Genomic DNA, 115,343 nt, shown 5'->3' with positions numbered 1-115,343 from the left:
ATTTCTTCGTCTAGCTCTAACTTACTCATATTTAGTATATCTAATGATTGCTTTAACTGAGTCGTCATTACTAGGCTTTGAGATTGAGTTAGTTCCAGTCCTTGGTTAAAGTTCATTACCTATTTCACCCCATTGTTATATGTAATTTTTTATAATAAAAATTCGCTTTGCTTAAGCCATGTATGGGCGAACTATTTCATATTGCCAACGACTTCGTCCGCTGCTCAAAAATTCTTTTTTACTTTTTTCAAATATATTAATATAACTTTAATTTATAGACTATCCACGATTTCCAAGGCGATAAATTCCCTTAGTAAGTAAAAAAGCTCTTTTGCATAAGTATATTTTACCATTTAATAAGGTACTTAGCAAAAGAGCTTATTTTTTAGTTTTCTAAGCTATTTAATAGTTCTATTAATTCTTCTTCATTAAAATTATATTTTGAGTTACAGAATTGACATCCTATTTCAGCTTTTTTATCTTCTTCTATTATTTCTTGAAGTTGTCTCTTTCCTATAGAAACTAGCGCTTCTCCAACTTTTTCTTTTGAACATTCACATTCAAATCCAACTTCTATTTTATCTAATATTCTTGGGTTTAGTCCTTCTAATACTATACTTAATATATCTTCTGGAGTTTTTCCTTCTAACATCATATTTGTTATTGAGTCTAACTTAGATATATTTTGCTCTAGTTGAGATATTGTCTCTTCTGTTGCATCTGGCATAAGCTGAACAACAAATCCTCCTGCATGTTCTACTTCATACTCTGTTGTAAGAACACCTAATGATACTACAGATGGTGTTTGCTCTGATAATGCAAAATAATGTGTGAAGTCTTCTGCTATTTCACCGCTTACAAGTGGGTATGCTCCATTGTAAGGCTCCCTAAGACCTAAGTCCTTTATAACCTTAACTACTCCATCAGTTCCTACTGCTGCAGCCACGTTAAGCTTTCCATTTTCATAATCTGGTACTTCTACTTGTGGATTTTGAACATATCCTTTTACCATTCCTGTAGAATCAGATGTTGTAAGTATAGTTCCTATTGGACCTCCACCTTTTATTATAACAGTAACCTTGTCACCTTTATTTTTCATCATTAACCCCATTATTGATGTTGCTGTTAATGTTCTCCCTAAAGCCGCTGTTGCAACCTTTGTTGTACCATGTACTTCTCTTGCTTTTTCTACAAGGTTAGTAGTAGTTGCTACGAAAGCTCTAACTTGACCTTCTCCTGCAGTTGCTCTTATTACATAATCCTTCATAACAATTCCTCCATATATTCCTTTATTTTTTACCTACAAAGAATATTCTTTCACTATCTTCTTTTGGTGCTTCAAATGTAAAATCTGAATATACTTTTATATCTTTAAATCCTACTGATTGTAACATGTCTAATATCTCTTCTTCTGTGTATGCTCTTTGTTGATGAACTTCTTCAAATCTTTCAAATCTACCATCTTCATCTTTTACAAAGAAGGCTAATTCCATTTCTACTAGATTTTCCTCATCATCAAAGTAGTTTTGCCACATATAAGCTACGTCTTCCCTATTTTCTCCATACATGTTGTTTCCAAGTACAGATGACAGCTTATAGAATGAACTTATATCAAATATAAATAATCCATTTTCCTTTAGAAGTTCATATGTCTTTTTAAATACATTTTCTAAATCTTCATCATATGTTATATAATTAAATCCATCACAAGCACATAATACGCAGTCTAAGTTTGTTATATCAAAATCTAGTTCAGCTATATCTTGTTGTAGTAATACTAACTCTACACCTTCTTTTTCTGCCTTCTCTCTAGCTACTCCAAGCATTTCTTCTGATATATCTATTCCTGCGATATCGTAGTTTTTCTTAGTTAATGGTATAGTTAAATTACCTGTACCACAAGCTAATTCTAATATATTTTGTACTTTAGTACCTTCTTTTTCTATTATTTTTTCTATATACTCAACCCATCCATTATAATCAACTTCATTCATAAGCTCATCATAGATGAATGCGAAATCTTTATACTGATCCATCCTCTTTATTTGACTCCTCCATCTTTTTCTTTTGTTTTTTCCTAGATGTGAGTATTCCACCAATTCTTCCAGCTTCTTTAGCTGTAAGACCTGCCCAGCCTAATTCATTTACCTTGTCTATTAGACCTAGTTCTGATGCTATCTCATATTTCATTATATCATTGTCTGTCAATATTTTTTTCTTTTTAGATTTACTTGTACTTTTTTTGCCTGGTTTATTTAAATCCATAAAAAACACCCCTTTACATATTTGTATTCTTGTCATTTAGACGAAATTTATACAAACATTTATAGGGGTATCCTTTAATTATAAAAACTCTTTTCTTTAACTATATTAAATACTACTTATTCTATACTCATAGTATAAATTTTTAAATGTATTTTAACATATTGATCTCTTATGTTTTAACAATTTAATAAATATTTCTAGACCATTTCTTAAAACTTCTTCATCAAAATCAAAATTAATGTTATGAAGTCCATTAATAAACCCTTTTTCTATATTTCTTGCTCCTAGCATGAAAAACAGTCCTGGTATTTCTTTTTGATAATATGAAAAGTCCTCTGATATCATAAGTGGATCAAGTTGTATTAGCCTATCTTTATCTACTATCTGTATAAATTCTTCATATAACTTTTTATCATTGTTAACGGCTGGATAATCATCTCTTATTTTTAAATCTACTTTGCAATTATATAAAACTTCCATTCCTTTACACACTTCTAGTATTCTTTTTTTAATCTTACTATATACTTCTGGCTTAAATGTTCTTATTGTGCCTTGTAAATTAACATTTTCAGCTATAATATTTCTTCTTGTGCCTCCATTTATAATTCCTATGCTAAGTACAGCTGTATCAATAGGGCTTACATTTCTGGATATTATAGTTTGAAGATTAGTGACTAAATTCGAGGCAACTACAACTCCATCTATTCCATTTTGAGGCATTGCTCCATGCCCACTTTTAGCATATATATTTATATCTATATCTCCTGCCTGTGCCATAAAATATCCACTTCTTACTCCTATATATCCTGTTTCTATATCTGGATATATATGAAGACCATAAATTTCATCTATATTATATTCTTGTATTATTCCTGCTTCAATCAACTCATTAGCTCCACCTGGACCTTCTTCTGCTTGTTGAAATATAAATACTATATCATCCTTTAATTTTTCTTTATTCATACTGATAAATTCTATAAGACCTAGTAATATACTCATATGTCCATCATGTCCACATAAGTGTTTCGGACCTTCATCTGTTAACAATCCATCCATATCTGCTCTAAATGCTATAGTTTTATCACCATTATTTCCTTTTATAATTCCTACGATAGATGTATCTAGATATTCTTTATATGATATATTAATTCCATCTAAATAATCCTTTATGTATTGTGACGTCTTAAACTCTTTTCTTCCTAGCTCTGCAATGGAATTTAATATCTTTCTATGTTTGTTAATCTTATTCTCTAAAGGTATATTTTTTATCATATACTTCCCCCCTTAATATATCGTTTTGTTAACTTATTTATATTTGAATCTCGACCCCGATAGCTTTTATAATGGTTTCACTATAAATAATATATTCTCCAATTCCGTACAGACTTTACATTTTCCTTCATATTTTATATACAAAAATAAAATTCAATGAATCTGACTATACTTGTACTCTATTTTTAAAGATATAAAAAATTCGCTGCGCTTGAGCGACGTGTCGGCAAAACACTTCATGTCGCCAACGACTTCGTCCGTTGCTCAAAATGTCTTTTTTACGCTCATAAAACTAATTGGTATTGCTTAATTTCAATAATTATCTACAGTTTATGAAGTATCATAATTTCCTTAAGCGTAAAAAAAGACCCTCGTAAGGATCTTTAAAAACAATATATATTATTAAAAATAAGGATAGTTTTATATTTAATACAAAAGCTTTATATCCTACATAAGAGTTAATCACTTGACTATTTTATTCTTTACTATGCATATTATAAGTAATCTTTGCACTTTTTGGATCATTTCTATCCCATCTTTCTTCAAATGTACGCTTATATCCAATTGTCTTTATCTTCCATTCTCCATTAACTTTTTCATAGCTTTCACGATAAAATGCTCCACCTCTAATTCCCATATTTCTATCTAATAATATTAGGTTATCTCCTAAATACCAATATGCAAAAGCTACAGTATCACTTTCAAACTCGATTTCAGGAGTATGACATTGATGCATAGTTATATGTTCTGGTGGCATACAAGTTCTAAAGAAATTTACAACTTCTTCTTTACCTGTAAAAGAAAGTTTTCCATCTGAGTAACTTGTCGTTACATCCTCACAAAAACATTCTCCTATTGTATCCCATAGCTTAGAGTCTAAGCAACGTAGATATTTTCCCTTCAAACTTTTTATAGATTCTATATCTTTAAGTCTTGTAATTTCCTTTTCCATTTGTATTAATCTTTGTTCTAACTTTTCAATAGTACTCATACCGGATCCCCCTCTTTAATTTTTAATTTGCAATCGCTTTTTCGCTATCTAAATTTTCTACATCTCCTATTTTTCTTGCAAGTATTGCTCCTGCTTCAATAGCATGATGGACTTGTCCTGGCTTGTTGGCATCTCCTATAATGTGTACTTCAATATCTTTTAGTTCCTCTGCTAAATTATTTACCGGTTTTGCACCACAACAGAAAATTATTTTACTAAATCCACTTAGCACTTCTTCTTTTCCATCTTTTTCAACTATAACTCCTGTACCATCTTCTGTAATTTCTAAAAGTTTTGTATTAGTGCTCATTACAACGCCTTTTTCATTAAGCATTTTCATAAGAGGTACTTTATTATTTGGGCATAGATTTGGTGCAATTTCACCTAACATTTCAATCATATGAATTTGTACAGGTCCTACTGCATTGTGCAATATGGTTTCAGTAACTTCACATCCTACAAGACTACCTCCAACTACAAGAACCTTTCCATGTATTGCATCTTTAACCTTTGCAGATAGCACATCACTACCTGTTATAACATCAATATTTTCTATGCCTTTTACTTTTGGTATAAACGGAGTTGAACCAGTTGAGATAATACATACATCTGCATTTAATTCTTTTATATACTCAGCTGTTGCTTCTGTATTTAATTTTATATCTACATTAGATTTTTCAACTTGAACTTTTAAATATTTAACCCATCTTGTTAAATCTTGTTTGTGAGGAGGAATAGCTGCAAGATTTATTTGACCTCCAAGTCTATCTGACTTTTCAATTAAAGTAACTTTATGACCTCTTTTAGCTGCAACTCTTGCAGTTTCTAAACCAGCTGGTCCACCACCTACTATTACTACATTTTTCTTTATTTTTGCTTCTGTAATAGCCATTTCTTTTTCACGCCCAAGTTCAGGGTTTATTGCACATTTTGCAACTGGGTTAGATCTTTCTCTTGTTATACAAGGTCCACCGCAACTTGCACATGGTCTTATATCTTCATATCTTCCTTCAAACCCTTTATTTACAAGTTCAGGATCAGCAAGTAAAGGTCTACCAAATACTACTCCATCTACAACGTCTCTTTCAACTAAACTTTCGCCAAGTTTTATATCATTAATCTTACCAACTACAAATACAGGTACTTTAGAAACTTTTTTAATAGCTTCAGCTTCTTTTATATTTACTCCTGGTGACTCATAATGGCAAGGGATTATTTTCCAACATAATTCATATTGAGTACCACCAGAAATTTCAAAAGCATCTACCCCAGCTTCTACAAATTTAGGTACTAAATACAACATATCATTTAATGTATTTCCGCCTAATACTCTTTCATCGCCTGAAATTCTCATAAGTATAGGGAAATCATCTCCAGCTTTTTTCTTTATATTTTTAATTACATCAAAAGCAAATTTAGCTCTACCGTCTAAATTACCTCCATAGCAATCTGTTCTTTTATTTCTAAGTGGAGATAAGAAAGAACCTGCTAACATATATGCATGGGCACAGTGAAACTCTACCCCGTCGCAACCTGCTTCTTTAGCTCTTCTTGCAGCATCACCATATTGCTCAACTATAGCTTCAATTTCTTCTACTTCAAGTTCTCTAACTGATTTTCCTAAACTATTTATATAGTTTGAAGAAGCTACTGGTGTTTTACCAAACATCCATGAAATAGATTCAGGTCCTGGATGTGTAATTTGAGGAAATAATTTTGAACCATTTGCATGAATTTCATCTACAAACGATTTGAATTTAGGGATAAATTTATCTTCTCCTAAACTAATTGTAAATCCTAAATATGGAACTGAGCTATCCACTGTAACTGCGTCTACAACAATAAGACCTACTCCACCCTTGGCTCTTTCAATCCAGAAGTCTTGAAGTCTTGAACTTACATTTCCATCTTTTTCTTCATAGCCAAGGCTCATAGGCGCCATTAAAACTCTATTTTTTATTTCAACATTGCCTATGTTAATTGGTGTATATAGTTTAAAATTATCCATAATTACTTCTCCCTTAAATAAATTTTAATAGTTGTTTTGAATTTTATTAGGTGTAATTATTTGGAATTTAATTGTTTTAAATTCTATTATTTTGAATTAATTAAGTTTAATCTGAATATTTGAATAGTATAAAATGTAACTGTTTTGAATTTTATTGAAAATAATATGTTTTTAAGTATTAAAAGTATATTTCAATTTCATTGTAGCAACCCTTTTCATATACCGCAACACTATTTTAAAGTTATTTTATTAAAAATAAACTATAAACGTACTATAAGTTCGATATTTACATACATTTCAACTTATTTTTTATAATTTTTTTATATTATCTCCATATGAATGTCGCACTATATGGAACAATTATTTTTTATTTTTTTATTTAAATTATGCTATACTATAAGAAAAAAATTATATATTTCGAAAGGGGTTTATATAAGTTTGTCTTCTTTACAAAGTTTAGATAGGGCTTTAGATATATTAAGTCTTATTCATTCAAATGGTGGTAAAATGTCCGTTTCTTCTATTGCTGAAGTTATGAACTTACACAGAAGTACTGTTCATAGAACTTTAACCACAATGTATCAAAAAGATTTTCTATCAAAAGATCCTAAAACAGGTCTGTATACAATAGGTAGTAAAGCGCTCATTCTTGGATTTTCAGCTGCTAATAATTTACCAATAGCTACTACTGCAAGACCATATATGGCATTTTTAGCAGAAAAATATAGCAACTCAGTTTCTCTATCCGTAATTGAAGGTTCAAATGTTTTTGTGATAGGAAACTACTCTGGTTACTACACTACAACTTTTTATTCACTACATGAGAATCCTCTAAATTGTGAGGCTTATCGTCCTGCCGTAGCTCATTGTATGTTAGCTTATAACTGCCAGTTGGAATCTTCTAATGAAGCAATACAAATTTACCTTTCAAAAGTATCTAATAGCAGATTTAAAGGTAACTTCTTCACAAGCATTGATGATTTAGTTGCTTACTTAAAAAAGGTAAAAAATGATGGCTATGCTTATGAATCTGGTGAGTATCACTTTGATGAACTTTGCTACTGTGTACCTATTTTAAATAATAAGAAAGCTATAGCAACACTTAGTATATACGGTCACAAATCTTACTTAAATAAGTTTCATAAACAAGATATTATTAAAGATTTATTAGATATTTCAAAAACAATATCTGATTTACTTTCTAATAGTTAAAAAAGTTGTAAATATTAAATTTTGCAGCTTTTTTATTTTTTATAAAACTTTACAATTTCAAATTTAAAATTTTATTGACAAATTAAATTTTGTGTCCTACGATTATCTCAATAGTTGTTTTGGAAAATTTAATCATTTCTAATAATGTAATTATTTCGAATACTCAATTCTATTAATTGAATAAAAATTTATTTATCACATTAAATTAAATTTTTTAGTTTTGTTTTATCTTATCTAATTTATAACTCCATTGTAATTGTTTTGTAATTAACATATAAACTAACTTTGAAAGGAATTAATTTTATGAAACTAAAAAATAAAGTTGCAATCGTTACTGGCGGATCACGTGGTATTGGTTTTGCTATAGTTGATAGATATGTCAAAGAAGGTGCTAAAGTTGCAATATGTGGAAGTAGAGCTGAAACTGCAAATAACGCACTAAATCTTATCCAAAAAAAATATCCTAATGCTGATGTTATAGCAGTTCACGCAAACATGTCAAGTACTGATGAAATCAATGAAATGTTTAAACAAGTAGTTGATAAATGGGGCTATGTTGACATATTAGTTAATAATGCTGGTATTACAGCTACAAAAGATATCGATTTAATGACAGATGAAGAATTTGAAGAAGTTATGGACGTAAATGTTACAGGAATGTTCCGTTGCACAAGAGCTGCGGTTAAAATTATGAAAGCCCGCGGTGGTAATATAATTAACACAAGCTCTTTAGTAAGTGTAAATGGTGCTGGCAGACAATGTGCTTATACTGCTTCTAAGTTTGCTGTAAATGGCCTTACAAGATCATTTGCTAGAGAACTTGGTAAATACAATATAAGAGTTAATGCTGTTGCTCCTGGTTCTGTGGCTACTGAAATGGTAAAAAAGTTTGTTACAGATCAAATGGTTGAACATATGAGACAAGTAACTCCACTTGGAAAAATGGCTGAGCCTTATGAAATGGCTGGTGCTTTTGTATACCTTGCTTCAGAGGATTCTTCATATACAACTGGTGCAATATTAAATATTGATGGTGGAATTGTAATGTAATTTTATAAATATAACGTATAGCTAAATAATAAATTTTAATAGTGAAAGGTGATATGATTATGAACTATAATTCTTTGTTTTCTCCATTTAAAATAAAAGATTTAGAAATAAAAAACCGTGTAATACTTCCAGCAATGATGACAAAAATGGCTTCTCCTACTGGACTTGTTACACAAAATTTAATTGATTATCATGTAGCAATTGCAAAAGGCGGCTGTGGACTTAATTTTACTGAGGTTTGTGCTATACACCCAAGTACTCATGGTAATGGTTATGTAGCCCTTTATAAAGATGAACATTTTGAAGGTATGAAAAAACTTATAGATAGCGTACATAGCGTTGGTGGTAAAATAGGTGTTCAAATTTGGCATGGTGGTCAAGTTGCAATAGCTCTACTTCCAAAAGATAGAACTCCTATGGTTACAGAAGGCATGACTCATGAAAATATAAAAGAAATTGTTGATTGTTATGGAAAATCCACTAAAATGGCAGTAAAAGCTGGCTGTGATGCTATAGAATTCCATGCTGCTCATACTTATCTTCCTCATACATTCTTAAGTGCTGCTTTTAATAAACGTGATGATGAATATAATGGTTCTTTAGAAAATAGAGCAAGATTTTCACTTGAAGTTATTCGTACTATGCGTGCTAATATGCCAGAAACTATGCCTTTATTTATGCGTGTAGATGCATTAGATGATTATGTTCAAAATGGACTTACTATAGAAGATGTAATTGAGTTTTTAAAGATGGCTAAAGCTGAAGGTGTTGATATAATTGATATTTCAAGAGGTAATAATAAGTCTGCAGCTCTAAAATATGAAGTTCCTTCAATTGATACTCCTCGCGGATATAACATTGAAAATGTAAAAAAGATACGTGATGCTATTGAAATGCCTGTGGTTGGCGTTGGTAGAATCAATCATCCAGAAATTGCAAATAAATTTATAGAAGAAGAAAAATGTGATTTGGTTGCTATAGGTCGTGGTCAAATTACAGATCATGAATTCTGTAATAAAGCAAAAGGTGGTAAAACTGATAGTATACGTTTATGTGTTGGTTGCTTGAAGGGTTGCTTTGACTCTATAATGAATCCAAGCATTCCTACAATTACTTGTATGAGAAATCCTATGGTTGGTAAAGAAGGTCAATCTATTACTAAAACATCTAACCCTAAAACAGTCTTAATAGCTGGTGGTGGTATGGGTGGTATGATGACTGCTAACATGTTAAAAGTTAGAGGTCATAACCCAATTTTATGTGAAGCTAGCGATAAATTAGGTGGGCAATTTAACTTAGCTGGCGCTGCTCCATATAAAGGTGAGATGCTTGATGCTATTGACTGGGAAGCTAAAGAAGCTACTCGTTTATGTGTTGATGTTAGATTAAATACAGTTGTAACTCCTGAGTTGGTATCTCAGATTAATCCTGATGAAGTAATAATTGCAACTGGTGCTGTTGCTTCAAAACCTGAAATAAAAGGTATAGAAAGTAAAAATGTATTTACTTATGAAGAAGTTTTATCTGGTAATATAGAACTTTCTGGTAATGTGGTTATACTTGGCGGAAAAATGGTAGGTTTAGAAACTGCTCAATACTTAACTGACAAAGGTATAAAATGTACAGTTATTGATGAATCTGAAAGATTCGGTGGAGACTTAGGCTGGATTAGAAGTATGAATATGCTTGAAAATATGTATGTAATAGGTGTTAATCAAATTCCTGGTGCCAAGGTTGTGGAAATAAAAGAAAATGAAGTTGTATATGTTAAAGATGAAACTGAAACAAGTATTAATTGTGATGCTGTAGTCGTTGCTCTTGGTGCAACTTCAGTAGCTTTAGAAGATGTTCAATTAAAATGTAGAGATTTAGAAATTCCTTTCCATGTGATTGGTGATGCAAAAAGTCCACGTGTAGCTTTAAATTCTACTCTTGAAGGTATTGAAGTTGCACTTAATATAGATAGTGAAAATGCACTTAATGTGTAAGTAATTTGATCCTCTTTTTAATAAGGGATGTAGATAAATTTATAATATGATTTGAGTCTTAAAATATAACTGTGTATTCTTAAGATTGAGTTAGATAATATAAATTAAAGTTTACTTAGGACTATGACTATTTAGTTATAGTCCTTTTTTATTATTTTTCTATTCTCTGAAAAGCTTAACAAAAAAGCTATATTTTCTACCTCTTTTATAAAAAATATTTTTAAAGGGATTTATTATCAACAAATAGAATATATTTTAATCTCCTTGAATAATTTTATATAGATACTTAATCAATTTATTTGGGGTGATTTTATGAAAAAAGTTAATGTAGCTATTGTTGGTGCTACTGGTATGGTTGGAAGAACTTTCTTAAAAGTTTTAGAAGAAAGAAAGTTCCCTATAAATAAACTATATTTATTCTCTTCTGCTAAGTCTGCTGGGTCTACTGTAGTATTTAATGGAAAAGAATATGTAGTTGAAGAATTAAATAAAGATGTTTTTGATAGAGATATACAAATAGCCTTATTCTCTGCTGGTGGTGAAATAAGTTCTATATATGCTCCTATAGCAGCTTCAAAGGGTATTGTGGTTATTGATAATTCTAGTTATTGGAGAATGGATGAAAATGTACCTTTAGTAGTTCCTGAGGTTAATCCACAAGATATAAAAAAACATAAAGGAATAATTGCTAACCCAAATTGCTCTACTATACAAGCTGTAGTTCCTCTTAAGGCACTTCATGAAAAATATAAAATAAAAAGAATAGTTTATTCTACTTATCAAGCTGTATCTGGTTCAGGTGTAAGAGGTATTAAAGATTTAGAAGATGGTGTTGATGGAAAACCTAATAGTTTCTATCCTCATCCAATAGCTTACAACTGTCTTCCTCATATAGATGTTTTTGAAGACAATGGTTATACAAAAGAAGAATTAAAAATGATAAATGAAACAAAAAAAATATTTAATGATTTCGATATGAAGGTTACAGCTACTACAGTTAGAGTTCCTGTAAAAAATAGCCATAGTGAATCTATAAATATTGAATTTGAAAACCCATTTGAGCTTTCTGATTTAGTTAATACTTTAGAAAACATGAATGGTGTAATTGTCATGGATAATCCTAAAGAAAATAAATATCCTACTACAGTAGATTCTACTGGTCGTGATGAAGTTTTCGTTGGAAGAATAAGAAGAGATTTTAGTGTAGATAATGGAGTAAATATATGGGTAGTTGCCGATAATATCAGAAAAGGTGCTGCTACTAATACTGTTCAAATAGCAGAATTATTAGTTGCTTGTGATTTAGTTTAATACTTTAATACCTAATTAGGTAAATTCTTATATAAAGGGGTTTTGTATATGTTATTTAAAGGTTCTGCAGTTGCTTTAGTTACACCTTTTGATGAAAATGGTGTAGATTTTGAGACTCTTGGAAAATTAATTGAATATCACATAGAGAATAATACTGATGCAATACTTGTTTGTGGAACTACAGGGGAATCCACTACTATGAGCGATGAAGAACAGCTTGCTGTTATAAAATATACTGTTGATAAAGTTAATAAAAGAATACCTGTTATAGCTGGAACTGGCTCAAATAACACTGCACATTCTATTTATTTAAGTCAAGAAGCTGAAAGACTTGGAGCTGATGGATTATTAGTTATAACACCTTACTACAATAAAGCTAACCAAAATGGTCTTAAGCTTCATTTTGAAACTATAGCTAAAAGCGTAAATCTTCCTATAATTATGTACAATGTTCCGGGAAGAACATCTATGAATATGAAACCTAGCTTAGTAGCAGAACTTGCTAAAATAGATAATATAGTTGCTATAAAAGAAGCTAGTGGAGATTTATCTCAAGTTGGAGAAATAGCTAGATTAGTTCCAGATGACTTTGCTATTTATTCAGGAAATGATGATAGTATAATTCAATTATTATCAGTTGGAGGTCATGGAGTAATATCTGTTCTTGCTAATGTTTGTCCTAAAGAAACTCATGATTTAGTTTATAAATTCTTAGAAGGAGATATAAAAGGATCTAGAGAATTACAACTTAAATTAAAGCCTTTAATAGATGCTTTATTTATAGAAGTTAATCCTATACCTGTTAAAACTGCTATGAATTTACTTGGATTTAATGTTGGAAATTTAAGACTACCTCTAGCTGAAATGGAAGATAAAAACTTAGAAGTTTTAAAACAAGAATTAAAAAATCAAGGATTATCATTAGGAGAAAAATCATGCTAAAAGTTATAGTTAATGGATGCTTTGGAAAAATGGGTAGAGTTTTAACTAAATGTATAGAACAAGATCCTGATTTAGAATTAGTTTGTGGAGTATCTCCTAGCCAAAAAGAAAAAACATCTTTTAACGTTTTCTCTACTATGTCTGATATTTCTAAAAAAGGTGATGTAATAATAGATTTTTCTCATCACTTAGCTTTAGATAATGTTTTATCTTATGCTTTAAATACTAAAACCCCTTTGGTTATTGCTACTACTGGATATAATGAAGAAGAGTTAAATAAAATAAAAGATGCCTCTAATATAATTCCTATTTTCCACTCTTCTAATATGTCCTTAGGAGTTAATGTTTTATTAAAATTAGTAAGAGAAGCTACTAAAGTGTTAAATGGTTTTGATATTGAAGTAATAGAAAAACATCATAATAAAAAAGTTGATGCACCAAGTGGTACTGCTATTATGATTGCTAATGCAATAAAAGATGTACTACCTAGTATTGAATATAATTATGGAAGATATGGCCGCGAGGCGAAAAGAAGTGAAAATGAAATAGGAATACACGCTATTAGAGGTGGGACTATTGTTGGTGAGCATAATGTCATATATGCAGGTCATGATGAAGTTGTAGAGTTAAAACATATAGCTCAATCTAAGGATATCTTTGCTAAAGGCTCTATAACTGCTGCTAAATTTTTAGTTAACCAAAGTCCTGGGTATTATAATATGGATAATTTACTAAGTTAATCTATGGAGGTAACTAATGATAAATTTAAACGATGCTTATGAAATAGCCAAATATATAAAAGAATCAAAAAAAATAACACCTGTTAAGGTTTATATAAATACTAATCTTATCAGCTTCAAAGAAGCTAAGGAATTTAAGGTATTTGGTTCTAATGGTTCTTATATACTTATTGGTGACTATGATACAATAAATGATTTTCTAAAAAGTAAGGAAAATCTTATAAACGATATATATATTGAGTATGATAGAAGGAACTCTGCTATACCTATATACAACTACCTTCATGAACATGCTCGTATAGAGCCTGGAGCTATAATAAGAGATATGGCTACTATAGGAAAAAATGCGGTTATCATGATGGGAGCTGTTATAAATATTGGAGCTGTTATTGGTGATAATGCCATGATTGACATGAACGCAGTTATAGGAGCAAGAGGTATAATCGGAAAAAATGTTCATGTAGGTGCCGGAGCGGTTATTGCTGGCGTTTTAGAGCCACCTTCTGCTTCTCCTGTTATAATTGAGGATGATGTTTTAATAGGAGCAAATGCTGTGATACTTGAAGGTGTAACAGTAAAAAAGGGCGCTATTGTGGCAGCAGGTTCAGTTGTTACCCATGACGTGTTAGAAGGAGAGGTAGTTGCTGGCTCTCCTGCAAAAGTCATAAAAATAAAAGACGAAAAAACAGCTGATAAAACTAAGTTAATGGACGGTCTTAGAGATTTGGATTAAATATAAAAGGCTCAAATTAATAAATATTAATTTGAGCCTTTTAATTTACTAATTTGGCATGAATTACAGTTCTCGCATTTTCAAATTCATAGCTACAAGTAGATAAAGTTAGTATTTTATCATTTTCACTTACTTCTACATTAGTGTTATATAAAGACTTGTTTTTTATTTTATTAAGAAATTGTTTATAATCACTTTTAGAATTAAAAGAAGTCTGTATGTAATTATAATTTGCATCAGTTGTATAAACTGAGAAAATTTTATATTCTAATTTTTGTCCATCTGGCGTTTCTATGTATATTTTATTATTTTTATCAAAGAATTTTTTATCTTTAAATTTCTTCAACTCACCAAACATTGTATTATTTCTCATATAGTGACCATAAATAACTGTATTACTATCCTCAAATCTGTTATTTCTATAGTCTAAAAATATAGAACCTGATGGTAAATAATTTTTATTTATATCCTTTTTAAGATAATAGCTATTATCTTTAGCTTGAAGAACTGGGTAATCTATATTAGTTCCATCAATGTCTATCCAGCCTCTATAATCTTTATTTATATCAGATAAATCTAAAGTAGTCTTATTATAAGGACTATTTTGTTTAACCTCTTTATTATCATCTACCTCACTATTGCCTACTTTATAATTATTATTACTTTGTACTTTTGATACAAGTTGTTTTTCTCTTGTTTCTTTTATTTTCTTTATATCATCATATACTTTATCTGCCTTTTTATAGTCTAAAACCTTGCTTATAACCTTATAACTTCCAAATAATAATGCTATTATTAAGACTATATTTATTAAAATCCTTGCTTTCTTCATAGTATTTATACTCCTAATTAAACTAATTATATTATATACCACATAAATATAACTTTGAACATAAAAAATTCGCTTCGCTTAAGCCACTACGTGGGCGCTACACTTCATCCGTTGCTTGAGCGACGTATCGCGAAGCGCTTCAAATTGTCTTTTTTGCGCTTACTAAACTAATTGGTATTGCTTAGCTACAATAGTTATCTATAGTTTTTGAAGTATGATAATTTCCTTAAGCGTAAAAAAGTATAGATAAATTTATCTATACTTTTAATAATAACAAATTTTTATAGTTTATATCTATCACTGTAAGAAAGTTGCTCCATCTAATGTCTGAATCATATCTATATTAGGCGATATCCCAATAACATAAAATGTATATATTCTATTTGGATTTATATTTACTAAGTTGCTTAAAACTGTTTTTTTATTTTCCGTCAATTCTATATCCATCTTATACTCTCCTATTGGCACATTTTCATACTCTGTATAATCTGTATAACCTACATTATTAAATATTTCTTCTCCACCCATTAGTATATTAACATTTGGTGCTTCTGGAACTAAGTGTACAAACTTAATCTTCGATGTATTATCTTCTGGAACTCCCATTTTCTCTGGTATAGGAAGTATATCTACTTTATCATTTTTTTCTATAATAGCTGCTGTTATAAGCTCATCATTTTTTACATCGATACTAACCTCACTCAAAGGACTATCCCTTTCATCTTTTAAATAAACGCTAAATATATGCTCTCCTTCTGGTACATATATATATGGTGTAAATTGAGCAAATCTTACATCCATATAAAAAGGAAATCCATCTATATATACATCTAATTCTTCTCCGCTTACCAAAGCATGTAATACTCTAACCAATGAATATTTCTCATTGAAATTTCTCAAAAAAATCCCCCCATTAATTATAATACTTTCATACTAATATCATATTAATAGAAGGGTGTTTTTGATACTAAGCTATATCAGTATCTCTAATTTCTATTTCTGTTCCTTCTGGTGCTTTTATTTTAAATAAACTTTCACCTTCTACTTTATATACAATTTCTCCATTTTTAACTTTAAAATTAGTATATCCTAGCGATTTTATCCTTTTATACTCTTCTTCCACATTATCCACAATAAATCCCATATGCACTGGGCCTTCATTTAAAGATGTCCACTTTTTAAACTTATCCCCAGCTTTAGGCGTCTGAAGTTCTATCATAAAGGTACCTTGTTTTATCCACGTATTATATTCTCTGTTGTGGAAATTTTTACTCTCTTGAACTACTTCAAATCCCAGTATTCTTGTGTAAAAATCTAATGATTCCTTATATTTTTCTGTTTGAATGCATATATGATGTATCATTTTTATCCCCATACTTAATCCTCCTGCAACCATTTTCATTTTGAAGTTATCCACTTTTCAACCATTTTTACAGTTGATATGTGTATAAATATATATTAGCTTAGTTTACTTATATAGTTTATATAAATTACAAAATCTTTGTAAATAAAAAGTTGCTCCTAAGAGCAACTTTTTATTTATCTATCTTCATTTGTAACATTGAATACGTATGGTACGTTTCTGTAATAATCACCATAGTTTAATCCATATCCAACAACAAACTTGTCTTCTATTTCAAATCCACAGTAATCTGGAACTAATTCAACTTTTCTTCTACTTGGCTTATCAAGTAATACACAGCATTTTACGCTTGCTGGATTTTTAGTTTTTAAATGATTCATAACATGATGCATAGTTAATGCTGTATCTGTTATATCATCTACTATTAATACATCATATCCTTCTAAACTAGAATTTACATCTGATACAACCTTTACGTTCCCACTACTTTGTTCTCCGTGACCATAGCTTGAAGTTGTCATAAACTCTATTTTAACTGGAACAGTTATGTTTCTTACTAAGTCAGCACAGAAGATAAAGCTTCCTTTTAATAAAGATACTACTAAAAGATTCTTTCCTTCATACTCTTTAGATATTTGTGCACCTAATTCCTTAAGTCTAGTAGCAATTTGTTCTTCAGAACATAAAACTTCCCACTTTTTAGTTTCGATATTCATAATAAATCCTCCATTATGTATAAATGATACTTTCAATTTTATAGGAGATTAGATGTTTTTGCAAGGAGAATTACTTAACCTTGTTCATATCATCCATTACATTTATTATAACCTCATCTGTAACAGACATACCTTTATCACTTACTCTTCCTAGGTTTTGTATACTTTGTTCTACTTTAGCTCCAACTATACCATTCATTGGTGGTACGAAACATTGTTGTTTAGCTATTATAGCACTTTGTACTGCTGCTGATGCTGCTGATGCTAATTTTAATGCACAACCTGCTTTTGCACCATCACATATCATACCACTTAAGTTAGCTACCATATTTTCTATAGCACCTTCTATTTGTCTTTCATCTCCGCTCATTAACCAAGATAAACCTGCTGTAGCTCCTGTTGATGCAGCAACTCCACATCCACATACTGCTGATAATCTTCCTGTGTAATTTTTAATATATGCTGTAACTAAGTGAGATATAGCTAAAGCTTTTGCTAATCTTTCATCTGATTGAGGGAATTTCTTGTTGTATGCTACTATTGGAAGTATAGCAGTTAAACCGTGATTTCCACTACCATTTGAACTCATAACTGGCATTTTAACTCCTGCCATTCTAGCATCTGATGCAGCTGCTGTTATCATCATAGCTTGGTTCATTAAGTCGTCTCCAAGTAATCCATCTTCCATAGATTTCTTTATTCCGTATCCAACACCTATACCTACTTTTTGATTTAATCCATAGTTAGCTATTTCTTCATTCATAGCTATTCCTTCTAATAAGAATTCTATGTCTTTAAGATCTAATGCTTCTACATTTTTAACTAATTCTTCTATAGTTATAGTGTCCATTATGTTTTCTTCTTTTTCTGTTGTAACTGCTATTTCTTCTAACCCTTCTTCATTTAATAAAATATTTCCATTTTCTTCTAAGTAAACAAAGTTATCATGCTTAGTTCTTATAATAACCCTTGAAGTTCTAGTTTTTCCTTCTAAGTTTACTTCTATATATACCTTTTCCTTTGTATCCGCTGGTGATATTGATATTGGATGAGTATCCATATACTCTTCTGCCTTTTTAACTTCTTCCTCAGTTAAAGTTTCTAATACTCTTAATCCATTTTCAGAGTGTCCACCTATAAATCCTAAAGCTACTGATATTTTTAATCCTAATCTTTCTGTTCCTGGTATTCCTACACACATTCCGTTCTTATATACGTTTGGGCTAACTAATACGTTATGCTTAACTATTTCTTCCCCTAATAATTCTTTTGCTTTAGCACAAGCTAATGCAACTGCAACTGGCTCTGTACATCCTAGAGCTGGCTTTACTTCTGCCTTTAATATATTAACTATTTGATTTCTTACATCCTTCATAACATTTCCTCCCACATAAATTAAGTTTATACTTTTATATATAGCAATATATGTGCCAACTTTTTAAATTAATTATTATTTTTCTATTATTTAATTTATCTAGTTAAAACGTTTCCGTAAAATGCTTATATGTACGCATTTGTCATCATTTTTCTACATTATAATTAAGATTATTATTTTTTTAGTTTTTTTCTAAATCTGCATTTAAATATTAATTTTGTGTATAAATTTATATTTTTATCTCAATTTGAGTAAAAAAAAATCTCAAAATGAGATTTTTTCTCATTTTGAGATAATTTTATATTTCTCTAGTTTTCTATATAGAGTAGCTCTAGATATACCTAATGCTTTTGCTACTAGCTCTTTGTCTTTTTTATAATCTTTATATTTATGTAATGCTTTAATGATTTCTGCTTTTTCTAATTCTTCTAAAGTTCTTATCTTATCATTTTGAACTAATACTTCTTCTAACTCTACATTTTTTAATTTATTAGGTATTACATCTAATGTTATAATTTCTCCTATAGACATATTCACGCCATACTCTATTATATTTTGAAGCTCTCTTATATTTCCTGGCCATTTATATTCTAACATTACATCTAGCACATTTTTGTCAATACCAGTTACATGCTTTTCTAACTTTCTAGAATATTCTTTTATCATAAAATCTATTAAATCTGGTATATCATCTTTTCTTTGTCTTAAATTTGGAAGTGATATAGGTATTACATTAAGCCTATAATATAAATCTTCTCTAAAAGTTCCCTTTAATACCATTTTTTCTAAATCTTTATTGGTAGCTGCTATTATCCTTACATCTATAAATTTATTTGATTTTGCTCCAATTTTATTTAGCTCTTTTTCTTGTAATACCCTAAGTAATTTTGCTTGTAGATGCAAGCTCATATCTCCTATTTCATCTAGGAATATAGTACCCTTATTAGCTATTTCAAACTTACCTAATTTACCACCCTTTTTTGCTCCTGTAAAAGCTCCTTCTTCATAACCAAATAATTCACTTTCTAGTAAATTATCTGGTATGGCTGCACAATTTACAGCTACAAATGGATTTTCACATCTATTACTATGGTTATGTATAGCTCTTGCAAATAACTCTTTACCAGTACCACTTTCTCCTGTAATTAGTACTGTAGAAGTGGACTTAGAAGCTATTAGCGCTTCCTTTTTAACACTATTTATAATGCTACTATTTCCTATTATATTTTCTAATGTTATACTATAATCTTTATTTATTTTATTATAGTTTTTAATAGCATCTTTGTTATCTATAAAGTCTATAACATATCCTTTTAATTCTTTCTTTAAAATAATTTCATTTATATTGTATATTCCTTTTAATTCATATCTATCTAATTTATAGTTAAAACTATGTGATTTTTCTTTTTTAAAATTATCTCTTGATGGTTTTTTTATGAACTCTAAAAGCTTAAATATATTTTTACCATTTATATTATTTTCTAAATTGAATACTTTCTTAAATTTTAAATTATATTTATCTATATTTCCATCTACATCAATAGATACTATAGCCTTATCTATACCATTTACTAAAGTCTCTAGCTTTTTCTTTTCTAATTCTAACTCATAAGCTTTTACTTGAGCTTTAATTTTATTAGATATTAAATCAGCCATTTTACCTAAAAAATTCATTAATACATTGTTATTGTTTTTTATAACTTTAGCTTGTTCCTCTGTAAAAGCTATAAGGCCTATAACTCCATAGGTTACTCCTTCGCTTATTATAGGGCAACAAACCTCTGCAAACTCTTTACAAGCTCCACTATTGGAGCATTCATTACATATATCATTACAACTTGGATCATCTATTATTATTTCTATCTGTTCTATTAGACATTTATTAAAAGCAGAGTATCCACTTATTTTTTCTCCTATTTTTTCTAAATATATACCTGTACCTGCAACTCTAGTTAAGTCATCATCTACTATGGTTACATCTATACCTAAAACAGCTACTATTGCTTCTGCTATATTTTGAATATCTTCTCTTATGTATTTTAAGTTTGCCATATTAATCCTTTCTTAATCTTTTTAAATTAAGTATTTCTTTTATATCCTTTAATACTAAATATATTTTATTTAGCGTAAATTGTATAGATATTAATATAACAAACATCATTACTACTATTATTAATTGATAATTTATACTCATAACTATATGGCTCCTATTTTTAGTTTAATATATAAAAGACCAGGCTAACCTAGTCTTTATATATATTAGTAAAATCTCTATTTTCTTTTTCCTATATAAATGTATCTTTCATTTTCTACTTCTTTAACATTACCTTCAAAATCTAAAGTTGAAAATAACTTTGCAACATCATTTGGATAATGGTACTTGATATTTTCTCCGCACAGTTTATGCTTTAGATTTTTTAACTTAACTTTAATATTTTTTAAATTTAAATCTTCTAATATTAACTCACCATTGATCTTTAGTACTCTGTTAATTTCTTTAGATGCTTGCTCGAAATTTCCAGTGTTATTAAAGTGATCTAATATTATAACTTTGTCAAAATGTCTATCTTCAAAAGGCAATAGTTCAAGTGTTCCTTTTATAACATTACAGTTTCCGTTGTGTATTAAGGAATAACATACGTCTTCATAAGGGCTATTCTCAAGTATTGTTACATATACTCCTAGCCTTCTTAATCTTTTCCCTAGGTCACCTATTTTTCCTACAAGTAGTATATGATTGCCTACATTATACTTTATCGTATCTAAAAAACAAGTTATATCATCAGAGTTATCTGTCAAACTAATACTAGGGTCGTAATCATGATATAATACGCTTTTCACAGTGCTCCCCCTCTTTACTTTCTGCATTTATAACTAACATCATAGAATAAATTATAATAAATAAGGAGCAACTATTCAACTAGTAAATTTTTAGTTTTTTTATGAAACCCTATTCATTATTATTTTCACTCATTTTTTTTATTTTCGATATAGAAACTTCATAAGCAACTTTCTTTATACTATTTCCATCTTCACCTTTTTTTTCATACTCTCTACTTTGAACTCTTCCCCACATTTGTATTCTATCTCCAACCTTTAACCCTTTAGCAAATTTTGCATTTCTTCCCCAAACTATTGATGGTATATAGTCTGATTTATTGTATGGTCTATTTATTGCTACTAATAAATCTGTTATCTCTCTCCCTAATGGAGTCTTTCTATAAACGGGCTCTTTACATATGTAACCATCTAAAAATATACTGTTTGGATCTTTATTTTCCTCTTCTATCGTCTTTATTTCTCTAACAAAAACAGTTAAAACTAGTCTATTTCTATTATCAATATTTTTATTATAAGACCTTAACTGCCCCAATATACTACATAAATTCCCTTCCTCTATTTTTATATCTTCTAAAAGTCTTTCTGAAACTGTAATAGGAAGTATATCATAAGAATCACTAAGTCTATTTATTTTAATAGTAGTGTTATAAAACTTCTCTCCAAATATTTCATGACTGAATTCTAAGTTTTCACTCAGTTCCCCTCTTAAATTCACTACATTCGTTTCTTCTTTAACTGTTACCATCTTTATCCCCCCACAATTTGTTAATTGTATATTTTATCTTTTATATAATAAATATATTTATAAATTCTTACTTTTATTACTACTTATTCTGTAGCTTTTGAACTCCATTACTATCCACTTTGAAATTTTCTTTGTATGTTATTTCTGATACAGGAACTATTTTATATCCATCTTTCTTTAAATTAAGTATTATAGTGTCTATGTAATTTTCCACATTACTTACATTTGAATGAAATAATACTATAGATCCTGGTTCAGAATTTTTCATTACTCTATCAATAACATGATTTGCACCAAATCCCTTCCAATCCATAGAATCTAGGCTCCATTTAATGGTTTGATGATCTAATGAATTGCTCACCTCTAAAGTTTCTTTATCTGTATCACCAAATGGAGGTCTAAATAAACTTGTTTTTTCTCCTGTTATATCATATATTTTTTCTGATACTAACTTAATTTCTTGAACTTTTGATTCTTTTGATAAATTTTTAAAACTTGCATGTGTATTAGAATGATTTCCTATTTCATGACCTGCATTATGTATTTTTTCAACTAATTCCTTATTATCTTCTATCCAACTGCCCAGCAAAAAAAACGTAGATTTTACATTATGTTTTTCTAAAACTTGTAAAATTTCATCTATATTATTTTTTCCCCATGCTACATCAAAGGTTAAAGCTATTTCTTTATCATTTGTATCAACACTATGTATTGGCATACTAGCTACTTCTTTTTCATAACATACATATCTAATTCCACCTATTAAAGCTATTATAAAAACTATTGTTACTCCTAAAAAGAAAGTACTAGATCTAAAATATTTTATTTTTTTAGACTTATACTTCATATTTACACCTCCTTTTTGTTGTCCTATATTTAAAACTTATTTTTATTTTTTTCAAAAAATTACTATTAAACTAAATTTATTATTTGGGCAAATTAAAGTTAATACTAATATAAGGTGGTGCTATTATGTCAATTATAAAAAGTTCTTTTGGTAATATTAAAGGTCATCAAGTTGAAACAGCTAGAAAGACATTTAAACTTGAAGGTAGACACTATCTAAGAGAAGCACATGGAATTGAAGAAGGTGTACGTAAAGATAAAAAAATAAAAATTGATACAAAGTTCAAACAATAAAAATTGATACAAAGCACAAATAATTTTTAAAAAAACGTATATAAAATTTGATTCCAGGGTAAATTAGTATCAACAATACAATATGTATTGTACACAACATCTAAGGAGGAAATTTACTATGGCAAACAACAACAGAAAAGCTGTTCCAGAAGCTAAGGCTGCATTAAATCAAATGAAGTTAGAGATAGCTAATGAAATAGGATTAGCTAACTATGACACAATAGACAAAGGTAACTTAACAGCTAGACAAAACGGTTATGTTGGTGGCTATATGACTAAAAAATTAGTTGAAATGGCTGAAAACCAAATGGCTGGTAAATAGTATAGTAAATTCTGACATCTAAGTGATAAGAGGCTACCTAAATGGTAGTCTCTTATATTTTTACGAATAAAAAAAGATATTTTATTTATTGAATATATTCAAATTCTACTTTTATTTTTGTATATTTTGGTTTAATATATTATATAGAAATAGTTTACGGAGGATGGTACAATGTTTGAAAACTCATCTGAAGAATTAGCTTCTCACAAGCTTTTAATTTTATATATTTTAAATAAAATTAATATGGATTTAACTAATTCTCAAATTACTCAAGTTATCTTAGAAACTGAGACTATGAATTATTTTTCTCTTCAACAGTTTTTAAGTCAACTTATGGAATCTAAATTTTTAGTTACTTATGAGGATTCTGGTAAAGAATATTACTCTCTTACTCAAAAAGGGTTAGAAATATTAGAGTACTTCTTATCTAGAATACCTGAAGATACAGCTAAAAAAATAGACGAGTATATAATAAATAATAAAGAGAATCTGTTATCTGATACACAAGTAAAATCAAGCTTTGTAAAACAAAGTGATCATGAATTTATTGTTAACTTGAGAGTTATTGAAAATCAATCTAACTTAATAGATTTAAACTTAAATGTTTCATCAGAGAAACAGGCCAAGCTTATTTGTAACAATTGGAAGAAAAATGCATCATATATGTATGCAGAAGTTATAGATTTACTTATACGTGATAACCACTAAGCCTATAAACATATTATTGTTGTAGGCTCTTTTCCTGTTTTAATTTCATTTATAAACATGTGATTTATTGCATTATATACTTTTATAGAGTTATTTTGAGTATCAGATACAAATAATAATTCTTCATTTCTAGAAATAGCTAAACCTTGTGGATTCCCATTTATCTTAATTTCACCTTTAATTTCTAAGTTATTATAATCTAATATTACTACTTTTTTATGTCCTAAATCAGCTATATATACCTCACTTTTGCTATAGTTAAAGCATATTTCTACTGGTATCAAAAACTGATTTATTATATGCTTTATCTTCATATTAAATCCATCTAGTACTATTACACTTCCATCTAATGTAGATACATATACTTCATTTTTTTTAGTATCTACCTTTATATGCCATGCTTTGAAGTCTATCTTAATCTCCCTATCTATACATTTGCTTAAGGTATCTATACAGTATATAGAATTTTTACAAGGTACATATAATTTATTTTCTTTTTCATTAAAATCAAATCCATGCGGTGTTTCTCCTACACTAATTATACCTACTGGCTCTAGCGTATGTTCATTTATTATGTAAATACTATTAGAATCTTCATTAGATATATAAAGCTCTCCTTTAGATATACCTATCTGACTTAAGTTACCACCTATAGACATACTATCTATTATTTTCTTTAGTTCCAGGTCTAGTATATACATTATTCCATTACTTGAACTGGGTAAATACATTAATTTCTGCTTTTTATTTATGCAAAAATGATGCGGATAAGTCCCATCATCTAATAGTATTTCTTCAGTTTTAAAATCTTTATAATCTAATATACTTATGCTATTCGATAGATAATTTGAAATATATAGCTTCAAACTTTAGCCCCCTTTATTATTCATACATATACTATAATCGTATATTCTTTTGTATCTATATATTATTACTATCTTTTAGTATTGCAATATTGAATATATATTTGATATGATAGGATTGAAAATAATATATTAAGTTAGGGGTTTTATTATGAAAATAACATTTAAGCCAAGTGGCGTTTGTTGTAGAGAAATGAATTTTGAAGTAGATGATAACAATGTTATAACTAACGTTGAGTTTATAGGTGGATGTCCAGGTAATTTAATAGGACTTAAGCAATTAGTAATTGGTCAAAATGCATTTGAAGTAGCTGATAAGTTAGCTAATATACCTTGTGGCGGAAAAACTACTTCTTGCCCAGACCAATTATCTAAAGCTATACGCCAATCTCTATAATGTTTATTTATGAGTATCTTTAGGTATTTTACCTTATTTGATACTCTTTTTTATTTGTATAAAATATATTCTATAAATTTTTAGTTCATTTAAATAATATATTTATAAACTATTTTTTAATCGTTTTTAAAGTTGAAAAGTGCCTTAAAATAGCTATTATTACTATTTTAAGGCACTTTGTTTTATACTACTATGCTAACTCTAATGTATTATTTACTATTGTTCTAACTGCTCCTATCATATATAAAGATCCTGCACTTATTATTATATCTTCTTTTTTAGAGTTTCTTAGTGTATAATTGACAGCTTCTTCTATGTTTTCTATTGAAATTACATCGTCCACATATTTAGATATTTTTTCTTTTAAAGCTTCACAGCTTATAGCTCTTGGATTATCTGGAGTTGTTGTTATTACCTTATCAAAATAAGGCATAATTATTTTTAACACACTATCTATATCTTTATCCTCTAACATTCCTATTAAAAGAGTTCCTTTTTTGTCTCCAAAATTTTCACTTATAGATTTAGCCAAAGAACTTGCTCCATCTTCATTGTGTGCTCCATCAATTATAAATATAGGATCTTCCATTAACTTTTCTATTCTACCTGGCCACTTTGTATTTAATAGACCTATTCTAATATCTTCTTCATTTATATCTAAATTTTTAGCTTCTTTTAAGTACTCTACCACACTTAAAGCTAACATGGAATTATTAACTTGATGTTCTCCTATTAACTTTATTTCTAAGTCTTCATATGTTTTATTCATAACCTTACAGCTATATACTTGAGAATTTATATCTGATTTTTTAATTTTCATACTATCAAATGTAACTTCTATATATTTAGCATTTTTCTCTTTACATATATTTTTTATAACATCTTTTGCTTCATCACTTTGATCGTATACTATAGCTACTCCATTTTCTTTTATTATTCCACCTTTTTCATAGGCTATTTTAGCAACTGTATCTCCTAATATACCTACATGATCTAAGCTTATAGATGTTATTACACTTACTTCTGATTTGCTTATAACATTAGTAGCATCATATCTTCCACCCAATCCAACTTCTAGCGCTACAAAATCTACATTTTGTTCACAATAATAATAAAATGCCATGGCAGTTACTATTTCAAATTCTGTAGGATATGAATATCCATTTGCCACCATATATTCTATTTTTTCTTTTATTAAGGTAACTATTCTAGCTACATCATCTTCTGGTATATTTTCTCCATTTACTCTTATTCTCTCTGTGAAAGTCTCTAAAAATGGTGATGTATATAATCCAACTTTGTATCCAGCTTCCTTTAATATACTTGTTATAAAAGAACAAGTTGAACCCTTTCCATTAGTTCCTGCCACATGTATTATATTTATCTTATCTTGTGGATTTCCTAATAGTTCTAATAGTTTAGATATATTATCTAGTCCTAACCTTACACCAAACTTGTGAGTTTCTTCTATGTAATGTAATGATTCTTGGTAGTTCATTTATTATCCCCCTTAGTCATTTCTCTTTTGTTATTATTTATCTACTTTTTATTATAGTATATTTTTTACTAATTTAGTTTATAATATGATATTTAATTACATCATAATAATAAATTATTTTTCTACTAACATAGTCCATATTCCAATCTCTTTAAATCCTATCCTACGATATACTCTTCCCGCTTTTGGATTATCATAAAATAGACATAATGTCTTATTGCGTTTAAGTAAATCACTACATAGTTTAGATAAACATTTACCCATATATCCTTGTTCTCTATATTCTTTTTTAGTTGCTACCCCTACAACCATAGCAGATTTACTATTCTCTGCCGTTATTTGTGATATAGTTATTATTTCTTTGTTGTCATTTTCTATATAATAAGATACTGTGCTATTATCTTTTATTCTACTTCTTATTGTATCAACACTATATTCTACAGAAAATTCCTCTATTGTACTTAATAAATCATATATCCTTTGTGCATCCTCTTCGATGCCTAGTTTTATAGTATCATCCCATTTTAAAAGTTTTTTATCATCTTTTAATTCACAAAAATATGTAATTTTTTCTTCGTAATCTTCCAATACATCTTTAAATTTTTCTATTATAGTATCTTTTCCTGATATTATTTTTTTGCCTTTATATTTTCTTATAATATCCTTAAATTCATATACATCTTCATCTAGTTTTTCAATATATGGTATAAAATTATTTGTGTATCTTAATAAAATACCTCTTAAATTGTTATCTTCATCAAACTTTCCCCATACTTCTTGGAAATCTTTATTAAACCCATGCTGTTCAATATCTCCTATTATAAATAAATTTTTACTAGGCTCCTTTACTACATAATCTAAGACTATATTTCTATGTTTATCTTCTAGTTTCAATATCATAGCATTCTCTCCAATCTTAAATATATAGATTATATATATTCCTTTTTTCGGAAATAATATCCTTTAAAATATTTTACATTGTACTTTATCTAATAAATATAAAAGCATAGGTAGTATACCTATGCTCTATAAATCATCAATAACTTTTATAAAATTCTATGAGTTATTAGTTATTTATATATTTTTCAAATACTTCTCCAAAATCTTTATTGTTATATGTATTTCTTAAGTTTTCCATCCAGTTGAAGTTAAACTTAGCTAAGTCTTCTACTATATTTACCGGATTTCCTTCTAGATGATTTCTTGATATTGCATCATTAGCCATCTTAAGTCCATTTATACCATCTTCTACAGATGTATAATTTCTGCCTTGTATCATACTTATTTCAACTAGAGCTTTATATAAATCTTTTAACTGTTCTAGTTGTTTTTTATCTACATCTATGCTAAACCTTTCATTACCGAAATTAAACTTTATTTCTATATCTAAATCTACTGTACCTGCAGTTTCTAATGTAACTTCATCTACTCTTTCATAGTAAAATTCATGTCTTTTTACAACCCTTTTCCTACTAACTGCATTTGCTCCATCTACATGTAAAAGGCCTCTATTAGTAAATACGTATTCATCTGATTTTGACTTTATAACAAAGTATATTTTTTCTCCATCTTCATGCATTATGTAGTCGTCTCCATCAACTTTATCAAAATCTTGAGGAGATATAATCTTTCCTATATCTGATAGTCCTAATGTATCGGCTGCCATTCTTCCTAATATATTTTTTGCCATTTTTCTACCTCCTAATATAAATAAGTATTTCAATTCTCTTACTTATATTATAAACTATAATTATCCACTTATCTCAAAGATTTTTCATAACATAATAAAAGAGCTATCTCTATTTAGAGGTAGCTCTTTTTATATAAACTATTTTATTTTAGCTTCTATATTTTCTATTCTTTCAAGAACTGATTTCATCATTTCTTCGAATTTTTCTTTTTTAGCCTTTTCTTCATTAACTAAGCTTTCTGGAGCTTTAGCTAAGAATCCTTGGTTAGAAAGCTTTCCGTTAACTCTCTTTATTTCGCCTTCTAATTTAGCTTTTTCTTTATTTAATCTATCTAATTCTTTAGTGAAGTCTACTAATTCATCAAGTGGTATAAATATTTTAACTCCATCTATAACAACACTTACTGCATCTTCTGGTATACCAGCTTCATTGTCTACTATTTCAACAACTGATGCAGATGCTAATGTTACAAAGTAATCTCTACCAGCTTCCATAGCTTCTTTCTTTTCAGCTGTTGGAACTATTATAACTTTAGCTTTCTTTGATGGTGGAACATTCATTTCAGCTCTTACATTTCTTATGTTTCTTATTCCATCCATTGTTAAGTTCATCATTTCTTCTTCTTTAGCCATGTTGTCTTCTTCAGTGTAATGAGGCCACTGAGCCACTACTATACTTCCTTCTACTGTTGGAAGATGAGTGTATATTTCTTCTGTTATAAATGGCATATATGGATGAAGAAGTTTTAATATCTTCTCTAATACATATGTTAATGTATATAATGCTGTTTGTTTAGCAGCTTTATCGTCAGAGTATAATCTTGGCTTAACTATTTCTATATACCAGTCACAGTACTCAGACCAAGCAAAGTCGTAAATTTTTTGAGCAGCTATACCAAGGTCAAACTTGTCCATGTTGTCGTTAACTTCTTTAACCACATTGTTAGCTCTTGATATTATCCACTTATCAGCTAAAGTCATAGAGCTTTCAACTGATTCTCTAGTTACACCATTCATTATCTCTTCATCTATGTTCATGAATACAAATCTTGATGCATTCCATAATTTATTTGCGAAGTTTCTAGATGCTTCTACTCTTTCCATATAGAATCTCATATCATTTCCTGGAGAGTTTCCAGTAGCTAACATGAATCTTAAAGCATCAGCTCCGTATTGGTCTATTACTTCTAATGGGTCTATTCCGTTTCCTAAAGACTTACTCATCTTTCTACCTTCAGAGTCTCTAACAAGTCCGTGGATTAATACATGTTCAAATGGAGTTTCTCCCATACAGAACATTCCTGCAAATGCCATTCTTACAACCCAGAAGAATATTATATCGTATCCAGTTACAAGTACGCTTGTTGGATAGTAGTAGTTTAATTCTTCTGTATTGTGTGGCCAACCTAATGTTGAGAAAGGCCATAATGCTGAAGAGAACCATGTATCTAATACATCTTCATCTTGCTTAAATTCATGATGTCCACACTTAGGACAAGTAGTAGGCATTTCTTTAGCAACAACTACTTCTCCACACTCTTGACAGTAGTAAGCTGGTATTTGGTGACCCCACCATAATTGTCTTGATATACACCAATCTCTTATGTTTTCTAACCATTGTAAGTAAGTTTTATCAAACTTATCTGGTACAAACTTTAATTCTTGTTTCTTTAATATATCTATAGCAGGTTTTGCTAATTCATCCATCTTAACAAACCATTGATCTGATAATCTTGGTTCAACTACTGTATGACATCTATAGCAAGAACCTACATTATGATTATGATCTTTTATAGCTATTAAGTATCCAGCTTCATCTAAGTCAGCTATAAGTTGCTTTCTGCACTCATATCTGTCCATACCTTCATACTTACCAGCTAATTTGTTCATTGTTCCATCTTCGTTCATTACGTTTATCTTTTCAAGGTTGTGTCTTTGACCAACTTCAAAATCATTAGGGTCATGAGCTGGAGTCATTTTAACTGCACCAGTACCGAACTCTAAATCAACATAATCATCAGCAACTATTATTATTTCTCTGTTTACTAATGGAAGTATTGCTTTCTTTCCAACTAAGTGAGTGTATCTCTCATCTTCTGGATTTACAGCTATACCACTATCTCCAAGCATTGTTTCTGGTCTAGTAGTAGCTATTTCTAAGAATTCGTCACTACCAACTATTGGGTATTTTATATGATAGAACTTTCCATCATGTTCTTCATGTTCAACTTCTGCATCTGATAAAGTTGTTTTACAATCTGGGCACCAGTTTATTATTCTGTTTCCTCTGTATATTTGACCTTTTTCATATAACTTAATGAAGAATTCAATAACAGCTTCGTTACATCCTTCATCCATTGTGAATCTTTCTCTATCCCAGTCACAAGAGTCTCCTAATTGTTTCATTTGGTCCACTATTTTTCTACCAAATTCATTTCTCCAATCCATAGCTCTCTTTAAGAATTCTTCTCTTCCTAAATCGTACTTAGACTTTCCTTCTTGCTCTTTTATTCTTTCAACAACTTTAACTTCAGTTGCTATAGAAGCATGGTCAGTTCCTGGTTGCCATAAAGCTTCATATCCGTCCATCCTCTTCCATCTTATAAGTATATCTTGTAAAGTATGGTCAAGAGCATGCCCCATGTGTAATTGTCCTGTTATATTTGGTGGTGGAAGCATTATAGTGAAAGGCTTCTTGTTTGGATTTGGTTTAGATTTAAATAATCCATCTTCAATCCACTTTGAATATAATCTTGATTCAAAATCTTTTGGATTATACGTTTTTGGTAAATTAGTGTTTTCCAATTTCATTTCCTCCTCATTTTATTTAAAATTTTATTTTTATTAAAAATTTGTCTTACTCAAATTATTAATAATACAAGTAACTTAAAAATTTCACTTCGACTAAAAGTCTTAAACTTATATATTTTATAGTATAAATAAAAAAAGAGCCATTCATCCTTATAAGGACGAAAAGCTCGCGTTACCACCTTAATTCCCAAATTGAATTCATTCATCCTTTAAGAGTTATATTCCGTATTTACTTAGCTACATCTCTTAATCATAACTTCACTAATCTATAATACAGATACTTAATAATTTGGGCTCTTTATGGATTTTAACGATTCCCACCGTCTAAACCTACTGCTAGTTCAGCTTAGAAACTCCAAAGCTACCTTCTGCAAACCTATACTAAGAAGACCTTTCAGCCTATGAGTCTTCATCTCTTTTAGTAGTATTTACATACTCCTCTTTATCATAGTTTTTATCTTATTATTTATTCTTTAATTATATCCAATTAATATTATTATTGTCAATTATTTATAATAATATATGTACTACTTTGATTTTTTTAATTAGCTTTGAACATTTCCTTTCCAATAGTTTCGCTCTTGTGTATCTTCACTTATTGGTTCTATCTTATAACCTCTTTCTTTTAATACTCTTATAATGTTATCTAAAGCTTCTACAGTTTGTTCTTTTTCATGCATTAATACTATTAAATTAGATTTATTCCTACCATAATATAATAAACTACTTAAAATATTGTCTGTTGTAGATTTCCAGTCTAGTGTGTCTAGATTCCAATCCCATATTTTATAATTATTTTCTACTAACATATCATAAGATTCTTTAGGCATATAAGGCTTGCTTCCATAAGGCAGCCTTATTAATTTTGATACATCTCCTGTTATATTATAAAGAGTTGCTTGGCAGGTTTTAAATTCATTTAATGTTGCTTGTGGTGTTTTATAGAGCTTATGTATATCATGAGTTACACTATGAAATCCCATGCCATGGCCCTCTTTTTGCATTCTATTTAATTCATCTGGGTGTTTCTTCATATTATCATTTATCATAAAAAAAGTTGCTTTAACTTGATTTTTTTCTAATATGTCTAATATCAAGTTAGTGTATTTAGATGGACCATCATCTATAGTTATATATGCTATCTTCTGTGGTAATAAAACAGGACCTTTTTCTTTTTGTGTTGTAGCTTCGTTTATAGTTTGAGTTAAAGTACTCGTTACTATATAATTTTCTAATAAAGTATATTTTCTATCCTCATCTTCCTTTGGTATATTAAAAATAACTATGTTTAATACAATAAATCCTACTAAAATTATAGCTAAAATTTTGTAATTTTTTTTTATATTCATCCCCCTAATCCCCTTTGTTTATTACTTTATAATCTTATATCTCTGTTAAATAATCCTAACAATTTCTCCCTGTCTTCACTTCTTAGTGTTTCGATTTTTTTCATATCCATTTTTGCTAAAAATTGAATTACATTTATATTTTCAAATGGAGTTTTTATATTTGTTTCTTTAGAATATTCTTGTACAAATGATTTACCTTTCTCTGTGTCTAAAATACGTTTTGGCCCTCCTACACATCCACCTATACATCCCATACCTTCAACAAAAGTTACATCGATGTCTTTATTTATAACTTTTTCAAGCCCTGCTTTGCAGTCTTTAGCTCCCTGAAAAGTAATAGCTTTAAAATTAGCTTTCGGATTTATTTTTTTTACACACTCTTCAATAGATTTACTTACCCCTCCTGCATGAGCATATATTCTTCCAAGAGCTGATGATTCTATTCTATTTTCTTCTACTTCTTTATCCGCTTCTATATCCAAAGCCTTAAATATCTCCTCTAATTCTTTAAATGTTAATACAAAATCTACTGCTCCTTTTATATCTTCTGCTATAGCTTCTTTCTTTTTGGCTACGCAAGGTCCAATAAAAACTACTTTAGCATCTTCGTTTAAAACCTTTATAATCCTTGCACAGGCAATCATAGGAGATACTGACTTAGATATGTTGTCTACAATTTCAGGGTAACTTGACTTTATTAAACTAATCCAAATCGGGCAACAGCAACTAGTTATAAAACATTCTTCTTTATTTTCTTTAATATGATTACAATAATCATAACTTTCTTTGACAGTAAGTATATCTGCTGCTAAAGCTACTTCTATCATGTCTTTGAAACCTACTTTTTTAAGAGCACTTCTTAGCTTACCAGGAGTTACATCATTTCCAAGTTGTCCTACAAATGATGGAGCTACAGTTGCGTACACAGGATGTTTTTTATCTTTTAGTAACTTTAAAATAGGTATGAATTGAATTTTATCAGATATTGCCCCTAAGCTACATTCTCTTATACACCCTCCACATGAATTACATGTATTGTCCTTATTACAATTAATATGCTTCTCTTTTACTAAACATTCCTTTCCATCTTCTTTGTTAACACAATGATTGCACACTTGAGATATTACTGATATTATTGGTGTGCTTATTTCCTTTGTGCACATAGCTTTATTTAGCATTTCTTTTATTGTTTCATCTATTTTATCTATTGGATCTAGCCCCATAACTATTCTCATTAAATTTAATATGGCCTCTTCCCCAAATTCATTATATACGCTTTTATCTAGCACTTTTTTAGGTATATTATCTATATCATCAAATTCCTCACTCCAAATAGCTTTTATAAGTTCATTAAAAAGCTTCATTTTATAAGTATCTAATATTTTCGTATTTAAATTAATTGATTCCATGAAAAATGCCTCCTTAAATACTATATAGGTAATATTTACGAAGGCACTAAATTTTATTTATTAAATTTGTAATTTGAATATATTAAATTAATCTTTTGATTCACTAAAGCGTTTTAATATAATTTATATTGATTGTTACTATTAATAGTATGAAGTATTTCTGCTTCTTCTATTATCTTTCTTAGATGATAATTGAATACAGGACTTTTACTTTCATCTAAATCCCATTCTATTTCTTCTATTTCATAGATTTCTCTTAGAATTGTATAATTTTCTTTGCTTAAGTATAGTTTTTTATCTAATAATTCTATTGACTGTACATGGAAATATATCTCTCTACATATAATTATTGTTTCTTCTATTTTTTCTATATCTATATTATCTCTGCTATAATCTAGCTCATCTATCAACTTAGAATAAGAGCCTTCTACTTTCTTTATCTCTTTTTCTAGTTCTTTTATATTAAAGCTTCCTTTTTTTAATATCTTAAGTTCTAGAAATTCTTTTGTTAATTTTTCTATAGATTGAAAATCATTTTTTGTAGTATCTAAATAGTCTGGTCTTGCTAATATATAATTAATAAATACCCCTACAACTACTCCTATTGAAGTATCTAACACTCTAAAGAATGAATACTCTGCGGGGCTAGAATTTATAACTCCAAGATGTATAGATAAAAAAGTTACACATGCAACAACTACTGCTTTATTGAGTTTAAACATATTGCATAGATATATTGTAATAATTACTCCAAGACCACAAAGTAATGCATCTCCTGGCTTAATTAGCACAATTAGAAAGCCTATTATACCTCCAAGTATCGTACCTTTTACTCTGTTAAATCCTGCTTTTAGCGAACCTTTAACTGTATCTTGCACTGATACTACACATGCTATGGTTGAGTAAAATGGATTTTGGACAATCATTGAACCTAATACAACACAAACAGCTACACTTAATCCTGTTTTAAAGGTCCTCATGCCGACTTTTTCTAATTTCAAAATTTTCCCTCCAATTTGTTATTTATTTATATTTAATAATTCTATTATTTCATTTTTTATATCATTTGGTAAGTCCTGCTCTAAATTTCTTTTTAATAATTCTTCATGTTTTATACCATTTTTAACTAAGTATTTTTTTATAATAGGTACTCTTCCTTTAGGATCTCCCATGACTAAATATGCTACAAACCAATCTTCTAGAGTGGTTGTAGGTATAACTACTTTATCTAAATTTGTTAAATACTTTATAGACTTTTCATCTAGTATAAACTTGTATATAGATTTATTTTCTAACTCTATACTAAAGTCACCCATAAATTCTACTTCTACTCCATCTATATTATACCCAAAAAACTCTTTAGTTCTAAATGGATCTTTAGATGGCAAATCTAGCCTTTGACCTATATTATCCATAGCCTTTTTTATTTTTTGTGAATCTTTTGCCTCTATTAATATATCTATATCCCTTGGATTTTTTACTAATCCATTAAATTTTAGCATCATAGAACTACCTATAGCCCAAGTACAATCTAATTTATTTAATATCTCTGCAATTTTCTTTAAAATGTCCATATTTTTTAAACTCCTATCTTTATAATATATTTCTTATTAATCATGTTTATAATTAATCCTTATTATTTGTTTATTTTTTAGATTTATATTATAACATGAGAAATATTGATTTATTTTTATTACAAATAAAAAAGAGATATCCAAAAGGATACCTCTCTTTTTTATTCAATGAATTTGAAAAATCTATATTATTTATAACGATATAAGTTTAACTTATATTACACCTTGACTCATCATAGCATCTGCAACTTTTAAGAATCCAGCTATGTTAGCACCTACAACATAGTTTCCAGCATGCCCATATTGTTCAGCAGCATTTTTAGATGCTTCAAATATGTTCTTCATTATTACTTGTAATTTTTCTTCAACTTCTTCAAATGTCCAAGATAATCTCATACTATTTTGAGACATTTCTAAAGCAGAAGTAGCAACTCCACCAGCATTTGCAGCTTTAGCAGGAGCAACTAATAATCCTTTTTCTAAGAAATAGTTAACAGCTTCATTTGTACAAGGCATGTTAGCTCCTTCTCCAATTACTTTAGTTCCATTTTCAACTAGTATCTTAGCTGATTCTAAGTTTATATCATTTTGAGTAGCACAAGGCATAGCTATATCACACTTAACAGTCCATATTCCTTTTTGACCTTCAACATATGTAGCACCTTCTTTTCTAGCTACATATTCTTTTATCCTCTTTCTTTCTACTTCTTTTATTTGCTTAACTATACTTAAATCTATACCATTTTCATCTACTATATATCCAGAAGAGTCACACATAGCTATTACTTTAGCTCCATGTTCCATAGCCTTTTGAGCTGCATATATTGCAACATTTCCTGAACCTGATATAACAACTCTCTTGCCTTCAAATGTATCTTTATGATAGTTTAACATTTCGTTTACAAAGTATACAACTCCAAATCCAGTAGCTTCTTTTCTAGCTAAAGAACCTCCATAAGTTAATCCTTTACCAGTTAATACTCCAGCATCATAAGCATTTCTTATTCTCTTATATTGTCCAAATAGGAATCCTATTTCTCTAGCTCCAACTCCTATATCTCCAGCTGGTACGTCTATATCTTTACCTATGTGTCTATATAATTCAGTCATAAAACTTTGACAGAATCTCATTATCTCATTATCAGATTTTCCTTTAGGGTTGAAGTCAGATCCACCTTTTCCTCCTCCTATTGGTAATCCAGTTAAAGAATTTTTGAATATTTGTTCAAATCCTAAGAATTTTATTATACTTAAGTTAACAGATGGATGGAATCTAAGTCCTCCTTTGTATGGTCCTATTGCACTGTTAAATTGTACTCTAAATCCTCTATTTACATGTACTTTTCCATTGTCATCAACCCAAGGCACTCTAAACATTATTTGTCTTTCTGGTTCAACTATTCTTTCTAATATACTTGCATCTATGTATTCTGGATGTTTTTCTAAAACACCTTCTAATGAATGTAAAACTTCTTCTATTGTTTGATGGAATTCTGGTTCTCCATTATTTCTAGCTTTTACATCATCGATAACTTTTTCTATTACTTCTTTAACATTGTTCCCCATTTTTATTAGCCCCCTTTGAAATTGAAAACATTTTCAATTAAATAGTACTCCACTATATCTATAATATCAACACCTTCTAATTTATTGAAATTTTCTGAATCTTCCTTAATTAGGACTATTTAAATTCCCATATAAAAATTATATATATTTTTTTGCTTCCTTTATCTATCTTGATTCTTAATTTGACTAATCTCTAAAATTTTTAATTTATAGCTTATTTGTAAATTAAATCATAAATTATCTCAAATTATAAATAGGATAAAGCTTTTACTTTATCCTATCTCAACCATTTCACCTTTTATAGCATATATTATTTTTTCACATACATTAGTGCTGTGATCACCTATTCTTTCTAAGTACCTTCCTACAAATAAAAGCCTTACTCCCTGATTTATAGTAGTTGAATTCTTATTCATAACTTCTAAGCACTCTACGTGTATTTGTTCGTATAAATTATCTATCTTGTCGTCCCTTTTTGCTATATCATAGCAAAGGTCTTCATCTTCATTTTCCAAAGCTTTATAAATATCATTAAGCATATCAGTACATATTTTAGCTGATTTTGGTATATCAATTAATTCCTTTATATAGGCTTCATCACCTATTTTTAAAGTTTCTTGTGCTATATTAACTGCATAATCTCCTATTCGTTCTAAATCAAGTGCTATATTTCCTAGAGCATATATATATCTTAAATCTTTTGCCATTGGTTGTTTTAATGCTATAAGTTCAATACTTCTATCTCTTATATATTCTCTTAGAGTATCTATCTCATCATCTTCTTTTATTACTTTTTTTGCTCCCTCTAAGTCTTTATTGATCATAGAGTTAATAGAATTATCTACTGCTTCCCTACACCTTTTTATCATTGCTAATGTGTAGTTTTTAAGTGTGTTTATACTTAACTCTAAACTTGTATCAACCATATATTTACTCCTTTTCTTATAAGTTTTATCCAAATCTTCCTGTTATATAATCTTCTGTACGCTTATCCGTTGGAGTTGTAAACATAGTTTTTGTGTCACTAAACTCTACTACTTCTCCAGTTAAGAAGAATGCTGTTTGGTCAGATACACGTGCCGCTTGCTGCATATTATGTGTAACTATTACTATAGTATATTCATCTTTTAAAGACTCTATTAACTCTTCTACCTTTGCTGTAGATATAGGATCTAGCGCTGATGTGGGCTCATCCATAAGTATTACTTCTGGTTTCATAGCTATTGTTCTTGCTATACATATACGTTGCTGTTGACCTCCAGATAGCCCTAGTGCAGATGATTTTAATCTATCTTTTACTTCATCCCAAATAGCTGCCCCTCTTAAGCTTTCTTCAACGATCTTGTCTAAAACTTTTCTATCTTTTATTCCATGTGTACGAGGTCCATAGGCTACATTATCATATATACTCATTGGGAATAAGTTTGGCTTTTGAAATACCATTCCTACCTTAGTACGTAATTTTATTACATCTTCACTTTTATATATATCTTCTCCATCTACCTCTATTTGTCCTTCTATTCTGACATTGTCTATTAAATCATTCATTCTATTTAAAGTTCTTAAAAATGTTGACTTACCACATCCAGAAGGACCTATTAATGCAGTAACCTTCCTTTCTTCTATATTCATATTTATTTTCTTTAATGCTTGATTATTTCCATAATATAAATCTAAATTTTTTATACTTATCTTTGTATTATTTAAACTCATCTTTTACACCTCGTAAAATTTCTTAGTAATTTGCTTTATTTAATTTCTTAGCCACTACTTTAGCTAATGTATTTAATATTAGTACCATTATTATTAACACAATTCCTATAGCTGCTGCTCCTTGTATATCTCCTTTTTCTTTTGTAAGTAAATATGCATGAACTGTTAATGTTCTAGCACTATCAAATATAGTTCCTGGCATTTGTGCAACTGTTCCTGCTGTTAATAATATAGCCGCTGATTCTCCGATAACACGACCCACTGATAATATAACTCCTGATAGTATCCCTGGTATTGCACTGGGAAGTACTACTTTATATAAGGTTTGGAACTTAGTTGAACCTAAAGCTAATGATGCTTCTCTATAACTTTGTGGTACTGTCTTTAAAGATTCCTCTGTTGTTCTTATTATTACTGGCAATATAATTATTGCTACTGTCAATGCCCCTGAAAGTATTGAGTACTTCATTCCTAAGGTAACTACAAAAAATATTCCCCCGAATAATCCATATATTATTGATGGTATACCTGCTAAACTCTCAGTCGCAAATCTTATTATTGTTACTAATCTTCCTTTTTTAGCATACTCTTGTAGATATATTGCTGATAATATACCTATTGGCGTTGCCACTATTATTGATAAAAGTACCATATAAACTGTGGATACTATCATCGGTAGTATTCCTCCACCACCCATTGGCGAATAATCACTAAATAAGAATGATGGATTTATTCCTTTTATACCTTGCATAAATATATATCCGACTATCACAATTAATGTTGTTACTGTAAATGCCGCAGATAAATAAACTGATGTTTTTAATATATTTTCTTTAAATTTTCTCATGCTAATCTACCGCCTTATTCGAAACTTTATTTAACACTATATTTAAGATTAATATAAACGTGAATAATACAACTCCTGTTGCAAACAACATTTCTTGATGTGTCCCAAATGCATATCCCATCTCTAACGCTATGTTTGTAGTAAGTGGTCTTACACTATCCATTAGAGATGATGGCATTACTGGAGAGTTACCTGCAACAAGTATTACTGCCATAGTTTCACCTAATGCTCTACCTATTCCAAGTATAACTGCTGCTAATATTCCTGACTTTGCAGCTGGTAATACAACTTTAAATATTGTCTCTATATTCGATGCACCTAATGCTAATGAACCTTCTTTATATGCTTTTGGTACTGCTCTTATTGCTGTTTCAGATACCGAGATAATAGTAGGTAACATCATAATTGCTAAAACTATTATCACTGCCAATAAACTTTGGCCTTTTGGTAAATTAAATATGTTTTGTATTGCTGGTACTATAACTGCTAAACCAAATATTCCATATAAAACTGATGGTATACCTGCTAATAGTTCAACTGCTGGAGATATTATTTTAGCTAATTTTTTTGGAGCTAGTTCAGCTATAAATACTGCTGTAAGTATACCTACTGGTACTCCTATTATTAAAGCTCCTGTCGTTGCAATTAATGATGCAACTACCATTGATGAAATTCCAAATTTATCTGCACTTGGTATCCATTTACTTCCAGTTATAAATTCTATAAATGAATAATCTTTAAATAAAAATGGTGTTAAACCTTTATAGAATACAAATCCTATTATTAAAAGTAAACTTGCAACTGCTATTAATGCACTTATCATAAATACGTTCTTAGATATTTTCTCTGCTATATATTTATTCTTGTTGTTGCTATTTTTATTGTCTCTTTGTTCTATGCTTACTATACGAGACTTAACTAACATAAAAATCCTCCTCAAAAATCCTCAATATATTTCTTATTCATTATTTTTTATTATTCCTTACACACATATAGTATTATTTCTAGGTTAAATCCATATTAGATTTCCGTTAACTTGAAGTAAAATAAAAGGCATTTTTTTAACATAGATTTTACTTTTTATGTTTTCGTTAAATTTATGTAAAAATTTGCTTAATTTCACCAATGATATGTTAGTACACTTACTATGAATACGTCTGTTACTCAATTTGGCAATTTAAAATTAGAAATTTTCATAGATCAGATAATTTCCAATCACTTAGCATATTAAAATAGAAAAAAGACACATAACTATATGTGCCTTTTTTCTTAAAATAATGAGGATATTTATTTTATGCTTATAAGCCCTTCACCTTCTACTATTTTCTGACCTTCTTCACTTAATATGAACTCTACAAATTCATTTCCTTTTTCAGTAATATTTTCTTCTTTACTAACTAGTAAAAATGGTCTAGCTAGAGGATATTTCTTATCCTTAACATTTTCTACTGTTAATTCTTGTCCTTCTACTGTCAATTGTTTTACTTTATCATCAACATATGAAGATGATATATATCCTATTGCATTTTCATTACCTTCTACTGTAGATTTTATATTTCCTGATCCATCACTTATTTGTGCATCTTGAGTTAACTCATCTGCTTCAAATCCAACTATTTCCTCAAAAGCCCCTCTAGTTCCTGATCCATCTTCTCTTGATACTACTACTATTGGAGCATCTTTTCCTCCAACTTCTTTCCAGTTATTTATCTTCCCTGTGTATATATCCTTTATTTGCTCAATACTTAAATCTTTTACTTCATTTGATTTATTAGTAATTACTGCTATAGCATCTAATGCTATTTCAGTTTCCTTTAATCCTGCTTGCTTTTCTTCATCCTTTAAATCTCTAGATGCCATACCTATTTGAGATGTTCCATCTATTGCATTTTTTATACCTGCTGAAGATCCCAATTGCTGAACTTCTATAGATACACCTTCATTCTTACTTTGAAAATCTTGTGCTAGTATCTCTACTACTGGCCCTACTGAAGTTGAACCTGACATTGTAATCTTATCTCCATTTGATTCCGAGCTTGACCCACATCCTACTGCTAAACTTCCTACTAATATTGTACTTGATAATAAAACTGCTATTTTTTTCTTGAACATAATATTCCCTCCATATGTATTTGATAATTTACTTTAATTTTTATTCATATTTATGCTACAATTCTTTGTTTATTTTGCTTTTCTTTATACTTTAATATTACAGTTATTTTGTTAAGTAAATATTATGAACAAGTTAAAGGGATGTAAATTATGTTAAGAAAAAGTAAAATTCAATATAGTTCATTTCACCAACAACATGACTTTAAATTCGCCTTAAGCGATGCTTCCACGAAACACTTAAATATATATTGCTCAAACTATAAAAAGGCTTAAAGTTATTAATAACTTAAGCCTTTTTAATGTTCTGTTTTATCCTTTATATTCTTTTTCTAATTTATCAACTAGTCCTTTAAATATTTGTAGAGCTTCTTCAACAGATTCTTTTTTCTCCATGTCTACTCCAGCTTTTCTTAGTTGATCTAATGGATATTCAGACCCTCCACTCTTTAAAAATTCTATATATCTTTCTACTGCTGGCTTACCTTCTTCAAGTATTTGTTTACTTAAAGCACTTGCCGCTGAGAATCCTGTTGCATATTTATATACATAGAAGTTTGAATAAAAATGAGGTATTCTAGCCCACTCTAATCCTATTTGCTCATCAACCACACAAGATTCTTTGTAGTATTTCTCATTTAATTTATAATATATATCAGTAAACTCTTTTGCCGTTAATGGCTCTCCACTTTCAACACTTTCATGAGTTATTTTTTCAAATTCAGCAAACATAGTCTGTCTATATACAGTTGTTCTAAATTGCTCTAAATAATAATTTAGAAGATATAATGTTTCTTCCTTAGACTTAGAATTTTCTAATAAATAGTTTATTAATAATAGCTCATTTAGAGTAGATGCAACTTCTGCTACGAATATTTTGTAGCTTGAATATATATATGGCTGAGTAGTTCTTGAGTAGTAACTATGCATAGAGTGACCTAATTCATGTATTAACGTAAATAAAGAATTTAAATCATCTTTATAACTCATTAATATGTATGGATGAGAATCGTAACTACCCCAAGAATACGCTCCACCTTGCTTACCTTCATTCTCATATACATCTATCCATCTTTCATCAAAGGCTCTTTGTATTAGCTTTAAGTATTCATCTCCTAATGGTTTTAAAGCATTTAATATTATTTCCTTAGCCTCTTCATAAGTTATCTTCATATCAAATTTGTCAGTTAAAGGAACATATAAATCATACATATGTATTTCTTCTAATCCTAAAAACATTTTCTTTAGATCTACATATTTATTTAGTGTTGGTAAACTTTCATCTACAGCTTTTATAAGATTATTATATACATCCACACTTATATCATCCTGGAATAATGATGCCTCTAGTGCTGATTTGTATTTTCTTATTTTAGAGTAGAATATTTCTGACTTTATGCCTCCATATAACGTTGATGCAAATGTATTTTTATATTTACCATATACTAAGTACATAGCTTCAAAAGCATCTTTTCTAACTCTAGGATTCTTACTCTTTAAAAATACAGAGTAATTAGAGTGTGTAAGTTTAACCTTATTACCTTCTTCATCTTCTATTTCTGGAAATTCTAAGTCTGCAAAAGAAAACATATCATATACATCTTCTGATACTTTAGTTATGTCAGATGCTGCAGCTAATATTTCTTCTTCTGATTCACTTAATGTATGTGGCTTTTCTCTTAAAATTTCTTTTATATGTTTTTCATAGAAAGATAATTTTTCATCCTTCATAAATTCTTTTAACTTCTCCTCTTCTATGGCTATTATTTCAGGTACCATATAAGATGTAGCTGTAGATAATTCAGTAGCTAACATATCTGTTTTTGTAGCTAAACCTTGATTTTCATTTATTCTTGTATCCTCATGTTGCTTCATATGAGTATATACATATAAGTTTTGTAAAAGTCTTGATGCTTGTTCTGATATATTTAGTGCGTTATATAAATTCTCAAAACTCTCTGCTAGCTTTCCTTTGTATTCTTTAGCCTTTTGTATAAGTTCTTTAACCTTACTTATGTCTTTTTCTACTTCATCTTTATTCTTATACATCTGCTCTAAATTCCATTTGAATTTATCTTCTATTTTACTTCTATCTAATCCCATAGCTTTTCTCCTTTAATATATTAATTTTTATCTAGAGTTTATGGTTCTTAAATCTAATATTCTTATTACACTATTAATGTAAAAATTTTTATACTAATATTTTGAGTAAATATTACCTAATATATACTATAAAACAGATACTAATATAGCACCTTCAGATGTGAACGTTCCCATTATAGGACCTATCTCTGCTATTAATACTTCTTTGAAGTTTAGATTTCCTTCTACTATGCTCTTTATTTTTTCTGCTTTATCTATACAATTAGCATGACCTATTATAACTGTTTTTTCATCTTGGTGTCCTACATTGTTTTCTACATACTCTAAGGCTTTTTTTATACTATTACTTCCGCCTCTTGCTTTGTCTATAGGTTTAACAAGACCATCTTCTATTTTTATTATAACTTTAAAGTTTAATGCATTTATTATCTTTCCAGCAACTTTGTTTATTCTACCACCTTTTATTGCATTTTCTAATGTTTCTAAAGCTCCAAAGAATACAATTTCTTCTTTGTATCTTTCTATGTGCTCTAGTATTTCATCCATATTTTTACCAGCATCTATAAGTTCGCTGCATTTTAATATCATTGATGCAACCCCAATAGACCCACTTGCACTATCTATAACTTCAATTCTTTTATATGGATTTTCTTCTAAGTACATTTCTTTAGCTAAAACAGCATTATTATAAGTGCTAGATAGCTTAGAAGTTAATGTAAATACTAAAAGCTCTTCATCATCACCTTTATAAAGCTCTAAAAATCTATCTGGAGATGGACTTGAAGTTTTAGGTAATTCTTTACTTTCTTTCATTTTTTTATAGAAAGTTTCAGAATCTATATCAATTCCCCCTATATAACTATCTTCTCCAAAAGCTACATTTATTCCTACTACATCTGGTCTTGCTCTATCTAATACTTCCTGTGGAAAATCGCATGATCCATCTGTTATTATTCTTATTTTTTTTGTCAATTTATACACCTCAACCTAAATTTTTAATTATACTTATTCTATATTATTTTAGTGTAAATAATCTACACTTATTATATTTTTTAACATATTCAATTCTTTTACTAACTCATCTACTATTATTCTTCTATCATGAACTAGAAAAAAGCTCAATTTCCAAAGGGATTCTCCCTCAGCTTCTATATCAATACTTTTAACTTCTATTTGAGATTTTTTAAAGATTGAATATAGCATAGATATACTTCCCATGTTATCTATAACAACATTAAAAATAGTATATTTTTTTCTAAAAAGTATTTTGTCTATATTCTTCAATATGTATAGTGTTATCATAACAAATAGCCAAGCACTTATACTTAAGACATAATATCCATACCCTATTGTTATACCAATACATGCAGTTGCCCATATACCTGCGGCAGTCGTTAATCCTCTTATTCCATTTGAGGTTTTTAGTATAGCACCTGCACCTAAAAAACCAATTCCTGATAATACCTGTGCAGTTAATCTTGCAGGATCAACATTAGCATATTCTCTATAATCAAAAAATAAATACAAAGATGTTATTGCTGTTATACATGAGCCAACAGATACTAAGATGTGTGTTCTAAATCCTGCAAATTGATGTGACTTTTCTCTTTCAAGCCCTGTTAACCCCCCTATAACTAACGCTATAAGTAACCTCAGAATCACTTCTTTATGGTCTGCCACTCAAATCCCCCCCTATTTCATATAAACAATATATAAGAAATATTTATACTCTAAAAATCTCCTCTATATTCATTATCGTTGTGTAATATATTTATATGTGTCGGGTAAGCTATTCGTACTTTGTTATTTCTAAATACAATAAGTATCTGTAATTTAGTATCTCTAAGTGCATTAAAATACTTATAAGAATATACTATACCTGTTATTGTATATTTTGCTCCCACTGGACTATCTTCTATATCTGTTACTCCATATACATTAAAAGGACCTTTAGGTTTACCTGATGGTAATTTAAATAGATAATTTTTATATTGTTCATTCATTATATTGCATACTTCTTCTAAAGATTCTAGCACCTTCATTGGATCCTCTTCATAAGGTACCCTTACATGTACTACAACCCTCATTCTCTCCTTGCTAAAATTTCTTATGCTACTTATACTACCATTTGGAATAGTAATTCTTTTTAAATCCCAATCCCTTAAACTAGTGCTTCTAACTCCTATTTCTTCTATAGTTCCTCTAAAAGTTTCATTTATTATTACAAAATCTCCTACTTGCATTTGCTTTTCAAATAATACAAAAAATCCATTAAATATATCTTTTAATATACTTTGAGATGCAACCCCTGCTAGTATACCTACTATACTAGCACCAGTAACTAATGTCCCAAATTTAGTTATATCCACTATTTGAAATTCCCTTAATATGAGAACTGTACTTGTCAAGAATATGATGTAATAAGAAATTGATGATAATACGCTACAAAGGGTATTTTCGTATCTTACATCAAATTTAGTTATTTTACATATCTTGTTAAGACTATATTGTATAAGTTTCAATATTGAATATGATGCTGCTATAATTGCTATTGATCTTAAAAAACTACCTATCATAATAAATATCATCCTTACAAATTAATTTTGTTATTAAATCATATAATTATTTAATATTCTCACTTTGTACTAAACATATACAATATTAAGGATGAACATATGATTTTTGAGTATAAAAAAACCCACTTTAATGTGGGTTACTTATTACTCAAATTCATATACTTATTTATTAATATATCTATCTTATTACTCGTATCGACTATCTCTTCTTTAAATATCTCTGGATATTCTATATAAGTATTAATCTCATCTCTTAGTGCTTCTATTTCTTTTTTTAATGCTTCTAACTCACCATTAGCCATATCATCACCACTATTACAAATTTATATAATTTCAATTATATAATAACAAATAAAACCATTATTTGTCAATATTATAGCGGTAAAACGTTATTTTTTAACCAATTTAATTTTATTTCATCAGTTTTCTTACTGTACGAAAATATTTATTCTTAAATATTAGTTATTAGTTGACAATCAAAATCATTATTGATACAATTTAAGTGATAATGAATTTCATTAGGAGGTATAAAAATGACTGTTTACGATTTAAAAGTAGGTCAAAGAGGTACTATTAATAATATAAATGGAAACGAAAAATTAGCTAAGAGATTATTAGCTTTAGGATGTATAAATAATACGGAAATAGAAGTAAAAAAAGTTGCTCCTTTAGGAGACCCTATAGTAGTTAGATTTAGAGGATTAGATCTTGCTATAAGAAAATCTGACGCTAAAAACATTACATTAAAATAAGGAAGTGATAAAATGATTAACGTTGCGTTACTTGGAAACCCTAACGTTGGTAAAACTACGGTTTTCAATCTGCTTACAGGTGCTAACCAACACGTTGGTAACTGGCCTGGAGTTACTATAGATAAAAAAGAAGGTATTTTAGAAAAAGATATTAATATAGTAGACTTACCTGGTATTTATGCTATGGATACTTTCTCTAATGAAGAAAAAGTATCAAAGAGATTTTTAGAAGAAGGAAATGTAGATGTTATAGTAAATGTAGTTGATGCATCTAGTTTATCTAGAAACCTTTACTTAACAACTCAACTTATGGAATTTAAAAAGCCTATAATACTTCTTCTTAATATGGTGGATGTAGCTGAGGCTAAAGGAATTCATATAGATGTGGATAAACTATCTAGAGAACTTAATATGACAGTAATTCCTATAATAGCTAAAAAGAAAGAAGGAACTGATAAAATAGCTCCTGCTATAAGAAAAGTCGCTAACAATAAACCTAATTATAATACTAATTTCGGATCTGAAAGTGAAACTTATAAAGAAATAGAAGATATATTAAGTAGATGTTGTAATCTACCTCATAACAATAAAAAAACTATCACTGATAAAATAGATAAGTTTGTATTAAATCCTGTTTTAGCTTACCCTATATTTATAGCCGCACTAATGTTATTATTCAAATTTACATTTGATTGGGTTGGAGGTCCTTTACAAGAAGGATTAGGTGGTTTAATAGAAACATATGTAGCAGGCCCTGCTGATGTTTTATTAGCTAATGCTAGTCCTTGGTTTAGATCATTAATTATAGACGGTATAATTGGTGGTGTTGGAGGTACTTTACCTTTCTTCCCTCTAGTATTTGCTTTATTCTTTGGTATGTCATTCTTAGAAGATAGTGGTTATATGTCAAGAACAGCTTTCTTAATGGATAACATAATGAGAAAAGTTGGCCTATCTGGTAAAGCATTTATACCTATGGTTATGGGATTTGGATGTTCTTCTCCTGCTATAATGGCAACTAGAACATTAGAAAGCGAAAAAGATAGAAAAGTAACAGCGCTTATAGCTCCACTTATGACTTGTAGTGCTAGATTACCTATATATGCATTATTTGTTGGTATATTCTTCCCTAAAAATGCTGCATTAGTTACTTTATCTCTTTATTTATTAGGAATTGTAGTAGCTATAATAATAGCTTTTATATTAAATAAAACTGCTTTTAATGCAGAAGTTGAACCTTTTATACTAGAACTTCCTGAGTATAAATTACCTACTATAGGTTCTTTATTTAAAAATGCTTGGAGTAAATCAAAAGGATTCTTAACTAAAGTAATTACTGTTATGTTTGCAATGTCAGTTGTAATTTGGGTTTTATCATCATTTAACTTCAGTGGATATACACCAGATTTAAATAACAGTTTCTTAGCTTATGCAGGACATTTAATAGCTCCTATATTTGCACCATTAGGATTTGGTGATTGGAAAGCTGCTGTATCTATACTTACAGGTCTTGGAGCTAAAGAAATAGTTGTTAATACTATGGGTGTACTTTATGGTGATTTAAAGGTTGTTTTACCAACAGTATTCACTGCCCTTAGTGCATATGGATTCTTAGTGTTTACATCATTATATACTCCTTGTATTGCAGCTCTTGCTACAATGAAAAAAGAGTACGGAAGCAAAATGATGTGGATATCATTTATATATCAATTTGTAATTGCATGGATTGGTGCATTTATAGTTAGAATAATCGGAGGAACTTTATTTGCAGTAGAATCTGGTAGCTCAATTGCGGAACTTGCAGTTGGTGGATTAATAATAGCTATATCAGTTATATTCATATTTAGAAAGTTTACTTCTAAAAATGTATCTTCTGGTTGTAGTGGATGCTCTGGATGCGCTAGTAGCGGATCTTGTCCATCACAAGTTAAAAGTAAAGCTAAATAGAAATTAAATATAATTTAGTATAAAAATATAAAGGGTGAATCTTAGATTCACCCTTTATTTATTAAAAATTAACTTGTAATTTTACTTCTTTTCCACCTCTATTTACTGTAATTTCAGATTTATCCCCTAAAGAATATTGATATAAAGCTTTATTTAAATCTGACATTGTACTTACTTTATCATTTCCAACTTTAACGATAACATCTCCTGCTTGTATACCTGCCTTTTTAGCTGCACTGTTGTCCATAACTTCTACTACATATACGCCATCTTCTGCTGCTAAATCAGTTCCTGTTGATGCTTCAAACATTTGTAAGTCTGCTCCACTTATTCCTAAAGTAACTTTTTCAAAGTTACCATTTTTTATTATTTGTTCTACTATTGGTTTTGCTGTATTTATAGGTATTGCAAATCCTAAACCTTCTGCCTGTGATGCCTTAGCTGTGTTTATACCTATTACTTGACCTTTTTCATTTAATAATGGTCCTCCACTATTTCCTGGATTTATACTAGCATCTGTTTGCATAAGCCCTGTCATGTTAGATTTTTCTGTTTTGATAGTTCTATCTAATCCACTTATTATACCTTGTGTAACACTCTTTTGGAACTCAAGACCTAATGGATTACCTATAGCTATTGATATATCTCCAGTTCTAACATCATCACTATTTCCTAATTCTGCTGGAGTTAACCCTTTTTTATCTACCTTAACCATTGCTAAATCTAAATTAGAGTCATTCCATAATACTTTTCCTTGTGATGTAGATCCATCATTGAAAAGTACATTAACATCTGATGCTTTACCATCTGAAACAACATGCGAATTTGTTAATATGTATCCATTTGCATCAACTATTACACCTGTACCAACCCCTTGGCTTTGTGTAGGTATAGCAAAAATATTATTATTATCTATCGTTGTTGTTGTAATTCCTACTACTGATGGCATTGCTTTATCAGTTACGGCATGATACACATTTTGACTTTTCCCCTTATTATTCACAACTATTTGTGTAGAATTTTCTTTTGTTGAACTTACTAAGTTATTTTTCATCAATACTACTGTGAATAAACTACTTAATACCCCAGTTATTATACAAACTATTACTATCAATCCTATGCCTTTCTTATTTGACATATAAATACCTCCCATATATTAATCATAATATTTAGTTTTTACTTACTTTATATTGTTTATACTTTTAACTCTATAATATTCTTAATACCTATATACTTTCGATTCAATAGATAAAAAGAAATCATCAGTAGATAGATAACTATTTACTGATGATTTTATTATATTACTATATTCTTAACTTAACCTTAACTGATTAAAGTCTTTTTTCTAATTCTTCTTTTTCTTTTTCAAATCCTGGCTTGCCTAAAAGAGCAAACATATTTTTCTTATATGCTTCAACTCCTGGTTGATTAAATGGATTTACCCCTAATAAGTATCCACTTAATGCACATGCCTTTTCAAAGAAGTAAACAAGATATCCAAAGTTATATTCATCTAATTGAGGTATATTTATTATTAAGTTAGGAACTTGTCCATCTGTATGAGCAAGCATTGTACCTTCAAACGCTTTTTTATTAACGAAGTCCACTGTTTTACCTGCCAGATAATTTAATCCATCTAAATCTACATCAGCTTCTTCTATAGTTATATTTCTCTTTGACTTTTCTACATTAAGAACAGTTTCAAATAATATTCTTTTTCCTTCTTGAATATATTGACCCATTGAGTGTAAATCTGTTGAAAAGTCTACTGATGCTGGGAATATTCCTTTGTTATCTTTTCCTTCACTTTCTCCATATAATTGCTTCCACCACTCAGCTACATAATGTAATTGTGGCTCATAGTTAACTAGCATTTCTACATCTTTGCCTTTTCTATGTAAAATATTTCTGACAACTGCATACTGATAACTGTAGTTAGTTTTTAAATCTGATGCTTTAAACTCTTGTGATGCATCTTGAGCACCCTTCATCATTGCATCTATATCAAGACCTGCACAAGCTATAGGTAATAATCCTACTGGTGTTAATACAGAGAAACGACCACCCACATCATCAGGTATTATAAATGTCTCGTATCCTTCTTCATTTGCTAATTGTCTTAAAGCACCTTTTTTAGCATCTGTTGTTGCATATATTCTTTTACTTGCTTCTTCTTTTCCATATTTCTTTTCTAAGAAATCTTTAAATATTCTAAATGCAATAGCAGGCTCTGTTGTTGTACCTGATTTAGATATTACATTTATAGATACATCTTTATCTTTTATAACATCTAATAAGTCCATCATATATGTTGAACTTATATTATTCCCTACATAATATATTTGAGGAGATTTTCTATCTTCTCTTTCTAAATTGTTTCTAAAAGAATGACTTACCATTTCAATTGCTGCTCTAGCTCCAAGGTAAGAACCCCCTATACCTATAACTAGCAATACATCTGAATCTGACGTTATCTTGTCGGCTGCTTTTTTTATTCTAGAAAACTCTTCTTTATCATAATTATTTGGAAGTTCTACCCATCCTAAAAAATCATTTCCTAAACCAGTTTTTTCATGTATCATACGGTGTGCTGCATCTACATACGTTTGCATACAATCGATTTCATGTTGTTTAAAAAAACCTAATGCCTTACTATAATCAAACTTTATAGTTCCCATAAACGTACCTCTCTTCTTTTTTTAGTATAATGAAATTATAACATAAAATATAGATTACATTAATAAAAAAATAACAAGTAAATTATTTATTCATATACATATTATAATCATATTTTACAATCTTAGTATAATTTCTATTTATTCATTATTTATACTATTATATTTATGTATTTTTTTAATAATTTTACAGTTTAATAATTATCAATCGTTAAAATTTTAACCATAATTTATAATAAATTCTATTTATCTATAAAAAAATACTATGAACTAGAATTGAATTAGTTCATAGTATTTTTACTTATATATTTGAATATTTCATTATAATTTTTTCTGCACACTTTATTCCATCTACTGCAGCTGTAACTATACCACCTGCATATCCTGCGCCTTCTCCACATGGATATAGATTTTTAACATTTACAGACTCTAAAGTTTCCTCATCTCTAACTATTCTTATAGGAGCTGATGATCTAGTTTCCACACCTGTTAAAACTGCATCATGCATAGCAAATCCATTTAATCTTTTATCTAAAGAAATTAATGATTCTTTCATAGTTGTAGTTACGAACTCCGGAAGGCATTCTCTTAAGTCGACAAACTCTATTCCTGGTTTATATGATGGTTCTATACTACCTAATGATGTAGATACTTTATCATTTAAAAAATCTCCTACAAGTTGAGCTGGAGCATTATAATTTTTTCCACCTAATTCATAAGCTAGTCTTTCATATTTCTCCTGGAAATATACTCCTGCTAATGGATCATCACTTCCAAAGTCTTCAGGAAGCACATTTACTAAGAAAGCACTATTTGCATTTACCTGATCTCTTGCATGCTCACTCATACCATTTGTTACTACTTCAAATTCATTAGATGCTGAGGCTATTACAGTACCTCCTGGGCACATACAGAATGTATATGCAGTTCTACCATTTGATGCGTGATCTATAAGTCTATAGTCTGCTGCACCTAATCTAGGATGATTATAATACTCTTTGTACTGAGACTTATTTATCAATTCCTGAGGATGCTCAATTCTCGCTCCTATAGCAAAAGGTTTTTGAATTATTTTTACACCTCTTTTATTTAACATTTTATAAGTATCTCTTGCACTATGACCTATTGCAAGTATTATAACTTCTGATTCTATTTTTTCCACATCATTTACTACTACTGATTTTATCTCTCCATTTTCAATTTCAATATCTGTAACCTTAGCATCAAACTTAACTTCTCCGCCAAGTCTTATTATTTCATTTCTTATATTCTTAACTACACCCTTTAATATATCTGTCCCTACATGTGGCTTATGAGAGTATAATATTTCGTTTGGAGAACCAAAATTAACAAGTTCTTCTAGAACTTTTCTACATCTTATATCTTTTATCCTTGTAGTAAGCTTACCATCTGAGAAAGTTCCTGCTCCACCTTCCCCAAATTGTACATTAGAATTATTTTTAAACTTTCTGTTAGTCCAAAAATTATATATATCTTTAGTTCTTTGGTCTACGTCTAACCCTCTTTCTAAAAGAAGTGGATTATATCCTCTTTGTGCTAATAAAAGTGCTGCAAATAATCCAGCTGGACCGCTACCTATTATTACAGGTCTATGCTTTAATTTTACTTCTCCTGTTTGAACTCCTATATATCTTGTCTCTTTTAATTTTATTACATCTTTTATATTAGCTTTTATTAATTTATCTTCATTTTTAACCTCTACATCTACAGTGTACACAAAATCAATCTTCCCTCTTCTTGCATCTATAGATTCTTTATATATAGTGTACTTTATAAGGTCTTTTTCTTTTATTTTCAATTTTTTTAATATAAGTTTCTTTAATACTAATATATCTTCATTTATGCTTATTTTTAAATTAGATACTCTTAACATAACTTTCCTCCTATTTAAGTTTTAATATTTTGTATTTTTCTTTATATCTAAAAATACATTAAACAATATAAAAGCTAGGGTATATACCTAGCTTTCTATAAATATTACATCTATATTCTCTTTTTTTAGACTTTCTTCCCAAATTTCATCTAATATAAACGCTTTAATATCTTCTTTTATACTTGATTTATCTAATTTGGGGTTTACATTTTTCACTAAAGCTAACATATCCATTGATTTACCTATTTTCTCTACATAAATAGGATTAACTTTAATACTAACTAATTTTAGATCACATATAAATTGTTCTTTATCACTTAAGTCTATTCTATCGTCGTATTTATAAATTTTAAATTCTGTTACACCTTCAAAAGGTGTTATTTCTTCTATACCTGCTAAATTCATATTGTTAGTCCTTTTTAGTTATAAGTCCTCTTATAACCTTCATATTGTTGAATATTTTTTCTAAGAATATTTCAGCTTCTTCATTATCATCTAAAAGAGCTATTTGTAATTCATCATTTTCAGATATACCTTTATTTTTACAGTATTCTTTTCCTATTTCTATTAATTCATTTTTCTTATCTTGAGATAAGTCAAATTCCTTATAATCTATTATTATATATTGTTTAGTTTTTTGAACACTAGATTCATTATATCCTATTTCTATATGATAAATAACCGCATAAAGGTTATTTGGATTTTCTTCTCCATTATACACAGGAACTGCTGGATTAGATTTTATGTAATTTGTTGATACGGCAATTGCGCTTCCTAACTTAAGACTCATACATGTACCTCTTTCTGTATATTTTATATCTTTATTTTATACATTATTTGAACATATTAAAACCTTTTTTTAATAAAAAATATAAAATTTATACAGATATATTTATATTTTTGGATAAAATTTTAGGAATTATATTTAAATATAATTCCTAAAATTTTAGTTTATACTTTTTATTAAGATACTTTAAGATCTTTATATCTTTTTCCTAATGTACTAGGGCTTATTTCATACTTCTTAGATATTTGAGCTTGTGTTATACTTTCACCAGCATTTTTCTTTATGTGGTATTCAACAGCAGCTGCCCATCCATTTTCAGATCCTTTGACATCTGAGTTTGTTTTTGTATACTCTTTCCAGAATGATACACAAGCATCTATATGCTCAGCTTCAACATTTTGTCTAAGAACAGAACATACTTTACAATCATCTTCTTGTCCATCTTCAGAAGTTAAAGCTACTTCTTCTTGTACTTTTTTCATTTTTGATTCTTTTTGTTCTTTTAAATATTCTGCTATACTTGGATCAAGTAATTGTTGCATATACTTATATAATATGTGTGTATGATGTATTAAGAATGTCTTCATATCTTTATATAGATCTTCATATTGATTGAATAGATATCTAACATCATTGCATATTACATCCTTAACTGCATTAGATATGCTTATAGTTACATCTATTAGTATACTAGTTCCTTCTATTTCAACTATTCTAGCTATCATGCAACTTCCAACTTTAAAGTCTTTTAATAAGTTGATGTCTTCTGTTGAAATTTCTCTCTCAGTTAAACAGTCTTTTAATACTATTTTACCTTCTAATATTTCTGTAACTTCATATACGCTTACGTAAGATTCAAATAAGCTTCTTAACACTTCAACATCTTGAGTTGTTAAGTTATCTCTATTTTCTTCATAAAATTCAACTGTCATTACTTTCTTATTTTCCATTATGTGGTCTTGGATAAAATAAGTGTTGAAGAATCTTTCGAATTTTTCATTAGTTGCTTCATCCTCAACTATATAGAACATTTCCTTAGCTTTTTCACATTCTTCTTTAAATTTATCTTGTTTAGCAAATTCCTGTATTCTTGTATATAATTGTGAATATTGTTTTTGTGTAGAACTAACTTTTCTCTCAGCTCTCTCCATAACAACATCTTTATTTAAACAGCATTTTTTATATTTTTTGCCACTTCCACAAGGGCATAACTCATTTCTCCCTAACAATGTGACTGTCACTCCTTCATTTTTATATTAGATTAAAGTACAATTTATTATTATACCATTTTTTATTAAATGATTCTATAAATATCATATTATTTTATTAAATTTATGTATACTGTTAAGTTTTGGTATATAAAATTGACCTTTGGATATATATAGTGTTTCTACAGATTTTTTAAATATTCCTTCATATTTATTTTGTCATTTTTATACTTAATACTATTAAATATCTTATAAGACTTTGTATATATACACTATCCTTTCTTAAAATATGTTTTTCTTTTCAAAATCTATCCTAATATACAAAAAAACTATCTAAATTTATAGATAGTTCTTATTTTTTATTTTGTATTCTATTTTTTAAGATTCTTTTTCTGGATAAAAAGGTTCTTTATCAATTAAAACTGATACGTCTCCCTTCTCAGATATTTCAACCTTAAAACTAGATTCTTTATCTTTACTCTGTGGTCTTGGAGCTACTGTAATAAATCCTTTTGTTACTAACTCTTGGATAATGTCGGTCTCATTATTTATTTTATTTATTTCAATTTCTCCACTTTGTATGGCTAAATTTGTAGCCGTAACTAAACCTGATGCTGCTACCTTATCGGCATTAATTTTTGCCGTCTGCTGAACTTCTCCAAACTTCAGAAATCCTATCCCAGATAATATTCCTAAAATAGTTATAACTATAACCATTTCTACTAGTGTGAATCCTTGCTTCTTTTTGCTTTTTTTATTAATCATAATTTCACCTCTTAAAATGAACTTGATAAATCAAACATAGGAGTTATCATTGCTATAGCAAATACCCCCACAAAAATACCTATTATGACTATTATTGTAGGTTCTATAGATTTGATTACTTTCTCTATTTTTGTACTTAGTTTGCTTGTATATAGATCTTCGCTAGATTTTAAACATCTATCTAATCGCCCACTTTCTTCTCCTATTTTTATTATACTTATGAGCGATTTTGGAAATATATTTGATAAGCTTATTGAATATGAAATACTATTCCCTTTGTTGATATGATCTATTGAAATTAAAATTTTTTTATAAATATATTTATTATCAATAACTCTTGCAGATATTTCTACTGCCTCAGTTATCTGTATACCACTTTCTATTAATAGCCTTAGTGTTGAACAAAATCTACTAGCCACTAATAATTCTATTATACCTCTTATTATTGGCAATCTTAATGCTACTATATATAGTATAGCTTTAAATGTGTAAGTATATTTATATAAATAAAATATCCCAGATACTATTGATAATAAACCAAATATTATTGTACTAAAGTTATTTCTGAAGAATTTTCCTAAATTTATAAGTACCTTTGTTAATACTGGAATATCTATATCATTTACTATGAAAATAGATTCAAAATTTGGTATTATCATAGTTATTGCAACTATTACAGAGATTAAAAATGATATACAAACAAATGCTGGGTATATCAACATATTTTTTATCCTAGACTTGGACTTATATTGATTGTCATAATACTTAGCTAGATTATTCATAGCATATTCTAACTTTCCAGTAACTTCACCTGCTCTTATAGTACTTATAAAAAACATTGAAAATGAATTTGTATTTTGAAATGATTGACTTATAGAATTACCTTTTTGTATATCTTGTATTATTTTATTTATGACTCTTCTTATCTTTGGGCTTGATTGATTTCTTATTAATTCAAATGCATTTATTATATGACATCCTGAATCTAATAATATACCCATTTCATTGCATAAATCTTTTAATTCTCTATCTTTTAATTTGTATGATTTCTCTTTTAACTTTTTATTTTTATTATTTACTACTTTACTTTCAGTAAAATCCTCATATATATTAGAATCCATTTTCTCCTCGTTTATTGTATAAATTATAATTTTAAATACCTATTTCTGAACTTATGTATTCTTCTTCAGTAGTTATATTATTATCGATTAAATCTTTTGCACTTTCTTCAAATGTTATCATGCCATTTTTTATTGCAGTATCTTTTATGGTGTTATAATCTTGCATATTTTGTATATCTTTTCTTATATCATTATCTATTTCTAGTATTTCATAAATAGCAGTTCTTCCTTTATAGCCCAATCCATTACATTCTTCGCACTCCCTATTTGTATGTTTCTCATTAGTTTGGTTTAATTCAATTACTTCCTTCTGCATAATACAAGTGGTACATACTTTTCTTATGAGCTTTTGAGATATAATTCCTATTAGAGATGCACTTATCAAATATTGTGGTATTTCCATATCTAATAATCTAGATATGGCAGATACTGCATCTTTAGTATGTATAGTACTTATCACTAAATGGCCTGTAGTAGCTGCTTTTATTGCTATTTTTGCTGTTTCTATATCTCTTATTTCTCCAACTATAATTATATCTGGGTCTTGTCTTAATATAGACCTTAATCCATTTTCAAAACTCAAGCCTACTTTATTATTTACTTGTATCTGGTTTACTCCTTCTATTTTGTACTCTACAGGATCCTCTATAGTCACTATGTTTTTACTTGTGCATTTTAAATCATTTATTATAGAGTATACTGTTGTGGTTTTTCCACTTCCTGTTGATCCTGTTACTAATAATATCCCTGACTTTTTATTTATAATACTTTCTATCTTATCTATAGCTTTATTAGAAAATCCAAGTTCTTCTTTTCTTTTTAGAAATGACTTTCTATTTAATATTCTTAAAACAATTTTTTCACCATAAACAGTTGGTAGAGTTGATGCTCTAATATCAATCACTTGACCTTTTACCTCAATGGCAAGTCTACCATCTTGAGGTAATCTTTTTTCAGTTATATTCATAAATGTATCTAATTTTATTACTACTAATAGTTGTTGATATACTTCATATTCTATTTTTATATCTTCTACTAAGAATCCATCTATCCTTAACCTAACTATTATATGCTCTTTAAATGGTTCTATGTGTATATCACTAGCATTTTTTATTATAGCTTTGTCTAATATACTTTTAAAAATGTCTCTTGCATAAGTTTCATTTAAATTTATATTATTTCCTATGTACAATTCTTCTTCTGGTCTTTTTAGAACTTCTTCTTTTAGATCATTTTGTATGTGTTTATGTTTCATATTAAACACTTTGTATTTGTTTCTAATTATTTTATTTTTTAAAGATATACTCTCAATTTTATTTAGGTTTATTTTATTTACCTCCTATATACTCAAATTTACCTTGATAATTAATTTTTCCAATTTGATACTCTCTAATTAGTATCGCCATCATGCTACTTATTAATATATACTAGTTAATATTATCAACATATATTTGTCTTTCATACAACTATACTCCCTATAAATTAATTTTTATGTTATTTAATTTCTAATAATATCATCCATATTTTTAATAACTCTTTAGAGTTCTAAGTATATTAAATAATATGTAGTTTAATTCTAATAAAAAAAGAGAAAGACACGTTGTGCCTTTCTCTTTTTTTATTATTCTTCATACTTCAAAATTCTATTTATTATCTCTTCTTTTAACTCTTCCATTTTATCAAAGTTCATATTAGGCACATAGTATGCTTCTATAATATCATGCTTTGCCTTAGCCTTTTTTAAGTTTGATATAGCATAATTTAATAGCTCATCAAATACTTTTTTATCAAACTTAATTTCTTCTATATATTTTTCTAATTTTTCTTCATCTAGGTAAGCATTTAAATTTATAGTATTCTTACCTTCAAATAAATTACTTACGGTTATACCTATATCTAAATCTTTTATTATTACAGTTTCAATCTTATCCTTAATAAGTGGATAATGAAAAATTTCCACATTCATTCCCTTTTGAATGGCTTTATCACATATATTTCGTAAAAACGTAGTTTTACCTGTTCCTATATTACCTTTCAAGTGATATACCTTATTAACTTGACTTAATATACTATCTGCATAATCTAAATGTCCGACTGGTGTTATAGCTGTTCCAAATAAATGTCTTGGTGATTTATAAATACCAGTACTACTAGAATCTTTAAATATATCGTGTATAAAATGCTCTATTTTTAGATTTACTTGACCAAAGTCCATGCAATCTCTATACTTTTCTTCTATATCATAATAAATTGGCTCAGCAGCTTTTAAATACTTATATGCTCTTTTAAATGAGTTACTTATATCTTTTCCACATTCTACAATAGTATCTTTATTTTTTTCTAATTTTTCTACATCCCAATATTCACCAAAATTTAATATTTCATCTATAGCACCAGGGTCTTTTGGGTCTACAATATGCGGTGCAGTTGCATCTAGCAGAACTACTCCTAATTTAAGTATCACAACCCCATCTAAAGAGCTTGGATCTGATGGACAGTAGTGTAGCTCTACATCATACCCTTTTTCAATAAATTCTTTTGCTATTTTTTTCATAAATGATGATTTTCCAACTCCTGGTCCACCTTTTAAGCAAAAGATTCTATTAACATTTTGAGGTATTATATTATCAAAAAAATTAAATGATCCATTTGCCGTATTTCCACCTGGGAATAACTTCCTAACTCTACCTGCCATGATTTAGCCCCCTCATATTTTTCTTCTACTTTATAAAATATTAATTTGCATTTTATTTTGTTACTATCTTAAAAATTATTTTGTCTATAACTAATTATTTTAATACATTTTTTAATATTAAAATTCAATGAATGCTTTTTATAGTTATATTCTTATTTACTTATAATATCTATTTAATAATTTTGTAATATAGCTATATCTAACTAAATAATCTTAAATAAAAATAGAACCGTCTCAATTTTGAGACGGCTCCTTATACTACGCTACATTATTTTGTATTTCTTGTTTTATCTTCTTATTTTTAATTATATTATAAATTGGCAAGCCAGCTAATGTTATTATAAGTCCTAATATAGCATTTTGTGTTTGAGTGATAAATGTACTAACAACAATAAATACTCCTCCTATTATTGCTATTATAGGTATTACTGGATATAACGGTACTTTATATGATCTCTTCATATTTGGCTTATCTTTTCTAAGTTTTATAACTCCTACAAATAACATTGTGTAGAATATCCATATTGTAAATATTGCTAAATCAGATAGGAAATTGAACTGACCTGATAAAGAATATATTATTGCTAACCCAGCTATTAACCACATTCCATTTAATGGAACACCATTATTATTTAACTTAGCAAAAGTTTTTGAAAAAGGTATTCTCCCGTCACATCCCATTATATAAGGTATTCTTCCTCCGGTCATCAAGAAACCATTTAATGTTCCAAATACCGATATTAATATACCTACACTTATCACCTTAGCTCCTGATTCTCCAAATAATTTACTTGCTACAAGTGTAGCTGGTGCACTTACTGCTGCCATCTCTGATGCTGGAACAACACATAAGTATGCTATATTTATAATTATGTATACTCCCATTACTAAAGAAATTCCGCCTACTATAGCTTTAGGTAAATGCTTAGCTGGATCTTTCATCTCACCTGCTAATGCTCCCACATATATCCATCCATCGTATGCAAATAAAGTTGCTATAAGTACTTGAGATATGGCGCTAACCATATTCGTATTTTCACCTACCAGAGGTGTCATTATATCTGTTGATGGTTCTCCTTTTATAAATCCAAATATAACTATAAGTGCTAAAGGTATTAACTTACATATTGTAGATACAGTTTGTATTCCTCCTCCAAATTTGGCACCTAGAGAATTTAATAAAGCTATAAGCACTATTACTCCTATTGCAATTAAAATTACATATATGTCACTTTGTAAACTCAATAAGCTCACTGCTTCTTGTGCAAATATAATTCCTAGCGCTGCTGTTATTGCAGGTATAAATAGTATAGATTGCATCCATCCTGTTAAAAATCCTACTTTTTCACCGTAAATTTCTTCTAAATAAACTATTAATCCACCTGGTTTTACTATACTAGAAGATATTTCAGCTGCTGTAAGCCCAGCAGCTATAGTTATAAGTCCCCCTATTAACCATGCTAAAAGTCCTAGACCTGCTCCTCCATTTGTAGATTCATATATGGCTTGTGGTTTAAAGAATACTCCCGAACCTATTAGCATTCCTACTACCGTAGAAAGTGCTGCACTTAAGCCTAATGTCTTTCTTAATCCTTTTTGATTATTGTTACTCATTGTTTCACCCCCAAGTTGCTCTATTTCGTGTTATTTTACATATTTTACTATTTAATTTAATAAATATCAATATAAATTGACATTTTAGTTTTAATTTTTTAAATTTTTTTAATTTTAAAATATTTACTTTAATTAATATAAATTTATAAATTATTTTTCTATAAATAATATAAAAAAATAGACTATCTCAGTTTTGAGATAGTCTATTTCATACTAGTCAACAGTTATTTCATAACCAGCTTCATTGTATTGGCTTATTATTTCTTTCCATATTTCTTCTACTCCAGTTTTCTTAAGAGAAGATATAGGAAGTATCTTTTCATCTTTATCTAATTGTAATTTCTTTCTTATCATACTAAAATGCTTTTGGTATTTACCTTTAGCTATTTTATCTGCTTTAGTAGCTATTACTACGCATTTATATCCAAAGTGCTTTATCCATTCATACATCATAACGTCATCACTTGTAGGTTCATGTCTTATATCTACTAATAAGAATATTGCACATAATTCTTCTCTATCAGCTAGATATCTTTCCATTATAGTTCCCCATTTTTCTTTTTCAGATTTTGCAACCTTTGCATATCCGTAACCTGGAAGGTCAACAAAGAAAAATTCTTGGTTTATAAGATAGAAGTTTATTGTTCTAGTTTTACCAGGCGTCTGACTTGTTCTAGCAAAATTTCTTCTATTTAATAATGTATTTACTGTTGATGATTTTCCAACGTTAGATCTACCAACTAAAGCTATTTCTGGTATACCTTCGTCTGGGTATTGAGCTCTGTTTACTGCACTCATTGTTATTTCTGCACTTCTAATTTTCATTACTTTTCACCATTCCTTACTAATGCCTGCTCTAATACTTGGTCCATATGGTCTACAAGTACAAATTCCATTTTTTCTTTTACATTTTCAGGTATTTCATCTAAATCAGCTTCACACTCTTTTGGAAGTAATACCTTTGTTATTCCAGATCTATGTGCAGCCAATAGTTTTTCTCTAACTCCACCTACAGCTAAAACTCTTCCTCTAAGAGTTATTTCTCCTGTCATAGCAACATCATTTCTTACTGGTATATTTGTTAATGCTGATAAAACAGCTAAAGCCATTGTTATACCTGCTGATGGACCATCTTTAGGTACTGCACCTTCTGGTAAATGTATGTGTATATCTTTATTTTGGTAAAAATCAGGATCTATATCAAATTTGTCAGCAATTGATCTTATATAAGATATACCTGTTCTAGCTGATTCTTTCATTACATCACCTAGTTTACCAGTTAATACTATTTGGCCTTTACCTTTTACAACATTTACTTCTACAGTTAGAGTTTCTCCTCCAACAGACGTCCATGCAAGACCTGTTACAACACCTACTTCTGGTTTAGTTCCTGCTAATTGATGTCTATATTTATTCTTACCTAAGTAATCATCTAGGTCAGATTTATTTATAACTATTTCTTCTAAAGATTTATCTTCTACATACTTTTTAGCTGCTTTTCTGCATATTTTACCTATAGTTCTTTCAAGGTTTCTTACCCCTGCTTCTCTAGTATAAGATCCTATTATCTCTCTCATAGTTTCTTCATTTATTTTAACAAAACCAGGTGCTAAACCATGTTCTTTTATTTGTTTAGGTAATAAATATTTATTAGCTATATTAAGCTTTTCCTCTTCTATATATCCAGATACCTCTATTATTTCCATTCTATCTAATAAAGGTCTTGGAATAGTTCCTAAGCTATTTGCAGTTGTAACAAATAATATTTTTGATAAATCAAAAGGAACTTCCATGTAGTGATCCACAAAATCTTTGTTTTGCTCTGGATCTAAAACTTCTAACATTGCAGCAGATGGATCTCCCTTATAATCTGCTGACATTTTATCTATCTCGTCTAGTAAGAATACTGGATTTTTAGTTTTGGCTTCTTTTATTCCATTTATTATTCTTCCTGGTATAGCTGCTACATAAGTTCTTCTATGACCTCTTATTTCAGCTTCATCTCTAACTCCACCTAAAGATATTCTAACGAATTTTCTTCCTAATGAGTTCGCTATCGATTTTGCTATAGATGTTTTACCAACACCTGGAGGTCCTACTAAACATATGATAGGTCCTTTTAGTGATTTTGATAATGTTCTTATAGCTAAATACTCAAGTATTCTTTCTTTTACTTTTTCTAATCCATAATGTTCATTATCTAATATTTCTTTAGCTTTTTCTATATCAAGCTTGTCTCTAGTTTCATTGTTCCAAGGTAATGAGAATATATTATCTAAATACCCTCTTAAAACTGATACATCTGGAGACATTGGTGATATTCTAGAAAACTTATCTATTTCTTTAGATATCTTTTCTTTTGTTTCTTTAGGAGCTTTTATTTTCTTAAGCTTTGCTCTATACTCGTCAGCTTCAGAATTTATGTCTTCTTCTTCTCCTAATTCTTTTTGTATAGCTTTTAATTGTTCTCTTAGGTAATATTCCTTTTGAACCTTATTCATTTGCTTTTTAACTCTTAGAGTTATTTTCTTTTCTATTTTAAGTATATCTATCTCTTCTAAAAGAGTTTTGTATATTAATTCTAATCTTTTCTTAATATCAAATTCTTCTAAAACTTCTTGCTTTTGTTCTGGTTTTAGATAGATATTAGCAGCTATAGTGTCTATAAAACGATCTACATTTTCTATTTCACCTAGAGATATTAATATTTCTGGTGATACTCTATTTCCTATGTTTATGTACTCTTCAAATGCATCAAACACATTTCTTACAAGTGCTTCTACCTCAATATCTTCTTCTGCATTTTCATCATCGTATGCTATTTCCTCTATTGTTGCTTTAAAATACCCTTCTTCATTGCTTACTTCTTTTATTTTACCTCTTGAAATTCCTTCTACTAATACACGTACTGTATCCCCAGGAAGTTTTATCATTTGTTTAACTTTACATATAGTTCCTACATGATAAAAATCATCTTCTGTTGGCTCATCAACTTCTGCTGCTTTCTGAGAAGTTAAGAATACTAACTCATCAGCTAACATAGCTTGGTCTAAAGCTTTTAAAGATATTTCTCTTCCTATGTCAAAGTTTAGTATCATATATGGGAATATCGCTAATCCCCTCAGTGGAATTAGCGGTAATTCATGTTCTATCTTCGTATAATTCTGTTCCACTAATATCACTCCTTAAAGTGCTAGATTTTATTGCTTTATATATTATATATTTACAATCCCTAATTTTCAACATTTATAGAAAAATTCACTTTTCTTAAAGAATGTATAAACAAATTTATTGATTTGATAAAATCTTTTATCATTTTTCTCTTATTTTATTATGTTGTAATATTGAATGTAATATACTAATGAATAAACTTTATATTTTCTATTTTAAGATAATATATATTTATAAATATACTCTTATATAATTTTTATGATAAACTTTAAATAGGTTTTATATGAATAGTTTATATGATATTTTAATAATAAACAAGTTTTGACTATTATATGTAATGATCCTCTTTTATCTAATTAATGATATTTTATACTTTTTAAAGTTTATTAATCTATTAATACCCATTAATTATAGTTATAAAATCCTTACATTTAAAAAGGAGCTTTTAAGGCTCCTCTTTTTTATTATGCACTTTCTTCTTGATCTTTTAATATAAATACTGGTTGTTCTCCTTTAGTTACACATTCCTTTGTAACTACAACTTTTTTAACGTCATCTCTTGATGGAACTTCAAACATGCTCTCCATCATGATTCCTTCAACTATACTTCTAAGACCTCTTGCACCTGTGTTTCTTTCTATAGCTTTATTAGCTATTGCACGAAGTGCGTCATCTTCGAATTCTAGTTCAACGTCATCTATTTCTAAAAGCTTTTTGTATTGTTTTACTAAAGCATTTTTAGGTTCTTTTAATATTTGAACTAAAGCATTTTCATCTAATAATTCTAGAGTTGCAACAACAGGAATCCTTCCTATAAACTCTGGTATTAAACCAAATTTAAGTAAATCTTCTGGAAGTACTTGGGCATATACCTTTCCTAAATCCATTTCTTTTTTACTTTCAATTTTAGCTCCAAATCCTAGAGTTTTTTCTTTACCACGGCCTTGTATTATTTTTTCAATACCATCAAAAGCTCCACCTAATATAAATAATATATTAGTTGTATCTATTTTTAAGAATTCTTGATGTGGATGCTTTCTACCACCTTGTGGTGGAACGTTAGCTGTTGTTCCTTCTAATATTTTTAAAAGAGCTTGTTGAACACCTTCTCCACTAACATCTCTAGTTATAGATGGATTTTCTGATTTTCTAGCTATCTTATCTATCTCATCTATATATATTATTCCTCTCTCAGCCTTTTCTACATCAAAGTCAGCTGCTTGGATAAGCTTTAGTAGTATGTTTTCTACGTCTTCTCCAACGTATCCAGCTTCTGTTAAAGATGTTGCATCAGCCATTGCAAAAGGAACATTTAGAGTTTTTGCTAGTGTTTGAGCTAATAATGTCTTCCCTGAACCCGTAGGCCCAAGTAAAAGTATATTACTCTTTTGTATTTCTACATCTTTATTGCTTGCCTTTTTACTGTATATTCTTTTATAATGATTATAAACTGCTACTGATAAAGCTTTTTTAGCTGTTTCTTGACCAATTACATAACCATTTAAGATGTCCATCATCTCTTTTGGCTTAGGTAGAGATGTTGTATCCTCTTCAACAGTGTCTTCTATTTCTTCTTGGATTATTTCATCACAAAGTTCAACACACTCATCACATATATAAACACTTGGACCTGCAATTAACCTTCTTACTTGCTCTTGGTTTTTGCCGCAGAATGAACATTTTAACTGTCTTTTGTCTTCATTTTTTGACATATTAAGCACCTCTTCCTATCTACGGTCTTTTTGTGTGATTACTTCATCTATTAAACCATATTCCTTAGCTTCTTGTGCGCTCATGAAGTTATCACGTTCAGTATCCATTTGAATAGTTTCTAATGGCTGACCTGTTCTTTCAGATAATATTTTATTTAAAGTGTCTTTCATTTTTAATATTCTTTTTGCGTGTATTTCTATATCAGTTGCTTGCCCTCTAGTCCCACCTAATGGTTGATGTATCATTATCTCACTATTTGGTAATGCAAATCTCTTTCCTTTTTCTCCTGCTGCTAATAAGAATGCTCCCATAGACGCTGCCATACCTATACAGATAGTGCTTACATCTGGTTTGATATATTGCATTGTATCATATATTGCCATTCCAGCAGTTATACTTCCACCTGGTGAATTTATATATAAATGTATATCTTTATCTGGGTCATCTGCTTCTAGGAAAAGTAATTGTGCCACTACAAGACCTGCTGTAGCATCATTTACTTCGTCTCCTAAGAATATTATTCTATCTTTTAGTAATCTAGAATATATATCGTAAGATCTTTCTCCTCTTCCTGTTTGTTCAACAACTACAGGTACTAATGCCATAGATCATACCCCCTCTATATGTTTATATTTATTTTGTTTATATATAATTTACAGTAGCCTAAAAGGCTACTGTAAAAAATTAAGCTATTACTGCATTATCAACTAATAAATCTATAGTTTTTCTTATCTTTATTTGACCTTTTATATCTTCTATATCAGTTTCTCTTAAAGATGCTTTTATTTTATCAGATTCCATGTTGTACATTTTAGCCATTTTTTCTAATTCTTCGTTCATTTCTTCTTCTGAAACTTCTATAGCTTCAGCTTTAGCTATTGCTTCTAATACTAATGAAGATTTTACTAATCTAGCAGCATCTTCTCTTCTTTCTTCTCTTAACTCTTCTATGCTTCTTCCAGTCATTTGTAATAACTGTTGTAAGTTTAATCCTTGGTATTGTAATTGCATGTTAAGTTCCATTAACATATTGTCTATTTGATGTTGTATCATAGCTTCTGGTATTTCTACTTCTGTATTTGCAGAAACTTTTTCAACTATAGCATTTCTCATTTCAGCTTCAGCTGAAGCTTTTGCGTTTTCTTCTAACTTAGCTCTTAAGTCAGATTTTAATTCAGCTAATGTATCAAACTCACTTGAATCTTTAGCAAATTCATCATCTAATTCTGGTAATTCTTTTACCTTAACATCATTTACTTTAACTTTGAATACTGCAGGCTTTCCAGCTAAGTTTTCAGCATGGTATTCTGCTGGGAACTCAACGTTTACTTCTACTTCTTCTCCAGCTTTCTTTCCTACTAATTGATCTTCAAATCCTGGTATGAAAGTGTTTGATCCTATAACTAAGCTATAGTTTTCACCTTTTCCACCTTCAAATGCTACACCATCAACGAATCCTTCGAAGTCTATTATAGCTGTGAATCCTTTTTCTAATGCTTTATCTTCTGCACTTACTAATCTAGCGTGCTTGTTTTGCATTTCTTGTAGGCTTACTTCAACTTCTGCTTCAGTTACATTATTATCAACTTTAGCTATTTCTATACCTTTGTAAGCTCCTAATTCAAACTCTGGTTTAACCTCAACAGTAACAACCATAACTAATCCGTTGTCTTTGCTTATTTCTTCTACATCTAAGTCTGGTCTATCTATTGGATCTATATCTAATTCTTTTATAGCTTCTGGATAAACTTCAGGGAATAATAATTCTATAGCATCGTTGTAGAATACCCCTTTACCGTATTGAGATTCTATTACAACTCTTGGAGCTTTACCTTTTCTGAATCCTGGTATATTGAACTTTCCTTTATTTTTATTGTATGCTTTTGTTACTGCTGCTTCAAATTTATCATTTTCTACAGTTATTTTTAAAGATACTTTAGTACCTTCTTTTTTTAATAATTCTGCTTTCATTAACTTAATCCTCCTAGTTATTGTTATGTAATTAATTTATATTGATTTTAATTTACAATATTATAGTTTAACTCTTTAATTATATCACATAAGTTTTTTTATTTACAAGTATTCACTTAGTTTATAAAACTTTTGAATACTTGTTTATATCTTAATTTCTGTCATATTTATTTTTCCATTATCTATATCTAATATTACAAAACTTTTATATGCGACTCCCCTTGGAAAAGATACACTTCCAGGATTAATATATAAAATTTCACCTTTTTCTTTACATAAAGGTGTATGAGTATGACCAAATACAACTATATCTGCATTTACAGACTTTGCTTTTATTTCTAGTTCATCTAATCCATACTTTACCCCATACTTATCCCCATGACACAAGAATATAGTTTTATCCTCTATATCAAATACCAATTCATCTTCTACATTTTCAAAATCACAATTTCCTTTTACAGCCATAATAGGAACATTAGTCATATTGTGTATATACTTAGAATCAGAAAAATTATCTCCTGCATGAATTAGTAAATCACAATCTTTTAAGTAGGGTATAGCTTTATCTATAAACTTAGTTATCATGTGTGTATCACTTACTATACCTATTTTCATTATCTCACTACCCTTTTAGAAAACTCACTTTTCATTAATTTTAATGCATTAGCTCTATGGCTTATACTATTTTTTACAGAACTTGGCATTTCTGCAAATGTTTTATTATATCCACTTACTATAAATAATGGGTCATATCCAAATCCATTTTTACCTTTTTCTTCAAATCCTATAGCCCCTTCACAAGTTCCTCTAACTACAAACTCTTTTCCATCTGGGAATACTACAGCTATAGCTGATACAAATCTTGCAGTTCTTTGACTTGCAGCCACATTATTTAAAGATTTCATTAACTTTTGTCTATTTTCTTCATCAGTTGCATTTTCTCCTGCAAATCTAGCAGAATAAATTCCTGGTTTTTTCCCTATAGCATCTACCTCTAATCCTGAATCATCAGCTATTGTTATCATATTTGTTTTCTTTGCTATAGTTCTTGCCTTTATAAGTGCATTATGTTCAAATGTTTTTCCATCTTCAACTATTTCTATTCCCGCTAAATCTACATCTTTTAATGAATATACATTGTATTCAAAGTCTTCTAGTATAGCACCTATTTCTTCTAATTTATGAGCATTATTTGTTGCTATAACAACTTCATTTCCATACTCCATACCTAATATTTCATCTGCTATTTCACCTAAAGCAGCTCTTTGCGCTTTTATTAATTCTTTATTTCCTTTTTCACCAAGTTCTAATAATTTATTTAAATCATTTCTTGAGAAAGGTCTTTCTTCTCCAGTTCCCTGAACTTCAACAAATTCACCTTTATCAGTCATTATTACATTCATATCTACATGTGCATTTGAGTCCTCTTCATAACATAAGTCAAGCATATGTTCTTGGCCAACTATACCAACACTTATTGCAGATACAAAGTTTGTTATTGGCATTTCTTTTATTGCTTTTGATTTATGTAATTTATTTAAAGCATCTACAACCGCTACAAATGCCCCTGTTATTGATGCTGTTCTAGTTCCACCATCAGCTTGAATAACATCACAGTCTACCCATATAGTTCTTTCGCCTATTTTAGATAAATCTACAACAGATCTTATAGTTCTTCCTATTAGTCTTTGTATTTCTTGAGTTCTCCCGTCTAGCTTTCCTCTTGATGCTTCTCTTATTTTTCTTTGATGAGTAGATCTTGGTAACATAGAATACTCAGCATTTATCCATCCTGTGCCAGTGTGTCTTAAAAATGGTGGTACTTTATCTTCTATTGAAGCTGTACATATTACTTTTGTTTCTCCCATTTCTATAAGCACAGAACCTTCTGCATATTTAGTATAATTTCTAGTTATTTTTATATCTCTTATTTCATCATTTTTTCTATTATTAATTCTCGCCATATAAATACCTCTCTTAACCTTGTATGCTTAGCTTTTATATATACTAATAATATTAGCATATATTGTTAATAGCTTTCTACATTCGTAATATTGTAGATGAAATATTCTTTCTACAATAGTTTATTTATTACTTTAATTCATTTTCTACTTCTTCTTTAGACTGTAAGCCTGTTAGTTGTATAAATTTATCTTCATCAATTACTTTTACACCCAAATCATTGGCTTTAGTTAATTTTGAACCTGCTTCTTCTCCAGCTAATACAAATGTTGTAGACTTACTTACACTTGAAGTAGCCTTTCCTCCCCTAGACTCTATCATCTCTTTTGCGTCATTTCTTTTAAGAGTTGGCAATGTCCCTGTAAGTACAATTTTCATCCCCTCAAATATTTTAGCAATATCAGAACTTTCATCTTGTATTGACTTTGTATTTACACCACAGCTCTTTAATTTTTCTATTAATTTTATATTCTTTTCTTCTTGGAAGAATTTCACAACACTATTTGCCATTATTCCCCCAAACTCTTCTAAGTTAACTAACTCTTCATTTGATGCAGACATTATTAAATCTAAATCCTTAAAGTTGTTAGCTAGTATTTTAGCTCCCTTAGTTCCAACAAATTTTATTCCTAATCCATTTATAAGCCTCCATAAATCATTTGATTTAGACTTTTCAATTGAGTTTAATAAGTTATTTGCTGATTTTTCTCCCATTCTATCTAGTTTTACAACTTCATCTTTATTTAATGTATATAAATCAGCTATATCTTTAATTAACCCTTTATCTAGTAAAAGTGTTATTATAGATTCTCCCAATCCATCAATATTCATAGCATCTCTAGATACAAAGTGAATTATCCCTCTTCTAATTTGAGCTGGACAAGATATATTAATACACTTAACAGCAGACTCCCCTTCTAATCTTACTGTTGGTTCAGAACATACAGGACATTTTTTCGGCATTTCAAAATCTATTTCATCTCCAGTACGCTCTTCTTTTATAACTTCTACAACTTGAGGAATTATATCACCAGCCTTTTGAACCAATACTGTATCATTTATTTTTATGTCTTTTTCTCTTATATAATCTTCATTATGAAGTGTAGCTCTGCTTACACTAGTTCCTGCTAGTCTTACAGGTTCTAATACTGCTGTAGGGGTTATTGTTCCAGTTCTACCTACTTCGACTATTATATCTAATATTTTGGTTTTCTTTTGTTCTGCTGGGAATTTATATGCTATTGCCCATCTTGGGCTTTTAGCAGTATACCCCATAGTTTCTCTTTGAGCTAAATTATTTACTTTTATAACCATACCATCTATTTCAAATCCTAGCTCACCCCTATTATCTGTCCAATATTTTATATGATCAATTACATCTTGTATATTATTATATACTTTATAATTTGGACTTACCTTAAATCCTAACTCTTTAAGATAATCTAAGGCTTCGCTGTGATTCTTAAAATCTGTGTTTTGTACATACTCTAAATTAAATATAAATATATCTAAAGGTCTTTTTGCTGTTAGCTTAGGATCTAATTGTCTTAATGAGCCTGCAGCTAAGTTTCTAGGATTAGCAAATAATTGTAATCCTTGTTTTTCTTGTTGTTCATTAACCTTTTTAAAATCATCTTTAGATATAAATACTTCGCCTCTTACACCAACTTCTTCTTGGTCTTTTATTCTTAAAGGTATACTTTTTACTGTTTTAAGATTTTGAGAAATATCTTCTCCTACAATACCATCTCCCCTAGTTGCTCCCTTTTCAAATAATCCATTATTGTATGTAAGTCCTACAGATAAACCATCTATCTTAAACTCTACAACATATTCTACTTCACCCTCTACCATGTCTCTTACTCTTTTGTCAAAATCTCTTAAGTCTTGTGCAGAGTATGCATTTGCTAAGCTTAACATTGGTATTTTATGAACTACTTGTTCAAACTTATCTAATGGTTTTCCTCCAACCCTACTTGATGGAGAATCTACTCTTTTTAACTTAGGATTTTCTTCTTCTAACTTTATTAGCTCCTTCATTAGATTATCATATTCATAATCAGATATTTCAGGAGTATCTTCATTATAGTATTTATCATTGTGATAATTTATTAAATCTATTAATTCACTTATTCTATTCTCTACATTCACTATTATCACCTCTTATGTAAAATCTTATTTTTTATTATTGCCATTTTATAACTTTAATATATTTTAGTATATCACTATAACCTTATCATTTGTTTAATTATTTCATATTATAATTTCTCTATAATAAAAAAATAAAAGTCCTTCAATTGCTTGAAGGACCAATCTATTTAAAAATAAATGTATATATGACTGCGATGATAAGTTCTGAGGTGCTATATACATTTATTTAATACTATTCTAACCAAATTCCACTATATTTATTTGCATTTTTATTTCTTTTCTAATTTTGCTACACATTCTACGTGCATAGTATGAGGGAACATATCTACTGGTTGTATTTCAGTACATCTATACCCTCTTTCATCTAGGTAATTTAGGTCTCTTGCTAATGTAGATGGATTACAAGATACATATACCACTCTATCCGGTTGCATTGATATTATTGTATCTAATACTTTCTCATCACATCCTTTTCTAGGAGGGTCTACTACAACTACATTAGCTGTTTTTCCTTCGCTATACATCTTAGGAACAACTTCTTCAGCCTTACCTACATAGAATTCAACATTGTCTAATTTATTTATCTGAGCATTTATTTTAGCATCTTTTATAGCATCTTCCACTATTTCTATTCCATAAACCTTTTTTGCCTTTTGAGCTAAGAATAATGATATAGTCCCTATTCCACAGTATATATCAAATACAGTATCATTTTCTTTTAAATCAGCATATTCTAAAGCTTTATTGTATAAAACCTCTGTTTGAACTGGATTTACTTGGAAGAATGATAATGGAGATATTTCAAATACTAAATTTCCTATATAATCATTTATTTTTCCATTTCCATATATAACTCTATTTTCTTTTCCTAATATAACATTAGTTTTTTCTCTATTTACATTAACCACTAAAGTTTTAAATCCTGGTATATTTTCTTCTAGTACTGATGCTAACTCCTTTAAATATGGCAACTTTTTGCCATTAGCTACTAATACAACCATTACTTCATTAGTCGTAAATCCTATTTTAGTTACTAAATGTCTTAATACTCCAGTGTGTGTTTTTTCATCATAAACACTTACATTATATGCATTTATATAAGTCTTTATTATTTTCACTATTTTATCATTTATGTCATGTTGTATTATACACTTGTCCATTGGAATTATATCATGGCTTTTTTTCTTATAAAAACCTATTACTGGATTATTTCCACTCTTTTGTATAGGAAATTGTGCTTTGTTTCTATACCTAAAAGGATTTTCCATTCCTATAGTATTGTGTATTTCTACGTTATCTAATTTTCCGATTCTCGTTATAACTTGTTTTACTTCATTTGTTTTTATATCTAATTGCTTTTGATATTCTAATTCTTGTACCTGACATCCACCGCAATCTTTAAGTGAATCACTACATTTTCTATCAACTCTAAATGGTGATTTTTCTATTATTTCAACTATATCTCCAACTGCATAGTTTTTCTTAGATTTGTTTATTTTAACTTTTACCTTGTCTTCTACTAATCCGCCCTCTACGAAGACTGTAAATCCATCATGTTTTCCTATTCCTACTCCACCTTGACCTATATCAACTATATCTACAATATATTCTTTATTTTTTGTCAACATCAAAGTATCCTCCGTCCGTATATTTTAAAGCTACAAGAATTTATTTTACCAAAAAAATAGAGCCTTATAAAGCCCTTATATAAATAAATCTCTACTTTTATAGCCCCTATACATTTGTAAGCAAGCAAATAATAATAATATAAAACCAAATATAGGGCCTATATATACTAATTTTTCTGCTAAACGTTCTGCTACCCCACTATCTACAATAGCCTTAACTGCGCCTGTGTAGTCTGCCTTGGCATTAATTCCATATCTTATCCATGTAAAAGAAGTCATTATAGCTACAGGTACAACACTCATAGTCATATAAAATCCCGTCATGGTTCTTTGTTTAACACCTTTTAGACCCATGTATATAGGTAAGAAAAATATCACTGGCAATATAAATCCATAAAACTGTGGAGATAGTGCTAAAAACAATATGGAACTAAATAAAAAACTCGTAATATACTTTCTTAAGTAACTTGTCTTTCCCTCAAAGTCACATAAAGATGCTTTTAAATATCTTATGTAAACTTCTATACTTCCTTCTATTTTGTTTTCATCTTTAGATCCTTTAATTTCTTTTAAAAGCTCTGTTCCTTTTGAATTTAGTTGCTGATACTGCTTTTTAAAATTTTCATTTATTTCTATGTCCTCATACTTTGTATATAATGTTTTAAGCTGTTTTATGTATTTTTCCTTTTTATTATCCTTTATCCTCTTAGATTTCTCAACCTCTATTCTTATTTGATTTATAGTTGTCATAACTAATTTTCCGCCCATTAAAATCCCCCCTTAAATATATATTAATATACTTAATCTATTTTTACCTTATTATATATGTGTTTTATTCAAAAAACCCTACAGTAAAATTAAGTAGGGTTTTTATATTTTATCTTACTTTTGATCTTTAATTATAGTTTTCATAGATACTCCTATACAAACAAATATTGTAGTCCATATTGTCCCCATAAATACCCATGCAGCGCCTGTCATAAGTTCAACCTCCTTTATTTTATGAAGTTGTTACTTTATTTGATTCTATTTCCTCTTTATATTTAGATTTGATAGATTTATATGATTGAATAAAGCCAATCAATAATACTCCAAAAACAACTGCTCTACCTAAATTTACCCAAACGGCAAACTCTGGTATACCTTCTATATAGCTTGGTGTTATTTTAAAGTTACCAGCCATCCAGTAATCTCTTGTGAAGAATACTAGGAAAGTTATTATAGTTATTGGTGTTAAGAACTGATGGAACAATCTAAAGAACCACTTAGGGACTTTCCATAATCCGCCTCTATTCATTTCTTGTAAAGCCTTATCTTTAACACACCAACCTATTACTATTATCTCTATTAACCCAAGAACTATCAGTAAGTAGTTACCTATCCAGTTGTCAATTTCTGTAAAGTAAACTAAGTTAGCACTTTGAGTTAGTATTGACTCTAATGCTATTGGTGCCCCAACTATTAGATATCCAACAAATACTATCCAAGCACCTTTCTTTCTATCTATACCTGCATCTTCTTCTAGTAATGCAACTAAATAATTGTACATTGCTATTGCAGATGTTATACCAGCAAAGAATAACAATAAGAACCACAGAGCTCCAAATATTCCTCCACCAGTCATAGTGCTAAATACATTTGGTAATACCATAAATGCAAGACCTATACTTCCTTTTATACCTTCTGGTCCTAAAAATGCATAAGCTATAGGTATAACAGCTGTACCACCTAATATAACTTCTGCAAATTCATTTAATGATACTGTAGCTACAGAAGCTGTTACTATATCTTCATCTGGCTTTAAGTAAGATGCATAATTGTGTATTATACCCATACCTAAAGATAATGTGAAGAATATTTGACCTGCTGCTGCTATTGCAGATGACCATGATAATTGACTAAAGTCTGGATTCCATATAAAGTTAAGACCTGCTAATGAACTCCAATCTGGATTGACTGGTGCCCCTAGTGTCAACGCTCTTATACCTAGTATAATACCAAATACATAAAGCGTAGGCATCATAACTTTGGCCCATGATTCTATACCTTTTTGTATACCTTTCATTACAGCAAATGCTAGACAGAGTAATGAAATAACCCAGAATATTAAATTCTTCGGATCTTGTATATAACTTCCAAAGAAAGCTCCTGGATCTGAATTGTATCCTCCTGTTAATGAGTTGAATGCAAACCCTAATGACCATCCTATTATGTGATTGTAGTAAGAGTTAACTAATATAGTAACTCCAAAAGCTATCATTCCACATAAAGCTCCAACTATAATTGCTTTTTTCGGAGCCATTGCTTGCTTAGCCTGTAAATACATCATAGGACCTATTGTACCATGCCCATATTTACCTCCATGGCGTCCAATACTCCATTCAACTAACATTATAGGTATACCTATAACTATTAGTGCGAAGAAGTATGGTATCATAAATGCTCCTCCACCATTTGAAGCGGCTACATATGGAAATCTCCAGAAGTTCCCTAGCCCAATAGCATTACCCGCCATAGCCAATATAAGGCCAACCTTAGAACCCCAATTCTCTCTACTCTCTGACATTTGTATCCCCCCTTTTTTTATAGTTATGCTCTAAATGAGGTGCATATTACTGTTACATATCAATTTGTTACAGAATATGAATACAAAAAATAGCCACTAAGTTTAATTATTAAACTTAGTGGCTAATATATAACTCAAAAATATAGTATAACTGACTTTAGGCATTTTAAAGTTGTTATTTTTAAGTTTTTAGAAAATTTAAAATTATTTTTTAATTCTTTTTACTACAGAACTCTACTTGATCCTCTATATATTACTCCTCTTGATGCATCAACAGTTATAACCTCTCCATCTTTTACTATACTTAATATATCTCTAGCTGAAACTATAACTGGTTTATCTAAGTTTAGTCCAACTATTGCTGCATGTGAAGTCATTCCGCCTTCTTCTGTTACTATAGCTCCTGCTTTTTCTATATATGGATTCATTTCTATATCAGTCATGGTTGTAACTAATATATCTCCTTCGTTAAACTCTACACATTCCCCTACATTTCTAACTATACGTACATTACCTTCAGCAGTCTTACTTCCAACACCTATACCATTTGCTATTTCTTCACTTATAACATGAACTTTTATTAAGTTAGTAGTTCCGCTTACTCCAACAGGTACTCCAGCTGTTATAACAACTAATTCTCCATTGTTTATGTATTTAGCATTTTTAGCTGCTTCTATAGAGTTTTCTATAACTTCATCTGTATTGTGAGCATTAGATGCTTTAACACTATATACTCCCCAAGTAAGAGCTAATCTTCTCATAACTTTTTCATCATCAGTAGTAGCTATTATTGGACACTTAGGTCTAAATTTAGATACCATTCTAGCAGTGTATCCTGTAGATGTAGAAGTTATTATAGCTGATGCATTTAAATCTATTGCAGTTGTACAAGTAGCATGACTTATTGCATCTGTTACTGTTGAGTTATTATTAGTATTTTGCTTTAATAAGTTATCGTAATCTAATGTTTCTTCAGTTCTTTTAGCTATTGTAGCCATAGTCTTAACAGCTTCAACTGGATATTTACCAGCAGCAGTTTCTCCTGATAGCATTATAGCATCTGTTCCATCGTATATAGCATTTGCAACATCTGTAACTTCTGCTCTTGTTGGTCTTGGATTTCTTATCATAGAATCAAGCATTTGAGTAGCTGTTATTACTGGCTTAGCTAATTCGTTACATTTTCTTATTATCATCTTTTGAACTACAGGTATATCTTCTGTTGGTATTTCAACTCCAAGATCCCCTCTTGCAACCATTATACCATCAGAAACTTTTAATATTTCATCTATATTATCTACACCTTCTTGATTTTCTATTTTAGATATTATTTGTATATCTGTAGCATTATTTTTTTCTAATAATTCTCTTATAGCTAATACGTCTGATGCTTTTCTTACAAATGAAGCTGCTATGTAATCTATACCTTGAGATATACCAAATTCTATATCACTTGCATCTTTTTCAGTTATAGCTGGTAAGTTTATCTTAACACCCGGAACATTTACACCTTTGTGATTTTTAACTACTCCAGAGTTTTCAACTACACAAACGATATCATCTCCATTAACTTCTTTAACTCTAAGTCCTACTAATCCATCATCTATTAGTATAGTATCTCCTGAAACAACATCTTTAGCTAAATCTTTGTAACTTACTGTACAAATTTCTTTTGTTCCTATAACATCTTTCATCGTTATAGTAAATGTTTGCCCTTCTTCTAATAATACTTCTGGGTCAGCAAAGTTTCCTGTTCTTATTTCTGGTCCCTTAGTATCTAATAAAAGCGCTACTGGCTTTCCTAATTTTTCTCTTACCCCTTTAGCAACATCAAATCTTTCTTTGTGCTCTTCATGAGATCCATGAGAAAAGTTAAATCTACAAACGTTTAACCCACTCTCAACAAGTTGTGTTAATACTTCTTCCGTACTTGATGCTGGTCCTAATGTACAAACTATTTTTGTTCTCTTCATATTATTTAACATATATATGCTCCTCCTAAATTATATAGATAGTATTTTTGCCATCTCATAAGTTTCCTTATCAAAATCCCTAGTCATTGATAAAGCTTCAGTTATATCCATGTCAATTATTTCATTTGCTCTAGTACCTACAACTCTTCCAGCTTTACCATCTAGAAGCAATTCTACCGCTCTAACGCCCATCTTACTAGCTAATATTCTATCAAATGCCGTTGGACTTCCTCCTCTTTGGACATGTCCTAGTATTGTAACTCTTAAATCTGCATTTGTTCTAGCCACTATTTCTTTTCCAAGGTCTTGGGCATTTCCAACACCCTCTGCTAAAATTATTATACTGTGTCTTTTACCCCTTTTCTTTGTTGTATCTAACTTATTACATACATCATCTACATTATAGTTAATTTCTGGAACTATTATAGTTTCCGCTCCTCCTGCAAGACCAGCATATAAAGCTAAGTCTCCACAGTGTCTTCCCATAACTTCAATTATGTTAACCCTTTCATGAGATGAAGAAGTATCTCTTATTTTACCTATGGCATCTATTATAGTATTAATTGTTGTATCAAATCCTATAGTATAGTCTGTATACGCTAAGTCATTGTCTATAGTTCCTGGTAATCCTATTGCAGGGAAACCTAACTCTGTTAATTTTAATGCACCATTAAATGATCCATCTCCACCTATAACAACTAAACAATCTATACCATATTTTTTTAAAACTTTAACTGCTACTTTTCTTCCTTCTTCAGTTTTAAACTCTTCACATCTAGAAGACTTTAATATTGTTCCACCTCTATGTATAATGTCACCTACAGAAGATAAGTTCATTTCTTCTAGGTCTTCTTCTATTAACCCTTTATATCCTCTGTTAATTCCATATACTTTGCATCCGTAATAAATAGCAGATCTGACAACAGCTCTTATAGCTGCGTTCATTCCTGGAGCATCTCCTCCACTTGTTAATATACCTATAGTTTTCATAATGATACCTCCTAGTATATATTACATACAGGGACATTAATCGTCCCTGTATCTTTTTTTTATCCCATCAAAGTTAAAAAAATTAAACATGCTAATATATTCTTTTCTGATATTATACCATAATATACATTACTTTTTTAATAATATTATTAATATTCTTCTATTTTATTTTTATTCTTTATAGTACATAGGAAATTATATTCCTATTTTAACTTTATAGTAAATATAATCTCCTAAAATGTACTTTATTAAAATATTTTATCTAACGTTTTATTATAAAACTTCATTATTATCTTTATTTCTTTATCTTTATTTCTTTATCTTGATACAACTCTTAGGTAGTATTTTTTCTAAGCTATACATCAACTCTTCACATATATCTACACTTAGACCATTCCACTTGTATAATTGTTTTGTATCTTCTGCATATAAAAATACATTTTCTTTTCCTAAGTGATTTTTAAATACATCACCTATACGGTTTATAATATCTTGATTTTTATGACTATCTACCTTTAGGTATAAACCAAGTTTAGAATTGTTGCCTACCTGTGATCTTTGTCTTTGATTGCTATCTACTCTATTTTTATATCTAGACTCTTCAAACTTAGAAGTGTCACTTATATCTTTTATCTCTCTAGCTATAAGTTTTGCATTTTCATCCTCTTTTATACTTAGAGTACCTTTTACATATATAATATTATCTTCATTTAGTATATGATTGTATTTTTGCAGTAATTGAGGAAATACTATTATTTCTATTGTTCCATACAAATCCTCAAGTTCTATAAATGCCATAATATCATTTCTTTTTGTAGTTTTTATTATTTTATTAACTACCATACCACCCATTATAACTTCTTTTTCATCTAGTGCTAAATAATTTTCAACATCGTCTTTTAAAGCATTTAGTTTTCCATTATCAATAGAAGTTCTTCTACTTATTTCTTCTTCAAATTGTGAAAGAGGGTGTCCACTTACATACATTCCTAGGACTTCTTTTTCTAAGTTTAGCTTTTCTCTTTCCTCATATTCTTTTAAACTTGGTAACTTACTAACTTCTTGTAATTGAGTAGACTCGCCTTGAGATCCAAATGCATCAAATAAAGATATTTGACCTTGAAGATTTTTCTTTCTGTCCATAGAGACACTATCGATTAAGCCTTCATACCCTGCCATTAGACTTGCTCTATTTTCAGATATTTCATCAAAAGCCCCACACTTTATTAAACTCTCTATGACCCTTTTGTTTATATCTTTTGAATCTAATCTTTTTAGAAGATCTGATATATCTGTAAATCTGCCATTAGCTTCTCTTTCTCTTATTATATTATTTATAATATTCACACCGACATTTTTGACAGCTGCTAGTCCAAATCTTATGTTAGTTCCCTCAACTGAGAATTTAGAAAAACTACTATTTATATCTGGCCTTAATATTTCAATTCCTAATGCGTTACATTCTCTTATATATTCAACAACTTTATCAGTATTACCCATTACACTTGTTATTAAAGCTGCCATAAATTCTACTGGATAGTGTGCTTTTAAGTAGGCTGTTTCATATGATAATACACCATATGCAGCAGCATGCGATTTATTAAAAGCATATTTTGCAAAGTCTATCATATCATCAAATATTTTTTCAGCGATTTCTTCTGGAACACCATTCCTTACACACCCAGCTATTTCTATATTTCCGTCTTCATCTTCTTTACCATGGACAAAGTATCTTCTTTCTTCTTCCATTACATCCATCTTCTTTTTACCCATAGCTCTTCTAACTAAGTCACTACGGCCATAAGTATATCCACCTAAATCTCTAACAACCTGCATAACCTGCTCTTGATATACTAAACATCCATAGGTAACATCCATTATAGGTCTTAAAGACTCATGTAGGTATTTAACTTTATCTGGATTATTCTTGTTTTCTATATAAGTAGGTATAGAATCCATTGGACCCGGTCTGTATAAAGATATTCCTGCCACTATATCCTCGAAATTATCAGGTCTTAATTGTTTCATGAAACTTCTCATCCCAGCACTTTCTAATTGGAATACACCTAGCGTATTACCTGATGATAAAAGTTCATATACTTTTTTATCATCATAATCCATTTTAGAAAAGTCTATTTTTACACCATGATTTTTTTCTATCAATTCAAGTGCATCTCTTATTACAGTTAAAGTTCTCAGTCCTAAGAAATCCATCTTTAAAAGACCAAGCTCTTCTAATGTAGTCATAGTAAATTGAGTTGTTATAGCATCTTGGTGTTTATATAGTGGTACATATTCATCTACTGGATTTTTAGATATAACTACACCTGCTGCATGGGTAGATGCATGTCTAAGCATTCCCTCTATTTGCTTTGATATATCTATGATTTCTTTTGTTTCTTTATCTTGTTCATATAATGCTCTTAGATTTGGATTGGTTTCTAGAGCTTTATCTATTGTCATCCCTAAAGCAAATGGAATTTCTTTTGCTATTTTGTCTACTTTGTTATATGGTACATCTAAAACTCTACCAACATCTCTTATAGCAGCTTTAGCTCCCATTGTTCCAAAAGTTATTATCTGTGCAACGTGATCTTCACCATATTTTCTTTTTACATAATCTATAACTTCTTCTCTTCTTTCATAACAGAAGTCAATATCTATATCGGGCATGGATACACGCTCTGGATTTAAAAATCTTTCAAATAACAGTGAGTATTTTATAGGGTCTATATCTGTTATTTTAAGGGTATATGCAACAATAGAACCTGCCGCACTACCTCTACCTGGACCTACCATTATATTATTTTCTTTAGAGAAGTTTATAAAATCCCATGTGATTAAGAAATACTCTACGTATCCCATTTTTTCAATGACACTTAATTCATAATTAAGTCTATCTATAACTTCTTGACTTGCGGTACCATATCTTTCTTCTAATCCCTTAAAGCAAAGTTCTCTAAGATAGCTATCTGGTGTATAACCTTTAGGAACTTCATATTGTGGTAAATGTATTGTATTAAAGTCAAATTCTACATTACATTGTTCTGCTATCTTTACAGTATTATCTAATGCCTCTATGACGTCTGGAAATACCCTTTCCATTTCTTCTCTTGATTTTAGATAAAATTCATCACTACCAAACCTCATTCTATTTGGATCGTTTAAAGTTTTACCCATCTGAATACACATAAGTGCATCATGAATCTTTGCATCTTCTTTATTAACATAATGTACATCATTTGTAGCAACTAATGGTATACCTGTTTCTCTTGAAAGTTTTATTATTTCTTCATTTACAGACCTTTGCTCTTCTATGTTTTGGTCTTGTATTTCTAAATAATAATTACCCTTTCCAAATATACTTTCATATTCTAAAGCGTATTTTTTTGCTTTTTCATAATTTCTATCCATAAGAGATTGTGCTATATCTCCTGCTAAACATGCTGATAAAGCTATAATTCCCTTACTATATTTTCTAAGTTCATCCATATCTATTCTTGGTTTATAATAAAATCCTTCTACATAAGAAGTAGATACTAGTTTTATAAGATTTTGATATCCTTCCATATCCTTTGCTAATAAAACTAAATGTCCTTGATTTTTATCATAATTAGGGTCTTTATCTCTTAATCTACGAGGTGCTGTATATACCTCACAACCTATTATAGGTTTTATTCCTTCTTTTTTAGCTGTTTTATAAAAATCTATTACTCCAAACATACAACCATGGTCTGTTATGGCAATAGAACTCATATTCAATTCTTTTGCTTTACTCACAAGCTTCTTTACTCTTGAAAAACCATCAAGTAAACTATACTCCGTGTGAACATGAAGATGTGCGAAATCTTTGCTCACTAAACCACCTCCTGTCTTATCTTCTTATATTACCATAAAATAAGGTGATAAAACTTTAATTTTAACACTTATCTATTGAGCTATCATATTTATACCTTTAATCAGTATATATCCTTAAAATAACGAACTATTAGTTAATATATACCGTATTTTTATATACAAAAAGAGGTTATATAAATATAACCCCTATATTACTTATTCCTAAGATTGTTAGCTATCTCTTCTATTTTTCTTAATCTATGATTTACACCAGACTTACCTATTGGAGGATTTAGTATTTCTCCTAATTCCTTTAATGTTAAGTCTTCACATTCTAGCCTAACTTTAGCTATTTCTTGCAAGTTTTCAGGTAAACTATTTATTCCGATAGTTTCTTGTATAAACTTAATATTTTCCACCTGTCTAACTGCTGCATTAACAGTTTTTGAAAGATTCGCAGTTTCGCAGTTAACTATACGATTTACATTATTTCTCATTGCTTTTACAATTTTTGTGTTCTGAAGACTTAAAAGTGCATTGTGAGCTCCTATTATACTTAATAAATCCGATATTTGTTCACTTTCCTTTAAGTACACTACATAGTTATTCTTTCTAAGAACTATTTTACAATTAAATCCTAATGAATTTATAAGGTTCTGTAGGGATTCTGCAAATTCCTCATTGTTAGTTACAAACTCCATATGATAATTTTTCCCCGGATCACTTATAGATCCTCCTCCAAGAAATGCACCTCTTATAAAAGCTCTTATACATTCATCATCTTTTAAAAGATGACTTGGTACTTTATTTAAAGGATAAAATCCATCTCCTGGCTCTAATATCCCTAAATCCTTTATAAGTTTTTGTGCTCCCATTTCACTAGTAACCATAAGAACATAGCTATTATTTCTCTTTAGCATTTGATTCTTATTTACCGATATAGTTGTGTTTATACCAAAATTTTGTTTTAGTAGTCTAAATACCTTACGGGCTATAGAGTTTAGCTCCGTAGTTATCTTTAAATTTAATTTTTTATATCCTACAATTTGTATACTTCCTGATAATCTTACTAGAGCAGCTAATTCAGCTATGTTGCAATTATCATTATCTGACGTAATTCTTGCTAACTCATTTTTCGTTTCAGCTGAAAAAGACATAATTATCACCTATTAACTGTTCTTTTTTAATCGTTTTTTTATTTCTTGTAAAGCAACTTTGATGATTTCCTTTTCATCATCATATCTAGCCAAGTCTACTACCCTATCTAAATGTATAAACTTAGCATCTATAAACCCTTCTTCTTTTTGAGGTATTGTATCCATATTTCTTGCATGCATTAAATACCAAAATACAGTTTTATGAACCGCTTTGTTTTCATCCCAGTTTTCTTTGAATGTATAATGAATTTCACCTAAATATTTCAGTATTTCAGCTTTTACCCCAGTTTCTTCTAAAACTTCTCGTAACGCTGCCTCTTGCCTATTTTCGCCTTCTTCTACCTTTCCTTTCGGTAAAACCCAATCTCCATTGAATTTTCTAAGTAAAAGTATGGCATTGCCAAATAGTACTACACCTCCGGCACTAACCTCTTCTCTCATAGATGTTCACTCCTTAAAACTAACATAATAATAAGGATTTCTACATAAATACTTAAAATCCTTTTTTACTTCATAGTGTCATTTTTATGACTTAGTGCCAAATCAACTATTATACTAGAAATGCAATCTGCATCATGTCTAATATAATTATTTTTTATCTCAATTAGGTTTTCTTCTATCGATTTTACCCCCATACCTTTAAGGGTATTTTTTTGCCCTTTGTCTAGTAAAACTTGACTAGCACCATCTTTTTGGTATCTTTCATATATATATTCTGGTAATATTTCATTATTTGATATCACATAATCAATAATATTTTCACTTGAATGTTTTATTATTGCATTTACATGTTGCAAAACATTGTATTCGTCTGTTTCCCCTGGTTGGGTCATTATGTTAGATATATATACCTTTGGGGCTTTTGACGCTTTAATTGCATCGACTACTCCATCAACTAAAAGATTTGGAATTATACTTGTATATAAACTTCCTGGACCTATAACTATTATATCAGCATTTTCTATAGAGTTAATAACTTCGTCCAACGGTTTTGCATTAGATGGTTCTAAAAATACTTTTTCTATAGATGTATTTTTAGATTTTACTTCCTTTGGAATATTCGATTCCCCTTTTACTATGCTTTTATCTTTTAGCTTTGCTACAAGATTTATATCTTCTAATGTTACTGGCAATACCTTTCCAGTTATTGCAAATATTTGACTCATTTTATATACAGCAACTTCAAAATTTCCATATAAACCATTCATTGCTGCCAAAAACAGATTGCCAAAACTTTGACCTTTTAAGCCACCTTCTGTGAATCTATACTTCATAACTTCATCCATAGTAGGCTCTATATTGGCAAGAGCTAACAGACAATTTCTTATATCCCCTGGAGGCAACATCCCTAAGTCTTCTCTTAATACTCCAGATCCTCCACCATCATCTGCAACAGTAACTATTGCAGTTATATTTTTAGTATGGTATTTTAGACCTCTCAAGAAAATTGATTGACCTGTACCTCCTCCTATAACAACAACTTTTGGTTCTACACTTTCCTTACTTCTAAGATATCTTGGCTTGATTCTTTCATTTACAATTCTTCTATATAAATAAAATGATATTAATAAAGAAACCCACCCTGTTACCCCTACTATAAAAAATATAGTACTCATTTTTTCCTCCAGATTATCTAATCATAGAGTCTCTGTGTTTCTTTACGACCCTATATCCTTTTTTCATCAGCTCATCATATATAAGATTCGCTATAGTTACAGATCTATGTCTACCTCCAGTACAACCTATACCAATAACTAAATGTTGCTTTCCTTCTTCTATATACTGTGGTACTAAAAATTGTATCATATCATTTAATTTGTAAAAAAATTCTTGACTTATCTTAGAATTCATAACATAATCTCTTACATCTTGTTCGTCACCTGTTTTAGGTCTTAATTCTTCTAGATAGTATGGATTTGGCAAGAATCTTACATCAAATACTAAATCACAATCTGCTGGTATACCATGTTTAAATCCAAATGATAATACAGATATAGTTAATTTATTATTTTCTTCTCCTTGAGAGTATATCTTGCTTATCTCTTCCTTTAAATCCTTAGGCTTCATATTAGTCGTATCTATAATAGAATCAGATACTTCTTTTAAGGGTTCCATTATCTCTCTTTCCATTTTTATACCTTCTGTTAAAGATACGTTCATAGAAAGAGGATGATTTCTTCTTGTCATTTTATATCTATTTAATAATACTCTATCTGAACAATCTAAATATAACATTTCATATTTATAGTTTTCTTTTTTTAAATACTCTAAACTCTCATGAAGTTCCTTGAAAAATCTTCTTCCTCTAATATCTATACCTAAAGCAACTTTATCAATACTTGAATTTGGTTGATAACATAACTCTGCAAATTTTGTTATTAAAGCAGGTGGTAAGTTATCTACACAATAAAATCCCATATCTTCTAAAGCTCTCATAGTTTCACTTTTTCCTGACCCAGAAAGTCCAGTAACTATTACAAATTTCATCTAACTTACCCCCTTAAATCTTTATACTCTTATATTTTCAACAAATGATAAATCTAATTTAGCTTCTTTAATAGTCTTCATAGCTTTGTCAAAATTTCCTACGTTATTAGGTATGTGTGCATCAGATCCTATTATAAATGTATTTCCTAAATGTTTTATTTTTTTTAGCTGTTCTACATTTAAATATCCATGACTACTATTAATTTCAAGTCTTGTATTAGTCTCTTTTGCCACCTTAGCTATTTCCTCTATATACACATCTCCTTTATCTCCAGGATGCGTTATAATAAAAATATCATTGTTTCTCATAGCATTTATTATGCCTTGAGTATTATACTCTTTTGCCTTTTCATTTTTTATAATGTAATTATTAAAATGATTCATCATACTTTTTAATGATGTTGGAGCTGATCCAAAATGATACCCTGCCATTACGTAATCGAAAAAATGTATAATATTTTCATTTATATCTATGTTACCATTTTTATCTAGTATATTACATTCCATTCCTAAAAGGATATCTATATTAGGGTATTTTTGGTTCAATTTATCAATTTCTTCTCTCATTTTTTGTATATCTTTTAGTTTAACACCATATGTCATATGTCTATATCCATGGTCTGATATTCCGATTTTTTTTATACCCTTAGACATAGCCACCTTAACATTCTCTTCTATTGTACCTTTTCCATGACTATATATAGTGTGTGTATGATAATCTGCTAATATTTGCATATTTTAGTCCTCTCCAAGTATCTTAACCTCTTCTTCAAGTAAAACATTGAACTTAGCATTAACAGTACTTTTTACTACATACATTAAATCCAATAAATCTTTAGCTTTAGCATTGCCTATATTAACAACAAATCCACTGTGCTTTTCAGAAACTTGTGCTCCACCTAATGTAAGACCTTTTAATCCACAGTCCTCTATTAATTTACCTGCAAAGTGTCCTTCTGGTCTTTTAAAAGTACTTCCCGCACTTGGTAAACTTAAAGGTTGCTTTGTAACTCTTCTTTGAGTAAAGTCTTTCATTGTTTCTTTTATTTCTTCATAGTTTCCTTTTTCTAATTCTATTACTGCTGATAATACTATATAGTTTGTTCTAGTTAAAATACTTTTTCTATATTCAAATTCCATTTGTTCATTTGTAAACTCAAATATATTACCATCTGTATCCATAAGTCTTACAGATTTAACTATATCCTTCATTTCTCCGCCATAAGCACCTGCATTCATAGCTAATGCCCCACCTAATGTACCTGGTATTCCAGCCGCAAATTCAAAGCCTTTTAACTCTTCCCTCATTACAGCTTTCCCAACTACAGAAAGCATTGCTCCTGATTTAATTTTTACAGTAGTTCCTTCTATTTCGAAGTCATTGAAATTATTTGATATTTCAATAACAACTCCTCTTATTCCACCATCTTTAACTAATAAGTTTGAACCATTTCCTATTACAATATATGGAACGTTTTCTTCCTTTAATAGTTTTATAATATCTCTTATCTGTTCTTCTGTATTTGGCTTTACTAATATATCGGCAGGTCCACCAACTCTAAATGATATGTGTTTTTTCATCGGCTCATCTACCATTATATTTCCTTTATTTTCTTCGCCTAATATATCTAATAAACTGTTATATATAAATTCCTTATTCATATATCTATATTTCCTCCTAGTTTATACTAATTATACATATTTATATACTTATTTATATTCATTTACTTGTATTTTATTAATTTCATCTATCTTATATATAATAATGTATTAAAAAAAAAATAACAATATATAAAGGTCTAAAGTAAATTAAAAAAGCGTTGATATAGCTATATCAACGCAATGTTCCTAATTAGTATTTTTTGATGTTGTTTTTTTAAGGTAACATCTATGATATGCAAAGGGAATAATTATAGCCCCTCCTACAATATTTCCTAATGTTACAAAAACTAGATTTATTAGTAATCCTACTATACTAACTTGTGCACCTAATAACATTCCCATAGGTATGAAGAACATATTCGCAATACTATGTTCAAATCCACATAATACAAATAGCATTATTGGGAACCAACATGAAAATATTTTTGATGCTATATCTTGAGAAGCTGTAGCCATCCATACTGCTAAAACAACTAAAATATTACACATTATAGCTCTTAAGAACATCTGCAAAATATCAAGATTTGCTTTAGATTCTGCTATAGCTATTGCTTTAGTAGCTGCATCACCAGATAATGTACCTGAATAAAATACAATTAAAGCTAGAACTACAGATCCTACAAAGTTTGCCAAATATACAAAGCTCCAATTCCTAAACATTTGACCTATAGTTATTTTCTTTTCTAAAACTGCTAAGGTCATTAAATTGTTTCCTGTAAAAAGTTCTGCTCCGCATATTACAACTAACATAAGTCCAACAGGGAACACCATCGCTCCAACAAATCTACCTAGCCCTGGGTCTATATTAGATATAGTTTGACCGAATAGTATGTTTCCTAATCCTCCAAAGCCTATAAAAATACCTGCAAGTATACCTAACCTAATACATGAGCTAGTAGATAAGTTAGCTTTATTTATACCTACATTTACAGTAGCATTTGCTACTTCCCTGGGTGTTAAGAATCTTTTGTCCATAAATCCACCCCCTATTTTTATATAAGCACTTAAAAAGATTATAGCACCATCGTAGTTAATTTATCTACAAATACAAACCATGTATACTAAATATATATTTTTGAATATAGTTACTCACATTATAAAAGACGTTTTTGTAGATTAATTTCACATTTTATTAAGTTGAATGTTTTATGTATACAAAGTTAAATTTTTATTGTATAATTACTACTGTTGTGTTTTTCGACAGAAAAATTAAAATTTCATAACAAGTTTGAAATTTATTATTTAATAATATTTATATATTTTAGAGGAGGACTTTATATGTCAGATAAGAAAATGCTTATGCCAGCTGAAATAGCAGAGTACACTATCAACACTGGTATAAAAAAGGCTACTACGCCAACTAAAAAAGTTTTAGCTTCTGCATTCTTAGCTGGTGCTTACATAGCATTCGGTGCTTTAGGATCAGTTGCAGCTGCTTACAACTTATTAGCAAACCCTGCTACTTACGGATTAGGTAAAATGGTAGCTGGACTTATGTTCCCTGCTGGACTTATATTTGTTTTAATAGCTGGTGCGGACTTATTCACAGGAAATATACTTGTAGCTTTAGCAGCTTTCAAGAAAAAAGTTACTTGGGGACAAGCTTTCAAGAACTGGGCTTTAGTTTGGATAGGTAACTTATTGGGTGCAGTATTAGTTGCATGGATGGTTAGTATGTCTGGTGTATTCGATTGGAGTAACGGACTATATGGTGGTGTTGTTGTTAAAAATGCTATCGGTAAATTAGGTTTCCCTTGGATATCTGCTATGATATCAGGTATATTATGTAACTGGATAGTTTGTGTTACTGTATGGATGAGCTACGGAGCTAAGGATATATCTGGTAAAGTTTTAACTGGATTCATCGGTATATTCTTATTTGTTTGTGCTGGATTTGAGCATAGTGTTGCTAACATGGGATACTTATTCGCAGGTTTATTCGCTAAAGGAAATACTGCATTCTTAGAAGCAGCTCACAAAACTGCCGCTGATGCAGCTGCTATAAACGTACCAAGCATATTCATGAATAACTTAATACCAGTTACAATAGGTAACATATTAGGAGGGGCAATATTCGTTGCTGGTATATACTTCTTCTTATATGCTAATAAAGAAGAATCTTCAGAAGCTAAGAAAGCAGCTTAATTAATATAAATATTCAAGAGATTATACTATAATCACAGTATAATCTCTTTTTTTATTATTAATACATTCTGTTAGCTAATCCTTATTTTTTCGACATTCTTTTGTATTTACGTTAAATTTATACCTTATTTATTGACTATGTGCTATAAATAGTATTAAAATATATATTTATTCGTACTTATTCTAGAAGGGGGTTTTGTGATGAACTTATCTTTTATTAAAGATTCGGCCTATGAAATGTTTGTGACACTAATCTATATATTAAACTTTTCTGCAGTTATACATCTTATATTTAGAGAAAAAAGAGATACTCAAACTACAATGGCATGGATTCTTATACTTTTAACCATTCCTGCTGTAGGTTTTGTATTATATATTACTTTTGGACATGGAATCTCCAAAGATAATATGTTTAAGATTAAAGAAGAAGAAGATAGGATTTTAAAAGATAATATAGTTAACACTCACGCTAAATTAGAATGTGATAACAGTCTAGATCCTAGCTTATTAGCTAATAAGGATATTATTTATGCTCTAGCTAATTCTAACTATGCACATTATTCAACTAATAACTCTGTTGATATATATGAAAAACCTAAGGAATTTTTTGATTCTCTATTAGATGAATTAAAAAAGGCTAAGGAGTATATAAATATACAGTTTTATATATTTAAAGATGATGACATCGGAAATAAAGTAATAGATATTCTATTAGAAAAATTAGATGAGGGTGTAGAAGTAAGGCTTCTATATGATGCTGTAGGAAGTAGACTCTTCTCAGATAAATCTATAGCTAAGTTAAAAAAAGCCGGAGTTAAAGTTGGTTGCTTCTTCCCTTCTTTTATGAAAATAGTAAACTTCAACCTAAACTATAGAAATCATCGTAAAATTGTTGTTATAGATGGTAATGTTGGTTTCGTTGGCGGGAATAATGTTGGTGATGAATATTTAGGTAAAGACCCTAAATTTGGTTACTGGAGAGATACTCACCTTAAACTTACAGGAGAATGTGTAAGAGATTTAAATATTAGATTTATGCTTGATTGGAGATTTACAACTCAGGAAAATTTAGATATGGATAAGTATTTCATTCAAAAAAATACTATGGTTCCAACTGAGACTTCTTGTGACAATGTTGGTGTTCAAATTGTATCTAGTGGTCCTGATATAACAGAATTAGATGAAATAAAATATGGGTATATGAAAATGATTCAGGGAGCTAAGAAGTACCTTTATATACAAAGCCCTTATTTTATCTTAGATAAAACTTTAGTAGATATACTAAGGGTAGCATGTCTATCTGGTGTTGATGTTAGAATAATGATACCATCTAAACCTGACCACCCATTTGTATATTGGGCATCTTACTCTTATGCAGGTGAGTTATTAAAATTCGGTGCAAAACTGTATACTTATGACGAGAATGCATTTTTACATGCTAAGACCATAGTTATTGATGATACTATCTGCTCTATTGGTACAGCTAATATGGATATAAGAAGTTTCGAGTTAAACTTTGAGGTTAATGCATTTATGTACTCTCCTGAAGTTGCTAAGAAACAAAAGAAAATATTTGAAAATGACATTCTAAAATCTAAAGAAATTACCTTAGATATATATAATTCAAGATCAAATATAGTGAGAATAAAGCAGTCTATTTCTAGACTTTTATCTCCTGTATTGTAATAAATAAAAGTATGTATTGAGTTTTAACTTGATGCATACTTTTATTTATTGTATATTTTTAGACAATTCAAAATATTCTTTCACTAATTCTTTAAATTTTAACTTTTTAACTATTTTATATATTATAATATAATTATCATTTAAACTATCACATCTTTACTAACATCGTAATACTCATCTAATTTTTCATCTTAGATTTACTGATTTAACATATTTCCAATGGGTATATCTTAATTTTAGTTAACTTTTTGGCATAAAATAATATAAAATCTACTATTATAAGATAAGTATTATTTTATGAAGTTAATTTTTAATAAAACTCTTATTATACCTTAAAGTTTTATTAGTTTAAATTTTTTATACGATAAGGGGGATTTGTATGTGTGACTTTTATTCACGTAACAAGCATTTATTTGACCAATTAGACAACTTCATTGATTCTCTTGAAACTAGAAAGGGCGCTTTAATCCAAGTACTACACCATGCTCAAGGTATATTTGGCTTCTTGCCTAAAGAAGTACAACTTTATATAGCTAAAGCTTTAGATGTTGCTCCATCTAAAGTGTACGGTGTTGTTAGTTTCTATTCTTACTTTACCACTGAGCCAAGAGGTGAATATAAAATAAGTGTATGTTTAGGTACTGTTTGCTTCGTTAAAGGTGCAGATAAAATATTAGCACAATTTGAAAAAGAACTTGGTATAAAATCTGGAGAAACTACAAAGGATCTTAAATTCTCTCTTGAGGGATTAAGATGTGTTGGTGCATGTGGCCTTGCTCCGGTTGTTGTGGTAAATGGTAAAGTTTATGGACAAGTTAAGCCTGAAGATGTTACTAGTATCTTAGACAATTATAGAGAAACAGAAATAAATTGCTAAGGGGGGAAATAAATGAGTAAGATAAAATCTTTTGAAGAATTAAAAAGCCTGGTTGCAAAGTATAAACCAGCCCTTGATATGAGAGAAAATCATTCTAAAGGGAACTTAACAAAAAGAGAATTATTAGTCTGTGGAGGTACTGGATGTACTTCTGCAGATAGTAATCTTATAATAAAAAATTTGAGAAATGAAATAAAAAATGCAGGTCTTGAAAGTCAAGCTGAAGTTCATCTTACAGGATGTTTTGGATTCTGTGCTAAGGGTCCAATAGTTAAGGTCTTCCCTGATAATGTTTTCTATGTTCAAGTAACTCCAGACGATGCTAAGGAGATAGTTGATACACATCTAGTTAAGCATGAAGTTGTTGAAAGACTATTATTTGAAGAACCTGCTCTTGGTCATAGAAAAGTTGAAAAACATGACGATATGTCCTTCTATAAAAAGCAATCTCGTGTTGCCCTTAGAAATTGTGGTCATATAAATCCTGAAAGTATAAACGAATATCTAGGATGTCAAGGATACGTTGCACTTGGTAAATGTATAAATGAATTAACACCAGAACAAGTTATTGAAGAAATAAAAGCTTCTGGCCTTAGAGGCAGGGGTGGTGCCGGTTTCCCTACAGGAGTTAAATGGGAATCTACTGCTCAAACTCCTCCAGGTCAAAAATATGTTGTATGTAATGCCGATGAAGGTGATCCAGGTGCATTCATGGATAGATCTATACTTGAAGGTGACCCTCACAGCGTATTAGAAGCTATGGCTATATGTGGCTATGCTGTAGGTGCTGATACAGGTCACATATACATAAGGGCTGAGTACCCTCTTGCAATAGAAAGGTTAAAAGTTGCTATATCTCAAGCCCAAGAAATTGGTCTTCTTGGAGACAATATATTAGGTACAGATTTTAACTTTAATATAGACTTAAAGTATGGTGCTGGAGCATTCGTTTGTGGTGAAGGTACTGCCCTCATTAATTCAATAGAAGGTAAACGTGGAGAGCCTAGAATGAAGACTTATAGTTCTTCTAAGCGTGGTTTATGGGATAAACCAACTTGCTTAAACAACGTTGAAACTTTCGCTAATATCCCTGCAATAATAAATGAAGGTGCCGAATGGTTTACTAAGTACGGTACTGAAAATTCTCCAGGAACTAAAGTTTTCGCACTTGGCGGAAAAATAAATAACGTAGGTCTTGTTGAAGTTCCTATGGGCACTACTTTAAGAGAAATAGTATATGAAATAGGTGGCGGTATACCTAATGAAAGAGAGTTTAAAGCTGTTCAAACTGGAGGACCATCTGGTGGATGTATTGCATCTAACAACCTTGATACTCCTATAGATTTTAAATCATTAAGCTCTATAGGTTCTATGATGGGTTCAGGTGGTATGCTCGTTCTTGATGATTCCGATTGTATGGTAGATATATGTAAATTCTTCTTAGAATTTACTGTAGAAGAATCTTGTGGTAAATGTACTCCTTGCCGTATAGGTAATAAGAGATTACTTGAAATGCTTACAAAAATAACAGAAGGTAAAGGTACTTTACAAGATTTAGCTGATTTAAAAGAGTTGGCAACAACTATAAAGACTACTTCTTTATGTGGCCTTGGTAAATGTGCTCCTAACCCAGTTTTAAGTACACTTGATAACTTCTATGATGAGTATGTTGCTCACGTTGTAGATAAAAAATGTCCATCTGGAAAGTGTCAAGCACTTCTTGATTACATCATAACTGATGACTGTAAGGGATGTACTAAGTGTAGCAGAATATGCCCTGCTGGATGTATATCTGGTAAACCTAAAGAAAAACACGTAATAGATGTTTCTAAGTGCTTAAAGTGTGGTGCTTGTATGGATAATTGTAAATTTAATGCTATCATAAAACAATAAATTTAGCTTTATTGGGGGGATAAAAATGAGTTTAGTTAACTTAACTATAAATGGCAAGTCTGTTTCAGTTCCTAAAGGCAGTACTATTTTAGAAGCTGCAAAAGAAGTAAATGTTCAAATACCTAATCTTTGTCACCTAAAAATGAAAGAAATAAATATGATTAACCAATGCGCATCTTGCCGTGTATGTATGGTTAGTGCTGGAAGAGGTTTAGTTCCTGCTTGCGGTACTTTAGTTAAAGAAGGTATGGATGTTCAAACCAATACTAAAGAAGCTTTAAAGGCTCGTAAAAATGTTGTTGAATTATTATTATCAGACCATCCTCAAGATTGTTTAGTTTGTGAGAAAAATGGAAACTGCGAATTACAAAGTATAGCCGCTGATTTAGGTATAAGAAAAATCAGATATAAAGGCGAACAATCAACTTCTCCAAAAGACACTTCAACAGAATCAATAGTAAAAGACCATGACAAATGCATCTTATGTAGAAGATGTGAAACAATGTGTAATGATATACAAAGTGTAGGCGTTTTATCTGGCATAAATCGTGGATTTGGCACAGAAGTTAGCACCTTCTTCAATTCTTATTTATGTGAAACTGAATGTACTTTCTGTGGTCAATGTATAGCAGTATGTCCAACAGGAGCTTTAACAGAGGTAAATAATATACCTACTGTATGGAATGCCTTAAATCAAAAAGAAAAGACTGTAGCCGTTCAAGTTGCTCCTGCTGTAAGAGTTGCTTTAGGAGAAGAATTTGGATTAGAGCCAGGTACTATAACTACAGGAAAAATGGTATCTGCGTTAAAAGCTCTTGGCTTTAAATATGTATTTGATACTAACTTCTCTGCTGACCTTACTATATTAGAGGAAGCTTCTGAGTTCTTACACAGACTTAAAAAAGGTAAAAATCTTCCTATCTTAACAAGTTGTTGCCCTGCTTGGATAAACTTTGTTGAAAAAAACTATCCAGAATTTCTAAATCTTCCTTCAAGTTGTAAATCACCACAAGAAATGTTTGGAGCTATAGCTAAGAATTATTTTGCTCCTAAAGTTATAAATATAAAACCAAAAGATATGTATATTGTTTCAGTGATGCCTTGTGTAGCTAAGAAATATGAATGTTCTAGAACTGAATTAGGTCAAGAAGAGGTTCTCGATGTTGATGTTTCTATAACTACAAGAGAACTTGCTAAAATGATAAAAGAAGCAGGTATAGATTTCTTAACATTAGATGAAAAAGATTTTGATAACCCACTAGGTAAATCTTCTGGGGCTGCTGATATATTCGGTACTACTGGCGGTGTTTTAGAGGCTGCTCTTCGTACTGCTTATGAATGGGTAACTGATAAAGAACTTGCTGATGTAAACTTCACTCAAGTTAGAGGGATGGAAGGTATAAAGGAAGCTAGTATAGATATAGATGGTACTATTGTAAATGTATGTATAGCTAGTAGCCTTGGAAATGCTAGAAAAGTCATGGATGAAGTTAAAAACGGAAACTCTAAGTACCATATAATAGAGGTAATGGCTTGTCCTGGTGGATGTATTGCTGGTGCTGGTCAACCATATCATCATGGTGATTATGATATTGTTAAGAAAAGGGCTTTAGGGTTATATAATATAGATAGAAATAAAAAACTTCGTAAATCTCATGAAAATCCTGCTATAGTAGCATTATATGATGAATTCTTAGGAGAACCTCATGGAAAAGTTGCTCATAAATTCCTTCATACTCACTATTTTGATAAGAGCTTAGTTTACAATGTAAATAATGGAGAATGCACTTGTATAAAAGAGTCTGATGCAACAGTTTAACCTAAATTAGTAAAATTTTAATATAAGTGAATTGAGCTAATTAAATAATATTGGTCAATTCACTTTTTATTTACATACTATAATATTTTACAAATAAAAAGTGTAGATAAGCTTATTATTTATTCCTACCTACACCATCTTTTTAAATATTTTTACTTAGCACTTCTTAGTATCTATAAGTTGAGATAATTTTTTAGTAAATTCTTGTGCTGCATCATATCCCATTCCCTTTTGCCTAAAGTTCATGGCTGCAACTTCTATTATCATAGCTGTATTTCTACCAGGTTTAACTGGTACAACTAACTTCTCGACACTTACTTCTAAAATTTCTTCAAATTCTTTGTCTAATCCTAATCTATCATAATATTTATCTTCATTCCAAGCCTCTAAGTGCACTACTAAATCAATAGTTTTACTATTTTTTACAGCGCCAGCACCATACAAGCTTCTCACATCTATTATACCAATCCCTCTTATTTCTAAAAAATGTCTAAGTAACTCTGGGGATTGCCCTAAAAGTACACTTTCATCTAATCTTCTTATTTCTACTGCATCATCGGCAACTAATCTATGACCTCTTTGAACTAATTCTAAAGCTGTTTCTGATTTACCAATGCTACTTTCTCCCTTTATTAATACTCCTATACCATATACATCCACTAATACACCATGCAATGTAGTATGAGGTGCCATTCTATCATCTAAATAATTTGATAATCTGTTTATAAATCTAGTTGTATTTCTCTTTGTGCTTAAAATTATTCTTCCATACTTCTTAGCATATTTTATGACATCAGAATTAACTTCCAATCCTCTTGTTACTATAAGTGCAGGAATTTCATAAGAAAATAATTTATCTAGTACATTTTCTCTTCTTTCTGCATCTAAATAACTAAAGTAATTATATTCTGCTCTTCCTATTATTTGAATTCTATCATAAGCAAAATGTTCAAAATATCCAGCATATTGTAATCCTGGCCTATTTACATCCTGAGAATATACATAGTACTCTTTATTATCAGGCATATATACTACTTCTAATTCTAAATCCTTTATAATTTCTTTGATTGAAACCTTATCGATGAAATTCATATTATTATCCCTTTCTGAAATAATTGTAAACATTCTCACAGGCTGCTCTATTCATTCCTTCCACTTCTAATAATTCTTCAATGTTAGCTTTTTTTATAGATTCTATATCTTTAAAGTGATTTAATAGAGCTTTTTTTCTTTTTTCCCCTATTCCTTGTATATCATCTAGAACTGATTTTGTCAAAGATTTATTTCTTAAACTTCTGTGATATGTTATAGCATAGTTATGAACTTCTTCTTGAATACTTGCGACAAATCTATACAAGTTAGATGTTTTATCTAGTTCAATCTCTTTTTCCTGGGAAATAAGTCCCTTTGTTCTATGTTTATCGTCTTTATACATTCCCCATAGAGGTATTTCTACATTATATCTTTCTAAAACTTTTTTTACTGCACTAACTTGTCCTTTTCCTCCATCTAAAAGAATTAAATCTGGTAAATCTCCATACTTCAATCTTCTTTCTACTATTTCTGCCATAGAATCAAAATCATTAGGACCTATAACTGTTTTTATTTTATATCTACGATATTCCTTTTTATCTTTTTTTCCATCAGTAAATACTACCATAGAACCAATAGAGTCTACACCTTGTATATTTGATATATCAAAGGACTCTATTCTTTTTGGTCTTTTGTCTAATCCTAATATATTTTTTAACTCATCTAAAGCTCCAATACTTTTTTCGTACTTTCTCTTGTTCATATCGGAAAATTTCTCAAGATATTCTACAGCATTTTTTCTTACCATTTCTACTAGATTTTTCTTTTCTCCTTTTTGAGGAACCCTTATAGTAACTTTTTGCCCTTTTTTAGCAGATAACCATTCTTCTAGTATAAAACTGTCTTCTATTTCATCTTCTATTATTAATTCCTTTGGTATATACTCTTGTTCCATGTAAAACTGCTTAACAAAGGATGATAATATAGATGCTCTCTCACTTTCCATAACCCCTTCTAATATAAAATGTTCTCTACCTACTATTTTACCATTTCTAATAAAGAATACTTGAACACAAGCTTCATCATGTGCTCTTGCCATTGCTATAACATCTTGATTTAAGTCTGATGTAGTGGCATCTATTTTTTGCTTTTGCATCATTTCTTCTAAACTTCTAATTTTATCTCTGTACATAGCTGCATCTTCAAAATTAAATTCCATAGCACATTTATTCATTTTCTCAGTCAGTATTTCAATTAATTTTTCTTCTTTACCTGATAAGAAAAGTATTATTTCTTCTATCATTTTATTGTAATCTTCCTTGCTTACATTTCCTGTACATGGGCCTACACACTTTTTTATATGCATATTTAAGCATGGTCTCATTTTGTTCTTTATAGCTTTATCTATATCTATATTACAAGTTCTTATTGGATAAGTATTTCTTATTATCTCTAATGTATCATTCACTGCTGTTGTATTAGTATATGGACCAAAATACCTTGCCTTATCCTTTAGTACTCTTCTAACTTTTAATACTCTAGGAAAATCTTCATTAGTTGTTACCTTAATATATGGGTATGTTTTATCATCCCTTAATAAAACATTATATTTAGGTCTATATTGCTTAATCAGATTACATTCTAATATAAGTGCTTCTAATTCTGAATCTGTAATAATATACTCAAATTTATATATATTTTTAACCATAGACTTTACTTTTGAAGGATGATTTTTAGATGATTGAAAATATTGTCTTACTCTATTTTTTAAGGATACAGCCTTTCCTACATATATAATATTATCAAACTTATCTTTCATTAAATATACACCAGGTTGTGCTGGAAGTTTCTTTAAATGATCCTGTATGTCAAACAATTTATTACCTCCACTTTTATATTTTCATATTAGAATTATACCCTAAAAAAATAAATTATTCCCATAGATTATTTTATTAAAATTAAAAGCGTAGATATAAAACAGTCAAAACTAATTTATACCTACGCTTTAGCAAAATCAATATATTTACTTTTAAAATTTTTAAAATTATTTATTATTAAAGTACTTAGGCTATATTATAAAGCTTTTAATTTATTTTATTTAGAAGCTCCTCTCCCACCATTTACTTGTAAGAAGAATGTAGACGCTTGACCGTAGTTGTGAACTTCCTTACTATCTTTATATTTATCAACAAAGTCAGAATCTAATAGACATCTATCTATTTGACCATCTTCATATAAGTTAACTGAAGCACTAGTTTCCTTAACTACTTTAGTATTTATAGTATCTAATTTGATTATATCTTTATTCCAATAGTTAGGATTTTTTTCCATAGTATATTGGTCTTCTACTTTCCAATTTGTTAAAGTAAATGGTCCATTATATATTTGAGTATCTGCTGTAGTACCATATTTATCTCCCTGAGCTTCAACAAATTTTTGATTTTGTGGGAAGAATACTTGGAATGATACTAATTCAGGGAAGTAAGAAACTTTTCTGTTTAACTTAACTTCTAATGTATAATCATCAACAGCCTTAACCCCTACATTTTCTGAACCTTTATCAGCTGCTTCTGCTGCCCCTGCTATATCATTCATTATGTATCCATACTCAGATGCTGTATCAGGGTTTAAAGTTCTTTTCCAAGAATACTCAAAATCTTTAGCTGTTACAGGGTCTCCATTTGACCACTTAGAATCTTTTCTTAACTTGAAAGTCCAAGTTAATCCATCTTCAGAAACTTCCCAAGATTCAGCCACACCTGGCTCAACTTTACCATCTTTATCTATTCTAGTTAATCCTTCCATAGTATTATTCATAACTGTGAAAGATGAAACGTCTGTTGCTTTACTTGGGTCCATTGTAGGTATATCTGAACTTATATCTATATTAAGAACTTTTTCTGGTTTATCTACATCTGCATATCTATAATCATAGTCAGCTCCCCAAGAATAATTTATTATTCCTGAAACATAAGGCTTCTCTAAATAAGTTCTTCCTTTTTGTTGAATTGGCGCTAAGAATCCATCAGATAACATTAATTCTTCTGCTTTTGCGTATTTTTCATATGCTTCAGTTGTAGTTTCTGCTTTTGTAGCTTCATCTACTAATTTATTAAATTCATCACTTTTATATCCAACTTGCTTAGAGAATTGGTTTCCAGTTTGCATTGTTTGTAGGAATGTTAATGGATCTGGATAGTCAGCTCCCCATCCTGAGTAAGCTAAGTCAAAGTTTCCAGCTGTCTCCTCTGCTAATTTTTGCTTGAAAGGAAGATTTTTAACTTCTACATTTAATCCTTCTAATGCATCAGATAATTCTGCTTGGATAAATTCACCTGTTCTTTTTCCTGAGTCATGGTCGAAAGTTAATAACTCAAGTGTAACAGTATCGAATCCAACTTCTTCTTTAGCTTTTGCCCATGCTTCTTTAGCTTTTTCTTCATCATAAGTTACACCTTTATCTTTTGTGTACTCTGCATAATCTTTTCCGTTGTCAAATGCCAAGTTAGATGGTGTAAATGTATCAGATGCAATTGATCCATTATTTAATATAACATCACATAAGGCTTGCTTATCTATAGCCATAGCTATAGCATTTCTTGCATTTTTATTAGCAAGAACTTCTTCTGAAGTAGCTTCTCCTCCACCACTAGAGCTAGATCCTCCTGTGCTACTGCATCCAACAAGCAAACTTGAACTTACTAATGCTATTGTTGCTAATACTGATATTTTTCTTTTTAAAAACATAGTAAACATCCTCCCCTATATCCAATTTACAAATAAACTCATATATTTAAAGTTTATTATATAACATGTTATAATAAAAATCATTTGTTTTTTTTAATTTTCTGATTTTTTAATTAAAAAAATTTTTTTATATGAAAATATTAATTTTAACTTGAAAATACTTTATTATGCTACTACAATTAAAATAATAAACAAGCTCGAAAGGCGGTTCGAATATGAAAAATACTTTTCAACTTCTTGCAATTAATGCTATTATCAGTTTATTATATTCAATTATCAACAAATTTAGTGCATATTCATTTTTAAATTGTGCATTTATTGTTGGTATGATTTATTTCCTTTTCGGATTATTATGTTTCGTTTGGGAAAAAGGATTTTTTAATATCACACTTTTCTCTTTTAATAAATTAAGTCAAGAATTTCAAAGAAGAAAAGGCGTATTAACAGAAGATATTAACATGACAATTGAAGATTACGTTAATAGAGAAAATAGCTTTTATCTTACAAATAGTTTATTAATATCTGGTTTGTTAATATCAACAATTACTATTGGTATAAGTTTTATGTTTATATCATAATTATATAAAACTAAATTAATTATTATACTTAGATTCTATATCACTTAAAACTAGTGATTTTAATTAAAAATTCAAAAAAAGGGGGGGGTAGCGATGTTTCGCTATGTATTAAAACGTATTGCATATATGTTTATAACTTTATTTATAGTCATATCAGTTACATTTTTCTTGGTAAGACTTCTTCCAGGCAGTCCATTTAATGAACAAAAGTTAAATCCTCAACAAATTGCTAGACTGGAAGCTACTTATGGATTAGATGATCCTGTTCCAGTCCAATATGTAAGATATCTTACAGGTGTATTCAAAGGTGACCTTGGCATTTCATTTAAACAATCTAATAAGAAAGTCGAAGATATCATTGCCAGTCGTATAGGCCCTTCTGCTATGTTGGGTGCTCAATCTTTAGTTTTAGGTACCTTCATAGGTTTAGCACTTGGAATTGTCGCTGCACTTAAGAGAAATACTATTTGGGACTATACTTGTACTATACTTTCAGTAATAGGAGTTTCTGTTCCATCATTTGTATTTGCAGCTTCACTCCAATTGTATATTGCAAGTAAATTAAAAATACTACCTATAGCTTGGGGAGTTCCTTTAGGTTCAGATTTTAGATATGTTTGGACTATTCTTCCATCAATTGCACTTTCATTTTTTACAATATCAAACGTTGCTCGTTTTACTAGAACAGAACTTGTTGAAGTTCTAAACTCTGATTATATAATTACTGCTAAAGCAAAAGGTTTAAAAAAATCCACAGTTATCTTAAAGCACGCTCTTAGAAATGCATTAATTCCTGTTATAACTATATTAGGTCCTTTAGCTGCAGGACTTCTTACAGGTTCTTTAGTTGTAGAAAAAGTTTTTGCTGTACCTGGTATAGGTGACTTATTAGTTAATGCTATATCTATAAATGACTTATTCATAATTTCAGGGGTTGCTATACTTTATAGTGCATTCTACATAGCAGTTATATTAATAGTAGATATACTTTACGGTGTAATAGATCCAAGAATCCGTTTGGCAGGAGGTAAATAAAATGGTTGATAAAGTAATAATTGATGGTCAAGAAGTAGAGTTAACAGCTGATTTATTTGAACCTACTCCTATACAGTCAGGAGATAATGAAGCTATTACTAGAGAAAGTCTAACTTTTTGGCAAGATGCTCGAAAAAGATTATTTAAAAATAAAGGGGCTGTAGTTGGATTAATAATACTTTTTACTATAGTGTTAATGGCTATATTCGCACCTATTTTTTCTAAATATGATTATAAATCTCAAAACATAAGAAACGTTAAGATTCCACCTAAAATGCCTATAGTATCTTCTTTAGGTATAATGGATGGTAAAGATTCAAATGGTGTTGACGTTTATGCTGAGAAAAATATAAAAGAAAACTATTTATTTGGTACAGATGCACTTGGACGTGATATCTGGACTCGTACGTGGACTGGCGCTAGGGTTTCTTTATTCATAGCAGTCTTAGCAGCTGTTTTTGATTTGCTTATAGGTGTTGCTTATGGTGGTATATCTGCTTACTATGGAGGTAAAGTAGACCTTGTAATGCAACGTATAATAGAGATAATTACAGGTATTCCTCAGTTGGTTATTGTTACACTTTTCATAATGGTATTTAATCCAGGTATATTATCAATTTCTTTAGCAATGGCTGTATCTGGGTGGACTGGTATGGCTAGAGTTGTTCGTTCTCATGTACTTAGACTTAAAAATCAAGAGTTTGTATTAGCTTCTAAAACTTTAGGTTCTTCTGATTTTAGAGTTATTTTTAAACATCTTTTCCCTAATGTTATTGGTCCTATTGTGGTAATGATCATGTTCTCACTACCTCAAGCAATATTTTATGAAGCATTTTTAAGTTTTATAGGGTTAGGTCTTCAACCACCTCAAGCATCACTTGGTGTATTAATAAATGAAGGATTTAAATCATTACAAAGCTACCCATATATGATGTTTATCCCATCAATAGTAGTTTGTTCTTTGATATTTGCTCTTAATTTATTAGCTGATGGTCTAAGAGATGCTGTTGACCCTAAAATGCGTAATCAATAATTAGTAAGGGAGATGAGTTGATTGGAAAAATTATTAGAAGTTAAAAACCTGTGCGTTAGTTTCAATACATATGGTGGAGAAGTTCAAGCTGTTAGAGGCGTTACATTCGACTTACATAAAGGTGAAACACTTGCTATAGTTGGTGAGTCTGGTTCTGGTAAATCCGTTGCTTGTAAAACTATAATGAGAATACTATCTGCAAATGGTTATATAAAAGATGGTGAAATATTATTTAACGGTAAAGATTTAACTAAACTTAGTGAACCTGAGATGGAAAAATTAAGAGGTAAAGATATTGCAATGATATTCCAAGATCCTATGACTTCTTTAAATCCTACTATGACCATAGGAAAACAAATAATGGAAGGTATTATTAAGCATCAAGGTCTTAGTAAGGAAGAAGCTAAGGCTAAAGCTATAGAACTTATAGATTTAGTTGGTATATCTGAACCTGAAAAAAGGTTTAAACAATATCCTCATCAATTTTCAGGTGGTATGAGACAGCGTATAGTAATAGCTATATCTTTAGCTTGTAATCCTAAAGTTCTAATAGCAGATGAACCAACAACTGCATTAGACGTTACTATACAGGCTCAAATATTAGAGCTTATGAAAGCTCTTCAGGAAAAAACCGGAGCTGCCCTTATATTTATAACTCATGACCTTGGAGTTGTTGCTAATATGGCTGATAGAGTTGCAGTTATGTATGCTGGTAAAATCATAGAACATGGAACAACTAATGATATATTCTATAATCCTCAGCATCCGTATACTTGGGGACTTTTAGGTTCTATGCCAACTTTAGATATAGGAGATAATGATTTATATAATATACCTGGAACTCCTCCAGATTTAATGCACCCTCCTAAAGGAGATGCATTTGCTCTTCGTAGTGATTACGCTCTTAAAATAGATTACTTAGCTGAACCACCTATGTTTAAAGTTAGCGATACACACTATGCAGCTACATGGTTATTACATCCATTGGCTCCAAAGATTGAAAGACCTAATAACGTAGGTAGAAAGAAGGTGAAAGCAGATGAGTAAAAAAGTTCTATTAAAAGTTAAAAACTTAAAACAACACTTTAGAATAGATAGAAATACTACTGTTAAAGCTGTTGATGATGTTTCTTTTGAAATATATGAAGGTGAAACATTTGGTTTGGTTGGGGAGTCTGGCTCTGGTAAATCTACTACTGGTAGAGCTATAATAAGACTTTATGATCCAACTAGTGGAGAAATAGAATTTGATGGTAAAAATATCTCTTCTAAAAAATTGAAAAAAGATGAGAAAAATCATGTAAATAAAAATATGCAAATGATATTCCAAGATCCTATGGCATGTCTAAATCCTCGTATGACTGTTACTGATATAATTGCCGAAGGTTTAGATGTACATGGCCTATGTAAAACTAAAGAAGAAAGAAGAGATAAAGTTTATGAGTTGTTAAGAACTGTAGGGCTTAATGAACAACATGCTAGTAGATATCCTCATGAATTCTCTGGTGGGCAAAGACAACGTATAGGTATTGCTCGTGCTCTAGCTATACAACCAAAATTTATAATTGCTGATGAGCCTATATCTGCACTAGATGTTTCTATTCAAGCACAAGTTGTTAACTTACTTAGAAAGCTTCAAAAAGAAAATGGCCTAACTTATCTATTTATCGCCCATGACCTTTCAATGGTTAAATATATAAGCGATAGAATAGGGGTTATGCATAAAGGTAAGTTAGTTGAACTTACTACTGCTGATGAATTGTATGAAAATCCACTTCATCCTTATACTAAATCTTTACTATCTGCTATACCTTTACCAGACCCTGATTATGAAAAAAACAGAGTCCGTATAAAATATGATCCAAGTATTCATGATTATTCTACTGAAAATCCTGAATGGGTAGAAATAAGACCTGGACATTTTATATATGCATCAAAGTCTGAAATAGCAGGTTACGAAAAAGAACTTTCTGCAAAAGAAATTACTAGTAATTAATTCCTCTTTTTCATATAGAGCTATCTCCAAAAGAGATAGCTCATTTTGATGCTTTTAAACTATGTAATGTATATTATAATATACACTCTTCTATTAAAATCAGTTATTAGAATTTATTAAAAAGGAGTGTTTAAAATAAATCTCAAAAATTATTTTAAAACACTCCTTTAGTATTAATCTATATAATTACACCTATACCAAGTACTACTATTGCAAGTACTGATATCATTATAATTAATGGTGTTACAAATTTTAGCCATTTATCATAAGTTACATTTACCATAGCAAGTGATGCAAGTATTAATCCTGTAGGAGTTATAAAACTTATAAGTCCTTGTCCAAATTGATATGCACTTACTATTACGTCTCTGTTTACTCCAACAACATCTGCAAGAGGTGCCATTATAGGCATTGATAAAACTGCAAGTCCTGAAGATGAAGATATAAAGAATCCTAGTAATATATAAACAAAGAACATTACTGTTGAGAATACTATACCACTCATATTTGATACTACATTACTTAATCCATATAATATAGTATCACTTATCATACCACCATCCATTATTATAGTGATACCACGCGCAAGACCAATTATTAGTGCAACTCCTAGTAAATCTGCTGCTCCTGCAACAAATTCAGAAACAAATTCTTTTTCACTAAGTTTTGCAAATATAGCTAGTATGAATGTTACAAATAAGAATAATGATGTCATTTCTTTAAATGACCATTTTAATTCTTTTACACCATATACCATTACAACAAATGATAATGCAAATATTAATAACATTAATTTTCTTCCCCATGTAAACTCAGGTACATTTTCTTCATTATGACCTTTTAGGAAGTGATCTTCTAATTCTTTCTTTTGTGAATATATTAATGATTGACTTGGGTCTTTTTTTACTTTTTCTGCATACTTAACTGTGTAGAATATACAAACTGCAAGACCTGCAACTAACATAAATATTCTTAAAGGCATTCCACTTGTAAAATCAATTCCTGCTGTATTTGATGCTATAACTGTAGAGAAAGGATTTACTGTTGATGCCATTGTTCCCATACAAGAACCAAGATATATTGCTGCAATTGCTACTAATGCATCATATCCTGCTGCCAAGAATATCGGCACTACTATTGGATAAAATGCTATTGTTTCTTCTGCTAATCCAAAGCTTGTTCCACCTATTCCTATTATTACTGTTATTATTACTATTAACCAAGCTTCTTTTCCTTTTAGATTTCTTGATAAAGCACTTATACCCGCTGTAAATGCTCCTGTTTTATTTATTACTCCTACTATACCACCTATTACAAGAACGAAAGCAATTATATCTATTGAATCATATAAACCTTGTATAGGTGCATTTAAAAATGTTGTTAATGCTTTAAATACTGTTGGTTTTTCTTTTGGTAGTTGTTCATAAGTCCCTGGTATTGCCACTGGTTTACTTATAGAACCATCTGTAAATTTACTTAGATTAGTTTTTACCCCTAGTTCATCCAGTGTTTTTTGAGTTGCTTTTTTTTCTGATACTTGACCTGTAGGCGATTCTATTACGAATACGTTTGCTTCAGCATCATAAAGTAATTTTGAATACTTTCCTGAAGGTATTACATAAGTAAGTCCTAACACTAATAGCATTACTATAAGTATTACAGTGTAGGCTGTTGGAAATGAGAATTTAGATTTCTTTTTTGCTGACATATAAATCATCTCCTTTTTTGTCTAAGTTTCTCATTTATATTTTAACATATTTTTACATATATGTTAAATTTCTTACAATTCTAAATATTACTTATATAGTTTTAGCCAATATTGCAATTAAAATTACAAAATTGGCTAAATAAAAAATTAATTTTATTAAAATTATTATATATTCTTTTAAATTCACTCATCCACGTCTGTTACTTAAAATTCACTGAGTTTATTTCACTTATTTATTCAAAATATTTCTTTAAGAACATCCCTGTGTAAGACCCTTCAACTTTAGATACTTCTTTTGGTGTCCCTGTGGCAACTATTTGACCACCTTTATCTCCACCTTCAGGTCCTAAATCTATTATGTAGTCACAAGTTTTTATAACATCTAAGTTATGCTCTATAACTACTATTGAATTACCTGTGTCTGCTAATCTTTGAAGTACTTGTATTAACTTGTCTACATCTGCCATATGAAGTCCTGTTGTAGGTTCATCTAATATATATAAAGTCTTACCTGTTGGTCTTTTACTTAATTCTGTAGCAAGTTTTATTCTTTGAGCCTCTCCACCTGATAATTGTGTAGATGGTTGTCCTAATTTTATATATGAAAGTCCAACATCCATTAATGTTTCTAATTTTCTTTTTATATTAGGTATGTTTTCAAAGAATTTAAGAGCTTCCTCAACATTCATATCTAATACATCAGCTATTGTTTTATCTTTATATTTAACTTGTAGTGTTTCTCTATTATATCTTTCGCCCTTACATACTTCACAAGGTACATACACATCTGATAAGAAGTGCATCTCTATTTTTATAATACCATCACCTTTACAAGCTTCACATCTTCCACCTTTCACATTGAAACTAAATCTTCCTTTTTGATATCCTCTAGCTTTAGCTTCATTAGTTGATGCGAATAAATCTCTTATCATATCAAATACACCCGTATAGGTTGCAGGATTTGAACGAGGTGTTCTTCCTATTGGACTTTGGTCTATATTTATTATTTTGTCTATATTTTCTATCCCTTTTATTTCTTTATGCTTTCCTGGTCTTTCTCTTAATCTATTTATCTTTCCAGCTATTCCTTTGTAAAGTATATCGTTGATTAATGTACTTTTACCAGAACCTGAAACTCCTGTTATACAAGTAAATTTACCTAAAGGGAACTTTACATTTATATTCTTTAAGTTATTTTCAGTAGCTTTAACTATTTCTAAGTATTTACCATTTCCTTCTCTAGTCTCTTCTGGTATAGTAATTTGCTTTTTACCGCTTAAATATTGTCCTGTTATAGAATTTTCATTGTCTAATATTTCATCTAAAGTACCTTGTGCAACGATATTACCTCCATGTACCCCAGCTCCTGGACCAATATCTACTATATAATCACTTTCTCTCATTGTATCTTCATCATGTTCTACTACTATAAGAGTATTACCTATATCTGTAAGATGTCTTAATGTTCCTATTAATCTATCGTTATCTCTTTGATGAAGCCCTATGCTTGGCTCGTCTAGTACGTATAAAACTCCAACTAAAGCTGAACCTATTTGAGTAGCAAGTCTTATACGTTGTGCTTCCCCTCCTGATAAAGTTCCTGCTTTTCTTGATAGGTTTAAGTAATCTAAACCAACATCTCTTAAGAAAGATGCTCTTCCTCTTATTTCTTTTAGTATTTCATTTGCTATAAACTTTTGCTTTTCACTTAAATTGATATTTTCTATATAATCTATAAGCTCATTTACTGAAAAATTAGTTACATCCATTATATTTTTGTTGTCTACTAATACTGATAATACTTCTTTTTTAAGTCTTGCTCCTTTACATTTTGGACAAGGAGTTTCAGCCATAAATTCTTCTATTTTTTCTCTTGAATATTCTGAGTTAGTTTCTCTATATCTTCTCTCTAAATTAACTATCACTCCTTCAAATGGCGCTCTATATTCTCTTCTTCCTCCAAACTTTGATTCAAATATAAATTCAACTATCACATTGTCTTTTCCATAAAGTAACTCTTGAACAAAGTCCTCAGGCAAATCTTTAAATGGTGTATCAAGTGATACGTTAAAATGTTCTGCTAAACTTCTAACCATTTTACTATAATATGTATCATCACTTGTGCTTACAGAACCCCACGCTGCTATAGCACCTTGTTTTATAGATAAATCTTTATTCGGTATAACTAAATCTGGGTCTACTTCTCTACTTTCTCCTAAACCATTACAAGCATCACATGCTCCAAATGGACTGTTAAATGAGAACATTCTTGGAGATAGTTCTTCTATACCTACTCCATGCTCTGGGCATGCAAATTTAGTTGAGTAAAGTATTTCATCTCCACCTATTATTTGAGCAATAACAAGACCATCAGATAATTTTATAGCTGTTTCTATTGAATCTGCTAGTCTAGCCTCTATTCCATCTTTTATAACTATTCTGTCAATCACAACCTCTATATTATGTTTTTGATTTTTATTTAATTCTATTTCATCTGTAACTTCATAGTTTTCTCCGTCAACTCTAACTCTGACAAATCCTTCTTTTTTTATATTCTCTAGTATCTTTTTATGAGTTCCCTTTTGACCTCTTACTACTGGTGATAATATTTGAAGTTTAGTTCTTTCTTCAAATTCCATCATTTTATCAACAATTTCTTGGACTGTCATTTGACTAATTAATTTACCACAAGTAGGACAATGTACTTCTCCTACTCTAGCAAATAATAATCTTAAATAATCATATATTTCTGTTACTGTACCCACAGTAGAACGAGGATTTTTAGATGTTGTTTTTTGATCTATAGATATAGCTGGTGATAATCCTTCTATATATTCTACATTTGGTTTTTCCATTTGACCTAAGAATTGTCTAGCATAAGCTGACAAACTCTCAACGTATCTTCTTTGACCTTCTGCATATATAGTATCAAAAGCTAAAGAAGATTTACCAGATCCTGATAATCCAGTAAATACTATAAATTTATTTCTCGGAAGTTCTATATTAACATTTTTTAAGTTATGCTCTTTTGCGCCTTTTATTATGATTTTATCTTCCATTAATTTCTATCCTTTCTTCTAATTCTTTTACCTTATCCCTAAGTTCTGCTGCTCTTTCAAATTGTAAATTTTGAGCTGCTTCCATCATCTCTGATTGTAATTTAGCTATATTAGCTTTTATTTCATCTATATCATCAGTTTCTTTAACTCCATATATAACTTCTTCATCAGCGACTTTCGTAGCTTCTATAGCATCTCTAATACTCTTTTTAATAGTTGTAGGAGTTATATTATTCTCTTTATTATATAGTGATTGTATTTCTCTTCTTCTTTTTGTTTCTTCTATAGCACTTTGCATAGACCTAGTTATTCTATCTGCATACATTATAACTTTACCTTCTGAATTTCTAGCTGCACGTCCTATAGTTTGTATTAATGATGTTTCAGAACGCAAGAATCCTTCTTTATCTGCGTCTAATATCGCCACCAAGGAAACTTCTGGAATATCTAATCCTTCTCTAAGTAAGTTTATACCAACTAATACATCAAACTTACCTAATCTTAGATCCCTTATAATCTCTACTCTTTCAAGAGTATCTATATCTGAATGCAAATACTTGACCTTTATACCAATTTCTTTAAGGTAGTTGGTTAAATCTTCACTCATTTTCTTAGTAAGAGTTGTTATTAAAACTCTTTCATTCTTTTCAATTACCTTATTTATTTCACCTACTAAATTATCTATCTGATTGTCTATAGGTCTAACTTCTATTATAGGATCAAGTAAACCTGTTGGTCTTATTATTTGTTCTGCTATAGTTGTTGAATGTTGTATCTCATATGGTCCTGGTGTTGCAGTTACAAATAGTATTTGATTAATATTTTCTTCAAATTCTTCAAAATTTAAAGGTCTATTATCATAAGCTGATGGTAATCTAAATCCATTATCTATAAGCGAACCTTTTCTAGATCTATCTCCGGCATACATACCTCTTACTTGTGGTACTGTAACATGAGATTCATCAACTATTATTAAATAATCATCTGGGAAAAAATCCATTAATGTATATGGCTTCTCTCCTGGCTTTCTGCCTGTTATATGTCTTGAGTAGTTTTCTATACCCTGGCAGAATCCTATTTCTTTTAACATTTCTATATCATATCTAGTTCTTTGGTCAATTCTTTGAGCCTCTAGTAATTTATCATTGTCTTTAAATTCATTTATTCTTTCTTCAAGCTCTTTTTCTATTTCAACTATAGCTTTTTCTATTCTTTCTGGTGTTGTTACATAGTGAGATGCCGGGAATATTACTACATGATTTCTCACCCCTACCATTTTACCTGTAACATAATCTATTTCTGTTATTCTATCAATTTCATCACCAAAAAATTCTATTCTTATAGCCTTTTCATCATTACTTGCAGGGAATATTTCTAAAATATCTCCTCTAACTCTAAAAGTACCCCTAACAAAGTTAACATCATTTCTTTCATACTGTATATCTATTAATCTCTTTATAACTTCATCCCTATCCTTTTCCATTCCTGGTCTTAGAGATACCATAAGTTGTCTATAGTCTTCTGGATCCCCTAATCCATATATACAGGATACAGATGAAATTATTATAACATCTCTTCTTTCTAATATTGCTGCTGTTGCAGAGTGTCTAAGCTTATCTATTTCATCATTTATACTTGCATCTTTTTCTATATATGTATCACTATGAGCTACGTATGCTTCTGGCTGATAGTAATCGTAGTAACTTACAAAGTATTCTACTGCATTCTCCGGGAAAAACTCTTTAAATTCACTGTATAATTGAGCTGCTAATGTTTTATTATGAGCTAATATCAATGTTGGCTTATTTACGTTTTTTATAATATTAGCCATAGTAAAGGTTTTACCAGATCCTGTTACCCCTAGAAGAGTAGAAAACTTTTCATTGTTATTTATAGCATCTACTATTGACTTTATAGCCTCAGGCTGATCTCCCGTAGGCTTAAATTCCGATTTTAATTTAAATTCCAACAATATCACTCCTCTCTCACGAACATTCGTTCTTTACCATTTAATTATAACATATATCTATATATATCTTGTGCTTTATTTAATAAAATTTACATAAATCATCCATTTGTCGTAATATATTCTTTATATATTACCCACTATCCTACGATTTCAACCTTATTTATATAAGTCTTTTAACGATATGAAATTCAACTTTTATTTAATGAAGAATTATATAATGTCATTATATAGCAGTAGTGTTAATTTGAATCTGCTTGCTTAACTATTTATGATATTGTTAATGAATGTATATGTAATCTGCTTTAATTCACTATATTTTATAAAAAAATAAAGGCCTCTATGGGGGATAGAGACCTTTTTAAAATGGGGGAGATTGAGTAATTTATTTATATTAAGTTTTACATTATAATTATCTCCTGCTTTACAAAAAATATTCATAAATACTTAGATATTTTTATAAATATTTTTCATCTAGTAAAAGGATTAAAATGATTGTTTTTATTTACTCTTATAAGTCACTTACTATTTTAATTAAATATATCATAATAATTATTTATAATTTCATTATAAGTAAAAAGAGATATGAATTTAATTCATATCTCTTTTTACATTTTTGTGTGTCTTTATCAATAAAAAAGATTACGTGGCTACGTCTTACTCTTCCAGGGGGTCGCCCCCCAAGTACCATCAGCGCTAAAGAGCTTAACTTCTGTGTTCGGTATGGGAACAGGTGTATCCTCTTTGCTATAATAACCACATAATCTTTATTTGGAGCGGGTGAAGGGGATCGAACCCTCACAGCCGGCTTGGAAGGCCGGAACTCTACCATTGAGCTACACCCGCATATTTAATTTTATTAGTACTTTCAAAACTGTATACCATCTAGAGTTAATCATTTTATTTTGGTCAAGTCCTCGACCTATTAGTATCGATAAGCTAAATACATTACTGCACTTACACCTTCGACCTATCAACCAGGTA

At 29.6% G+C, this 115,343-nt stretch carries 98 protein-coding genes, 1 tRNA gene, 2 rRNA genes and 1 other annotated feature (1 of these 102 running past the window's edge); of the genes, 23 read left to right on the top strand and 78 right to left on the bottom strand.

Annotated elements, in window-relative coordinates; all coding sequences use genetic code 11:
* The 7 genes from rpoN to I2H23_RS08320 form a co-directional block, all read right to left on the bottom strand.
* On the bottom strand, positions 1–116 hold the 5' portion of the coding sequence (gene rpoN, locus I2H23_RS08350) for an RNA polymerase factor sigma-54 (protein WP_195581476.1). Its footprint begins 1,231 nt before the window's first position; the window shows 116 of its 1,347 coding nt (coding positions 1–116); the start codon lies at positions 114–116; the stop codon falls past the left edge of the window.
* Between the two features lie 269 nt (positions 117–385).
* The gene (hslO, locus tag I2H23_RS08345) at positions 386–1,267 is read right to left on the bottom strand and encodes an Hsp33 family molecular chaperone HslO (RefSeq protein WP_092922550.1); all 882 of its coding nucleotides are present in this window, start codon (positions 1,265–1,267) and stop codon (positions 386–388) included.
* A 22-nt stretch (positions 1,268–1,289) separates the two neighbouring features.
* Positions 1,290–2,036, bottom strand: coding sequence for a class I SAM-dependent methyltransferase (locus tag I2H23_RS08340; RefSeq protein WP_195581475.1), 747 nt, complete (start codon positions 2,034–2,036; stop codon positions 1,290–1,292).
* Complete coding sequence (locus I2H23_RS08335; RefSeq protein ID WP_166504731.1) at positions 2,023–2,265, bottom strand: small, acid-soluble spore protein, alpha/beta type; 243 nt, start codon at positions 2,263–2,265, stop codon at positions 2,023–2,025. Before I2H23_RS08335 ends, I2H23_RS08340 begins: the two co-directional genes overlap by 14 nt.
* 153 nt (positions 2,266–2,418) lie before the next feature.
* Entirely contained in the window at positions 2,419–3,537 is a 1,119-nt protein-coding gene (locus tag I2H23_RS08330; RefSeq protein WP_195581474.1) for an amidohydrolase, read from the bottom strand.
* Positions 3,538–4,012: 475 nt separating this feature from the next.
* Complete coding sequence (locus tag I2H23_RS08325) at positions 4,013–4,528, bottom strand: nuclear transport factor 2 family protein (RefSeq protein WP_166504729.1); 516 nt, start codon at positions 4,526–4,528, stop codon at positions 4,013–4,015.
* Between the two features lie 22 nt (positions 4,529–4,550).
* Positions 4,551–6,536 (bottom strand): FAD-dependent oxidoreductase, encoded by a 1,986-nt coding sequence (locus I2H23_RS08320; RefSeq protein WP_195581473.1) that lies wholly within the window; start codon positions 6,534–6,536, stop codon positions 4,551–4,553.
* A gap of 339 nt (positions 6,537–6,875) precedes the next feature.
* Between I2H23_RS08320 and I2H23_RS08315 the strand changes: the two genes are divergently transcribed.
* From I2H23_RS08315 to dapD, 7 genes are all read left to right on the top strand, one after another.
* On the top strand, positions 6,876–7,748 hold the full coding sequence (locus I2H23_RS08315; protein ID WP_207741714.1) for an IclR family transcriptional regulator: 873 nt from the start codon (positions 6,876–6,878) through the stop codon (positions 7,746–7,748).
* 303 nt (positions 7,749–8,051) lie between these two features.
* Positions 8,052–8,798 (top strand): SDR family NAD(P)-dependent oxidoreductase, encoded by a 747-nt coding sequence (locus tag I2H23_RS08310; protein WP_166504726.1) that lies wholly within the window; start codon positions 8,052–8,054, stop codon positions 8,796–8,798.
* Between the two features lie 59 nt (positions 8,799–8,857).
* A complete protein-coding gene (gene baiCD / locus I2H23_RS08305; RefSeq protein ID WP_195581471.1) occupies positions 8,858–10,786 on the top strand; it encodes a bile acid Fe-S flavoenzyme BaiCD in 1,929 nt (642 codons plus the stop codon).
* A 312-nt stretch (positions 10,787–11,098) separates the two neighbouring features.
* Positions 11,099–12,097 (top strand): aspartate-semialdehyde dehydrogenase, encoded by a 999-nt coding sequence (locus I2H23_RS08300; RefSeq protein WP_195581470.1) that lies wholly within the window; start codon positions 11,099–11,101, stop codon positions 12,095–12,097.
* A 48-nt stretch (positions 12,098–12,145) separates the two neighbouring features.
* Positions 12,146–13,039: a 4-hydroxy-tetrahydrodipicolinate synthase gene (gene dapA / locus I2H23_RS08295; RefSeq protein ID WP_166504724.1), complete on the top strand. Its 894-nt coding sequence runs from the start codon at positions 12,146–12,148 to the stop codon at positions 13,037–13,039.
* Entirely contained in the window at positions 13,033–13,779 is a 747-nt protein-coding gene (gene dapB, locus I2H23_RS08290) for a 4-hydroxy-tetrahydrodipicolinate reductase (RefSeq protein ID WP_166504723.1), read from the top strand. Before dapA ends, dapB begins: the two co-directional genes overlap by 7 nt.
* A gap of 16 nt (positions 13,780–13,795) precedes the next feature.
* Positions 13,796–14,512 (top strand): 2,3,4,5-tetrahydropyridine-2,6-dicarboxylate N-acetyltransferase, encoded by a 717-nt coding sequence (gene dapD, locus I2H23_RS08285; protein WP_195581469.1) that lies wholly within the window; start codon positions 13,796–13,798, stop codon positions 14,510–14,512.
* Between the two features lie 40 nt (positions 14,513–14,552).
* Here the strand turns inward: dapD and srtB are convergent, their stop codons facing one another.
* From srtB to I2H23_RS08235, 10 genes are all read right to left on the bottom strand, one after another.
* Positions 14,553–15,344, bottom strand: coding sequence for a class B sortase (gene srtB / locus I2H23_RS08280; RefSeq protein WP_092922510.1), 792 nt, complete (start codon positions 15,342–15,344; stop codon positions 14,553–14,555).
* A 297-nt stretch (positions 15,345–15,641) separates the two neighbouring features.
* Positions 15,642–16,244 carry a DUF4397 domain-containing protein gene (locus I2H23_RS08275; RefSeq protein WP_176698632.1) on the bottom strand — a complete coding sequence of 201 codons (603 nt, stop codon included), beginning with the start codon at positions 16,242–16,244 and terminating at the stop codon, positions 15,642–15,644.
* A 67-nt stretch (positions 16,245–16,311) separates the two neighbouring features.
* The gene (locus tag I2H23_RS08270; protein WP_092922504.1) at positions 16,312–16,719 is read right to left on the bottom strand and encodes a VOC family protein; all 408 of its coding nucleotides are present in this window, start codon (positions 16,717–16,719) and stop codon (positions 16,312–16,314) included.
* Positions 16,720–16,883: 164 nt separating this feature from the next.
* The gene (hpt, locus tag I2H23_RS08265) at positions 16,884–17,423 is read right to left on the bottom strand and encodes a hypoxanthine phosphoribosyltransferase (RefSeq protein WP_092922501.1); all 540 of its coding nucleotides are present in this window, start codon (positions 17,421–17,423) and stop codon (positions 16,884–16,886) included.
* Between the two features lie 70 nt (positions 17,424–17,493).
* Positions 17,494–18,798, bottom strand: coding sequence for an L-cysteine desulfidase family protein (locus I2H23_RS08260; protein WP_195581468.1), 1,305 nt, complete (start codon positions 18,796–18,798; stop codon positions 17,494–17,496).
* Between the two features lie 282 nt (positions 18,799–19,080).
* Complete coding sequence (locus tag I2H23_RS08255; protein WP_195581467.1) at positions 19,081–20,850, bottom strand: sigma-54 interaction domain-containing protein; 1,770 nt, start codon at positions 20,848–20,850, stop codon at positions 19,081–19,083.
* Position 20,851: 1 nt separating this feature from the next.
* Positions 20,852–20,992, bottom strand: a complete 141-nt coding sequence (locus I2H23_RS08250; RefSeq protein ID WP_166504718.1) for a hypothetical protein — start codon at positions 20,990–20,992, stop codon at positions 20,852–20,854.
* A gap of 77 nt (positions 20,993–21,069) precedes the next feature.
* The gene (locus I2H23_RS08245; RefSeq protein ID WP_240276208.1) at positions 21,070–21,639 is read right to left on the bottom strand and encodes a class I SAM-dependent methyltransferase; all 570 of its coding nucleotides are present in this window, start codon (positions 21,637–21,639) and stop codon (positions 21,070–21,072) included.
* Between the two features lie 109 nt (positions 21,640–21,748).
* Positions 21,749–22,384 (bottom strand): single-stranded DNA-binding protein, encoded by a 636-nt coding sequence (locus tag I2H23_RS08240; RefSeq protein WP_092922488.1) that lies wholly within the window; start codon positions 22,382–22,384, stop codon positions 21,749–21,751.
* A gap of 79 nt (positions 22,385–22,463) precedes the next feature.
* Positions 22,464–23,231, bottom strand: coding sequence for a polysaccharide deacetylase family protein (locus I2H23_RS08235; protein WP_092922485.1), 768 nt, complete (start codon positions 23,229–23,231; stop codon positions 22,464–22,466).
* Positions 23,232–23,356: 125 nt separating this feature from the next.
* On the opposite strand from I2H23_RS08235, the gene I2H23_RS08230 reads away from it, so the two are divergent.
* From I2H23_RS08230 to I2H23_RS08220, 3 genes are all read left to right on the top strand, one after another.
* On the top strand, positions 23,357–23,524 hold the full coding sequence (locus I2H23_RS08230; protein WP_166504717.1) for a hypothetical protein: 168 nt from the start codon (positions 23,357–23,359) through the stop codon (positions 23,522–23,524).
* Positions 23,525–23,642: 118 nt separating this feature from the next.
* On the top strand, positions 23,643–23,846 hold the full coding sequence (locus I2H23_RS08225) for an alpha/beta-type small acid-soluble spore protein (protein ID WP_092922482.1): 204 nt from the start codon (positions 23,643–23,645) through the stop codon (positions 23,844–23,846).
* Positions 23,847–24,017: 171 nt separating this feature from the next.
* Positions 24,018–24,554 (top strand): DUF4364 family protein, encoded by a 537-nt coding sequence (locus I2H23_RS08220; protein ID WP_092922479.1) that lies wholly within the window; start codon positions 24,018–24,020, stop codon positions 24,552–24,554.
* Positions 24,555–24,556: 2 nt separating this feature from the next.
* On the opposite strand, the gene I2H23_RS08215 is transcribed toward I2H23_RS08220, so the two are convergent.
* Positions 24,557–25,420: a YncE family protein gene (locus I2H23_RS08215; protein WP_092922476.1), complete on the bottom strand. Its 864-nt coding sequence runs from the start codon at positions 25,418–25,420 to the stop codon at positions 24,557–24,559.
* Positions 25,421–25,568: 148 nt separating this feature from the next.
* Between I2H23_RS08215 and I2H23_RS08210 the strand changes: the two genes are divergently transcribed.
* On the top strand, positions 25,569–25,814 hold the full coding sequence (locus I2H23_RS08210; RefSeq protein WP_092922473.1) for a TIGR03905 family TSCPD domain-containing protein: 246 nt from the start codon (positions 25,569–25,571) through the stop codon (positions 25,812–25,814).
* Between the two features lie 190 nt (positions 25,815–26,004).
* Here the strand turns inward: I2H23_RS08210 and I2H23_RS08205 are convergent, their stop codons facing one another.
* The 19 genes from I2H23_RS08205 to I2H23_RS08115 all read right to left on the bottom strand — a co-directional run bounded on the left by I2H23_RS08205 (position 26,005) and on the right by I2H23_RS08115 (position 47,361).
* On the bottom strand, positions 26,005–27,312 hold the full coding sequence (locus tag I2H23_RS08205; protein WP_092922470.1) for a bifunctional folylpolyglutamate synthase/dihydrofolate synthase: 1,308 nt from the start codon (positions 27,310–27,312) through the stop codon (positions 26,005–26,007).
* 114 nt (positions 27,313–27,426) lie between these two features.
* Positions 27,427–28,212, bottom strand: a complete 786-nt coding sequence (locus I2H23_RS08200; RefSeq protein ID WP_092922467.1) for a GNAT family N-acetyltransferase — start codon at positions 28,210–28,212, stop codon at positions 27,427–27,429.
* Positions 28,213–28,378: 166 nt separating this feature from the next.
* Positions 28,379–29,002: a PH domain-containing protein gene (locus I2H23_RS08195; RefSeq protein WP_092922464.1), complete on the bottom strand. Its 624-nt coding sequence runs from the start codon at positions 29,000–29,002 to the stop codon at positions 28,379–28,381.
* Positions 29,003–29,140: 138 nt separating this feature from the next.
* On the bottom strand, positions 29,141–31,813 hold the full coding sequence (locus I2H23_RS08190; RefSeq protein WP_195581466.1) for a valine--tRNA ligase: 2,673 nt from the start codon (positions 31,811–31,813) through the stop codon (positions 29,141–29,143).
* 151 nt (positions 31,814–31,964) lie between these two features.
* Positions 31,965–32,271: a binding site (T-box leader), on the bottom strand.
* 87 nt (positions 32,272–32,358) lie between these two features.
* A complete protein-coding gene (locus tag I2H23_RS08185; RefSeq protein WP_195581465.1) occupies positions 32,359–33,162 on the bottom strand; it encodes a polysaccharide deacetylase family protein in 804 nt (267 codons plus the stop codon).
* Between the two features lie 26 nt (positions 33,163–33,188).
* The gene (locus I2H23_RS08180) at positions 33,189–34,571 is read right to left on the bottom strand and encodes a [Fe-Fe] hydrogenase large subunit C-terminal domain-containing protein (RefSeq protein ID WP_092922455.1); all 1,383 of its coding nucleotides are present in this window, start codon (positions 34,569–34,571) and stop codon (positions 33,189–33,191) included.
* A 113-nt stretch (positions 34,572–34,684) separates the two neighbouring features.
* A complete protein-coding gene (locus tag I2H23_RS08175) occupies positions 34,685–35,572 on the bottom strand; it encodes an FUSC family protein (protein ID WP_195581464.1) in 888 nt (295 codons plus the stop codon).
* An 18-nt stretch (positions 35,573–35,590) separates the two neighbouring features.
* Positions 35,591–36,145 (bottom strand): hypothetical protein, encoded by a 555-nt coding sequence (locus tag I2H23_RS08170; RefSeq protein WP_195581463.1) that lies wholly within the window; start codon positions 36,143–36,145, stop codon positions 35,591–35,593.
* Between the two features lie 213 nt (positions 36,146–36,358).
* Positions 36,359–37,711, bottom strand: a complete 1,353-nt coding sequence (gene gdhA, locus I2H23_RS08165; protein ID WP_166504708.1) for an NADP-specific glutamate dehydrogenase — start codon at positions 37,709–37,711, stop codon at positions 36,359–36,361.
* A 272-nt stretch (positions 37,712–37,983) separates the two neighbouring features.
* Positions 37,984–38,637: a phosphate signaling complex protein PhoU gene (gene phoU, locus I2H23_RS08160; protein ID WP_166504707.1), complete on the bottom strand. Its 654-nt coding sequence runs from the start codon at positions 38,635–38,637 to the stop codon at positions 37,984–37,986.
* Positions 38,638–38,662: 25 nt separating this feature from the next.
* Positions 38,663–39,424, bottom strand: coding sequence for a phosphate ABC transporter ATP-binding protein PstB (gene pstB, locus I2H23_RS08155; RefSeq protein ID WP_166504706.1), 762 nt, complete (start codon positions 39,422–39,424; stop codon positions 38,663–38,665).
* A 22-nt stretch (positions 39,425–39,446) separates the two neighbouring features.
* The gene (gene pstA, locus I2H23_RS08150) at positions 39,447–40,271 is read right to left on the bottom strand and encodes a phosphate ABC transporter permease PstA (protein ID WP_092922438.1); all 825 of its coding nucleotides are present in this window, start codon (positions 40,269–40,271) and stop codon (positions 39,447–39,449) included.
* A gap of 1 nt (position 40,272) precedes the next feature.
* Positions 40,273–41,196: a phosphate ABC transporter permease subunit PstC gene (pstC, locus tag I2H23_RS08145; RefSeq protein WP_166504705.1), complete on the bottom strand. Its 924-nt coding sequence runs from the start codon at positions 41,194–41,196 to the stop codon at positions 40,273–40,275.
* Positions 41,197–41,558: 362 nt separating this feature from the next.
* Complete coding sequence (locus tag I2H23_RS08140) at positions 41,559–42,383, bottom strand: phosphate ABC transporter substrate-binding protein (RefSeq protein ID WP_195238060.1); 825 nt, start codon at positions 42,381–42,383, stop codon at positions 41,559–41,561.
* Positions 42,384–42,692: 309 nt separating this feature from the next.
* Positions 42,693–44,483, bottom strand: a complete 1,791-nt coding sequence (gene pepF, locus I2H23_RS08135; protein WP_092922429.1) for an oligoendopeptidase F — start codon at positions 44,481–44,483, stop codon at positions 42,693–42,695.
* Between the two features lie 126 nt (positions 44,484–44,609).
* Positions 44,610–45,455 (bottom strand): DegV family protein, encoded by an 846-nt coding sequence (locus I2H23_RS08130; protein ID WP_166504702.1) that lies wholly within the window; start codon positions 45,453–45,455, stop codon positions 44,610–44,612.
* 48 nt (positions 45,456–45,503) lie between these two features.
* The gene (locus I2H23_RS08125) at positions 45,504–46,163 is read right to left on the bottom strand and encodes an MgtC/SapB family protein (RefSeq protein WP_092922423.1); all 660 of its coding nucleotides are present in this window, start codon (positions 46,161–46,163) and stop codon (positions 45,504–45,506) included.
* A 50-nt stretch (positions 46,164–46,213) separates the two neighbouring features.
* Positions 46,214–47,059, bottom strand: coding sequence for a mechanosensitive ion channel family protein (locus tag I2H23_RS08120; RefSeq protein WP_166504701.1), 846 nt, complete (start codon positions 47,057–47,059; stop codon positions 46,214–46,216).
* Positions 47,060–47,196: 137 nt separating this feature from the next.
* The gene (locus I2H23_RS08115; RefSeq protein ID WP_092922417.1) at positions 47,197–47,361 is read right to left on the bottom strand and encodes an aspartyl-phosphate phosphatase Spo0E family protein; all 165 of its coding nucleotides are present in this window, start codon (positions 47,359–47,361) and stop codon (positions 47,197–47,199) included.
* A 231-nt stretch (positions 47,362–47,592) separates the two neighbouring features.
* Here I2H23_RS08115 and I2H23_RS08110 point away from each other — a divergent pair, with 231 nt between their 5' ends.
* On the top strand, positions 47,593–47,811 hold the full coding sequence (locus I2H23_RS08110) for a FeoA family protein (protein WP_166504700.1): 219 nt from the start codon (positions 47,593–47,595) through the stop codon (positions 47,809–47,811).
* Positions 47,812–47,823: 12 nt separating this feature from the next.
* On the top strand, positions 47,824–49,758 hold the full coding sequence (feoB, locus tag I2H23_RS08105; RefSeq protein ID WP_195581462.1) for a ferrous iron transport protein B: 1,935 nt from the start codon (positions 47,824–47,826) through the stop codon (positions 49,756–49,758).
* A 61-nt stretch (positions 49,759–49,819) separates the two neighbouring features.
* Here the strand turns inward: feoB and htrA are convergent, their stop codons facing one another.
* The 32 genes from htrA to I2H23_RS07945 all read right to left on the bottom strand — a co-directional run bounded on the left by htrA (position 49,820) and on the right by I2H23_RS07945 (position 90,760).
* On the bottom strand, positions 49,820–50,896 hold the full coding sequence (htrA, locus tag I2H23_RS08100) for a serine protease HtrA (protein ID WP_092922408.1): 1,077 nt from the start codon (positions 50,894–50,896) through the stop codon (positions 49,820–49,822).
* Between the two features lie 193 nt (positions 50,897–51,089).
* Positions 51,090–52,436, bottom strand: coding sequence for a glucose-6-phosphate isomerase (locus I2H23_RS08095; RefSeq protein ID WP_092922405.1), 1,347 nt, complete (start codon positions 52,434–52,436; stop codon positions 51,090–51,092).
* A gap of 298 nt (positions 52,437–52,734) precedes the next feature.
* Complete coding sequence (locus I2H23_RS08090) at positions 52,735–54,327, bottom strand: NAD(P)/FAD-dependent oxidoreductase (protein WP_092922402.1); 1,593 nt, start codon at positions 54,325–54,327, stop codon at positions 52,735–52,737.
* Between the two features lie 87 nt (positions 54,328–54,414).
* Positions 54,415–54,732, bottom strand: coding sequence for a hypothetical protein (locus I2H23_RS08085; protein WP_092922399.1), 318 nt, complete (start codon positions 54,730–54,732; stop codon positions 54,415–54,417).
* Between the two features lie 4 nt (positions 54,733–54,736).
* Positions 54,737–55,117, bottom strand: coding sequence for a hypothetical protein (locus I2H23_RS08080; RefSeq protein ID WP_092922396.1), 381 nt, complete (start codon positions 55,115–55,117; stop codon positions 54,737–54,739).
* Positions 55,118–55,290: 173 nt separating this feature from the next.
* Positions 55,291–56,343: a YecA family protein gene (locus tag I2H23_RS08075; protein WP_166504698.1), complete on the bottom strand. Its 1,053-nt coding sequence runs from the start codon at positions 56,341–56,343 to the stop codon at positions 55,291–55,293.
* Positions 56,344–56,700: 357 nt separating this feature from the next.
* Entirely contained in the window at positions 56,701–57,087 is a 387-nt protein-coding gene (locus tag I2H23_RS08070; RefSeq protein WP_092922389.1) for a prepilin-type N-terminal cleavage/methylation domain-containing protein, read from the bottom strand.
* 11 nt (positions 57,088–57,098) lie between these two features.
* Positions 57,099–58,208, bottom strand: coding sequence for a type II secretion system F family protein (locus tag I2H23_RS08065; RefSeq protein WP_092922386.1), 1,110 nt, complete (start codon positions 58,206–58,208; stop codon positions 57,099–57,101).
* A gap of 31 nt (positions 58,209–58,239) precedes the next feature.
* Entirely contained in the window at positions 58,240–59,463 is a 1,224-nt protein-coding gene (locus I2H23_RS08060; protein WP_195581461.1) for a GspE/PulE family protein, read from the bottom strand.
* Positions 59,464–59,829: 366 nt separating this feature from the next.
* Positions 59,830–60,903 (bottom strand): PRK06851 family protein, encoded by a 1,074-nt coding sequence (locus I2H23_RS08055; protein WP_195581460.1) that lies wholly within the window; start codon positions 60,901–60,903, stop codon positions 59,830–59,832.
* A gap of 258 nt (positions 60,904–61,161) precedes the next feature.
* The gene (locus I2H23_RS08050; RefSeq protein ID WP_195581459.1) at positions 61,162–62,517 is read right to left on the bottom strand and encodes an APC family permease; all 1,356 of its coding nucleotides are present in this window, start codon (positions 62,515–62,517) and stop codon (positions 61,162–61,164) included.
* A 213-nt stretch (positions 62,518–62,730) separates the two neighbouring features.
* Positions 62,731–63,342 carry a ribosome biogenesis GTP-binding protein YihA/YsxC gene (gene yihA / locus I2H23_RS08045; RefSeq protein WP_166504697.1) on the bottom strand — a complete coding sequence of 204 codons (612 nt, stop codon included), beginning with the start codon at positions 63,340–63,342 and terminating at the stop codon, positions 62,731–62,733.
* Positions 63,342–65,690 carry an endopeptidase La gene (gene lon / locus I2H23_RS08040; protein WP_195581458.1) on the bottom strand — a complete coding sequence of 783 codons (2,349 nt, stop codon included), beginning with the start codon at positions 65,688–65,690 and terminating at the stop codon, positions 63,342–63,344. The genes yihA and lon overlap by 1 nt, the downstream gene beginning before the upstream one ends.
* Positions 65,691–66,152: 462 nt before the next feature.
* The gene (gene clpX, locus I2H23_RS08035; protein ID WP_092922371.1) at positions 66,153–67,400 is read right to left on the bottom strand and encodes an ATP-dependent Clp protease ATP-binding subunit ClpX; all 1,248 of its coding nucleotides are present in this window, start codon (positions 67,398–67,400) and stop codon (positions 66,153–66,155) included.
* A 15-nt stretch (positions 67,401–67,415) separates the two neighbouring features.
* Entirely contained in the window at positions 67,416–68,006 is a 591-nt protein-coding gene (gene clpP / locus I2H23_RS08030; protein ID WP_092922368.1) for an ATP-dependent Clp endopeptidase proteolytic subunit ClpP, read from the bottom strand.
* A 79-nt stretch (positions 68,007–68,085) separates the two neighbouring features.
* Entirely contained in the window at positions 68,086–69,372 is a 1,287-nt protein-coding gene (gene tig / locus I2H23_RS08025; protein WP_166504695.1) for a trigger factor, read from the bottom strand.
* Positions 69,373–69,516: 144 nt separating this feature from the next.
* Positions 69,517–69,987: a metallophosphoesterase family protein gene (locus tag I2H23_RS08020; RefSeq protein ID WP_092922362.1), complete on the bottom strand. Its 471-nt coding sequence runs from the start codon at positions 69,985–69,987 to the stop codon at positions 69,517–69,519.
* Positions 69,987–71,336, bottom strand: a complete 1,350-nt coding sequence (rph, locus tag I2H23_RS08015; RefSeq protein ID WP_092922359.1) for a ribonuclease PH — start codon at positions 71,334–71,336, stop codon at positions 69,987–69,989. Before rph ends, I2H23_RS08020 begins: the two co-directional genes overlap by 1 nt.
* 127 nt (positions 71,337–71,463) lie before the next feature.
* Complete coding sequence (gene ligA / locus I2H23_RS08010) at positions 71,464–73,485, bottom strand: NAD-dependent DNA ligase LigA (protein WP_195581457.1); 2,022 nt, start codon at positions 73,483–73,485, stop codon at positions 71,464–71,466.
* A 269-nt stretch (positions 73,486–73,754) separates the two neighbouring features.
* Positions 73,755–75,113, bottom strand: a complete 1,359-nt coding sequence (gene rlmD, locus I2H23_RS08005) for a 23S rRNA (uracil(1939)-C(5))-methyltransferase RlmD (protein ID WP_092922353.1) — start codon at positions 75,111–75,113, stop codon at positions 73,755–73,757.
* A 75-nt stretch (positions 75,114–75,188) separates the two neighbouring features.
* Positions 75,189–75,881 (bottom strand): hypothetical protein, encoded by a 693-nt coding sequence (locus I2H23_RS08000; protein WP_092922350.1) that lies wholly within the window; start codon positions 75,879–75,881, stop codon positions 75,189–75,191.
* 232 nt (positions 75,882–76,113) lie between these two features.
* Positions 76,114–77,679, bottom strand: coding sequence for a sodium-dependent transporter (locus I2H23_RS07995; RefSeq protein WP_195581456.1), 1,566 nt, complete (start codon positions 77,677–77,679; stop codon positions 76,114–76,116).
* Between the two features lie 224 nt (positions 77,680–77,903).
* Positions 77,904–79,664, bottom strand: a complete 1,761-nt coding sequence (gene pyk / locus I2H23_RS07990; RefSeq protein ID WP_092922344.1) for a pyruvate kinase — start codon at positions 79,662–79,664, stop codon at positions 77,904–77,906.
* Positions 79,665–79,682: 18 nt separating this feature from the next.
* Complete coding sequence (gene pfkA, locus I2H23_RS07985; RefSeq protein WP_092922341.1) at positions 79,683–80,642, bottom strand: 6-phosphofructokinase; 960 nt, start codon at positions 80,640–80,642, stop codon at positions 79,683–79,685.
* 309 nt (positions 80,643–80,951) lie between these two features.
* A complete protein-coding gene (locus I2H23_RS07980; RefSeq protein ID WP_195581455.1) occupies positions 80,952–84,500 on the bottom strand; it encodes a DNA polymerase III subunit alpha in 3,549 nt (1,182 codons plus the stop codon).
* A 191-nt stretch (positions 84,501–84,691) separates the two neighbouring features.
* Positions 84,692–85,636 carry a DNA-binding protein WhiA gene (whiA, locus tag I2H23_RS07975; protein WP_166504691.1) on the bottom strand — a complete coding sequence of 315 codons (945 nt, stop codon included), beginning with the start codon at positions 85,634–85,636 and terminating at the stop codon, positions 84,692–84,694.
* A 12-nt stretch (positions 85,637–85,648) separates the two neighbouring features.
* Positions 85,649–86,077 carry an NUDIX hydrolase gene (locus I2H23_RS07970; RefSeq protein WP_092922332.1) on the bottom strand — a complete coding sequence of 143 codons (429 nt, stop codon included), beginning with the start codon at positions 86,075–86,077 and terminating at the stop codon, positions 85,649–85,651.
* Between the two features lie 65 nt (positions 86,078–86,142).
* Entirely contained in the window at positions 86,143–87,252 is a 1,110-nt protein-coding gene (locus I2H23_RS07965) for a gluconeogenesis factor YvcK family protein (RefSeq protein WP_166504690.1), read from the bottom strand.
* Between the two features lie 13 nt (positions 87,253–87,265).
* A complete protein-coding gene (gene rapZ / locus I2H23_RS07960; protein ID WP_092922327.1) occupies positions 87,266–88,123 on the bottom strand; it encodes an RNase adapter RapZ in 858 nt (285 codons plus the stop codon).
* A 21-nt stretch (positions 88,124–88,144) separates the two neighbouring features.
* A complete protein-coding gene (locus I2H23_RS07955; RefSeq protein ID WP_092922324.1) occupies positions 88,145–88,858 on the bottom strand; it encodes a PHP domain-containing protein in 714 nt (237 codons plus the stop codon).
* 3 nt (positions 88,859–88,861) lie between these two features.
* Positions 88,862–89,785, bottom strand: coding sequence for a UDP-N-acetylmuramate dehydrogenase (gene murB / locus I2H23_RS07950; RefSeq protein WP_092922322.1), 924 nt, complete (start codon positions 89,783–89,785; stop codon positions 88,862–88,864).
* A gap of 186 nt (positions 89,786–89,971) precedes the next feature.
* On the bottom strand, positions 89,972–90,760 hold the full coding sequence (locus I2H23_RS07945) for a formate/nitrite transporter family protein (protein ID WP_195238087.1): 789 nt from the start codon (positions 90,758–90,760) through the stop codon (positions 89,972–89,974).
* Positions 90,761–91,063: 303 nt separating this feature from the next.
* On the opposite strand from I2H23_RS07945, the gene I2H23_RS07940 reads away from it, so the two are divergent.
* The 5 genes from I2H23_RS07940 to I2H23_RS07920 all read left to right on the top strand — a co-directional run bounded on the left by I2H23_RS07940 (position 91,064) and on the right by I2H23_RS07920 (position 98,205).
* On the top strand, positions 91,064–91,930 hold the full coding sequence (locus I2H23_RS07940; RefSeq protein WP_092922317.1) for a formate/nitrite transporter family protein: 867 nt from the start codon (positions 91,064–91,066) through the stop codon (positions 91,928–91,930).
* 201 nt (positions 91,931–92,131) lie between these two features.
* Entirely contained in the window at positions 92,132–93,616 is a 1,485-nt protein-coding gene (gene cls, locus I2H23_RS07935) for a cardiolipin synthase (RefSeq protein WP_207733567.1), read from the top strand.
* 379 nt (positions 93,617–93,995) lie between these two features.
* Positions 93,996–94,493 carry an NADH-quinone oxidoreductase subunit NuoE family protein gene (locus tag I2H23_RS07930; RefSeq protein WP_195581454.1) on the top strand — a complete coding sequence of 166 codons (498 nt, stop codon included), beginning with the start codon at positions 93,996–93,998 and terminating at the stop codon, positions 94,491–94,493.
* 12 nt (positions 94,494–94,505) lie between these two features.
* Positions 94,506–96,386: an NADH-quinone oxidoreductase subunit NuoF gene (locus I2H23_RS07925; protein ID WP_195581453.1), complete on the top strand. Its 1,881-nt coding sequence runs from the start codon at positions 94,506–94,508 to the stop codon at positions 96,384–96,386.
* A 25-nt stretch (positions 96,387–96,411) separates the two neighbouring features.
* Positions 96,412–98,205, top strand: coding sequence for an NADH-dependent [FeFe] hydrogenase, group A6 (locus tag I2H23_RS07920; protein WP_195581452.1), 1,794 nt, complete (start codon positions 96,412–96,414; stop codon positions 98,203–98,205).
* A 156-nt stretch (positions 98,206–98,361) separates the two neighbouring features.
* Here the strand turns inward: I2H23_RS07920 and hprK are convergent, their stop codons facing one another.
* From hprK to I2H23_RS07905, 3 genes are all read right to left on the bottom strand, one after another.
* Entirely contained in the window at positions 98,362–99,297 is a 936-nt protein-coding gene (hprK, locus tag I2H23_RS07915; protein WP_092922302.1) for an HPr(Ser) kinase/phosphatase, read from the bottom strand.
* 4 nt (positions 99,298–99,301) lie between these two features.
* A complete protein-coding gene (gene uvrC / locus I2H23_RS07910; RefSeq protein WP_092922299.1) occupies positions 99,302–101,113 on the bottom strand; it encodes an excinuclease ABC subunit UvrC in 1,812 nt (603 codons plus the stop codon).
* Between the two features lie 218 nt (positions 101,114–101,331).
* Positions 101,332–102,984 carry an ABC transporter substrate-binding protein gene (locus I2H23_RS07905; protein ID WP_166504687.1) on the bottom strand — a complete coding sequence of 551 codons (1,653 nt, stop codon included), beginning with the start codon at positions 102,982–102,984 and terminating at the stop codon, positions 101,332–101,334.
* A gap of 215 nt (positions 102,985–103,199) precedes the next feature.
* On the opposite strand from I2H23_RS07905, the gene I2H23_RS07900 reads away from it, so the two are divergent.
* The 5 genes from I2H23_RS07900 (at position 103,200) to I2H23_RS07880 (ending at position 107,626) form a co-directional block, all read left to right on the top strand.
* On the top strand, positions 103,200–103,562 hold the full coding sequence (locus I2H23_RS07900; RefSeq protein ID WP_092922293.1) for a DUF3899 domain-containing protein: 363 nt from the start codon (positions 103,200–103,202) through the stop codon (positions 103,560–103,562).
* A 93-nt stretch (positions 103,563–103,655) separates the two neighbouring features.
* Entirely contained in the window at positions 103,656–104,597 is a 942-nt protein-coding gene (locus I2H23_RS07895; RefSeq protein WP_092922290.1) for an ABC transporter permease, read from the top strand.
* Between the two features lies 1 nt (position 104,598).
* The gene (gene opp3C, locus I2H23_RS07890; RefSeq protein ID WP_195238098.1) at positions 104,599–105,630 is read left to right on the top strand and encodes an oligopeptide ABC transporter permease; all 1,032 of its coding nucleotides are present in this window, start codon (positions 104,599–104,601) and stop codon (positions 105,628–105,630) included.
* A gap of 21 nt (positions 105,631–105,651) precedes the next feature.
* Positions 105,652–106,677: an ABC transporter ATP-binding protein gene (locus I2H23_RS07885; protein ID WP_195581451.1), complete on the top strand. Its 1,026-nt coding sequence runs from the start codon at positions 105,652–105,654 to the stop codon at positions 106,675–106,677.
* Entirely contained in the window at positions 106,670–107,626 is a 957-nt protein-coding gene (locus tag I2H23_RS07880) for an ABC transporter ATP-binding protein (protein WP_166504685.1), read from the top strand. The genes I2H23_RS07885 and I2H23_RS07880 overlap by 8 nt, the downstream gene beginning before the upstream one ends.
* A 178-nt stretch (positions 107,627–107,804) precedes the next feature.
* Here I2H23_RS07880 and I2H23_RS07875 read toward each other — a convergent pair whose 3' ends face one another.
* The 6 genes from I2H23_RS07875 to I2H23_RS07850 all read right to left on the bottom strand — a co-directional run.
* Positions 107,805–109,334 (bottom strand): YfcC family protein, encoded by a 1,530-nt coding sequence (locus I2H23_RS07875; RefSeq protein ID WP_092922278.1) that lies wholly within the window; start codon positions 109,332–109,334, stop codon positions 107,805–107,807.
* 233 nt (positions 109,335–109,567) lie between these two features.
* The gene (gene uvrA / locus I2H23_RS07870) at positions 109,568–112,393 is read right to left on the bottom strand and encodes an excinuclease ABC subunit UvrA (protein WP_195581450.1); all 2,826 of its coding nucleotides are present in this window, start codon (positions 112,391–112,393) and stop codon (positions 109,568–109,570) included.
* The gene (gene uvrB, locus I2H23_RS07865) at positions 112,383–114,362 is read right to left on the bottom strand and encodes an excinuclease ABC subunit UvrB (protein WP_092922272.1); all 1,980 of its coding nucleotides are present in this window, start codon (positions 114,360–114,362) and stop codon (positions 112,383–112,385) included. Before uvrB ends, uvrA begins: the two co-directional genes overlap by 11 nt.
* A 641-nt stretch (positions 114,363–115,003) precedes the next feature.
* Positions 115,004–115,120: ribosomal RNA gene (gene rrf / locus I2H23_RS07860) — 5S ribosomal RNA — on the bottom strand.
* Positions 115,121–115,131: 11 nt separating this feature from the next.
* Positions 115,132–115,205: transfer RNA gene (locus I2H23_RS07855), tRNA-Gly, on the bottom strand.
* A 59-nt stretch (positions 115,206–115,264) separates the two neighbouring features.
* Positions 115,265–115,343, bottom strand: a 23S ribosomal RNA gene (locus I2H23_RS07850); the annotation flags it as partial.

It is taken from the genome of Romboutsia sp. BSD2780061687b_171204_C1 (genome assembly GCF_015560225.1).
Taxonomy (GTDB): domain Bacteria; phylum Bacillota; class Clostridia; order Peptostreptococcales; family Peptostreptococcaceae; genus Romboutsia_C; species Romboutsia_C hominis.
This window is presented reverse-complemented; position numbering and strand designations above follow the sequence as displayed.

Coding starts and splice junctions, on each gene's coding strand:
- whiA (WP_166504691.1), bottom strand. CDS start 85,636: ATGTCTTTTTCAGCTGAAACGAAAAATGAGTTAGCAAGAATTACGTCA.
- I2H23_RS08000 (WP_092922350.1), bottom strand. CDS start 75,881: ATGGGCGGAAAATTAGTTATGACAACTATAAATCAAATAAGAATAGAG.
- I2H23_RS08185 (WP_195581465.1), bottom strand. CDS start 33,162: ATGAATATAAAAAAAAATTACAAAATTTTAGCTATAATTTTAGTAGGA.
- rlmD (WP_092922353.1), bottom strand. CDS start 75,113: ATGTTGACAAAAAATAAAGAATATATTGTAGATATAGTTGATATAGGT.
- I2H23_RS07880 (WP_166504685.1), top strand. CDS start 106,670: ATGAGTAAAAAAGTTCTATTAAAAGTTAAAAACTTAAAACAACACTTT.
- uvrA (WP_195581450.1), bottom strand. CDS start 112,393: ATGGAAGATAAAATCATAATAAAAGGCGCAAAAGAGCATAACTTAAAA.
- I2H23_RS08070 (WP_092922389.1), bottom strand. CDS start 57,087: ATGATTAATAAAAAAAGCAAAAAGAAGCAAGGATTCACACTAGTAGAA.
- hslO (WP_092922550.1), bottom strand. CDS start 1,267: ATGAAGGATTATGTAATAAGAGCAACTGCAGGAGAAGGTCAAGTTAGA.
- I2H23_RS08180 (WP_092922455.1), bottom strand. CDS start 34,571: ATGGAATCAATTAATTTAAATACGAAAATATTAGATACTTATAAAATG.
- I2H23_RS08210 (WP_092922473.1), top strand. CDS start 25,569: ATGAAAATAACATTTAAGCCAAGTGGCGTTTGTTGTAGAGAAATGAAT.
- murB (WP_092922322.1), bottom strand. CDS start 89,785: ATGAATAAGGAATTTATATATAACAGTTTATTAGATATATTAGGCGAA.
- gdhA (WP_166504708.1), bottom strand. CDS start 37,711: ATGGGGAACAATGTTAAAGAAGTAATAGAAAAAGTTATCGATGATGTA.
- I2H23_RS08310 (WP_166504726.1), top strand. CDS start 8,052: ATGAAACTAAAAAATAAAGTTGCAATCGTTACTGGCGGATCACGTGGT.
- I2H23_RS08195 (WP_092922464.1), bottom strand. CDS start 29,002: ATGGCAAAAAATATATTAGGAAGAATGGCAGCCGATACATTAGGACTA.
- I2H23_RS08095 (WP_092922405.1), bottom strand. CDS start 52,436: ATGGGAACTATAAAGTTTGATTATAGTAAGGCATTAGGTTTTTTTAAA.
- I2H23_RS08140 (WP_195238060.1), bottom strand. CDS start 42,383: ATGTTCAAGAAAAAAATAGCAGTTTTATTATCAAGTACAATATTAGTA.
- feoB (WP_195581462.1), top strand. CDS start 47,824: ATGATTAACGTTGCGTTACTTGGAAACCCTAACGTTGGTAAAACTACG.
- tig (WP_166504695.1), bottom strand. CDS start 69,372: ATGAAAGCAGAATTATTAAAAAAAGAAGGTACTAAAGTATCTTTAAAA.
- pstC (WP_166504705.1), bottom strand. CDS start 41,196: ATGTTAGTTAAGTCTCGTATAGTAAGCATAGAACAAAGAGACAATAAA.
- hprK (WP_092922302.1), bottom strand. CDS start 99,297: ATGAATTTCATCGATAAGGTTTCAATCAAAGAAATTATAAAGGATTTA.
- I2H23_RS08050 (WP_195581459.1), bottom strand. CDS start 62,517: ATGAGTAACAATAATCAAAAAGGATTAAGAAAGACATTAGGCTTAAGT.
- rapZ (WP_092922327.1), bottom strand. CDS start 88,123: ATGAAATTTGTAATAGTTACTGGACTTTCTGGGTCAGGAAAAAGTGAA.
- I2H23_RS07955 (WP_092922324.1), bottom strand. CDS start 88,858: ATGCAAATATTAGCAGATTATCATACACACACTATATATAGTCATGGA.
- I2H23_RS08335 (WP_166504731.1), bottom strand. CDS start 2,265: ATGGATTTAAATAAACCAGGCAAAAAAAGTACAAGTAAATCTAAAAAG.
- opp3C (WP_195238098.1), top strand. CDS start 104,599: ATGGTTGATAAAGTAATAATTGATGGTCAAGAAGTAGAGTTAACAGCT.
- I2H23_RS07945 (WP_195238087.1), bottom strand. CDS start 90,760: ATGGACAAAAGATTCTTAACACCCAGGGAAGTAGCAAATGCTACTGTA.
- I2H23_RS08200 (WP_092922467.1), bottom strand. CDS start 28,212: ATGATATTGAAACTAGAAGATAAACATAGAAATATAGTCTTAGATTAT.
- I2H23_RS08300 (WP_195581470.1), top strand. CDS start 11,099: ATGAAAAAAGTTAATGTAGCTATTGTTGGTGCTACTGGTATGGTTGGA.
- yihA (WP_166504697.1), bottom strand. CDS start 63,342: ATGAAAATTAGAAGTGCAGAAATAACAATGAGTGCAGTAAACAGAGCT.
- I2H23_RS07895 (WP_092922290.1), top strand. CDS start 103,656: ATGTTTCGCTATGTATTAAAACGTATTGCATATATGTTTATAACTTTA.
- I2H23_RS08205 (WP_092922470.1), bottom strand. CDS start 27,312: ATGAACTACCAAGAATCATTACATTACATAGAAGAAACTCACAAGTTT.
- I2H23_RS07970 (WP_092922332.1), bottom strand. CDS start 86,077: ATGAGAGAAGAGGTTAGTGCCGGAGGTGTAGTACTATTTGGCAATGCC.
- I2H23_RS08260 (WP_195581468.1), bottom strand. CDS start 18,798: ATGAAGGATGTAAGAAATCAAATAGTTAATATATTAAAGGCAGAAGTA.
- I2H23_RS08080 (WP_092922396.1), bottom strand. CDS start 55,117: ATGAGTCTTAAGTTAGGAAGCGCAATTGCCGTATCAACAAATTACATA.
- pepF (WP_092922429.1), bottom strand. CDS start 44,483: ATGGGATTAGATAGAAGTAAAATAGAAGATAAATTCAAATGGAATTTA.
- I2H23_RS07925 (WP_195581453.1), top strand. CDS start 94,506: ATGAGTAAGATAAAATCTTTTGAAGAATTAAAAAGCCTGGTTGCAAAG.
- I2H23_RS08250 (WP_166504718.1), bottom strand. CDS start 20,992: ATGAGTATAAATTATCAATTAATAATAGTAGTAATGATGTTTGTTATA.
- I2H23_RS07920 (WP_195581452.1), top strand. CDS start 96,412: ATGAGTTTAGTTAACTTAACTATAAATGGCAAGTCTGTTTCAGTTCCT.
- pstB (WP_166504706.1), bottom strand. CDS start 39,424: ATGAGTTTAAATAATACAAAGATAAGTATAAAAAATTTAGATTTATAT.
- baiCD (WP_195581471.1), top strand. CDS start 8,858: ATGAACTATAATTCTTTGTTTTCTCCATTTAAAATAAAAGATTTAGAA.
- I2H23_RS08065 (WP_092922386.1), bottom strand. CDS start 58,208: ATGGATTCTAATATATATGAGGATTTTACTGAAAGTAAAGTAGTAAAT.
- I2H23_RS08325 (WP_166504729.1), bottom strand. CDS start 4,528: ATGAGTACTATTGAAAAGTTAGAACAAAGATTAATACAAATGGAAAAG.
- I2H23_RS08110 (WP_166504700.1), top strand. CDS start 47,593: ATGACTGTTTACGATTTAAAAGTAGGTCAAAGAGGTACTATTAATAAT.
- I2H23_RS08170 (WP_195581463.1), bottom strand. CDS start 36,145: ATGGACATTTTAAAGAAAATTGCAGAGATATTAAATAAATTAGATTGT.
- phoU (WP_166504707.1), bottom strand. CDS start 38,637: ATGGTTGATACAAGTTTAGAGTTAAGTATAAACACACTTAAAAACTAC.
- srtB (WP_092922510.1), bottom strand. CDS start 15,344: ATGAAGAAAGCAAGGATTTTAATAAATATAGTCTTAATAATAGCATTA.
- cls (WP_207733567.1), top strand. CDS start 92,132: ATGAACTTATCTTTTATTAAAGATTCGGCCTATGAAATGTTTGTGACA.
- htrA (WP_092922408.1), bottom strand. CDS start 50,896: ATGTCAAATAAGAAAGGCATAGGATTGATAGTAATAGTTTGTATAATA.
- I2H23_RS08220 (WP_092922479.1), top strand. CDS start 24,018: ATGTTTGAAAACTCATCTGAAGAATTAGCTTCTCACAAGCTTTTAATT.
- I2H23_RS08060 (WP_195581461.1), bottom strand. CDS start 59,463: ATGAAACATAAACACATACAAAATGATCTAAAAGAAGAAGTTCTAAAA.
- I2H23_RS08270 (WP_092922504.1), bottom strand. CDS start 16,719: ATGGGGATAAAAATGATACATCATATATGCATTCAAACAGAAAAATAT.
- I2H23_RS08340 (WP_195581475.1), bottom strand. CDS start 2,036: ATGGATCAGTATAAAGATTTCGCATTCATCTATGATGAGCTTATGAAT.
- I2H23_RS07965 (WP_166504690.1), bottom strand. CDS start 87,252: ATGAGTACTATATTTTTTATAGTAGGGGTAACAGGGTGGGTTTCTTTA.
- I2H23_RS08320 (WP_195581473.1), bottom strand. CDS start 6,536: ATGGATAATTTTAAACTATATACACCAATTAACATAGGCAATGTTGAA.
- pstA (WP_092922438.1), bottom strand. CDS start 40,271: ATGAGAAAATTTAAAGAAAATATATTAAAAACATCAGTTTATTTATCT.
- rph (WP_092922359.1), bottom strand. CDS start 71,336: ATGGCGAGAATTAATAATAGAAAAAATGATGAAATAAGAGATATAAAA.
- I2H23_RS07905 (WP_166504687.1), bottom strand. CDS start 102,984: ATGTTTTTAAAAAGAAAAATATCAGTATTAGCAACAATAGCATTAGTA.
- I2H23_RS08190 (WP_195581466.1), bottom strand. CDS start 31,813: ATGAAATTGGAAAACACTAATTTACCAAAAACGTATAATCCAAAAGAT.
- pyk (WP_092922344.1), bottom strand. CDS start 79,664: ATGTTAAATAATATGAAGAGAACAAAAATAGTTTGTACATTAGGACCA.
- I2H23_RS08315 (WP_207741714.1), top strand. CDS start 6,876: ATGTCGCACTATATGGAACAATTATTTTTTATTTTTTTATTTAAATTA.
- I2H23_RS08020 (WP_092922362.1), bottom strand. CDS start 69,987: ATGAAAATAGGTATAGTAAGTGATACACACATGATAACTAAGTTTATA.
- I2H23_RS07995 (WP_195581456.1), bottom strand. CDS start 77,679: ATGTCAGAGAGTAGAGAGAATTGGGGTTCTAAGGTTGGCCTTATATTG.
- I2H23_RS07900 (WP_092922293.1), top strand. CDS start 103,200: ATGAAAAATACTTTTCAACTTCTTGCAATTAATGCTATTATCAGTTTA.
- I2H23_RS08330 (WP_195581474.1), bottom strand. CDS start 3,537: ATGATAAAAAATATACCTTTAGAGAATAAGATTAACAAACATAGAAAG.
- I2H23_RS08120 (WP_166504701.1), bottom strand. CDS start 47,059: ATGATAGGTAGTTTTTTAAGATCAATAGCAATTATAGCAGCATCATAT.
- I2H23_RS08225 (WP_092922482.1), top strand. CDS start 23,643: ATGGCAAACAACAACAGAAAAGCTGTTCCAGAAGCTAAGGCTGCATTA.
- hpt (WP_092922501.1), bottom strand. CDS start 17,423: ATGAATATCGAAACTAAAAAGTGGGAAGTTTTATGTTCTGAAGAACAA.
- I2H23_RS08055 (WP_195581460.1), bottom strand. CDS start 60,903: ATGGCAGGTAGAGTTAGGAAGTTATTCCCAGGTGGAAATACGGCAAAT.
- I2H23_RS07875 (WP_092922278.1), bottom strand. CDS start 109,334: ATGTCAGCAAAAAAGAAATCTAAATTCTCATTTCCAACAGCCTACACT.
- pfkA (WP_092922341.1), bottom strand. CDS start 80,642: ATGAAAACTATAGGTATATTAACAAGTGGAGGAGATGCTCCAGGAATG.
- I2H23_RS07930 (WP_195581454.1), top strand. CDS start 93,996: ATGTGTGACTTTTATTCACGTAACAAGCATTTATTTGACCAATTAGAC.
- I2H23_RS08240 (WP_092922488.1), bottom strand. CDS start 22,384: ATGGTAACAGTTAAAGAAGAAACGAATGTAGTGAATTTAAGAGGGGAA.
- I2H23_RS08085 (WP_092922399.1), bottom strand. CDS start 54,732: ATGAATTTAGCAGGTATAGAAGAAATAACACCTTTTGAAGGTGTAACA.
- clpX (WP_092922371.1), bottom strand. CDS start 67,400: ATGTCAAAAAATGAAGACAAAAGACAGTTAAAATGTTCATTCTGCGGC.
- dapD (WP_195581469.1), top strand. CDS start 13,796: ATGATAAATTTAAACGATGCTTATGAAATAGCCAAATATATAAAAGAA.
- I2H23_RS07940 (WP_092922317.1), top strand. CDS start 91,064: ATGTCAGATAAGAAAATGCTTATGCCAGCTGAAATAGCAGAGTACACT.
- clpP (WP_092922368.1), bottom strand. CDS start 68,006: ATGGCATTAGTACCTGTAGTTGTTGAACAAACAGGAAGAGGAGAAAGA.
- I2H23_RS08235 (WP_092922485.1), bottom strand. CDS start 23,231: ATGAAGTATAAGTCTAAAAAAATAAAATATTTTAGATCTAGTACTTTC.
- I2H23_RS08115 (WP_092922417.1), bottom strand. CDS start 47,361: ATGGCTAATGGTGAGTTAGAAGCATTAAAAAAAGAAATAGAAGCACTA.
- dapB (WP_166504723.1), top strand. CDS start 13,033: ATGCTAAAAGTTATAGTTAATGGATGCTTTGGAAAAATGGGTAGAGTT.
- dapA (WP_166504724.1), top strand. CDS start 12,146: ATGTTATTTAAAGGTTCTGCAGTTGCTTTAGTTACACCTTTTGATGAA.
- I2H23_RS08230 (WP_166504717.1), top strand. CDS start 23,357: ATGTCAATTATAAAAAGTTCTTTTGGTAATATTAAAGGTCATCAAGTT.
- I2H23_RS08255 (WP_195581467.1), bottom strand. CDS start 20,850: ATGGCAAACTTAAAATACATAAGAGAAGATATTCAAAATATAGCAGAA.
- I2H23_RS08090 (WP_092922402.1), bottom strand. CDS start 54,327: ATGTTAAGAGTATCTAATTTAAAAATAAGCATAAATGAAGATATATTA.